Raw genomic sequence first — 115,343 nt, 5'->3', positions numbered from 1 at the left:
TAGTGTCATCGATGTTAACAAAACCTGTCCTGACGGGTACCGCCGCTACACGGATTTTAAAATCGACGAAAATGCCAAACTGGCAGTGACCTTCCTCGGACAGAACACCTGCTGGAACTGTTCCTTGGGCTACTATTATTACAGGGATGGTAATGCGCCTAAGAGTCTGAACGAGGCAAATGTCATCATGCTCTTCCCCAACACGCAAGACGGAACATGGAAGGGTCGGCAGGATGCGTGGGATACGAGAGGTATCGAGCGTGGAACCGTTGCGCAGTTGAAATTTTATGGCGATAGCTACGAGAAGGAGAATGAAACCGACACATTCCCAGCGGGTTATCGCATCGGGTTTGTCCTCGCCAACAACGCGTGGTCGAACCGCATCCCCGAATTTAATGGGGACAAGAAATACCGCGCCGCGACCTCCGAAGGCCTGAGTGTGGATAATAATGGCAATCCCTATGATAAGCCACGCACCGCTGCCTATAAATACAAGGAGTACAATATGATCTCCTTTGAAGATCATACCGATGACCAGAACTTCAGCGACGTGGTCATCACCATGACTTCCAATCCCGAGAATGCCATTACCAATGTTCCCACGGTGGAACCGGACGATCCCAAGCCCGTTTTTCGGAAAGGCTTTTACGCCTTTGAGGACCTGTGGCCCTCCGAGGGAGACTACGATATGAACGATGTCGTTGTGCGCTACGACTACGAGCAGGAGCTTGGCGACGAGAACAACCGCGTCAAAAGCGAGTCGTTTATCTTTACGACCTACCAGAACTGCGCTACCCTCCAAAACGGGCTTGCTTTCCGCGTGGAGCCTTCGGACACACCCACTGCGGTGAAGGGCTCCATCTGTTTAGATCTGGACGGAGGAGGGGTGTTTACCGAAGCAAACTTCACCGAGGAAACAGACGGGAACGCAAAGGTGTACCTGCTGACCGAAGACGTCAGCACCGACATGGGAGCCACATACAAGGTGACGTTTGAGTACGATCACCCCGTCGCCCCGTCGTCCAATGTCGACCCTTTCATCTACCGAAACTCAGGAAAATCTGGTAAGCGCTGGGAAGTACACCTTACCAATACAGCACCCACCTCGAAGATGGATCCTGACTACTTCCATACGGGATCGGATACCTCCGATCCTGAGATCGGTAGATACTACGTGCGTGATCGTAACTACCCCTTCGCCATCTTCCTGAGCGGCGCCACCCCTGAGAACGTAGAGAAACTGTTGGATCCCCAAAACGAAAGCAAACCCATCGACGAGCTCTACCCCGGCTACAGCGAGTGGGTGGAGAGCTATGGAAATGAAAATGCCGACTGGTACAAACACTAATGGAGCTCCGGAAAGAATATCGGACCGGATACTACCCCTCATATCACACCCCAAGGCTCCCCATGCCACACGTGGAGCCTTGGGGTGTGGCGTGTTTCGTGAACGGGGCGTGGCGGCCGCGCCGCACGCTTCGGATAGCGATAAAAAGTGGCCCGAGATGGGCTGTTTCTCATCTGAAATCCGTATTTTTGACGAAAAATCAGATTGAAAGATGAGAAGTTTCGCGAGTGACAACAATTCCGGCGTGCATCCCCGGGTAATGGATGCGATCATCAAGGCAAATGATAATCACGCGGTTGGATATGGTGATGACCCCTGGACAGAGGCCGCCGCGGGTAAGCTGCAGGAGGTGTTCGGCAAGGAGGCCTCCCCTTTTTTCGTGTTTAACGGGACGGGGGCGAACTCCGTGGCCCTGCAGGCCGTGACCCGTCCGTTTAATAGCATCCTCTGCGCCGAGACCGCTCATATCAACGTGGACGAGTGCGGAGCCCCCGCGCGCATGACCGGTTGCGCCATCGTCACGATCCCGACGACGGACGGCAAGCTGACGCCGGAGTTGATCCGCCCCCGGCTGACGAACTTCGGGGTCTGCCACCATTCGCAACCCAAGGCCGTCTATATCTCGCAGGTATCGGAATTGGGTACCGTCTATACGATCGAGGAGGTGAGAGCGATCGCGGACCTGTTGCATGCATACGGTATGTATCTGCATATGGACGGGGCCCGCCTGGCGAATGCCTGCGCTTACCTGAATTGCTCCATGCGCCAAGTGACCGTAGACGCGGGCGTGGATATCTTGAGCTTTGGCGGCACGAAAAACGGTATGATGATGGGTGAGGCCGTGGTCTCGTTCCGCCCGGAGGTGACGGAGAACCTGCGGTTTTACCGGAAACAGTCCGCTCAGCTGGCCTCGAAGCTTCGTTATCTCTCCGCCCAGTTCGTCCCCTATCTGGAGAATGACCTCTGGCTGGAGAACGCCAAGAAGGCGAATAGCAGCGCCGCCAAGCTGGCGGACGTGCTGCGGCGATACCCGGAGATCCGTTTTACGCAGAAGATCGAGTCGAACCAGCTCTTCTTCACGATCCCTGCCGAGGCGTTGAGGAAGTTGCGAGACAACTATTTCTTCTACATGTGGAACGAGGCGATAAACGAGGCCCGCCTCGTCACCTCCTGGGATACCTCCGACGAGGATATCGCGGCGTTCGAGCACTCCTTGAAAGAGATATTCGGGTAAAAGGCAGATGGGTATGAACATGAGATCGGATCGTATGAGGAGATGGTTTGTTTGGGCGATCGTCCTGATCGGATGGCTGCCCGTAAATGGGGCGCCGGCCCGGCAAAGCGACGATGCCGGGCGGAATACGTTGCGCATCATGAGCTATAACATCCGCAACGGAAGGGGCATGGATGGGGTGACGGACCTGTCGCGTATAGCGGAGGTCATACGTAAGGTCGCCCCCGACGTCGTTGCCATACAGGAGGTGGATAGCGTGACCGGGAGAAGCGGCGGGGTCGACGTGCTCCGGACGCTGGGAGAACGCGCCTGGATGTTTCCTACCTACGCCCCCGCCATCGACTTTGATGGCGGTAAATATGGGGTGGGGATGCTGAGCAAGGAGAGGCCGCTGAGTTACCGCTATGTGGCCCTTCCCGGACGGGAGGAGGAACGGGTCTTGCTGTGGGTCGAGTTTGAGCGATACATCTGCTGCTGCACGCACCTCTCCCTGACGCCGGAAGACCGGATGCGCTCCTTGCCGATCCTGCGGCGGGAAGCCGCTTCCGCGCGGAAACCCCTGTTTATCGCCGGAGATTGGAACGCTACGGCTCCGTCTCCCTTTATCGCGGGAATCGGCGAGGATTTTCAACTGTTGAGCGATCCGGAACAGGCTACATTCCCGGCCTCCACACCGGATCGCTGTTTGGACTATATAGCGGGGTATGTAAAGCATGGACAGCCCTTTACCCGCTTGTCCGCATGGGTTCCCGAAGAGGCGGTGGCATCGGATCACCGCCCGGTCGTGGCGGAGGTCCGCCTGAAGGCCCGGCCGGAAGAGATCTTTTACGCGGCGCCCTATCTCCAAAATCCTACGGAGGGCGGCATAACGGTGATGTGGCAGACGCGTGTCCCGACCTATAGCTGGGTGGAATATGGCACGGATACGCTGAACCTGAAGAGGGCCCGCACCCTCGTGGATGGCCAGGTGATATGCAACGGCTTGCACAATAAGATCCGGCTGACGGATCTGCGGCCGGGGCAAACCTATTACTACCGGGTCTGCTCGCGGGAGATCACGCTTTACAAAGCCTATCAAAAAGCGTTTGGCGAGACGGCGGTATCGCCGTTCTACACGTTCACGATCCCCTCCGCGTCTCAAACGGATTTCACGGCCTTGATCTTTAATGACCTGCACAAGCGTCTCCCGACCCTGGACGCCTTATACGGGCACGTGCGTGATGTCCCGTATGATTTCGTGGTATTCAACGGGGATTGCATAGACGATCCTACCTGTGAGGAGGAGGCTTTGTATCATTTGGCTTATTTCTGCGGCAAGGTGGGCGCCAGCGGGGTACCCGCTTTCTTCCTGAGAGGCAACCACGAGATCCGCGACGCGTATTCGATCGGCCTGCGTGCCCTGTTCGACTATGTGGGCGATAAGACGTATGGGGCGTTCAACTGGGGAGATACCCGCTTCGTCATGCTGGATTGCGGCGAGGATAAGCCGGATAGCACGGCGGTTTATTATGACCTGAACGATTTCACCGGTCTCCGGAAGGATCAGGTGGATTTCCTCTCGGGAGAAGTAAACGGCAAGGCGTTCAAGCAAGCCTCGAAGCGGGTTTTATTGAACCATATCCCGGTCTACGGGAACGGGGACGCCTATGAGCCTTGTCCGGAGCTTTGGGGTAGCCTGTTGGCGAAAGCCCCTTTCAGCGTGAATATATCGGCCCATACGCATCAATACGCTTTCCACCCGAAAGGCTCGTTGGGCAACAACTTCCCGGTGGTCATAGGCGGAGGGCCCGGGCTCGACTCGGCTACGGTGATGGTGTTGCGGAAGAAAGGGAACGAGATGCGTGTACGCGTGTTGAACGCGAAAGGGGAGACCTTGCTGGACTTGAAATTATAGTTCGGCGCGGTGGCGACGGCAGGATCGTCGGAGGGAGCCCGACGCGGAGATTGTGTATTACTTAATTTTATCAATAGCATGAAGACTTTGAATGTAAAAAGAATCCTTTGCGGCTGTTTATTCTGCGCCGCTACATGGCCGGCATTCAGCCAGCCTGTCACGAATCCCCGCCTGATCATCCGCGCGGATGACATGGGGTCGTTCCGTTCCGCCAATAAAGCGTGTATGGAGGGGTATAAGAATGGGGTGGAAACCTGTATAGAGGTCATGGTGGTCACCCCGTGGTTCCCCGAGGCCGCCCGGATGCTGCGGGAGAACCCGGGCATAGATGTCGGGCTTCACCTGACGTTGACCAGCGAATGGGACAACGTGAAATGGCGTCCGCTGACGCATTGCCCCAGCTTGACCGACAGCAATGGCTATTTCTTGCCGATGATGGGCCCGAATCCCGCCTACCCGGGTCTCTCCATCCGGGAGAATCAATGGAGCCTGGCCGAGATCGAGCAGGAGGCCCGGGCCCAGATAGAGATGGCCTTGAAGAACATTCCCCACATCAGCCATATCTCCGGCCATATGGGAGCGACCGGCTTCGATCCGGAGGTGGTGAAGCTGATGCGCCGCCTGTCCGAGGAATATCATCTGCCGGTCGTGGATCGGGCGGAGGCGATGAAGGAGTACGATTTCTCCTATTCCGGATACGATGGCGCCTCCAAGACCCCGGCCGAGAAGGAGGCCAGTTTCATCCGGATGCTGGATAAGCTGGAACCCGGCAAACGCTATATGTTCTTGGATCACCCGGCCTTGGACAATGAGGAGATGGAGACTGTCGGGCATATCGGCTACGAGAACGTGGCGATGGACCGTCAGGGCGTGACCGATCTTTTTACCAGCCCGAAGGTAAAGCAAGCCCTGAAGGATAAGCACATAGACCTGATCAGTTATAACGACCTGACCAAGGAGCTCCCGCGCGGGGAAGCCTCGAAAGCCTTGGATAAGGCGTTCGGCAATTATCTGCGGGCGGTGGAAAAGGCGGATCAAGACTTGCACAGTATCATGATCCTCCAGCATGGAAAGGTCGTGAAAGAGCAATGGCTGGGAGAGGGCGATCGCCATGTGCCGCACGTCTTGAACTCCGTTAGCAAGACCTTTACGGCCACGGCTATCGGCTTTGCCGTCGCCGAGGGTAAATTGAAGGTCACGGACAAGGTGATCTCGTTCTTCCCCGACCAGTTACCGGCCGAGGTAAGCCCTTACCTGAAAGAGCTGGAGATACGTCACCTGTTGACGATGTCCTCCGGCCACGATGTCGATCCTACCGCCTTGGTGCGGCAGAAGGGGAACGAGAACGCCGATTGGGTAAAGACTTTCCTCTCGGCGCCGCTGGTGCATAAACCGGGAACCTATTTCGTATACAACAGCCTCGGTACGTATATGCTTTCCGCCATCCTCCAGCAGGTGACCGGCGAGCAGGTGATCCATTATCTCTATCCCCGCCTGTTCCGTCCGTTGGGTATCGTCGGCGCTACTTGGGCGGAGAGTCCCCAGGGCATCAATTGCGGCGGTTGGGGCTTGTATCTCAAGACCGAGGACCTGGCGAAAATGGGGCAGTTCTTCCTGCAAAAGGGAAAATGGAACGGTGAGCAATTGCTCCCCGAAAGCTGGATAGAGGAGGCTACCACGTCCAAGATCGCCTCTTTGCCCGCCGGGATGAGACCGGAGAACGTGAAGATGAAACCGAAAGATAGCGATTGGTTGCAAGGCTACGGCTACCAGATGTGGCGTTGCCGCCATAACGGCGTTCGTGCCGATGGCGCCAACGGACAATACATTATCATATTGCCCGAGCGCGACGCGGTGATCGCCATGACGGCGAATATCGGCGATATGCAGGCCGAGATCAACCTGATCTGGAAATATATCTTGCCCGCCTTGAGGTAGGGGACATAAACAATACGTCCGGGAAACCCCTGGAGGGTCCCGGACGCAAGACTATGACAAATTTTTTGGTTAAAAAAGGCGCACATTCCTCGTGCGCGTTGCGGAGGCAAGACTCGAACTTGCGACCTTTGGGTTATGAGCCCAACGAGCTACCACTGCTCCACTCCGCGATTTTGCAAACCACTCATCGAATATTTGCTGCAAAGGTAGGACTATTTTCTTACAAAACAAATTTATCGCAAGTTTTTTTTAATATACTTGGTAAATACGATCTTTTTTAAGTACTTTGCGCACAGTTTTAATCAAAATGTGCAATACAAATGCCGATAACAGTTTCTAAAACACGTGACATGCTGGTGGATGTGGCCAGACAATTGTTTGCTCGCATGGGGGTTGATAACACGACGATGAACGATATTGCACAGGCATCTCGTAAGGGGAGACGTACGCTTTATACGTACTTCAAAAGCAAGAACGAGATCTATTTGGCGGTGGTGGAGTCGGAGCTGGACCAGCTTTATAAGATGCTGGTGGACGTGGCCGGCAAAGATCTGCCGGCGGACGAGAAGTTGCTGACGTTTATCTATAGCCGCCTGGACGCGGTAAAGGCGTTGGTGTTTCGCAACGGTACGTTGCGGGCTACGTTCTTCCGCGATATATGGCGCGTGGAGAAGGTGCGCAAGAGCTTCGACCTCCGGGAGGTGGAGATCATCAAGGGAATATTGGACGATGGCGTGAAGGACGGCATATTCAGCATGCCGGACACGGACATTACCGCCCTCGTGCTTCATCATGCCTTGAAAGGACTGGAGGTGCCCTATATCCGGGGGATCATGGGTGATAATATCAGCCAACGGATTAAACGTAGAGACAATGTGATGAATTTGATATTCAACGGAATAAAGATTAAGTAAATCAAAGAAACGAAGGATGTTTATTAATGCGACAGGGTTTTATGTACCTGAAGGACGGGTAGATAACCAACATTTTCTTGAATTGAGCGGGTTGACGAGTGAGTGGATTGAGCAACGGACGGGTATTCATACCCGGTCGAAAGCGAGAGTGGAGGAGAATATCAATACCATGAGCCTTGAGGCCGTGAAGGACGCGCTGCCTAAATTGCCTTACGATATCACGGAGGTAGACTTGATCATCTCCGCTTCGTATTCTCCTTATGATACGGTCGCGACGGCCGCGCATACGGTTCAACATGCGTATACGCTCGCTGGCGCGAAGGCTTTATACCTATCCTCGGCCTGCTCTTCTTTTTTGAATGCCTTGGAGGTCGTGGAGGGATATTTCGCCATGGGGAAGGCTACCAAGGCCTTGGTGCTTTCCGCTGATAAGAACTCCGCCTATTATGATGAGACGGATCCGAAGGCGGGCCATTTATGGGGCGATGCCGCCGCCGCTTTCTTTCTCTCCAAGGAGCGGATCGGTGAGGGCGACGCTGAGATCCTGGAGGTCTACACGCAAGGCCTCGGCCATTTGTCGAAGGCGATGGAGGCGGTTCACTTGCGCCCGGGCGATGGGGGGATCTCTATGCCGGAGGGACGTGACGTGTTTATCCAGGCTTGTACATATATGCCTAAGAATGTCCTCCTTTTGCTGGAGAAGAATGGGTATACGCTGGATGACCTTACTTACTTCATCGGCCATCAGGCGAATATGCGTATCATGGCGAATATCGCCAAGCAATTGGACTTGCCGGATGAGAAATTTTTGCACAATATCGAGGAGCTGGGAAATACGGGTTCCGTAAGCTCGGCCTTGGTATATGCCCAGAACGATACGAATTTCAAGAAAGACGACTTGATCGCTATCACGGTATTCGGCGGTGGCTATTCAACGGGAGCTTGCTTGATTAAATATGGATAATAAAATTTGAGTAATATGAAACTATTAGAAGGAAAAGTGGCTGTCGTAACAGGCGCCGCTCGTGGTATTGGCAAGGCGATCGCCTTGAAGTTTGCCCAAGAGGGCGCTAACATCGCTTTCACGGATCTGGCGATCGATGAGAATGGCCGGGCTACGCAGGCCGAGATCGAGGCCTTGGGCGTAAAGGCCAAGGGATATGCTTCCAACGCGGCTAATTTTGAGGAGACGCATAACGTGGTGACCGAGATCGTGAAGGATTTCGGACGTATCGATATCTTGGTGAACAACGCCGGTATCACGAAAGACGGCTTGATGATGCGTATGAGCGAGGGGCAATGGGACGCTGTGTTGAACGTGAACTTGAAGTCCGCTTTCAACTTTATCCACGCTTGTACCCCGGTCATGATGAAGCAGCGTGCGGGTAGCATTATCAATATGTCTTCTGTCGTAGGTGTTCATGGCAACGCCGGACAAGCGAACTACTCCGCTTCCAAGGCAGGTATGATCGGTTTGGCCAAGTCGATCGCCCAGGAGCTGGGTTCGCGCGGCATCCGTGCGAACGCGATCGCCCCGGGATTCATCATCACGGATATGACCGCTCAGCTGTCGGAAGAGGTACGTGCCGAGTGGTGCAAGAAGATTCCTTTGCGCCGTGGCGGTACGGTGGAGGATGTGGCTAATATCGCTACCTTCTTGGCTTCGGATATGTCTTCTTATGTATCCGGGCAGGTTATTCAGGTGGATGGCGGTATGAATATGTAACATGGAGGTTATTTACGAGGATAATCATATCATAGCGGTAAATAAGACCTGCCGTGAGATCGTGCAAGGCGACAAGACGGGCGATAAGCCTCTCTCGGAGATGCTGAAGGCATGGCTGAAGGAGAAGTACCGCAAGCCCGGTAACGTTTTTGTCGGTGTCACGCACCGTCTGGATCGCCCGGTGAGCGGAGTCGTGATTTTCGCCAAGACAAGCAAGGCCCTCTCTCGCTTGAACGAGATGTTTCGCGTTGGAGAGGTGCGAAAGACCTATTGGGCGATCGTCAAGAACCGCCCCCCGCAGGATGAGGGTGAGTTGGTGGATTGGCTGGAGCGGGACGAGAAGCAAAATAAGAGTTATGCTTATGATACTGAGCGGCCGAATGCCAAGAAAGCGATCCTGCGTTATAAATTGATCGCCCGTTCGGATCGTTATTGTTTGTTGGAGATCGATTTGAAGACGGGGCGGCACCATCAGATCCGCTGTCAGTTGGCGAAGATGGGATGTCCGGTCAAGGGGGATCTGAAGTATGGTTTCGATCGTTCCAACAAGGATGGAGGCATTGGCTTGCACGCTCGTAGCGCGGAGTTTATCCATCCGGTTTCGAAAGAGAACGTGCGAATTGTCGCTCCCGTCCCGGACGATAATTTGTGGAAAGCGTTGTCGGTTGATCAATAAGATAATAGAAGAAGATCTAATAGCTATGGAATCCTTTCGGATGGAAAAAACATTTCATTCGAAAGGATTTTTATTTTGAAACGTAGAGACTTCCACGGCTGGTCGTGGTTTTTTCTTAAACAAATGTAACACAAATAATATAGGTAGAATGAGTAGGAGAAGATTGGCAAAAGTACAGGTTATCTGGATAGTTCTTGTCGTAGCGATGACGGGCTGCCGCCATAAGGAAAAGCAGCGATTGCCCATCGTGATCGTAGACAAACCCTCAAAGGAAGACGTGCGAATTTACGGCGAGTATGTGGGGAGTATCCGTGCCGCCAGCTTTGTCGAGGTTCATGCCCGTGTGGAGGGATTCTTAGAGAAAATGTTGTTTGCGGAAGGTAAGCGGGTGAAGCAGAACGAACCCCTGTTCCGGATTAATCCCGATAAATATCGGGCCAGGGTAGAGAAAGCGAAAGCCCAATTGAAGAAAAGCCAAGCTCAAGCGGCCAAGGCCCGCCGTGATGTGGAACGCCTGAAGCCGTTGTACGAGCAACACGCCGCCAGCCAGCTGGATTTGGATAACGCCACGGCCGCGCTGGAAGATGCCGAGGCGAATATCGCCATGAGCCAGGCGGATCTGGATCAGGCGGAGATGGAGTTGAGCTATACGGTGGTGACCTCGCCACTGTCGGGTTATATCAGTGAGCGTTTCGTGGATGTGGGCGCTCTGGTGGGCCCGGGTGTCAATTCGAAATTAGCGGCTGTCGTGAAGAGCGACACGGTGTTGGTCGATTTTAAGATGACCGCCTTGGATTACCTGCGTGCCGAGCGTCGTAACGTGAAATTTGGCGAGCGGGATACGACCCGTTCTTGGCAGCCTACCGTGACGGTTACCTTGGCGGACGACTCGGAATACCCGGTAAAAGGTATCGTGGACTTCGCCGATCCGCTGGTGGACCCGAAGACCGGTACGTTTGGCGTTCGTGCGGAACTATCCAACCCGAACCGGAAGTTATTGCCCGGACAGTTCACGAAGGTGAAGCTCCTGCTGGATGTCCGCGAGCGTTCGATCGTCGTCCCCCGGAAAGCCCTCTCGATCGAGAAAGGAGGTGCGTTCATCTATGTCATCCGTAGGGACGATATCGCCGAGAAGCGTTTCGTGCAGACCGGCCCGGAGATCGGCAACAAGGTCGTGATCGAACGGGGCTTGGGAGAGAACGAACGAGTCGCGGTAGAGGGGTATCATAAATTGGCGCCGGGTATGCAGGTGCATGCGGTAGAGGCCGGCGACGAGAAGGCTATCCAAGCGCTTAGAGAGGAGGAAGGGCGATGAACCCGGGATTCTTTATAGATCGTCCTGTCTTTTCGACCGTCTTATCGATACTGATCGTGATTGTCGGAATCATCGGACTGGCATTGTTGCCTGTAGACCAATATCCGCAGATTACGCCGCCCGTGGTGAAGATCAGCGCCACGTATCCGGGAGCGAGCGCCCTGACAGTGTCTCAAGCGGTCGCTACCCCGATCGAGCAGGAGCTGAACGGTACGCCGGGTATGATTTATATGCAAAGTAGCAGCTCGAACTCGGGTAGCCTGAATATCACGGTGACCTTCGACGTATCCGCCGACGCGGACTTGGCGGCTGTCGAGATCCAGAACCGGGTGAAACTGGCCGAGAGCCGTCTGCCCGCCGAGGTGATCCAGAATGGTATCACGATCGAGAAGCAGGCACCCAGCCAGCTGATGACCTTGAGCTTGATGTCCGACGATCCGAAGTTTGATGAGATCTATCTGAGTAACTTCGCCACGATCAACGTGTTAGACGTATTGCGCCGTATCCCGGGCATAGGCCGTGTATCGAATATCGGTAGCCGTTATTACGGTATGCAGATCTGGGTATATCCGGATCGGTTGGCTAATATGGGATTGACGGTAAAGGACTTGCAGGATGCCTTGAAAGACCAGAACCGGGAATCGGCGGCGGGCGAGCTGGGTAAGCAACCTGTGCTGGACGTGGATGTCACCCTGCCTATCACGGCTCCGGGACGTTTGTCTACGGTGAAGGAGTTTGAGGATATCGTGGTGCGGGCAAACCCGGATGGCTCGATCGTCCGGATGAGCGACGTGGCCCGGGTATCGCTGGAGGCCTCCTCCTATTCTACGGAGAGCGGGATCAACGGGAAGAATGCCGCGATCTTGGGTATCTATATGTTGCCGGGAGCGAACGCGCTGGAGGTCGCTACGGCGGTGAAAGAGGCGATGAAGGATATCAGCGAGAACTTCCCGGAAGGCTTGGCGTATAATTTCCCGTTTGATATGACGGAGTATATCTCCCAATCTGTGCACGAGGTGTATAAGACCCTGTTCGAGGCCCTCTTCCTGGTCGTTCTCGTGGTGTTCCTCTCGTTGCAGAATTGGCGGGCGGCCTTGATCCCGACGATCGCTGTCCCGATCTCCTTGATTGGTACGTTCGGTTTTATGTTGATCTTGGGCTTCTCGTTGAATATGCTTACCTTGCTGGGATTGATCTTGGCGATCGGTATCGTGGTGGACGACGCTATCGTGGTGGTGGAGAACGTGGAGCGTATCATGGCCGAGGAGCGTCTGACCGCCCGTGAGGCTACGCATAAGGCGATGCGGGAGTTATCCGGTGCCTTGATCGCTACCTCCATGGTATTGGCCGCCGTGTTCGTGCCGGTGAGTTTCTTGGGGGGGATCACGGGGCAGTTGTACCGTCAGTTCTCCGTTACGATCGTGGTCTCCGTGTTGTTGTCCACGGTAGTGGCCTTGACGTTGAGCCCGGCGATGTGCGCCATCATCTTGCGCCCGTCTCCTAAGCGGAAAGCGTTTATTTTCCGCAAGATCAATCTGTGGTTGGCGAAAGGAAATAAGAGATATACGAAGTTGTTGCGTATCTCCATCGCGAATCCCCGCCGTATCTGGGTCGGGTTCGGGATGGTGCTGGTGGCTATCTTCGTCTTGAACCGGGTGTTGCCTACCAGCTTTATCCCGGAGGAGGATCAAGGATTCTTCACCGTAGAGCTAGAGATGCCCGAGGGTACTACCTTGGAGCGTACACGTGCCGTGACAGACCGTGCGATCGAGTTCCTCGACCATCATCCGGCCGTGGCCTACGTACAGAACGTGACGGGTAGCAGTCCCCGTGTCGGTACGAATCAAGGGCGTGCGACGCTAACGGTGATCTTGAAACCGTGGGAAGCGCGTAAATCCTCCGGTATGCAGGTGGAGGACGTGATGGCCGATGCCCGCCGGGAATTTTATTATTACCCCGAGGCTAAGTCGTACGTGAACCGTCCGCCGGTAATCCCGGGCTTGGGCGAGAGCGGTGGCTTGGAGATGCAGTTGGAGGCGAGGGGAGACGCTGGCTGGGATCATCTGGTAAGCGCCACGGATACCTTCCTGTATTACGCCTCGCGAGCGCCGGAGCTTCAGGGCGTCTCTTCCGCCATGCAGAGCGAGATCCCGCAGTTGTATTTCGACGTGGATCGCGACCGGGCGAAGTTCCTCGGCATTCCCCTGTCCGATATTTTCTCGACCATGAAGGCTTATCTGGGCTCCGTATACGTGAACGACTTCAATATGTTCAACCGTATTTACCGTGTATATATCCAAGCGGAGGCGCCTTATCGGGCTACCCGGGATAATCTGGATTTGTTCTTCGTGCGCGGCAAGGATGGGGCGATGGTTCCATTGACCGCCTTGGGTACGACTCAATATACGACCGGCCCGGGAACGATCAAACGTTTCAATATGTTCACCACGGCCTCGATCCATGCTGTAGCCGCCCCAGGATACAGTACGGGGGAGGCGATGGCGGCGATGGAACGGATCGCCAGGGAGCATCTGCCCGAGAATATCGGTCTGGAGTGGAGCGGCCTTTCCTATCAGGAGAAACAGGCCGATGGGCAGACCGTTTTTGTCTTGGCGTTGGTGTTTTTGTTTGTCTTCTTGTTCTTGGCGGCTCAGTATGAGAGCTGGATCGTGCCGATCGCCGTATTGCTTTCCTTGCCGGTCGCCACGTTGGGTGCCTGCTTAGGGATCTGGGTGACGGGGCTGGAGAACGATATCTATTTCCAGATCGGTCTGGTAACCTTGATCGGGTTGGCGGCGAAGAACGCCATCTTGATCGTCGAGTTCGCCAAGGTGCAGGTGGATAACGGGGTGGATGTGGTGAAAGCCGCTATCCATGCCGCCCAGATGCGTTTCCGCCCGATCTTGATGACCTCGTTGGCTTTCGTGTTGGGTATGCTTCCGATGGTGTTGGCCAGCGGGCCGGGCTCGGCTTCCCGCCATAGTATCGGTACGGGCGTATTCTTCGGTATGCTGGTGGCGATTACGGTAGGTATCGTGTTGGTCCCCTTCTTCTTCGTCTGGATCTATAAGATAAAGGGGAGGATACGGATGGGACGTATCGCTCAAAAGAAAACAGTGGTAACCGTGGTGTGTGTCGTCTCTATGCTGGCGCTCCCTTCCTGCAAGATCGGAAAGCGGTACGCGCGTCCGGAGTTGAACCTGCCGGACCGGATCGAGGCTTATACGGATACGGCCGATACGACATCCGTGGAGAATATCCCTTGGGAGAGCCTTTATGCCGATGAGACCTTGAGGGATCTGATCCGGAAGGCGCTGGAGACGAACAAGGATCTGAAGATAGCCGCCGCTAAGGTGAGGGAGATGATCGCCGCCCGGCGGATCTCTTTCGCGAATAGGCTGCCGGAGGTGGGAGCGAATATCTACGCGCAAAAGGAACGCTTGAACTATGGAGGGGATGATCCGAAGCCCGATCCGGAGTTCGGGGCGAAACTGGCTTTGTCTTGGGAATTGGATTTATGGGGCAACCTCCGCTGGGCGAACGAGGCGGCCATCGCTTCCTATATGCAGACCGTGGAGGGCCGGCGTGCCTTGCGATTGACCATCATCGCCGAGGTAGCCGCCAATTATTATCAACTTTGCGCCTTGGACCAAGAGTTGTCGATCGTGCAACAAACCTTGGACGCACGTCGTGAGGGTGTCCGCTTGGCGAAGCTCCGGTATGAGGGCGGGCTTACCTCCGAGACGGCTTACAACCAAGCCCAAGTGGAGTTGGCCCGTACCGAGACCTTGATCCCCTCGCTGGAGCGCCAGATCAAGATCAAGGAAAGCGACCTCAGCATGCTGCTGGGCGAGTATACGGATGATATTCCCCGTGGCCTCTCGTTGAGCGACCAGCACTTGCCGGATGCCTTACCGATCGGCTTACCGTCTTCTTTGCTGGAGCGGCGGCCGGATATGCGCCAAGCGGAGTTTAAGCTTCGGGCGGCGAACGCTCAAGTGGGTGTGGCGCAAACGGACTTATTCCCGAAGATCCGTTTGACAAGCAATTACGGTTTCGAGAGCGATGAGTTAAGCGGTATCTTGAAGAGTCCGGCAGGTTTCATCGCCGGAAGCCTGTTGCAGCCGATCTTCGCCATGGGGAAGAACAAGGCGAGAGTGAGAGCGGAGAGGGCTCGTTACGAGCAAGAGGTCTATCGTTACGAGAAGAGCGTATTAGGCGCCTTCAAGGAGGTGAACAACGCTATCGTGACCGTTCGCAAGGTGAAGGAGATCCGTGCCTCCCGCGTGAATCTGGAAGCATCCGCCAGCAAATACCTGGAACTCGCCCAATTGCAATACATCAACGGTGTCATCAGCTACATGGACGTGTTGGACGCCCAGCGCGGCTTGCTGGACGCCCAGATCGGCTTGAACAATGCCGTGTTGGATGAGTTGCTGTCGGTGGTATATCTGTATAAGGCTTTAGGGGGAGGGTTCCGATAGCGCGATTTGTATCCAACTTTTCCCCTTGTTTGTTTCTTGCGTGTTTATCGAGGAAGCCTTATCTTTGTGACGTTTTAGTGATATGACGTAGAAGCGTTTCGATATTATCCTGTTCTGGAATCTGGACAATTTCGGCTAACCAGGATAATAGGCAAATGGTTCCTGCGCTTATGTTTGTTATATATGCCTGCCCGTGATGGGTGGATTGTATACTTGCATAAGGCGTGGGACTATTGTTCTATTATTGGTTAGCGGGCAGTCCAGAGCCTCAGAACAGTGATAGACGATGGTTCCCACGCTTTTTTTATTTATTAAAAGACCTACCGGAGGGGACAGGGAGGTAGTGGATATTATGCTGTTCAACTCGATCGCTTTCCTGTTGTTCTTCCCGTTGGTATGTGCGGTTTATTTTGCTTTACCGTCGTTGAGGATCCGTAATTTGTTCCTGCTTGCCGCTAGTTACTATTTCTATATGAACTGGCAACCGGTCTATGCCTTGCTATTGTTGACCAGTACGGTGATCACTTATTTGGCGGCCCTTGGTATCGGATATTTCGAGGAGCGGGCAAAGAAGCGTCTGTGTTTGGTTGCCAGCTTGGTGCTTAATCTCTCGATCCTCTTCTTCTTCAAGTACTATAATTTCGCGGCCATGAATCTTTCCGTCTTTCTGGAAGCGTTTGGCTGGGCGGTAGATTTCCCGAGATTCGATATGTTGTTGCCGGTCGGGATTTCCTTCTATACCTTTCAAGCGTTGGGCTATTCGATTGATGTGTACCGGAAGGTGACACCGGTGGAGAGGAATTTTTTTACCTACGCCTTGTTTGTCTCTTTCTTTCCTCAGCTGGTGGCAGGACCGATCGAACGCTCCACGAACCTATTACCCCAGTTCAAGGAGAAACATGCCTTTTGTTATGAGGATGCCATGGCTGGTTTTCGGTTCATGCTTTGGGGGTTCTTCTTGAAGTTGGTACTGGCGGATCGTTGCGGGTTGTATGTGGATGCGGTATTTAATAACGTGGCGCATCACGATGGAGGGTCTTTCTTGCTGGCCTCCCTTTTCTTTCCGTTTCAGATCTATGGCGACTTCGCTGGTTATTCCTTGGTAGCTATCGGTGTGGCTCGTGTGATGGGGTTCCGGTTGATGGAGAACTTCCGTCGGCCTTATTTCGCCGCCAGCGTGACCGAGTTCTGGAGGCGTTGGCATATCTCGCTTTCCACGTGGTTCAAGGATTATATCTATATTCCGTTGGGAGGGAACAGGGTGGGGAACCTTCGCTGTTACTTCAATGTGTTGGTTACTTTCGTGATCAGCGGCTTATGGCATGGCGCGAATTGGACTTTTCTTGTTTGGGGAACGCTTCATGGCGCGTTGCAATGCGTGGAACGTATGTTTGGGTTCCATCGGGCAAGATGGAGTGGTTTCGCTCGTTTCCTGCATGTGTTTGTCACGTTTTGTGTGGTGAGCTTGGCATGGGTGTTTTTCCGTGCGAACAGCCTTTCGGACGCGTTGACGATCCTTGGCGAGATCTTTACCAATATGGCGATGCCTTATCTGAGGCTTGCTGACTTTATGGCGATCGCTATCGCTTTGTCCGTGTTGTTCGCGAAGGAGGGTATTGATGAGTTTGGGTGGCAGGTACGTATATCCGAGTCTCCCGTATGGTCGGTACGCCATCTGTATATGGTGGCGATGATCGCTTATATCCTTCTGTTTGGGGTGTTGAATGGCGATCAGTTTATCTACTTTCAGTTTTGAGGTCATTAACGTAAATGTATAGGGAAAATGAGACAATTGATAGTTAGTTTTATCGTAGTATTGACTGGTGTGTTTGTCGTAGATCGCGTGGGAGGCCTCTGTATGGGTTGGGTAAATCAACATACCTCCGATATAACCGCTCCTAAGATCAGGTATTTGGTGAATGATGTGGATGAGGACGTCGTTTTGATGGGGACTTCCCGTTGCAATTTCCATTACGTGCCTTCTATCATCAGCGACTCATTGGGTATGAGCGTGTATAATGGCGGTATAGATGCTTCCGACAATATATTCGCCCACTACTGGGTACTGAGTCAAGTTCTCTCTCACCATACGCCCAAGATGGTATGCTTGGAGTTGATGGACAATGATTATAAGATCCAATCGAACCCGTTTAATACGATCAGTTTCTTCGCTCCCTATTACGGGTATGACGAGCGTGCAGATTCCGTTTTCCGCTTGGCCGGCACACATTGGGCGTACGAGGTATCCCATCTTTATCGCTACAACGCGAAGGCGGTATCCAATTTGGCCGGCTTGCTCGTAAACCGACAGGCTAATGAGGACCACGGTTACTTGCCCGGGCCTGAACCCGTCCGTTTCCCCGATGAGCTGGAGTATGACGAGACCCGTACAGATGCGGATAGTTTGAAACTGGTTTATTTGCGCAAGTTCATCTCACTCTGCGAGGACCGGGCGATAAGATTGGTATTTATGGTATCTCCCCGTTATAGTCAAGTTGGTATGGATAAATACGATGTGCTGAAAGCCGTGGCGGCCGAGCATGGCATCCCTTTCTTTGATTATCACACCAGAGGTCTTTTTCTCAATCACCCCGAGTATTTCAAGGATGTGGCACATCTTTGGGACAAAGGGGCGAGAGCTTACTCCGCTATCTTCGCTCACGACTTGCTTCTTTCATTCGAAATGCCTTCGCTTTCCCGAAAAAAAGCCCTTTCGTTCCGGCGAGAATAATTCATCCGGATGCATATCCATTGATTCCTTTGAACGATTCCATTGGATTACGAATGGGTTCTGACGGGTTTACGATGCCTATTCATGGCGGTTGACAACCCTATTCATGGCGGTTTATACGGCCCGACGCAGCTATACGTGTGAATGGAAGCCGTGAAAACCCGGTGATCCGGATGGTGAAGAAGCGATAATGAGAATTTTCTCATTATCTTCGCGCCCGTAGAAACAATCAGAGATAGAAAATGCCATTAAATTTACAGAAGAACTTACCGGCTATCGAGCTGCTGAAGAAGGAACAGATCTTCGTGATGGATTCCTTGCGCGCGTCGGAGCAGGATATCCGCCCCCTCCGGGTGGTCGTATTGAATTTGATGCCTCTTAAGATAACGACCGAGACGGACCTGGTTCGCCTCCTCAGTAATACACCCCTGCAGGTGGAGCTTGATTTTATGAAGATCAAGGGACATACGCCGAAGAATACGCCCATCGAGCACATGCGGGAATTTTATAAGGATTTCGATGAGATGGCGGATGACTTCTACGACGGGATGATCGTGACGGGCGCTCCCGTGGAGCGGATGCCTTTCGAGGAGGTCAGTTACTGGGAGGAGATCGTGCGGATATTCGATTGGGCCCGTACGCACGTTACCTCCACGCTGTATATCTGCTGGGCGGCGCAAGCGGGGCTATACCATTTCTATGGGGTGCCTAAATATGATTTGCCGGCCAAGATGTTCGGTGTCTTCCGTCATTCGCTCCGGGAACCGTTTGTCCCGATCTTCCGGGGATTCGATGACGAGTTCCTCGTGCCTCACAGCCGTCATACCGAGATTCGCCGGGAGGATATCCTGAAGGTACCCGAGCTCACCCTGTTGTCCGAGAGCGAGGAATCCGGCGTCTATATGGCGATGGCCCGCGGCGGACGGGAATTCTTCATCACCGGCCATTCCGAGTATTCGCCCTATACGCTGAATGATGAGTACATGCGCGATTTGGGGAAGGGGTTGCCCATCAACAAGCCTCGTAATTATTACCGGAATAACGATCCGGCGCAAGGCCCGGTGGTGCGTTGGCGGGGGCACGCGAACCTGCTGTTCACCAATTGGCTGAACTATTACGTATACCAGGAGACCCCGTTCCGCCGGGAAGATATTAAAAAACTAGGAAGCCTGTAAATGAGAAAAGAGCCCCGTTCGATAGAACTGCTATCTCCCGCCAAGGATCTGATTTGCGGCAGGGAGGCGATTAACCATGGCGCCGATGCCGTCTATATCGGCGCCCCGAAGTTCGGGGCCCGCGCCGCCGCCGGTAATACGCCGGGCGATATACGGCAGCTTTGCGATTACGCCCATCTCTATTCGGCTCGTGTTTACGTGGCCTTGAATACCCTCTTGAAAGAAGAGGAGCTGGCCGAGGCCGAGCGAATGATCTGGCAGCTTTACGAGGCCGGGGCGGATGCCTTGATCGTTCAAGACATGGGTATCACCCAGTTGAACCTTCCGCCCATCCCCTTGCACGCCAGTACGCAAACGGACAACCGTACGCCGGAGAAGGTGAGATTCCTGCAAGAGGTCGGTTTCACGCAAGTCGTATTGGCGAGGGAGCTGTCGCTAAACCAGATACGGGAGATCGCCGAGCGGACGACCGTGCCTCTGGAGGTCTTCGTGCACGGGGCGCTATGCGTAAGCTATAGCGGCCAGTGTTACCTGAGCGCCGCCTTGAGTGGGCGAAGCGCCAACCGGGGGGAATGCGCCCAGTATTGCCGCCTGCCTTATCGCTTGATCGACGCGGATGGGAAGGAGATCGTATCGGGTAAGCATCTCTTATCCTTGAAGGACATGAACCGGGGGGAATACTTGGAGGAGCTGTTGGATGCCGGTGTCTCTTCCTTGAAGATCGAGGGTCGTTTGAAGGATGTATCTTACGTGAAAAACGTAACGGCCTGGTACCGGAAGAGACTAGACGCTATCTTGTCCCGTCGGCCGGAGTACCGTCGCGCCTCGGCCGGGCATAGTACTTACACGTTCGAGCCTGTGGCGGAGAAAAGTTTCAACCGGGGTTTCACGCCTTTCTTGTGGAAGGAGCGCACGAAGGATATCACCAGCTTCGATACGCCCAAGTCCTTGGGAGAACCGGTGGGTACGGTGAAAGCGCTGAAAGGGAACTCTTTCACGATCGCCGGGTTGAAACCATTGAATAATGGCGACGGGCTTGCCTTCTTCAACGAGAAAGGGGAGTTGGAGGGCTTTCGGGTAAACCGTGTGGAGGCGAACCGGATCTTTACGCTGGATCGCCCGGCGATCCGTCCGGGAATACCTTTGTACCGGAATTTCGATCAAGCGTTTGATAAACTGCTATCCAAGCCATCCGCCGAGCGAAAGATCGCTGTCCGGATGGAATTTCAAGATAACGCCTTTGGCTTCACGTTAAGTATGACGGACGAGACCGGAGCCCGTATCATGCTTACCCGGCCGTTCGGGAAAGAACCGGCCCGGGGGGAGCAGGCGGAGAATATCCGTACCCGGCTCTCGAAGTTGGGGGACACGCCTTTCGAGGCGGCGGAGGTCGTCGTGGCGATGTCCGACAACTGGTTCGTCCCCTCTTCTTTATTGGCCGAGATGCGTAGGCAAGGGGTGGAGAGGCTGATCGCTACCCGGCGGATCCGTTACCGCGGGGAAGAGGCTCGTCCGTTTAAGCCCTGTGCAGGCGAGACTCCGGGAATCCCCTTTCCCGAGAAACGCCTGACCTATCTGGGGAATGTCTCCAATAGCAAAGCCCGCGCTTTTTATAAGGCGCATGGCGTGGTCGCCGTGGAAGAGGCTTTTGAGCTGTCTCCCCGGCGGGATGTCCCCTTGATGTTCACGAAGCATTGCCTGCGGTACAGCATGGGGTGGTGCCCTACCTATCAGAAACAAAGGTCTCCCTACAAGGAGCCCTACTTCTTGCGTTATAAGGAGACACTCTTGCGTTTGCGCTTCGACTGCGCGCATTGCCAGATGTTGATCTACGCGGAGGAATAACCGGCTTGATCGATCACAGTTGGCTTTCAAGCCATTCCAGATACCTCCTTACTCCCGCCTCATCTTCCGCCTCGGGGCTCCAAGGCGCCAGGTTCTCCGGTGCCAACGGCGCGAACGGCCCTTGCTTTATCTCATAAATAACCGATCCGGATTCCAGTACCAGAAGCCCGTGCCATGTCCCGGCCTTGATCTCCGCTCCATAAGCGCCTTCCCTTGGATTCAGTATCGTTTTCTCCGTGATATTTCCCTCTCCGTCAAACAAGAATGCCGCGACCCTCCCGCGTAGCAGCAGGAAGATCTCGTCTTTCGCCGGATTCAAATGCCGGTGCGGACGCAAATAGGTACCGGGCTCCATGGCATTCAGTAACCGATTGACCGGATCATCCAATCTCTCATGGAAATTATAGTTCATCCGCAGGCGGGGCGACCGCAAGGCCTTGGCCTGGGTCTCGTCGAGTAATTGTTCGTTGATGATCTTCATCGCTCTCTTTTTGTTTTTAGGGACGAATGCGTGAAACGTGTCCATTCCAAGCGACAGGCAGCCCCGTCGCCCTGCGAGATCCTTCTCGCGGGCTAACGAGACCTTCCGTTTTTATCTTTTCCGGCAGCTTGATTAGTCGGCTCTCTCCAATAACCAGGCGTCTTGGAAATTAGGAGCGTATTTCGCCTTGATGGCGTCGCGGCTATCGGCGGCGTCCGCCTTATTGTCGAAGCTGGCGACGATCACACGCAACATGCCTTGCTCGTTCTCGCCCAACACCGCGTTGTAACCATCATTCTGCATACGTTCCTTCAGCGCGTAAGCATTTGTCTTGTTCTTGAAACTACCGACAACGACGCTATAACGTTTCAGACGGCTGGCGTCCTCACCTTGGGCGGCGTTGATCTTTTCCGTACGAGTGGTAGCCGTAGAGGTTCTGGGCTTTGAGACAGGAGCTACCTCGACAACTTCCTCCTCTTGTTCTACAACCTCAACAGGAGCTGTCGACTCTTTTTCCTTGGCCTGTTCGTATGCAGCCTTGTACGCGCTCTGTTTAGGTTTACATGAGCCGAGTGCTAATACCATACATACAGCGGCTCCAAATAACCAAATTTTATTCATACTGTTCAGTTCTTATAATTAGTAACGCAAAGATATAAATTATATTTAGTACTTTCGTACTCGAATTGTAATATATTATAAGGGCATGGATAAATCTATCGGAACAATGATTATGGCAACATCCCTACTGCTAGGTGCTTGCGATCCGGCTACGGATGCGAACTTGAAGGAGACCGGCGATAAGAGCCTGATCGGGAAGTCGGACATCCGGATCAAAGACGGTCGTATGACCCCGGAGGCTTTGTGGGCTCTGGGACGTATCGGCGGCATGAACGTATCTCCGGACGGGAAAAAAGTGGTGTATACGGTGGCGTACTATAGCGTACCGGAAAACAAGAGCAATCGCGAGGTCTTCGTGATGAACGCCGACGGATCGGATAATAAGCAAATCACGAAAACCGGATTCGCCGAGAACGAGGCCGTATGGATCAAGGGAGGGACCAAGATCGCTTTCTTATGCAACGAGAGCGGTAGCAGCCAGCTTTGGGAAATGAATCCGGATGGGACGGACCGTAGGCGACTTTCCGATTATGATAAGGATATCGAGGGGTTCGCTTTCTCTCCCGATGAAAAAAAGGTCTTGTTTATCTCGCAAGTCAAGACCGTGAGCAGTACCGCTGACAAATATCCGGATCTGGATAAGGCGACAGGTGTCATCCTTACGGATTTGATGTACAAGCATTGGGATGAGTGGGTGACTACCGCTCCGCATCCTTTTGTCGCGGATTTCGATGGACGGTCGGTCCGTAATCCTGTGGATGTAATGGCGGGCGAGTTGTTTGAGAGCCCGATGAAGCCGTTTGGCGGTATCGAGCAATTGGCTTGGAACACCACCTCGGACAAGATCGCCTATACGAGCCGTAAAAAGACAGGTAAAGAATACGCGATCTCCACGAACTCGGATATCTATGTATACGATCTGAATACGAGGCAAACAGTCAATATAACGGAAGAGAACAAGGGATATGATACGAATCCCGCGTATTCCCCGGACGGAAAGTGTATCGCTTGGCTGAGCATGGAACGGGATGGTTACGAGGCGGATCAAAACCGCTTGATGGTAATGAATCTGGAGACGGGCGAGAAAACATTCGTCAGCAAGGATTTTGACTCCAACGTGGACTCCTACTGCTGGAGCGCGGATTGCAAGCGTATCTATTTCACGGGCGTTTGGCATGGCGAGTCTCAGGTCTATCAGATCGACCTGGCTGATGGCAACAAGATTACCCCGCTGACCGAAGGTATGTACGATTACGCCTCGGTCGCTCTTCTGGGCGATAAGCTGATCGCTCAACGTCATTCCATGAGTATGGGAGACGAGATCTATTCGATCGATTTGGCGGGGGATCACGCGGTAACTCAACTTACGTTCGAGAACAAACACATTTACGACCAGCTTACGATGGGTAAGGTAGAGGGGCGCTGGATGAAGACGACAGATGGCAAGCAGATGCTGACGTGGGTTATCTACCCGCCTCAGTTCGATCCGAATAAGAAGTATCCTACGTTGTTGTTCTGCGAGGGTGGCCCGCAAAGCCCCGTGAGTCAGTTCTGGTCTTACCGCTGGAATTTCCAGATCATGGCGGCTAACGACTATATCATCGTGGCGCCGAACCGCCGGGGGCTTCCCGGATTTGGCCTGGAATGGAATGAGGCTGTCAGTGGCGATTACGGCGGACAATGCATGAGCGATTATTTCACCGCTATTGACGAGATGGCCAAGGAACCGTATGTGAATAAAGATCGCCTGGGTTGTGTGGGCGCGAGCTTCGGCGGATTCTCCGTATATTGGTTGGCGGGTCATCATGATAAACGTTTCAAGGCATTTATCGCCCACGATGGTATCTTTAATATGGAAATGCAGTATCTGGAAACGGAAGAGATGTGGTTCGCCAATTGGGATATGGGTGGAGCGTACTGGGAAAAGCGGAACGCCACGGCTCAGCGTACTTTCGCGAACTCTCCGCATAAGTTCGTGGACAAATGGGATACGCCTATCCTTTGTATCCATGGCGAGAAGGATTACCGGATCTTGGCGAATCAAGGGATGGCGGCATTCAACGCTGCGGTCCTTCGGGGGGTACCGGCCGAGTTGCTGATTTATCCGGATGAGAACCATTGGGTGTTGAAACCCCAGAATGGCGTCCTCTGGCAACGTACGTTCTTTGAGTGGTTGGATATGTGGTTGAAGAAATAGTCTTTATCGATTGACAGATAGAATTAATCTATCGCTGAATTATGGTAGTATCGGATAGTTTGGCTATTTTTGTGCCATACAACAATAAAAAAATTGCGACAATATGAAAAAGAAATGGATTTGCACAGTATGTGGTTATGTACACGAAGGTGATGAGGCTCCTGAGTTCTGCCCTCAATGTAAACAACCGAAAAGCAAATTTAAGGAATTAGTAGAGACAGAAGGTGCGTTGCAGTTCGTCGACGAGCATGTACTGGGTATTGCTAAAGGAGTAGACCCCGTGATTTTGGAGGGGCTGAACGCTCACTTTATGGGAGAATGTACCGAGGTTGGTATGTATTTGGCCATGAGCCGTCAAGCGGATCGTGAGGGTTATCCCGAGGTGGCCGAGGCCTTCAAGCGTTACGCTTGGGAAGAGGCTGAGCACGCCGCTAAGTTCGCGGAGCTTCTTGGCGACGTGGTTTGGGATACGAAGACGAACTTGAAAAAGCGTATGGAGGCTGAGGCTGGCGCGTGCGAGGACAAGAAACGTATCGCTACATTGGCTAAACAACAGAATTTGGACGCGATCCATGATACCGTACATGAGATGTGCAAAGACGAGGCACGTCATGGTAAAGGATTTGAAGGTCTGTATAATCGTTATTTCAAGTAATTTGGAGGTACTAGTAATATGTTTTAAAGAGGGGTATTCCGTAAAGAATACCCTTTTTTTTGTATTTGATAAAGTAATTTTAGCCTTTTAAGCGAATAACGAGACTATATTTTATGTACTTTCGCGTGCGTCAGCCACAAGGAAAGATGCCGGAGTGGTCGAACGGGCCGCACTCGAAATGCGGTGAACGGGTAACTGTTCCCTGGGTTCGAATCCCAGTCTTTCCGCCATTCAGCCGTTTCGTATGGGCTATGGGCAAAAAAGACGGGGCCGCGAGTCATGTTGTTCGCGGCCCCGTCTTTTAATCTGTGCGGTTAGCATGTATCGCTCAAGGAATACCGGAGCTGATCCAGCATCAACGGCACTTCCGCCTCCTCGATTCCCGCCGCGAGAAGATCGGGGATGTCTTGGTTGAACTGCTCTTGGAACTTCGAGAAATCGCCGGACTCTTTCTCCACGGCTTTCTTATAGAACGCGAGCGCCCCCTTGATATGCTGTAAAGCCCATTCTGTATGCCCCGCGTTCAAGAAATCTTGGGTGTCGGGTTGATTATCCAGGATCTTTTTGTAATAATTACGGGCCTGATCGTATTTACCGGTCAAGAAAGAACACCAAGCGATCGGACGCCAAGCCCTCGTGCTTTTATTGTCCAGATAATCTACCTTGAAATAATACTTCAGCGCCTCCTTGTACTGCTTGAGCTCAAGATGGCAGTGGCCGATACTTATTTGGATGGATAAATCATCCGGGTCGAGCGCCTCGTAGCGGTGATAGTATCTCAACGCCTCTTCCGGTCGCTTTAAGGTACGGTAACAACCGGCGATCCGGCGAATGACCCATTTACTGTCCGGATGGATAAGATCCGCGTGCAAATAAGCCTCCAGGGCGCCTTGTATATCACCCTCCATTTGCTTGCAATAACCGATTTTCTGGAATAAGACGTCACTTTCCTGGTTCGCGTCGGATAAGCGATTGTAGATCGTGAGCGCGTCGAGGAAGTAATTCCTTCGGAGGTAATACTCCGCTATCGTTGTCAAGCTTTCCTCATCACTGACGTAAGGCTGCAAAATTGGCAGGTTATGAAAGTCCAGCGCGCGAGTAAATAGGTCGTCAAAATCCAGATGGCCCGGATAAAGTTTGAAGAAACGATACAAATCCTGTATGTATTGTCCGGATATGGTTTCCAGTTTTTCCCGTTTACTGATCAAATCCTCCTTTGCTTGCTGGATGATCTCGGTGGCTTGACTGCCAAACTGTCCCATCATCCGTTGACGGGTTTGATCCGGCAATTGCATCATGCTGAAATATAAGGAATATTTATCGGAATTGCACATGAATGCCGAGAGAGTCATGGAATCCAGCACATTCTTTTCCGTCTGATTCTTGCTCAACGGATTGCCCAGGGCGGAATGCTCGGTCGTGAATGGCATGAACCAGTTGCCCGGTTCACGGAAGAAGGGGAAATGCTTTAGGTGTACGAAGGTAGAGTGCATTACGTCCGCGCCTTCTTGTTGCAGTTCGCTGAACTCCTCTATTTTCTTTCCCAAGGAACGGTTCGATAACATATCCTGCCAATCCGGATTCATCTCGTCCCCGAGAAGTTCCGGATTGATATCCTTTAAGTTTATCTTTTGACTGATTTTCGGGCCCAGCTTGATCATCTCCGGAATGATCTCGTCTTGTAGCTTGCGGGTGATCTTCTCTGTCTCGCGGGCCAGGATAAAACGGAGGGTAATCGTGCGGATCGCCTTCGTGAAATTGGGAAACCCCTCGGATAAAGCCGCCAGCCGATCCGCTATCTGCGGATACAACGCCGTACGTTTTCTGTAGGTATAGAGCGTCAGTAGAATCCCGATCAACGCACGGTAACGAATCTCATCTTCCCGGAGATTGGCCGCGTCGAACAATAAGAGCAGTTTCTCCTTATCGAAAGCGGCTTGCAGCCCCAGCATCAACGCCGATACGATTTGGCTACCGATGATAAAAGGCAACTCCGGGTCGTTCAACAGCTCCCTGATAGAGGCCGTCTCCTCCTTGTTGAGCGGGTTCGAGGTCCAGATCGTATTGAATAACAGGATCGTGGCGGACTCGATCCGCCGCTGCTCCGTAAGGGTCCCGGCCGGAGCCTCCATCCTCAACAGGGAAGCGTTTCTCAAAACCTTGTGGAGCCGGTCATAGCCGGCAGGCTCCTTTTGCGTCATCCGCCGGTGGCTGTAATAGGCGAGAGGCGAATCGGCCGATAAGGCCTTGTGCCTCACCCTATCCGCGAACTCATAGCTGGACGCGATCAATTGGTTGTATATCTGGTCTTGCATCGGATCTTTAGCCCCCTCGATCCGGTATCGCAACATATATTTATAGGTGTCTTGCAGCTCGTTCAACCGATCCTGGAACGCGTACGCACGTATTCCCGCTATCAAGCCTTGGAGAAAATCGAACGCGTTCTTCAGCTCCTTTTCGTCCAGTGAACCGATAATCCGGTCGTATGCCTTATTTATTTCTTGTATTGTCATATGCTATTCACAACAAATGGTATGCCAAAAGTAGCGTATTTGGGCTAAATTTCCTATCTTCGCGTACCTAAAAATAAATTTGGCAGATGAAGAATATCCGCAATTTCTGTATTATTGCTCATATTGACCATGGGAAAAGTACCTTGGCAGACCGTTTGCTTGAGTATACCAAGACTGTAGAAGGTAAAGACATGCAAGCTCAAGTCCTTGACGACATGGATTTGGAGCGTGAGCGTGGTATTACGATCAAGAGCCACGCGATCCAGATGAAGTATAATTATAAGGGTGAGGAATATATACTGAACCTGATCGATACTCCGGGACACGTGGACTTCTCGTATGAGGTTTCCCGCTCTATCGCCGCCTGCGAGGGCGCTTTGTTGATCGTAGACGCGGCTCAAGGTATCCAGGCGCAAACCATCTCTAACCTGTATATGGCGATAGAGAATGACCTGGAGATTATCCCGGTGATAAACAAGATCGACCTGCCTAGCGCCATGCCGGAGGAGGTCGAGGACCAGATCGTGGAGCTGTTGGGCTGCCCGCGCGAGGCTATCTTACGGGCGAGCGGAAAGACCGGTGAGGGAGTGATCGGGCTCTTGGATACGATCGTGGAGAAGGTCCCGGCTCCGGAAGGTGACCCGGAGGCTCCGTTGCAGTGCTTGATCTTTGACTCCGTCTTCAATCCCTTCCGTGGCATTATCGCTTACTTCAAGGTGGTAAACGGCGTGATCCATAAAGGTGACCACGTGAAGTTTATCGCTACGGAGAAAGAGTATGACGCGGACGAGGTGGGTATATTGAAATTGGATATGTGCCCGTGCGACGAGGTGCGGACGGGAGACGTGGGATATATCATTTCCGGCATCAAGACATCGCGGGAGGTGCGTGTCGGTGATACGATCACGCATGTGTCTCGCCCGGCTAACGACGCGATCGCGGGCTTTGAGGAGGTGAAGCCGATGGTCTTCGCCGGTGTCTATCCGATCGATAGCGAGGATTTTGAGAATCTTCGCGCCTCGTTGGAGAAATTGCAGTTGAACGACGCTTCCTTGACTTTCCAGCCGGAGAGTTCCGCCGCGCTGGGGTTTGGGTTTCGTTGCGGTTTCTTGGGCTTGTTGCACATGGAGATTGTTCAGGAGCGTTTGGATCGTGAGTTCAATATGGATGTGATAACCACCGTGCCGAACGTCTCTTATATCGTGCATACGAAGAAAGGGGAGGAGATCGAGGTGCATAATCCGGGAGGCTTGCCGGACCCGACCTTGATCGATCATATCGACGAACCGTTTATCCGTGCTTCCGTGATCACGAACACTGCCTATATCGGCCCGATCATGACGCTTTGCCTGGGTAAGCGCGGCGTCCTGCTCAAGCAGGAATATATCTCCGGCGATCGGGTCGAGATTCATTATGACTTGCCGTTGGGCGAGATCGTGATCGATTTCTATGATAAGTTGAAGAGTATCTCGAAAGGGTATGCCTCTTTCGATTACCATTTACATGATTTCCGTCCCAGTAAATTGGCTAAATTGGATATCCTGTTGAACGGTGAGCCGGTAGACGCCTTGTCTACGTTGACACACGTGGATAACAGCGTTACGTTCGGACGTCGTATGTGTGAGAAGCTGAAAGAGTTGATCCCCCGCCAGCAATTTGATATCGCTATCCAGGCGGCGATAGGCGCTAAGATCATCGCTCGCGAGACGGTCAAGGCTGTCCGTAAAGACGTGACGGCGAAATGTTACGGCGGCGATATCTCCCGTAAGCGTAAATTGCTGGAAAAACAGAAAGAGGGAAAGAAACGAATGAAGCAGATCGGCACGGTAGAGGTTCCGCAAAAAGCGTTCCTGGCCGTATTGAAGCTGGATTAGAAAGTCAATGGAATCCGGTCGCTAACGCAATGGATTTATAAAAAAAGCCAATGGATCCCGCCGCGGATTCCATTGGCTTTTTTTATGTAAACGGGTCACTTCCCGTTCACGAGCCGTATCCCGCCATCTTCCAGCGTGATGAGATGGTGCTTATAGAGCGCCCCGACCGCTTGCTTGAAGGCTTTCTTGCTACAGCGGAACAGGGAATAGATCTCGTCTGGATCGCTCTTGTCGTGTACCGGGATGTATCCCCCCTGTGCTTTCATCGCTTCCAGGATGACGCCGGCGATCCCTTCTACCTTTTGGTAGCCTTGCGGCGTCAGGCTTACGTCTATCTTGTCGTCCTCACGGATCTCCTTTATATAGCCTTTCAGGAGCTCGCCTTTCTCAAGACGCCGGAATACCTCGTTGTAATAGATCAATCCCCAATGCTGGTTGTTGATGATCACTTTATAGCCCAGGTCTGTCTCGTCGGCTACCAATAACTGGACTTCTTGATTCCGCTCGTAATCGACGGGGGTATTGTTCAAGAACTTCTCGATACGCGCGGATGCCATGATACGCCCGGTCACATGATCCAACCGGACGTAGACCAGGTACCATCTCCCCTCTCTCATCGGCATTTTCTGCTCCTTGAAGGGGACGAGCAGATCTTTCATGATCCCCCATTCCAAAAACGCGCCGGTATGGTTCACGTCTTTTACTTCCATGAACCGGAACTCCCCGACCGTTGCCAGAGGACGTGCGGTCGTGGCGATCAACCTCCCTTCATTGTCATGATAAATAAACACCTCGACCTCATCCCCGGGTTTCACGTTTTTAGGCACGTAACGATTCGGCAACAAGATCTCCACCCCGTCACCGCCATCCAGGTACACCCCGAAGTCAAGGTCTTTCACTATTTTCAGCGTGTTGTATTTTCCTATCTCAACCATCTGTTTTCGTTTTGTCGCGAACTTACGCAATAATCATGAGAAAGCGGTAAAAACAACTATAATTTTGATTCGCGTGCAGCAATATCCGGGTAATTGCATCGTTATAGAAGTATCTTTGACTTGCGGCTCTTTTTGAGGCCTCATGTTCAAACTAAAAAACGTATATTTGCACCTTATTCGAAGAAAACAAAGCGTATGAACGTAAAATTAGTATCAGTAGTGGCATGGTTCGTCTTATTGCTAGGGGCTTGTTCTGTTCCTAAAGATGTGGCTTATTTCCAAGGAGTGGATGACTTGACCCCCGAACAGTTGAGCCAGATGAAGCAGGCTTATACCTCGAAGATTTGTCCGGATGACTTACTCACGATAACCGTTACGGCATGGGACCCGACAGTCGTTACTCCCTTTAATCCCCCTGTATATGCCTACGCGACCCAAGGTGAGACCACGACGGTCTCTTCCGGTCAGTTAAGAACGTATTTGGTGGATCAGGAAGGTGACATAAATTTCCCCGTTTTGGGAAAGATCCGCGTGGCGGGATTGACCAAGCAGCAGTTAAGTGAGAAAATGCAGGAAATGATCGCCCCTTATGTGAAAGACGCTTTGGTTAATGTACAGATTGTAAATTATAAGGTCACGATGATGGGCGAGGTCTCCCGGCCGGGCGCGATTTCCGTGAAAAATGACCGTCTTTCGATTTTGGATGCTATCGGCCAGGTCGGTGATTTGACAATTAACGCGAACCGGAAGAACATCTTGGTTATACGAGACAATAATGGCGAGAAGGAGTTCGCTCGCCTGGATATTACCGAGCCGGATATATTTACTTCCCCCTATTATTATCTTCGGCAGAATGATGTCGTTTATGTGGAGCCGAATAACGCGAAGAAGAGAAACGCCCGTTACAGTCAGGCCCAACAATATAGTATAACCGTATTCTCCTCGATCTTGAGCGCTGTATCTGTGATAACGACTGTCATATTGGCTATTACTAAATAATAATGAGGCGATGGAAGTGAAAGACAACGAAACAATCGGACTTAAAAGTATTATCGTAAGATATCTGTTGCACTGGAAATTATTTTTAGGGGTATTCCTGTTTTCTATAATCCCCGCGGTTCTATATCTGATTTATTATCCCCGAACCTATGAGATGATGGCCCGTATCCAGATCCAGGAAGATAAAGACCTCGGAGGAGGCAGCTTTGGACTGGGCGAGGCCGCCGGATTGATGAAATCTTTCGGGTTGGGGGCTGGTTCCTCCAGTGTCATTAACATAGAGGATGAACTAATGACATTGACATCCAATAAATTGCTTCGGGATATGGTCCTGAAATTAGGCGTGAATGTGGATTATTGCGAACCATTCTCTTGGGGTTATCGTTTATATGATGAATCTCCTTTAAAGATGGTTGCCGATTCTGCTACAAACGCGCGTCTGGCTGAAGCCGTGGAGTTCTCGGTCTCCGTGAGAAATGGAAAGGCGGAGGTTTCCGCGGAGTCTGTCAATATGAAAAAGGAACATTTCAGTTTTCCCTCCTTGCCTGCCTCCATTGAGTTACCGATGGGAAACTTTACCTTGGACGTCGCGCCGGGAAAAAAAGATATCCCCGCTGCGAGGCTCAATATCACATATAGACCCGCGGGTTGGGTCGCGGAGGATTTGGAAAAAGAATTTTTAATAGAGGAGAGCTCCAAGACCTCAAACATAATAGAGTTGAGTTGCACCGATTATGAAAAGAGTCGGGGTACGGATATGTTGGATACATTGATCGCGATCTACAATGAGGAGGCGGAGGCGTATAAAAAAGGAGAGGCTCGTAAATCTTTGGTCTTCTTAGATGGGCGGATTGAGAATATCGTAGCGGAACTTGCCACTGTCGAGAACCAGATTGAAGCCTATAAAAGCAAGAACCGGTTGATGGATATTGAGCATGATGTTCAATTCTATGTGGAGCAAATGAAAGAACTACAAACAAAGTTGATCGAATTGGAGGCTCAATCCAATATCATCAATATGATGGATGAATTCGTGAAAGATCCCGCGAATAAATATAATTTGGTACCTGTTTTATTGTCTGCTCAAGAAGGAGAGAAGGGGAGTCCTTTAACATCGTATAATGAAGTATTGCTAGAGCGAGCTCGAGTGATCCAGAACTCAAGTATAAATAATCCATTGGTCGGGACACTTTCGGAGCAAGCGGATAAATTACGGGGCAGCGTCATAAAAACCATTGGTAACGCCCAAAAAGGAATGCAGTTATCAATAAAGGACGTAAAAGCGAAAGAACAGGAAATATACGCGAAAATGAATGATTATCCAGTCGCGGAAAGACAGTTTATAGAGTTGAAACGCAGGCAGGAAATTATTCAAGGCGTTTACTTGATATTACTTCAGAAGCGAGAGGAGACCGCTCTGATCTTAGGTCAGACAAGAGATAAGGCTCGCGTGATAGATCCTGCCTATGTGAAGAGTAAGCCTGTAGGTCCGCGTAAATTGTATGCGGCTATTGGAATGTTGGTACTAACCTTGGTGATACCTATATCTTATTTATTCGTAAGAAAGCAATCGTCTCTTCTTATCCAAGAATATAAAAAGCAAAGTAAAGGTTCTAAGTAGTATCTTATGAGCGTGGTTGATTTCTCGAAGCTATATCCTGACAATCGTCAAGAAGGAGAAACCGTATTGCGTCAAGCGCAATTAGTGATGTTGAGGATGCTTAAGATTATTGATTATGTATGTCGGGAGCATGATATTTCTTATTGGATGTGTTCGGGTACCTTATTGGGCGCGGTTCGCCATAAAGGTTTCATACCTTGGGATGATGATTTGGATATCTGTATGATTCGTGAGGATTATGAGCGTTTCGTAAAGATTGCCGTGAATGAGCTCCCGGAAGATATGATGTTGCAGACTCGAGAGACGGATCCTCATTACCATTATTTGCCTCTACCTTGTAAGGTTAGAGACAAGAAAAGCTTTATATTATCTCCGGGATATGAGGATGAAGAGTGTGAGAAGGGATTGTTTATAGATATATTTCCTATGGATCGTTATCATAAGCGGAGATTACCCTTTATGTTTGAAAAAATGGTGAAGGTCTATAATACGTTTATATGTAAGAGTCTGGATGCGATATATTTCAAGGATGAGTCCATCGATAAAAAGATATTGGCTTTTTTTCATCCCGTATTCCATAAACTGGTTCTTCAATATATGAAATTTGCGAAGAGACTCATTGATAAGAACCGGGGATTGGGTACAGACTGTCGCCTTGGCCATGGTTTTGATACCTTGTGGAAAAGATATTTCCGATTTGACGATATCTTTCCTGTGATAGAGATAGACTTTGAGGATTCAACGTTTTTCGCGCCTCATAGACCGGATGTATATCTAACGACATTATATGGGCCCAATTATATGACTCCACCTCCTGAGAAGCAGCGTTTGGCCGCGCGGCACGCTCATGAGATAAAGCCAATTATATAAAAATATCCCTCAAAATACGATGTGGCTATTTTGAGGGATATTTTTTAGATCTTGTCAAAGATAGTGGTTACTTTGTCGCTGACATTCCGCCACGTGTACTCGTTGAGTGGATAGTCGACCCGGGTAAATCCTTGAGCCAGTTTTTGTTTTATGTGCTTCGATAGATCCAAAGCATCCCCTGTTTTGAAATAGTCTCCCGGATTTAACTCAAGTAATTTATTAGCGGGTATATCACTTGCCAATATAGGTAGATGGTAACTCATCGCTTCTAAAAGTACTAATGGGAAGCCTTCATTATAAGAAGGTAATATAAAGAGTCTGGCATGGGAGTATAATTGTCTTAGAAATTCTCCATCCACATATCCGGGCATGATTACATGCTGCTTTTGGGCTCTTTTACTGATCTCGGACGAATAGGAGGAGCTATGGTCTACGCCTCCAGCCAAAACAAGCTTGAAGTCATGAGGTAACGAATGTACGTAGCTATCAATGAGATAGTCAAATCCTTTCTCCTGTGTAATGCGTCCGACAGCTAAAATATATTTTTGAGGTTGTAACCCAAGTTTCTCTATATAATCAGTCCTTGTCGCTAGTCGCTTGCGATATACTCCATTCGGAATATAAGTGGATTTACGCTGGATTTTATCATTGAAAAGACACATTTGCCTCTTGTTGACAAAGATTACGGCTGTAGAACCCTTAACAGCTATCCATTCGCTGAGTTTTAATATTTTTCGGGATAGGTAATTCCATTTCTTATGCTCATAGTTCGCGCTATGATACGTAAGGACAACTTTTAACCCGGCGAGTTTAAGGAGTGGTATGAACATTCCGGGACCAATGTTATGGATATGTACGATATCCGGTCTCTTAACAATACAATATATAGTGCACAAGAATGAATGGAAAAAAGGCTCAAATCCTTTTATTCGTGTAGAAGGCAGATCTATGAATCGGATGCCTTTATATACCTTTCCCGCATTTTTCTTTACGAATGGAATCCTTCTGAATACAGAAATGTTATATTTAGAAGTCAGTTCCGGATAAAGTCGCTCACAATGCTTCTCTACGCCTCCTTGTACATCCGGGAAACCCCTTGTCCCAAACACATAAACATTTTTCATCGCTTATCCTGATCGATAATGAGTTGATAGTTTTTGATGAGTCTTTGATAATGGCTTTCTTCCGAGAAGTTATCCATCGCGAATTTCTTCGCCTCCTCCGACATTCTCGCATAGGCCTCCTCAGATATAGAACAAGCCTTTGTAATCGTTTCTTTTAGGTCATCGGATGATTTTGGCTTGAATGTATATCCAGTCTCGTTTTCAATGATCAGCTCCGGTATTCCTCCCAAATCACTACCAATGACGGGAGTCCCTATCCTATAGGATTCAATGATTGTCATCGGGTTATTCTCATAGCATTCGGATGAGACTACAACAAAAGAGGCATTGTGAATAAGTTCCCGCAGTTCTTCTCCTTGTTTGAATCCTAGAAACTCCGCGTTGGGAGGGCACTGAGACTTAAGTCGCTCCAATAAAGGCCCGGTTCCCGCTAATTTTAATTTTATATCAGGAACTTGCTTGATCGCATTCAATAAGGTGAGGATACCCTTTTCCTCGGATATTCTTCCAAAGAAAAAGATATAATCTCCTTTTGTCGAGCTGTAATCTTTTACCTTCGGGGTAAAATTATACAGATAGGTACATTTATCCTTGAATCGGTTCTCTACTTGAATATGCTTGTTCATCGAGAATTTGCTGACAAATATAAATCGATTGATGTAATCGATCGGAGAATAGAATTTTGACCGGAAATAACTATCCATACTCAACATGAAACTGTTGATAAGACTACCTTTTGAGCATTTGTGTGTTATGCAATTGTAGTAATTCCCGGTCTTACAACGCTCACAAAAATTCCCTTTCCCATCCGTGAATGTGTATGCGGGACAGACTAAACGATAGTCGTGGACACTCATAATAACGGGAATATTGTATCGCTTGAGGACTGGTAGGATCGATACAGACATACTATTAAACATGAGATGTATATGCGCTACGTCCGGTTTTTCTTTTTGGATCAACAGCTCCAATTTACGTGCGGCCTCTTTGTTATAGATAAAAGCAGGTAAATTCTTTATTTTCTGGGGTAGAGAAGACTCCGATAGCTCAGGATAGTCTACAAAATACGGCTCATAAGGAGATGGTTCGTTCTTCTTATTCTTAAGGCTGAATGGGATAACTGTGTGCCCATGTCTCTCGAGGAGCTGGATCGTGTTGAAAAAGACGGTTTCCGCACCTCCCTTTTTGAAAAAATATTTATTTATCTGAAGTATTCTCATCTTGTAACTCTTTTGTGTCCGGATGAATTATATCTGTCACCCCGTTCTTCAAATCTGATAATATCAAACCTAATAGCATAAGGACAAAAAAGCCCCTATGCGTTGTGAATGTTGAGTCGGTAGTACCCTCTATGATAAAGAAACCAGTGATCATCAATACCATAGACAAATACTTCATGTTATAAGTCTTCCTATGAAATTGTATCGCCTTCGTTAAAATGTAAACCCAAAACGTGATGTATAAGATGATCCCTACAACACCAAATTGGGCTAAGGAAGGGTAGTAAGTATCTGCTATATAATTGTAAAAATCTTTACTCATGCCCCATATCCCGTCAATGCCATATTTCGAATAGATAGTTGAATAATATACTCCCGAAGAAAATGTCCCGAAGCTGGCGAACCCGCTACCGAACGGGAAATAGTCAATTAATATTTGTGGGGCGGTCGTATATAGGACATAACGGGCGATCATGTCTTTATCTACCTCATTTGTTATCGCCTGATAGAAATAGAAGTATATTTTCTCTCTGGCAGCGAATAAGATCACGGTGACCATAAGTAATAGGATCGTGATATTCTTAGCATTTAATTTAAACTGCTTGATGTTAGAAAAGTAGAGTGTGATAAATGCGGTTAGGGCAAAAAAGCCATAGAATTTAGATCTTCCGGAGATTAAGCCTATTGATAGCAAGGCAATGAATGTGATCTTTTCTAAACGGGTGAATTTACTGCAATATAAATAGCAAAAAGAAACACATACCACGGCCGCGGCATAATAAGTAGGATGCCCCATCAGCTTAAACAAAATCCTCGGTTCTACAAGAGTCCCCAATCCCATCAAAAGCAACAGAAACCAAAATAGAAGGCAAATAGATTTCATGATATTTTTTTGGGAATCACTGAGGCTTGGCATCATTGAATATACACAGAAAAAAGCGAGATAAGGCTTTATCTGAATTAACATGTCTGATATGATCGCTGTTTTTGTATTACTGCCAATGCATATAGAATAGCAAAAGTAGAATAGGAAAATACCAATGGTTGTTAAAAAAGCCTTGTTGAAGTTCCAGCCCGATGTGGAAAATAGATATATGCCAAATAAAATAAATAGGAATAAGGCACAAATCTCATCTGTATAATCAAATCCGATGGCATCGTATAGTAATATACCAAAAGTCAAGGTAAAAAGAATCAGATTGAGAAAGTGTTTATTAATCAAAGGCTGTATCATACTTTAATAAGAACGCATCGCGCAACTTGTATATAATTTGTACCAGCGAACAAAGTTATAGGTTATTCTTGGAATAAACTATGTATTGTTATCCTTTTTGCATTTATTTGCTTTTCTCCCTATTGAAAAACGCTTGGAGGTGGATCTCTCGTACCCTAAGTTCAAACTACTTACGTGGTTCTATCTAACTTAACATACTTCGCTGACGAACCTAAGATACTTCGCTGACGAACCTAAGATACTTGGTTGATGAAGCTAAGATATGTTTTCCTTAAATCGCTTGTCAAATTTGCCCCAGCTTCTTACGCTTGGAATAGCCGGAATCTGCGCACCCCACAAATACGGAAAAGGATAAGAAGTGTCTCAGACGCGACTACCATCATGGCTACCGTGATAGGGGTGATCATCCCGCAAACATACAAGATCGCTAATCCGGTGATGTGTACCATGGAGGTAGTCATAACCGTATAGTTCGTATAGAGAGGATGCCCCATAGCCGCCAGAAATGGATATCCTAGTAACATAGAGGGGATGGTTACGAAACAAGCGATTAAAAGTATCCGGAATACTTCTAAGATATTCGGATCGACTGTCCCGTAGACAAATCTTAATACGTAACTTGAGAATAGAAGTACGATTGCTACGCAAAAGAAGTTGGCGGATGTTATTCTATAGAATACTTTTTTGAAGAACAAAACATCCCGGCTTTTCGCTATATGCGGGAATAATATCCCAGTGAATGGTGTCAATAGCTGGTTGTAAGCTTGATATAGCTTCTCTGCTGCCGAATAGTAACCCACCGCCGTGTTCCCGCAAATCAATCCCAATAGAAACGAGTTGCTTGTGGTGAATAAAGAGGTAGAGGCCCGGGAGAGAAAATAAGTGGAACTATCTTTTAAGGAGTTGCTAATTTCTTCGATCGATGTGAAGTACCACTTCATTCCCATTCTGAAGTAAACGATAAAGATACTGACAATCCCGGCAAGAATAAAGCCAAAACTATAGCATATCGGCACGTATATATAATTTTCCGGTTTTCGAATGAAGATGAAAAATGGAAGGAAACTTAATGATTTCGCTACGATATTGAATACCGTAATGTATTTCATATTCTCCATGCCCTGAAAGAACCACATAGGAAACATAACATTGCCTATGATCATGCCAAAATATAGGAGGTAAAAAGAAGACTCTGATTTAAACTTATCAAAACAAGTGATCAGAATGAGTAGTATGGCGAAGCTGACTCCACACAAGAAGAAACGTCCAATCATTGTGCTATTTAGGTACGAGTTGATTTTACCTAGATCCGTTTTATGCACAGAGATATATTTCGTGGCTGATAAGTTAAAGCCAAAATCCGTGAACATGATGAAATATTGCATCAAGGCGTAACCAAACGTCACGAGCCCCCAGCGTTCTACACCGAGTACTCTGAATAAAAAAGGGAATGATAATAAAGGTAATAAATAATTAACTCCTTGAAGCAACGCCAAGGAGATAAAATTTGCAATCATAGGGTTCTTGAGCTTCTTACCTGTTTCCATACATTAGAGACCGGATTGAGCTTCCTTCTTATTCAATGATATCAGCGCTTCTATTAGCTTATCATTGTCTTCCTTGTTCCGGATAGCGATTCGGATATATTGTTTCCCTTCGAACCCTGCTTTAGTCCCACAGTTTTTTATCAAGATATTACTTCCCGACAATAAAAAGCTACAAAGTTCCTCCGATGTGTAAGTATCGGTTACTTCACACAAGAAATAATTTGCGGCGGAAGGAATGACCCTAAGATATGAGACTGCCTGTAGATTTTGGAAAAAACGCTCTCTTTCGTTTAAGAATTTATGGCAGGCTTTATCGTAGTCATCGCAGTATTTCACGAAAATCTGCATATAAAATTCAGCGAAGGAGTTGATGTTCCAAATCGATATATCTTTTTTCAACGCTCGTATGAGATCTTTGTTTCCCGATGCTAAAAAACCTAATCGTAATCCGGGGACTCCGTATGACTTTGATATGCTCTTAATGATAATCAAATGAGGATATTTGTTTAGAAGCTCTTTATCCAACAGGGAAAGTTTCCTCTCGGGACTTGCGAAATCAAGGAAAGATTCATCGACGATTAAACGAATCCCTTTTCGTTCGGACCATTCGACTAACGCGAATAGCTCATCTTTAGGCAATAGATTGCCGGATGGGTTATCCGGGTTAATTATCAAAAGCTGCTCAATCGGTTTGTTATCAAAGAAAGAGATGATGTCTAAAGCGGTATAAGAGAAGTCTTGGTTGCTGGGTGTATAATACACCAGTCGCTTCGGATCCAAACGGTTCGGGTATTCCTCGAACGTGGGTAATACCATTCCTGTTGTATAGCCAGAGGTCATACGCATATAACCGCTGATTAACTCGGCCGCTCCGTTTCCTACGATGATTTGCTCGGAGGATACACCCGCATAACGGGCAGCTAGTTGGGCGTTCTCTTGCATGCCGGAAGGATATTCGGTAAGAAGGGTATCGAAATTCGCTTTCATTTCCTCCTTCAATCGGGTATTTGGGAAATAAGGATTGATGAGATAGCAGAAATCCAGTAACATAGGAAAACGCCAGTATCCACCGTAGCGCTTGCCATATAAGGACAATGCTTGTTTACCCTCCGAGAATAAGGCTTCCGCATTATTTAAATCTTGTTGGTCATCGATCTCATACCATTTTTCGGTTGTTATCGTCAAAGCTTTTAAGTCAGGTTTATCCAATAAGGAGATTACTTTTAGCACCTGTTCGTAGTATTCATTATTACCGAGGGCCTTGCAGTAAGCCTCTAAAAAAGGAATGTATTTGTTTGTGGAAAACTCCTTGCTGAACTTGTATATGTTAACGGTCTTGTAATAAAAATCCTTTTGACAAAACTGAAAGGCCTTTTTTGAGATGAAGTTCAATATGTTATTGTCTTCATCCAATCGTACGACGGTACCATCCATCCAACTTCGATATTTAGCTACTACCGCTAAATTGGGATAAGGATGATTTATCAGTTTGCTGAGAATCGAGTTTTCAAAAATCAAATCAGATTCAAGTAAGATGGTCTCATCCTCTACCAGATAGTTTTTGGCGAGGTATAACGAGTATATATTATTTGTTTTATCATATACGTTATTCTCTACATAGAGGATAGGGGTGTCGTTTATCTTATTTCCGATAAGTTCCCGAACTTTATCCCCTTTATAACCTATTACGATTATTATACGTTTTAGTGATAGGGCTGCCAGTTGTTTAAGCATTCGCTCGATTAAGGTCTGATTATGTACCTTAACCATACACTTCGTGTTGTTTTGTGTCAATTCCTTAAGGCGTCTGCCCATACCTGCCGCTAATATAATCGCTTGCATACCTTTCTTTTTATTAATTATATAAACAATACCCCTGTCGACTTTACCATCAAAATACAGACCTGACAGTATTGAACCAAGAGGGGCTGTCCTTATAAGATGATTCTATTGTATAGAACGTTGCATATGAAAACTGATATCATATCCAGAATTTAGATACCTCTCTTTCTATCTTAATCTCTGGAGATTGCGCAGATAGACGATCGTAAATTTTACTCGCGAATAGAACATCATGCAGACCAAGACCTATATTGTAACTCAATATCCGTTCATGGTCATTTTCTCTACCAACCGTTCTACCTGATAAAACGTCTTCTAGCTCGGCATATTGTTTGAATTGGGAAAAATAACGGAATCCCTTCACGTGATCCGTATCATCGCCGTATACCTTGTCGAAAAAGAGATCGCAATTTTGAAATCCTCTCGTATGTATCGGCACGACTAGGCTTCCTTCTTTAAACAACTCATTTTTTGGACAGAGCAAGTCGTTCGCATCTGTTATACAACTGATAATAACATCTGAGTTGGATATGAGATCCTCTATATCGTTTATGATCGAGAATGTAACATTGGGATAACCCTTGAATCTCTCTATAAAGGAGTCCGCTTGATCCTTATATTTTAATAGTTGAACCGTATGATGCCTGTTTTTTTGGCTGTCGAGTAAACATAACATGGTCGCTCTAGCGGTATTTCCCAAGCCGATGAAACTGTAAGTAGTGGCATCGGTAGCTTTTAATGTTTGGATAGCGAGCGTCGCGACAGCTCCTGTACGCATAGCGGTTATCCAACCTCCACCTACTAAGGCTAAAAGTTCTCCCGTATTGGAATCGTAGAGCAGGATATCGCTTCCTAAAACGGGTATGCCACCTACGATACGATGAACCACCTTGATGCCAAACCGAGAGAATTCTTGGGGCAGGAGGCAGGGCATGGAAGTGAAAAAGTCATTACCTTGGGGATGTACACTTATTTTTGCGGGTAATTGAGCCTTGTTTTTTATAGAGAAACTTTCTTTCGTCCAATCTACACAAGTCGCAGGCGTAATTCCTAAATCCTTAATCTGATTTTCAGAGATAATTTTCATGTTGACTTCTTTTTTCGTTCACACTTATGCCAAAAAAGCCTCCAAAGTTATGTATAATTCTTGAAATAGTCTTACTTTTGTATCCCTTTTAAATGCACTGGAAACATAAGTGATAGATTATATATGAGAATAGCGATTGTAGGTACAGGCTATGTCGGGCTGGTAACGGGCACGTGTTTTGCGGAAATGGGGACTGAGGTCTTTTGTGTGGACGTGGATAAGGCAAAGATTGAGAACCTAAAGAAAGGCGTAGTTCCTATTTACGAGCCCGGGTTGGATGAGATGGTGGCACGTAATTCGCAAGCTGGCCGTATGCATTTTATGACTGATTTGAAAGAATGCTTGAATGAGGTGGAGGTGCTGTTTTGCGCGGTGGGTACACCTCCCGATGAGGATGGGAGCGCTGATTTGAAGTATGTGCTTGAGGTTGCCCGTACGGTAGGACGTTATATGAATAAATATATCTTGGTTGTTACGAAAAGTACGGTTCCGGTAGGCACTGCCCGGAAAATCAAGAAAGCGATTAAGGAGGAACAAGCCTTGCGGAATGTGGATATTGAATTTGATATCGCTTCTAATCCGGAATTTTTGAAAGAAGGTGCGGCCATCAAGGATTTTATGAGTCCGGATCGGGTTGTTGTCGGGGTTGAGTCTGAACGTGCCCAAAAGTTGATGTCGAAGTTATACCGTCCGTTCTTGTTAAATAATTTCCGGGTAATCTTCATGGATGTCCCTTCCGCGGAGATGACGAAATACGCGGCGAACGCTATGTTGGCGACTCGCATCAGTTTTATGAATGATATCGCCAATTTGTGCGAGATAGTGGGAGCGGATGTGAATATGGTACGTAAAGGTATCGGTACGGATGCCCGTATAGGCAGCCGTTTCTTATACGCGGGTTGTGGATATGGTGGGTCTTGTTTCCCTAAGGATGTCAAGGCGCTTGTGAAGACCGCGGCCAACAGTGGTTATCAGATGCGTATCCTGGAAGCGGTGGAAGCTGTAAACGAGGAGCAGAAATCGATATTGTTCCGTAAATTAATGAAGCATTTTAGAGGGGATATACAGGGTAAGCGAATCGCTTTGTGGGGATTGGCATTTAAGCCGGAAACGGATGATATGCGAGAGGCTCCTTCGTTAATCTTGATCAGGAAGTTGAAAGAAGCGGGATGTGTTGTTACCGCCTATGATCCGGTTGCTGTTCCCGAGGCTCAAAGACGTTTACCCGCAGGGATGATTTCATACGGCAAAGATATTTATGAAACCGTGATAGATGCGGACGCTCTGTTGCTTGTTACGGAATGGAAAGAGTTTCGTATGCCCTCTTGGTCTGTTATCAAGAGATTGATGTCCACCCCTTTAATCTTGGACGGACGCAATATTTATGATAAGACAGAGCTAGAAGAGGCAGGCTTTATCTATCATTGCATAGGCCGGTAAATCTTAATTATATGAGATTGTATGAATCTCCGGATAGTCGCGGTCATTAGAAGGTTTATAGGCACCGAAGTAGGTGATGTAAATCTTCTTTTCTTTCGTGTCTACAGCATAGATGCAAAAACTGTTACTCGATAGGCTATTCTCTTCTCGTATAACTCTATTGTATACCACACCTGTTTCACTTGGAGCTTGATTGGTACAAAGGATCATTTTTTGTGGAACGAGTTCTGTACTTTCATTTTCTAACCCGGTCACGTCAAAATAGGCATTGCAGTGGATGTGTCCACCTAGATAGCAGACAAATTCTCCTTTGCGATCGCTGAAATCAGCTTTAACATGGATGGGCTCTAGGTTGAATTGGTTGGGATATACTTTCTCGAGTGAGGCGTGCGTACGAAAAGCCTCGATGATTTCGGGGATCATGTTCCACGAGTGGACATAATCCCCATCGCATAAATAGGTATCGTTATTTACACTGCGGCGTTGAAATGGGTAATGGGTTAGGATAATGACGCTATGATGGTCTGTCATGCCATTTTTCAACGCGGTGTTTATAAGCCAGTCTATCTGTTCCTGGGAGAAATAGGCGTAAGATAAGGTATTGTATTGGGATGCCGGTTGGTCTAACATATCGAGGGCTATGAAGCGAATCGTACCTCCTTGCGGGTTCGCTACATCCGAATAGTAATAGTTCTCGGCGCTATTTCGATTCTTCAAATAATTACTGTTGGCGAATAATATCTCGTTGATCTCATTTTTATATAAGAATGTGCTACCTATTTCTTGTTCAGAGTTACTATCATGATTCCCCGTACAAACAAAGGTGGGAACATGATTTTCATCATAAAGGTAATGAACAAATGAACGCATATATTCTTTCGCCTTCTTTTTCATATCGATAGAGATAAAATCGCCCGTGGCGGTTATCGCATTGATCCGCAGTTCTTTTTGATTGGCGAATTGGATGGATTGTCGCAGATTTATAGGCAACTCGTAATTATTACTCGGGGACCAAGAGGATAAATGGGAATCCGAAATATGGACGATCTTGAAACGCTCATAACTTCCACTATCTGCCTGATTGTACATGATCTTTGCCAATCTCCGCGCCGCGAGCCTATTGTTTTCCCAATAAAAACGTTCATTCTCTTCGCTACGCAAGTTGAGGCTTTCCCGAGCATCCTTACAACCCGCTGATAAGATCAGCAGAATAAAAAGAGCGTATATCTGTAAGGCCGTGTTATTCATACCTATAGTGTATTAGAATAACGCAAATATACATAATATTTCACTATTCTTTCATTCTGCCCTCTTTTTTTAACGAACACCCACTACACCCGCGGCAAGGATCGCCGGATTTCGGTTTCGTAAGCATTCGATAAACCTTATACGCGATGTACCCGATAACCGAGATACCAATCACGCAAACGGCTATATCTTGCCACATACCCATAAATTTGCCTTCTATATACCACTGAATAAGATAATAGGAAAGTTCTTAGCTGAATAAACCCACAAAGAAATTTCCTGTTTGATAAACGATGAAAGAGACGATCCATGCTAGGACACAAGTATATGCGATGACGAATATACCCCATTTCCATGAGCCGGACTCGTTGACAATAGCCGATATGGTTGCTATACACGGGAAATAAATCAAGACGAAAAGCATAAAACTAATCGCTATGAGCGGTGTGAATACCCAATTACCCTCCGTGTCACGGTCTTGTTTCAGACGCTCCGGCAACGCTTGGTTGCCATCATCGGAATTCCCCATGTATAATACGCTCAGCGTGCTGACAACAACTTCTTTCGCTGCCATACCGGTAAGTAAGCTTACACTCATTTTCCAGTCGAATCCTAAAGGAGCCAAGACCGGTTGAATGGTTTGGCCGATACGTCCGATATACGAATTCTGCTGATGGTCGATTGCCTTCAAGCGTTCTAACTTTTTTATCGCATCCGTTTTCTCTTGAGAATCCGACGCTGTATTTTCGATTTCCGCTATTTGGCGGTCAAACGGATCCCCGCTCTCCGGATGTCTGGGGAAATACCCAAGGAACCAGATGATGATGGAAGCGACCAAGATGATACCTCCCATCTTGTGCAAGTACTGTTTCGCTTTCTCCCACATATGGATCATGATGGATTTGCCGGTAGGCATCCGATAGGGGGGAAGTTCCATTACGAAAGGGACATCCTCCTCGTTAAACAGGAAGCGTTTGAAAAGACGAGCCATGATAACCGCCAGCAAGATTCCGGATACATATAAAGCTAATAATACAAAGCTGGCGTTTTTCGGGAAAAACGCCCCGGTCAATAACACATAAACCGGCAAGCGGGCGCTACAGCTCATCAACGGATTTACCAACATCGTTATCATCCGGCTATTACGGCTCTCTATCGTACGGGAGGCCATGATAGCGGGTACATTACAACCAAATCCCATCACCAGGGGGATGAACGACTTTCCGTGCAGTCCCATCTTATGCATGATCTTATCCATGATAAAGGCCGCACGTGCCATATATCCGGAATCTTCCATGAATGATATGAACATATACAGGATTAAAATATTCGGCAGGAACACGATAACACCTCCTACACCACCGATGATACCATCCACGAGAAGATCTTTCAAAGGTCCTTCCGACATATGGCCGCGCACGAAATTACCGGTCACCTCGACCAATGCCTCTATCCATTCCATCGGATAGCCTCCCAAACGGAAAGTAGCCTCGAACATGATCCACATGAACAGGATAAAGATCGGGAAGCCTAAAACTTTATGTGTGACGAATAGATCGATGATTTGCGTACTCGTCGCCTCTTTGATCGTGTTTTGCTCGTATGTCTCACGTAACGCTCCGGAAATAAAGCCATAGCGTGCGTTCGTGAACGCGGTCTCACAATCCTCTTGCAATAACTTTTCTATGAGGGCTGTATTACGGTCTCTCTCTTGGAAGATCGTTTCGGAACCGGGCAATGTCCTGATAAATGCCTCTATCTCGCGGTCTCCCTCTAATAACTTGATGGATAAATACCGCTTTGACAAGCTTTTGGGTATATCCACGCTGTTTTTCAAGGTCTTCCTGACGTTGCTGATCCCTTTCTCTAAAGACTCCCCATAATTAATGTGGATATGACGAATGACAGGATCCTCCTCTTCATATACCTTGATTACGCGGTTGAACAGATCCGCTATGCCAAAGCCCGTTTTACTTACGGTCGGGATAATAGGTGCTCCGATCATTTTCGCTAAGGACTCGTGATCGAATTTATTCCCATGGCGTTCCAGCTCATCATACATGTTTAAGGCGATCACCATGCGAACGTCCATATCGATCAGTTGGGTGGTCAAATATAGGTTTCGCTCCAGATTGGATGCGTCGATGACGTTGATCACCACGTCAGGTTGCTCTTCATTCAAATGCTTGCGCACGTATAGTTCTTCCGGCGTGTAAGCGGATAGGGAGTAAGTACCCGGTAAATCTACGATGCGGAAGGTATAGCCATTCTGCTGGAAGGTTCCCTCCTTGGCATCTACGGTCACGCCGCTATAGTTGCCCACATGCTCGTGTGCTCCGGACGCGAAATTGAAAAGAGAGGTCTTTCCGCAGTTCGGATTACCGACCAAGGCTACGTTAATCGTTTTCCCTTTATGGAATGCAATGGCCTGTAATTCATTTTCGAAAGGCAAGATAAAAGAGTCCGCGCTCCTGTTCGTATCTTGTATCGAGGAGGCTTGTTCCTTCTCGAAATCCCCTGCGCTAACGACTTCGATCAATGCGGCGTCCGAGCGTCGCAAGGAGACATCGTATCCCATTACACGATAGTGAATAGGGTCTTTGAGCGGGGCGTTTTGTATAACGATCACTTCTTTCCCTCTGATAAACCCCATCTCGATAATGCGTTTACGGAAAGCCCCGCGACCCATTACCTTTACTATAACACCTTTATCGCCTGTGCGAAGTTCTGATAATCTCATGTCCTGTTAAATGTGACGCGAAGGTAGCTTGAAAACTTTGTACCATCAATACCTATAAGTAGGTATTTTGTTTTTTCCAGGCGAAGTGTGTTTCCTGGACAGGCCTCGATCGCCAATGTGATGCCGGTGTCTTACGAATCCCCCTGTTTTTACGCCTTTGTTATAATGTGGTATAAGCAGGAAATTCGTACCTTTGGCACGAATCAAAAACCGAAAAGCAATGACACTGATAGCGAATCCTATTTATGACTCCGTATTCAAGTATATGATGGAGGATGAGCGTGTGGCCAATATATTGTTGTCTGCGTTGTTGAAGAAAGAGCTCTTAGAACTCCAGATCCGCCCTCACGAGTATACGAATGTGCAACGTACCGGTATCTCCTTGTTCCGTATGGACTTCTCTGCCAAGATCAGGGATGAGAAGGGGGAGGAGCATCTCGTCTTGATAGAGTTGCAGAAGACGTGGCTGCCTACCGAGACGCTTCGTTTCCGCCAGTACTTGGGTACGCAGTATTTGAGCCGTGATAATGTGCGCAAGGATCCGGATTCACAATATGGGCTTCCGATAATCTCCATTTATATCTTGGGTCATACGTTGGGCGAGTTGAAAGAGCCGATCATCTATGTCCGTCGCCGTTATCTGGATTACGAGGATAACGTGATAGAGGGGAAGGATAAGTTCATCGAGAGCCTGACGCATGATAGCATCATCGTACAAATCCCGTTCTTGCGGAAAAGGACTCGCAACCGTCTGGAGCGTTTGTTGAATATCTTTGATCAGGATTTCCGCTTGGAAGGGAACGATCATTTGCTGGAAATAGACGAGAGCCTGTTCCATGCGGAGGATGTACCAGTATTGACCCGTTTGCTCAAGGCCGGAGTCGCTCCGGATGTCCGTCGCTCGATGGATGTGGAGGATGAGATTCTCTCGGAGATAGAGGCCCGTGACACGGCTATCATGCAAAAGGATCAGTTAATCCGACAGAAAGATCAAGCGATCCAACAGAAAGATCAAGCGATCCAACAGAAAGATCAGCTTATTCGAGGTATGATTCGGATGTTGGAGCAAGAGGGATTGGATGTGCGGCAAATCGCACAGAAATTGTCTCTTCCTATTGAGCAAATCAAGCAGTTAAGATAGAGATGCCTTTTTACGTCGAAAACCACCCGTATGTGGACGAGTTGTATTATATTTGCGCTACAAATTTCAACTTTAAACAAATGAAACTACGAATTACTTTGTTCGCCACCTTATTGGTTCTTCTGTCTGCTTGTTTGACAGGCTGTAAAAAAGAACTGAAGGATTTCTCTTTTAGTTATAGTATGGAGAGTGTAGATAACTACAAACTAATGGTTCTGTTTGATAGTGACAAGACATTCCGTATCGAGGAGTATAATTATTATATGGACAATTTCGCCAAGAAGCGAGATCCTAAAATTATGGAGGGGACATTGACTGACGATGAGTTTGCTTCCTTAAAGCCGATTCTGCAAGAATGCAATTTTTTTAAGATGAAAGACTCCTATGGCTTTGAGGAGGAGACGAATCGGGATTTAGGGGACATCATGTATCAGGTTTCATTTACCACGGAAGGCAAGGAGAAATATATCTCTATCCGTAATAGCGATACCGGGCAATTCTCCGCTTCTTTCGTGAAGTTGATCGGTTTTATCAATACATTCTTGAATAATCATAAGAATGACTAAATGCTTTTAGCCGGAGATGGAGAATAAACGGAACCGGGTCCTGTTGTGCTTAGGCTCTAATTGGGATAAAGAGAAAAATATGGAGCGCGCGGCGGAGATGCTGCGTGCTCATTTTGTTTTTATACAGTTTTCCCGGCCGGTTTATACGGAACCGATCGATTGCCCATTATCAACTACATTTTTGAATCGAGTAGCTGTTTTGTATAGCGAGAAAAGTCCAGAGCGAATAAAGGATGTCTTGAAAGATATAGAGTGCCGCATCGGACGTAAGCCGGAAGATAAATCTTGTGGTCGTGTGCCGATAGACATTGATTTATTGCAGTGGAACGAGCAAGTCTTGAAAGCAGAGGACTTGACCCGCGAATATGTGCTAGACGGCATCTGCTCGCTCCTTGCCGCAGGAGAGAATGATGAATGGTGCCAATAGAAAACCAAAGGAGCCGCTGTCGCGGATCAATGCGTTGACACTTTTGCATATCAAGGAAAGAACCGGGTTGCTCCGGTCGGCGTTATAAAATCCTTTCTCTACTTTAAGCTTGAACTGGTAAGGGGCTAATAAATCCTCATAAGCCTGTATGGGAAGGATTCGCTCGACCCAATTACCTGTAGCCGGATCGCAAGTATTGTAGGGGTCTTCCGGGTTTGGTAAACTCCTTTCCTCGATCGCTTTTTGGATATCGGGATAGGTCAAGCCTCTCGTCTGTCGGACCCATGTCTCTATCTCTTCTTGGGAGAAATCCGGGCAAAGTTCCGTTATGAATTGCTTCCGTAAGGTATAATAGTTTGGGGATTCCAAAGACCCGCTTTCGCATCCGATCATCATCTTATGTAACCGTTGTTGGACATACGGGTTGAATGGTGTGGAGGCTGTCGTGAATAGTAGATACATGGAATCGTTTATATGGATTAAATCTTTGAAGAACAAAGACAAGTCATAGACATGCTCGATCAGGTCCGTAGCGATTAAAAGCTGGGGGCAGACTTTGTTCCCCGCACACCAGTCCGCAAGAACGTCTGAATTTCCATGGAGCATGATATCGGGGCCTATTCCTATTATTTGTTTCAATAGCCGGATCGTCTCCACGGAAGATGGGTTAAGATCAATATAAATGACTTGCCCTATTCCCATGGATTTCGCTAAAATACTAAGGAAGCCGGTTCCTCCTCCATAATCGATTAGCGTGACATCGGAGATAGGGATTTGTATCGTTTGAAGTCCCCTTTGTAGGCAATCTGCGTATATATGCATGAAATAGCTTAACGCTGGCTTTAGGTTGCCGATGTATCGTTTATTATAATCGCTGATCGGTAATTTATTATAGTCAATCGCTTTTAAACGCTCGGTTAATGTATGTAATAAATCACTTCTATTCTCTTTCATCATATATCATCTTGTATAAACGTTTCCCCTGATCTTTATTGGAAAAAGCAGGGAGCAATAATTGTTTTCGCTTATCTATCGCCTCTTTATCTATAGGTAGGGTCATTAATCGTTCACAAGTCCGTATCATCTCGTCCGGCGTATCGGCGATATGGCACAAAGGATCTAATCCGCTACCCGCTAGCATGAGATGATTGACAATCGTATGCCTTCCGGCGAATAAGCTGTTCAGAAGCTTCAATTTTAAGCCGGTACCTTGAAATGTGATCAGCATATGGATCTGTGCGTTATGGATCAATTTGTCCATACGTTCCTTACTGGGATTTGCTTCTACTTTTATATGCGGGTAAGGGGCGGCTGCCTCTCGTATCAAACGGGTCGGGTTCATGCCCGCTATTATGCAAGTGTGTTTTAATTGGCTGAAAACATGCTTGATGAGAAATAACACGGCTCGTTCATTCTCGATAACGGATAGCTTGCCATGATATAGAATATAATCGGATTTCCCTGGTTCGGCCGTCACTTGATTATTCTCGTGGAAACAAGGGACGAACTCGATCCTTTGACCAGGAAATTGCTTTTGTAAATAGTCTGCGTCTGTCGTGGATACGGCGATTATCAGATTTGCGCATCGTGCTATTTTCTGATAGGCTTGGAAGCGCATGGCCTCGATCCTGAAAAAGGCATTGCGAATCAATCCTTTGCCCGACTTTGCCAAGTGGCGATAATAATCATGCTCGATATTGCACTCCCGGAATATCTTCATCCGGTTTCTTAAACGGGGGTCGTTCATATAATAACAGGAGTGGAGTCCTTCGAATAAGATCGGATAATCATTTTGCAAAAGATGCTCGATCAAGCGATGATCTTTCCGGCTGTATACGTTGTAAGGAAGCCATGTTAAATTAGCGATTACCCCGGTACGGCGTTTATAATAGAAAACCTTGTCGCAAATGCTTTCTAATTCCGGTGCGTGCGGACGTTCATATTCGAAACAATGTAATAGGAGTTTCACGCCGCAAGCACGCAAGGCTTCCAGTTTATAATACACATCGATAACCCCTCCGTAATTGGCGGGGTAAGGTATATTGAACGATACTATATTGAGGTATTTGTCCATCTACTTAAATCTCCTCAAATATACGCACGAATTGGTTAGCTTGTTCTTTCCGGGAGTAATTCAATAACTTCTCCCGATCGATGGGTGAGGTCGTATATCCTTTTTCCTGCCATTCCTCATAGTAATGTCTCAAGAAATCGTATACCTCGTCTACGTGGGTAGCGGCCAATCCGGAGTGGGTCTCCTTGATGGCATCGGCGAGGTGAGCCTCGTCACTCCGTACGCATAAGATGGGCTTTTCTACCGCGAGCGATTCAAAGAACTTGGTTGTCATGAAGCCTTTTGGGCCAGACGTGTCAAACTTATTCGTTAAAGAAAGCAACACCGAGCTTTTGTTCAATATGAGGGGAATATCGGACGCCGGTACATACTCTTGATAATCCATGAAAGATTGTACCCCATGTCGTTCGGCCTCTTGGCGGATGATGGAGCGGGACGCTTGATCGGTATACCATACGACTCGAAAAGTTTCGGGGACAATGATCTTGTCCTTCGTGAGACGGGCGATGGCCTCAAATAATAACGATGGATTTCGGATCGCTAAACTTAACAACCGTCCGGTATAGGTAATGATAAACCGGGAGGTCTTGATTTGTCGCGGATAGAATAACTCGGGATCGAATCCGTTATAAATCAGTTTTACGTTGGGATTATATTGTTTGAGTACCTCCACATGCCAAGGCGATACGGTTGTTACACAATCCGCTACCTCCAAAGCGTTATTCCGCTCTTTAAGTAACCGTTTGCGAAATCGTTTTGTGATGAATGCGTCTAGCCATGGGAACGTGTGGAATTTATGCGAGATGTATTCGTTGGAGGCGTATTGCTCAATGATATCTCGTAAATCCGCGACGAAAGGGAGGTGGGTGTGGGCCGCTAACGTCTTGGCGGCGGTTAAAGGGAAGGTGCGGTACGTGCTACACAATATTCCCTTGTACCGGTTGGCCCTTATTAAGGGGATGCATGCGTTGATTATTCGCGTGTCTTTATAGCCGAACAAGATGTCTAGAAACATGATCCACATCCATTCAATATGTTTTGAGATCTTTCCTGAAGTTTTGTAATAGCGGACGCAATACACATCCGCGTACCCCGTAAGAAATTCGAAGGTATTGTCTTCTATGTATTCCGTCACTACGGTAACTTCCCACCCCATGCGTGTCAGATATTTGCATAGATATCCCATTCTGGGGGCGAAAGCGGGTGGGAACATATCACATATGATAAGGAGTTTATTCATGGATTCAATCGGTGTTATAGGAATAGACGAACGACTTCAAACGCCTCCGCGTAGGTACATCCGGCTTGGACGCCTCGGGCCCTGGCTAATGAGTAGATAAAGTCCTTGGATAGATAATCTCTCGCTCCTTGCGATTTATAGGCTTTCAATGATTCTACTTTTGTGTCGATATGGCGCTCTTTCAACTTTACAAAACATTGCGTGTTGAATGTTAGATTATTCCATATTAGCTCATAACCTAATATATTCGTGTTTTTGAACGCTCGTAGACCCTCTTGGGCGATCGTCGTATGATCTTGGTGGATGTCATGTAAGCTAGGGATGAAGACCAGATCAAAATCGGACGTTTTTTTCAGGCGTATTAACTCCTCTAATATCTCTTGTCTGGCGTATCCCAGTTTTCTTACTTCGTAATTGTATATGATTAGGTTCTCCGGTACTATACCTAAGGTTTGGGTCGCTTGCTTGACCTCTGTCTTTAGGATATCTTTCGGGAAACCCTCTGGAACCGATTGCTGTGCGGTGGAGAAAGCCACGTAGGTCACTTTCTTACCCTCTTCTATCAAGCGTGAGATGGTTCCCCCCAACCCAAGCTCCCCATCATCCGTATGCGGGGCGAGGACTAAAATGTTTTTACAATTAGTAATCATTCTTTCTTGTTTATTTGAACACAGGGATTGTATATGGTTTTCATTGCTTTGCTAATTCTGTCAATAGCTGGGCGTATAATTTACGTAAATAACTTCCCGATCCTTCTTGTACGGAGTCATTATGCCATAGTAGAACCAACTCACCTCCTACGTTATTTACTTGTCCTACTAAATTCCGGCAATAGGTTAAGGCCCTGTCAAAATCCAGTCCCATATATTTCTCCTCCTCTAGGGTACAATCCATTATGATAAGCGGATGTAATCGGAGAGGAGATAGCCGGCGGGTGATCGGATTGATCCAACGAACCGGGTAGCAAGTCCCTAACCGGAACCCGGAGACATCGGCGTACCCCATGGTGAAATCGTCCGTAACCCCGGCTGCCTCTAGCTGGTCCATATCTTCCGGTTCCCGGATTGCCAAGAAATGATGGCGGTTGAACCGAATACTTTTGCCGATATGATCTTCCAGACCGGTTTTCTCTTTCCGGATAAGGCTAGGAGTCGTACCCGCTTGGTAGCTGCTATGTAAACCAATGGTTACATTATGCTCTAGAGCGCTTTTTATCAATTTACGAATGTCTTTATTCCTCAAATCGTAATGGGGTTTGTCGTGCTTGGCTTTACCCCCGTTCCGGATAAATAGGATAGGGTGGCATTGTTCCTTCCCGATCAGGTCCTGAAGGATACTATTCTGGCGGAAGAACCAAGGGAAGGTATAAAACGGGTCTTTCTCAAGGGAACCGAATTTACCTTGAAAGGATTTATATAGACCTCTTCTGTCTCTAATAGACCGTATCAAACCTTTCCACGAACGATATAGAGTCGGAGAATCTACGTCATGTGTGAGGTAGATCTTCCGGATTTGCTTTTTTACCTCGGGTACGCGCAACCGGGATTGGCGCAACCAACGATGAAGCAGCATGCGGTATTCATCCACGATCGGACGATGCAAGAAACCGGCCCGGTAGGGTAAGGATTCTTTACCGGGAAATCTTCCATGCTCATCCCGAAGTCCACGTCGTACCATCTCCTCGTATCTGGAAATGAGGAAATAGGTGCTCGCGATGATATCGGCGTGAACCACCCATGTATCTCTTACCCATTCCTCTTTCGGCGAGCCGAATAACAAAGGGATACCTTGAACCTCCCGCAAGGGAAGTTCCGGTAAGGATGCGGGAGTCCCGTATGTTTGTCCATCGAAGAAGCCGGATGGAATAATGACGACGTTATACCGGTCGAATTTATAGGGATCAGCCGTGTACCCGATCGTTTCCACCAATTCGCTCGGGGCGTCATCTCCTACAAGAAAACGTATGATATAATGTAAAGTGCGATCTTTCATATCCATTTACTTAGTTTAACGCGCGCTCTATCTAATAAACTCAATTTTCCTCTAGATATTGTGAAAAACGGGGTTTGGATAGCTCCGAACTCCCGGAAGAAACGTTCTACGCCGGGGAGCATGGATCCTTCGAAATCAAACAAAGCCGTGAATTGAGAGACGAAATGAATACATTCCCACAGGACGTAGCTTTGCGCTCCGGAGCCTCTATACGCCGGATTCCCTCCTCCGGCGAGATAGTAAGCCGATCGATCTTGCCATACGATGAAAGCGGCCGCGTGTAAATGGCCTTGCTCGTCATAACCTCCCCATAAATCACCTTGTCCTTTTTGCCGGCATGTGGCGATCAAATCTTTCAGTACATTCGTGTCTTCCTTGATCCGCAGGTGCTGGCGGTCAAATGTCTGGGACTGTACGGTCAGGAACTCATCCAAGGGAATCCCTTTTTTTACGGATATATGGTATTTGTTCCGCGCTTTCGTGATATTTCGCCGGATGTTGGGGCTCATATTCTCCCATACCGCTTGATGATCCCGGATATTTTTTAATAAATAGGTATAACGTGTCGTTTGGTTATATCCCGCCCAATAAAACGGAAGCCAATCCGTAATGTCATAATTGAAATTCTGCAGGAAGTGTGGATAGCGTTTTAGTTCTTCCGTGAATTGTTCGCACAGTTCTTGACGTCGTCCTAACTCGGTCGTATATTTCGTGTCGGAGGAACTTGCGGCGAACCAAGGGCCCATCGTTTGGGTGTAAGAAGGCATCGAGACAATATCGGAATGGGGGACATAAAGGGGGAGGGCTGCCTGTATCCTTCCCTTTTGTTCTATAAGCAAGACATCCCATTTTTTTTCTCCGCAAACCGTATCCAACCACCAGTCACGTGAGAAGATCGGTATGTTTTTTTCAGTATTACAAAGTAAACGATATTTGTCTTTATTACTCATTACAATTTCGTATGGGGACGGGGTTTGCCCGTCCCCGCAAATTACTTGTTGGCTTTTAATGCCTCAAATATTAATTCGGATAATTCCTCTGCCAATTCGGGATTGTCCTCGATACATTGTTTTGCCGCGTCACGACCCTGCCCCAATTTGGTGTCATTGTAGCTGTACCATGAACCGCTCTTCTTGATGATATTCAGTTCGGAACCAAGATCGATGATCTCGCCGGAACGGGAGATGCCTTGACCGAACATGATATCGAACTCTGCCTTGCGGAATGGAGGAGCCACCTTGTTCTTTATGACTTTCACACGCACTTGGTTACCCTTGATCTCATCGCCATCTTTCAGCTTCCCGATGCTACGGATATCCAAACGGACTGAAGCGTAGAACTTCAATGCGTTACCACCTGTCGTCGTTTCCGGGTTTCCGAACATTACGCCGATCTTATCCCGCAATTGGTTGATGAAGATACAGGTCGTGTTCGTCTTATTGATCGCGGCCGTCAACTTACGAAGGGCTTGCGACATTAAACGAGCTTGCAGACCCATTTTGCTATCTCCCATATCACCCTCAATCTCGGCCTTAGGAGTTAAAGCGGCTACGGAGTCGATAACGATGATATCTACGGCGGATGAACGGATCAATTGCTCGGCTATTTCCAAGGCCTGCTCACCGTTATCCGGCTGGGAGATCCATAGGTTCTCTACATCAACGCCTAACTTTTCAGCATAGAAACGGTCAAAGGCATGCTCCGCATCGATAAACGCGGCGATACCTCCTTTTTTCTGGGCCTCGGCGATCGCATGGATCGCCAGGGTTGTCTTACCGGAAGACTCCGGTCCATAGATCTCGACGATACGTCCTTTCGGATATCCGCCTACGCCCAGCGCCGCGTTCAGAGCGATAGATCCTGTCGGTATCACCTCGATATCCTCGATGCTTTCATCGCCTAGTTTCATGATCGAACCTTTTCCGTAGTTCTTCTCGATTTTATCCATAGCCGCGCGTAAAGCCTTTAGCTTATCCGTGTTAGCGGCTGGTCTACCACCTTCTTCTTTCGCTTTTCCTTCGAACAAATTTTCTTCTTTTGCCATATGTGTCACTTACAAATTAAGGATTTGATTTGCATGGTCTTTTGTCTTCACCTCTTTCGGTCCGATGATATTGGTAACAATACCTTCCTCGTTGATGATAAAGGTAGTCCGGAGAGTCCCCATGTATGAACGTCCGTACATTTTTTTCTCAGCCCACACACCGAACTGTTCCTGTAAGGTCGTGTCCGTGTCCGCTATTAAGCGGAAAGGTAAGTTTTGCTCTTGTATAAAGCCTTGATGCGATCTGGCGCTATCTTTGCTTACTCCGATGATCTCGAAGCCTTTCGCCTGTAAGGCTTGATAGCCGTCTCGTAAGCTGCATGCTTCCGCCGTGCAACCGCTCGTATTATCTTTCGGGTAAAAATAGAGCGCTATTTTTTTCCCTTTATAGTCACTCATCTTTACCGCTTTGCCGTCTTGATCGGTCCCCAAAAACTCGGGAACCTTATCGCCTATTTGTATTGCCATATTACAATTCTAAGTCAATGTTAAACAATTCATGCCAAGGCAAACCTTGCTCATTCAGCTCTTTCATGAATGGATCCGGATCGAATTCCTCCACATTCCATACGCCCGGTTTCTTCCAGATACCTTGCATAAATAATTTGGCGCCGATCATGGCAGGAACACCGGTGGTATAGCTTACGCCTTGCGCGCCTGTCTCCAGATAAGCGGCATGGTGGCTGCAGTTGTTGTATACGTAATAAGTTAATTCCTTACCCTCCTTGATACCGCGGATGCGGCAACCGATGGAAGTCTCGCCTGTATAATTTTCTCCCAGATCACCCGGGTTCGGCAGTACGGCCTTTAAGAATTGGATCGGAACGATTTCCTGCCCGTTGTAAAGGATCGGGTCGATACGAGCCATACCGATATTTTGGATGACACGCAAATGAGTCAAGTATTCCTGTCCGAAAGTCATCCAGAAACGAGCTCGTTTGAGGGTCGGGAAATTTTTGGTCAGACTTTCCAATTCCTCGTGATACATCAAATATGATTCTCTCGGTCCTACGTTCGGATAATTCAATGCCTTATGTACGCTCAGCGGATCGGTCTCCTTCCATTCCCCATCCTCAAAATATTTGCCGCGTTGAGTAATCTCGCGGATATTGATTTCCGGGTTGAAATTGGTAGCGAAAGCCTTATGGTGATCTCCCGCGTTACAGTCTACGATGTCCAGATATTGTATCTCGTCGAAATGATGCTTTGCCGCGTAAGCTGTGTACACACCGGTAACCCCCGGATCGAAACCACATCCCAAGATCGCGGTAAGACCGGCTTTCTCGAAACGATCTTTATAGGCCCATTGCCAGCTGTATTGATATTTGGCTTCATCGAGCGGTTCGTAGTTGGCCGTATCTAAATAGCTGACACCATATTCCAGACAAGCGTCCATGATATGCAAGTCTTGATAAGGTAGGGCCAGATTTACCACCAAATCCGGTTTGAATGCGTTAAACAAGGCAACGAGCTCCTGCACGTTGTCCGCGTCTACCTGCGCGGTTCGCACGTTCACGTTCTTGATATCGGCGGCGATCTTGTCGCATTTGCTTTTCGTACGGCTGGCTACCATGATATCCGTGAAAACATCCGCGTTCATCGCTATTTTCTTAACAGCGACGGTACTTACGCCCCCTGCGCCAATAACTAATACTCTTCCCATTTACTAATCGAATTAATCTTGTTAATATACAGTTTACAAGGTTCTCAACCAATGGACAAATATACGTTTTTTTCCGGATTCGTCCCACCATTTTCTGCGTTTTCTTACGATGCCCATCGTAAGCTCCCTTGAATGGGCATTCTAACGACCTTACAATGGGCATCGTAAGGTCGTTAGAACGGGCATCGTAAGAATACCTCCAGTTAAGATGTCGGAACTCTGGATGAATAGTCGTACATTTGTTGTCGTATGGTGGTATAAATGAAAGATATGAAAGGATTGGAATGTTTGCTGCGATTTGTAGATGAGCACAAGGGGGATGATCCGGATCGCCTGTTGTTGTCTGCCAAACGTTATCCGGAGGTGGATATGCCCTTGGCGGTCGATCAGATCTTGGCCCGGCGGAAGGTGAAGGATAAGCTGCCTACCTGGTGGGCGAATAAGGATGTCTTTTTCCCCTCGCGTATCTCAGCCGAGCAATGTTCCGGTGAGCTGGCAGCGACTTATAAGCAGACCTTGGTGAGTGAGGGAATACGGATGTGCGATCTTACCGGTGGGTTGGGGGTGGACAGCTATTTCTTCTCCCGCAAGGTGGACAGCTTGGTCTATTTGGAACGTTTTGCCTCGTATTGCGACGCTGCCCGTCACAACTTCAAGGCGCTGGGAGCGGATAATATCGAGGTGGTGAACGGCGATTCCTTATCGGCCTTGGAAGGGAAAGGTCCGTTCGATCTGTTTTGTATTGATCCTGCCCGGAGAGGGGAGGGAAATAAGCGGATCTTCGCCCTGCGGGATTGCGAGCCGGACTTGACTGCCTTGATGCCGGACTTGCTTGAGCATGCGCCCCGCGTCATCGCCAAGATCTCTCCGATGGCGGATATTCGCCAGACATCCGCCTTGCTACCGTGGACGACAGAGGTGCACGTGGTGTCCGTTCGGAACGAGTGCAAGGAACTTCTTTTCTTGATGGATAATGAGCGGATGGAGGATCGGGTGAATCTCCCGATCACTTGCGTAAATCTGGGCAGTGACCAAGCTGCGTTTAAGTTCACGCTCGCCGAGGAAGAGCGTTTCCCCTCCCGTGTGAGTGGAGATATACGAGCCTATTTATATGAACCAAACGCCTCAATATTGAAGGCCGGAGCATTCAAGGCCGTCGCTTCCTGTTTCGGCTTGAGCAAATTGCATGTGAGCAGCCATCTGTACACGTCAGACAAGCTAGTCCCTGATTTCCCGGGTCGTTCATTCCGTGTAGAGGAGGTGATCCCCTTTACGAATAAACGATGTAAGACCTTGTCGAGGCAGATCTCCCAAGCGAATATAACCGTCCGCAATTTCCCCCTCTCGGTGGATGAGCTACGTAAGCAAACCAAAATCGCGGATGGAGGAATCACCTATCTTTTCGCCACGACCTTGGAGAATGGGGACAAGATACTTGTCAAAACGCACAAGATATAGGATACCGCACGGGCGTCGCGGTGACATCCGAAGGGCTATAAAAAAAGTGTATGATGTTTGTCACCATACACTTTTTACGATATGAGGCTTATATTATTTCAATAGATTCGCACGCATCTCCTCGATCTTAGCTTTTGACTCGCGGGCCGTATTTAGGGTCGCTACCATATCGCTTAACGGAGCGATCGTAGTCCCTAATTGCTCCAGGTCAGGATAATACTTCGCTAAGTCTGCCGTGATCTGTTGAAGGATCTCCAAGCGTTTCTCCATATTCTCGCTCAAACCGGCGGAAGTGGCGTCGCCTTTAACGACCAAGCCCGGGTTCGCGTATACGATCGCGTATTCCACGGCCATGCCTCCCAACAACTCAAGCTCAATGTCGGCCTTGTCATTTTCCATCATCGCGTCGATCAATTTGTTTTCTTGGTCTTTCATGAATTTGCTTAACTCCTCTTTGCTGGCGTTAGCGGGAGCGGACTCTTTCATGATGTCGATGGCGAATGGGATGTCCAGATCCGTAGTCAATTTAACCAATACGTTCTCGATGTCTGTAGTCGGCTTCTTCATCGCCTTCAATAGGTTCAAGTCCGCGAAGTAGATACCGCAAGCACGTGCTTTCTGGGCTTGTGTGTTCAACTCGGAAACCTTGCTGACCGGCAACATGAAATCAGTGTTAGCCACGGAGATCGTGACTTCGCCGGTAGACACCTTGTAAGGCAACTCCGAATCCGGCATGTCTTTCAGGAAACGGGTGACCTCGTCTTTCAACTCGGCTGTAAGCAGATCTTTCGATACTTCTCCCGCGATGACGGCCTCTTCCTCTACTTTTTGCTCCGCGGCATCTTGTTTTTTACTGTTGTTGCAAGATACCATTCCGAATGTAACCGCTGCTATGGTTAGCAGGCTAACAAAACTCTTTTTCATGTTAACTCCTTATTTTTAGATTATATATTTTGTCATCAATCGTTCCCCTTGTTTAAGTACCTGCCGGGAAACTCTGCGAAGATAGATATAATTACCAATAAAGCAAAGATTCCTAACATTAATAAATTAAATGTAAAAGTAGAAAATGTGTAGCCGGCGAACTTTTTCGTGTGGCTATAGAAGGGCGCGCGTCCCCAGTTGTTGTCCGGCTCCAGGTAAATCTGCCCGATTTTAGGATAGATCCGGTTGTGGGCCTTCTTGTAGAATTGGGTGCTGGTTGAGTTGAGCACCAGCTCCTCGATGGCCGAGTTATGATGCTCTTTTTTCAGGGTGTTCAACCATTCGGAGCCGTGTTCCTGAATGGCCTCTTTCCGTTTTTTCTCCAACAACGCCGTGAAATTATCGCTGCGGGTATGCAGGGCCTTTTCCACTTTATCCAGATAGCTCTCGTAGCTCTCTCCGGACGTATAGGGGGCGATGCGGGCGGCACGGGACAGTACGGCCAGCTCGTTGCGGATCGTCCGGATGTTCTCTTCCCGTTTCTCCGGGATCAGGTCGAGGCTGTTTACGAGGTCGCGTACCTCGTCGGCATGGATATTCCGGTAATATTGCGCCAGGAACTTCTCTTTCTCGACCGCGAAAAACAGGCGGTTGTAGCTGTTGTTCCGGAATTGCTCCGTGACCAGCGCCTCGAACGCCCAACGCGAGGGGATCACCTCGCCGATGAGGGGCACCCGGTTCCGGCTGGACGCGCTCCTGCTCAAATCGTCGAACCGGACGACCAAGCCGCACAGTAAGATCTGCGGGATTAGAAGCAGCGGTATCGTGATGTAGATCGCTACGATCGAGCTGAAGGATTGCGATAGCACCAAACCGGTCAGGTTGGCGAGGAATGAGGTTACCCATAGCGTGATCCACCACGTGAGGAACATCTCGCTGCCGATGCCGATCAACGCGTTTCCCACCGCTATGAATTGCAAACTCTGGATCGCCGAGATACAAAGCAGGTAGAACATCTTTGACGAGAGGTAGCTGCCCCGGCTCAATCGCAAGAATCGTTCTCGCTTCAGGAGCGTCCGGTCCTTGATGATCTCTTCGGCGCTGATGCTGAGTCCCGTGAAGGTGGCGACGATCACCGCCATGAAAATGTAGGATACCAGATTCTTGTTCGCCAGCAGGGAATACCCCTCATCGGGCGCGAAGCGGGTGAGCAGGGCCACGATCACCGCCAGCAGGGGAGTCTCCAGCAAGGCGATGCACAAATACGGCTTATTGGTCAGCTTGGTCTTTATGTTTCTTTCCAGGAAGATACAGAACTGCTTCCAGAGCGAGGGCTTCCGCTGATGATTCGGGGGCAGGGGGGTCGGCCTTGCCGCCTGGAATCGCGGGCGGGAAGCCACGTAGAGCTCGTGCCACTCTTGGGGCGTGATCTTCCGGATGTTTGTCTGGTTCCCGCTATCGTCTATCTTCTTCGCGTCGATGATGGTCAGGATGAGCTCCGGGTTGATGTTCCCGCAGGTGCCGCACACGCTGATGTCCTGATCGGTGTAATTGGCGATCCGCTTGAAGTAGGTGATCGCCTCGATCGGGTTGCCGTCGTAAATCGGGTAGCCGCCGGTATCCAACAGCCATAGGCGGTCGAACAGCTTGTAGATCTCGGACGAGGGTTGATGGATATTGACCACCACGAGCCGTCCCCGGTGCGTCTGCTCCTTCAGCAGCATGATGACCTTCTCGGAATCGGTGGACGAGAGGCCGGAGGTAGGCTCGTCCAGGTAGAGGATCGCCGGCTCGCGGATAAGCTCCAGCGCTATGTTCAGCCGTTTACGCTGGCCTCCGCTGATCGTCTTGCGGATCGGGGACCCGACGGCCAGATCCCGGATCTTGCTCAGGTCCAGATCCTCGAGGATCGTGTTGACGCGATCCTCGATCTCCTTCTCGGTTCGGTTCGCGAAGCAAAGGCGGGCGGTGTACCACAGGTTCTGGAACACGGTCAGCTCCTCGATCAGCAGGTCGTCCTGCGGCACGAAGCCGATCAATCGCTTGCATGCCGGATCGCTCAGCGGATGCCCGTTCAGGCATACGCTTCCCGACTCGGGGGTGATGTTCCCGTTCAGGATGCTGAGCAGGGTGGACTTGCCGACGCCGCTTCCTCCCATGATGGCCACCAGCTGGCCGGATTCGAGGTTGAAGGAGAAATCGTGCAGGCCGTTCTCGCTGTTCTTGAAGCGGAACTCGATCTCCCTCCCGGTCAATACGATGCGTTCCTTCCGCTCGTTCCGGTTGAATACATCGAGCGCGTCGCTGTAATAAACCGGCAGGAATAGCGGGCTTTTGATTACGCCGCTGCGTTGCCAGCCGTAGAAGATGCCGGGAGTAAGCGGGATGTCGTTCATGAATACCCGTCCGCTGCCTTGGTACAGAAAGACCATCCGGTCGAACCGGGTCAGCCTCAGCACCCGTATCTCGCCCTCCAGCCCGCTCCGGTGGATGTGGTTGGGCGCTTTATCGCCGGCATCGGCGTTGACCGTGAGTATGGAGGGGGATTTCTTGCCGGCGACGAAGGCGTACAGGTCGTCGAAGGTGCCTGTGTCGATGTTGAATATCGCGGCGATCTGGTGGAAGATGGCCAGGTTCTCGTTCAGCCCCTCATGGTTGCCATGGGCGAACTCCATGAAGCGGAGCAGCAGCAGCAGCTGGTCTTCCGCGACCAGTTTGGGCTTGAGCTGGTTGCATACGTTGATGATGACGCGCTCCCGGTTGATGACGAGATCCGGGTCTTCGTAAACCGTTTGTATCTCCTCGAACAGCTCCATGTATTCCTTGTGGGAGCGGATACCGAAGTGACTGGTCAGATAGGCGTTGACAGCCTGGCGCGCCTGGCCGCCTCCTATTTTCGCCAAGGAGGCGAATATGGCGAACAGGTTCAGCAACCCATTGAGTATAGTTTCGTTCATGAGCCGAAGTATTGTTTCAAATCTTCCGCGAAGATAAGGCAAGTGAGACAAAAAACAGGTCGGATGCCGGACTTTTTAAGCGGTCAGGTGAATAACAGGATCAATAATTGGGCGGAGATCACCCGGACGAACATGGATAGCGGGTAAACCGTGGCGTATGACACGGAGGGCTCGTCGCCCTCGACGGTCGTGTTGGCGTAACTCAAGGCCATCGGGTTGGCCATGCTCCCGCAGAGCATGCCGATGTTGTGGGCGTAATCCAGCTTGAGGAACCGCGAGGCGATGAACCCGACGACCAGGACCGGCACGATCGTCAGCAGGAAACCGAGGCCGATCCACAGCAATCCCTCGGCCCGGAAGACGGTCTCGAAGAAATGAGCCCCGGAGTCGATCCCCAGCCCCGCCAGGTAGATCACGATGCCGAACTGCCGCATCATCAGGTTCGCGCTCTGGGTGGTATAAGTCGTCAGGTGGAAGCGGGGGCCGAACGCGCCCATCAAGATCCCGACGATGATCGGCCCCCCGGCTATGCCCAGCTTGACGGGCGTGCTCATCCCCGGTATGGCGATGGGGACCGCCCCGATCAGCACGCCCAGCGTGAGCCCTACGAACAGGGCGAGCAGGTTGGGGTTGTCCAGCCGTTTCAGCTCGTCGCCCAATATCTTGCCCGCGTTGTTCACGGAGTTGGCCTCGCCTACGATCGTCAGCTTGTCCCCGATCTGCAGGCGGAGGTCGCGGGAGGCCACCAGGTCGATACCCGCGCGGTTCACCCGGGTGATGTTGATCCCGTATAGGTTGCGGAGCCGGAGCGAGCCTAGCTTCACCCCGTTTACCCGGTCGCGGGTCACGACGATGCGGCGGGAGATCAATTGGCTGTCGATCGCGTTCCAGTCAATATCCTCTTTGTTCCAGTCCGTCGTCTCTTGCTCCCCGAAAAGCACCTTGATGGACTCGACATCCGCCTTCACGGAGATGATCAGCAGGTGGTCTCTCCCCCGCAAGATGGTCTCGGAGGTGGGGATCGTCACCTTCCCGTCCCGCCAGAGGCGGGAGATCACGAACTGCTTCTCCGTCAATCTCATGACCTGCTGGATGCTCTTGTCGTAAATGGAGGGGTTCAAGACCTGGAACTCCGCGACGTTTGTCGCCGTGTCCGGCTCCTTGTGCCTCTCCGGCCTCTTTTGGGCGAACAGGGCCCTCAGGATGACAATCGCCAGGATCACGCCTACGACACCGAGCGGATAGGTCACGGCGCAGGCCAGCGCCATCTCCGTCACGCTTCTCGTGTTCTCGGGGTCTGTCTGCAGGAGCGCTTGCTGGGCCGCGCCCAGCGCCGGGGTATTCGTCACGGCGCCGGATAGCAGCCCGACCATGACGGGGACGGGGATCCCCGTCATCCCGTGCAGCAGCAGCGTCAGCAGCAGCCCCAGGGCGATCACCCCCAATCCCATCGTATTCAGCTCCACCCCGCCTTTTTTCAAGGAGGAGAAGAAGCCGGGACCTACCTGCAATCCCAAGGTATATACGAAAACGATAAGCCCGAAATTCTGGGCGAAGCTCAGCATCTCCTTATTCACGGTAACCCCCAGATGTCCGGCCATGATACCGGCGAAGAATACGAACGTGATGCCCAATGAGATGCCGAATAGCTTTAGCCGCCCCAGATACACGCCCGTCGCCGCCACGATCGAGAGGATGGCCACGGCCTGTACCAGCGAGGGTTCGGTAAGCGTCTCAAGTAACCAATTCATACGCGTTTTTTTTGTTTAGGAAGCGCGAAAATAGGGAAAACAAAGCAATTAAAAAAATGGCCGGATCCGCCGAGCGCTTGAACCGGCCCGGCGGCGTCCGCTGGGATCGTCCGAGTGCTTGAACAGCTTCAGCGGCGTCCGCTGGGATCGTCCGAGTGCTTGAACAGCTTCAGCGGCGTCCGCTGGGATCGTCCGAGTGCTTGAACAGCTTCAGCGGCGTCCGCTGAGGCTATTCAAGCAAGATTTTCTCGATATAATTCGGCGGCAGGGTGGTGCGCGGCACTTTCAGGCCGCCGAACCATCTCTGCAAAGGCAAGTCGAACCCCGTCCCGTTCATGTAATTGTAGAGGGAGACGCGGAGCCCCTCGCTGAAAAGCTCCGGATCGCAGCCGGAAAGCGCCTCGAACCGCAGGTCATTGCGGGCGAATCCCCCAAAGGGAGGCTCCGTGACGCGGCAACCGTACGCGGCGGGGCGCGCCCCCGCGGGGCTATGCGCCGTCAGGGCGAAGCGATGCCAGAACCCGGATTGGATCAGCCCCAGCTCGAACATCTGCCGGACCGTCTCCAAGGAATCGATGGTCTCTTGCGCGGTCTGGGTCGGGAGGCCATACATCAAATAGGCGTGAACCCGGATCCCCGCCGCGGTGAAATGGTGGGCGACCCGCGCCACCTGCGCCACCGTCACCCCTTTGTTGATCAGCTTGAGAAGCCGGGGAGAGGCTACCTCCAGGCCGCCCGATACGGCGACGCAACCGCTTCGCTGGAGCAGCTCGCACAGCTCGCGGGTATAGCTTTTCTCGAAACGGATATTCCCCCACCACACGACGGTCAGCCCCCGGCGGAGGATCTCCAGCGCCATCTCCCGCAGCAAGGCGGGCGGGGCGGCCTCGTCCACGAAATGGAAGCCGATCTCGCCGGTCTGCCCGATCAGGCGCTCCATGCGGTCCACCACCGTCCGGGCCTTGTTCGGCTCGTAGCGCTTGATGTAATCCAGCGAGCCGTCGCAGAAGGCGCATTTCCCCCAGTAGCAACCGTGCGCCAGGGTCAGTTTGTTCCAGCGGCCATCGCTCCAGAGCCGGTGCGTCGGGTTGGCCATTTCCAGGACGGAGATGTATCGGTCCAGCGGCAATCCCCCGTAGTCCGGGAATCCCGTCTCGCTCTGCCGGCAAGCGGGGTGGGCGGGGTTGTCTTGATAAACGACCCGCCGGCCGCTCTCGTCGAGCGAGAAGGTGCGCACCAGCTCCGCCCGGGGGATCGCCCCCTCCAGGTAGCGTAACAGTTGGTAGAGCGGATCCTCGCCGTCATCCAGCATGAGGTAATCGATGTATTTGAAGAAGCGCGTATCCGCGATGGAGCGCAGCTCCGTGTTCGCGAAACCGCCGCCCATGAGGATCGGGAGGCCGGGGCGCGTCTGCCGCAGCCACCGGGCGAGCCTGAGGGCGCTGAATAGATTCCCCGGGAAGGGGACGCTGAAAGCCACCGCCTTCGGCCTGCTCTCGGCCAGGTGCCTCTCCAGCAGCGGCCGGGTCAGGCGCTCGATGAAGCCGGAGGGCCTTTGGAGGGCCTCCTCGATCTCGTCGAAGGAGGAGGCGCAACGCCCCAGCCGCTCGGCATACCGGCTGAAGCCGAAATCCGGGTCGATCGTCTCCCGGATCAAGTCGCAGAGCCCCTCCAGGTACGAGGTCGCCAGATAACGGGCCCTGTCGCGCAGCCCCGCGGCGCCGAACGCCCATTCCAGCTCCTCCTCGTCCCGGCTCCCGCGGTCGCTCCCGGGGAGGTACGCCCGGTCGCAGATGCGATAGGCGAGCGTGTCGTTCTTTCCCTGCAGGAAAGCGACGACGGCGCCGATCGTGTCGATATACCGCCGGCGGTCGGCCAGCATCCTCCGGACCTTGGCCGGATAGCGCCCCTTCCGCCGCTCGATCTCGTCGAACAACTCCCCGAGGCCCCGCTCGGAGAACAGCGCCAAGATCGTCTCGATACCCAGGTCGGCCTGCGCGGCGTGTACCCCCTTGCTCTCCAGGTACCCCTTCAGGTAGGCCGTGGAGGGATAGGGCGTATTGATCTGCGTGAACGGAGATAAAACCAGAAGAACCGAAGCCTGTTCCATATCGCCTCACCTCCGTTTCTCAAGGACGCAAGCTGTTGTTGACCGACTCGATGTAGCCCAGGATCTCCTCCCTTCCCTGTCGCTTCTCCGCGGAAGAGACGAGGATCGGGGGAAGCTCCTCCCACGTCTCCAGCAGTTTATCCGTATAGGCTTTCAGGTTCTCCGTCAAGCGTCCCCTGCTGATCTTGTCGATCTTCGTGAAGACGATCGCGAAAGGGATCCCGTTCTCACCCAGCCATTCCATGAATTCCAGGTCGATGCGCTGCGCCTCGTGGCGGCAGTCCAAGAGGACGAACAGGCTGGTCAGCTGCTCCCGGCCGAGGATGTAGCTCTCGATGATACGTCTCAGCTGCTCCCGGCCCTCCTTGCCTCGCTGGGCGAAACCATACCCCGGGAGGTCTACCAAGTACCATTCGTCGTTGATTAGGAAGTGGTTGATAAGTAGAGTCTTGCCCGGCGTCTGCGAAGTCATCGCCAGGCCCTTCTTGTTGGTGAGCATATTGATCAGGGAGGATTTGCCCACGTTGCTTCGTCCGATGAAGGCATACTCCGGCCGGTTCCCCTCGGGGCATTTCCTCACGTCTGTGTTGCTGATAACAAATGTCGCGCTTTTAATTTCCATCTGTGATAAATTATATAAATGACTACTTCGGTCGTGAAGTGAGACCCGCGGACGCGGCCCACAACCCGGCGAACGTGATGCCGCCGTTTACCATGAGCATCTCGTAGCCGAAGGTATAGCCTGCGTATTGTCTCGCCAGGAAATCCGCGGCGAGGCAGATCAACGGGGAGGCTACGCAGATATAGGGCACGTATTTGTCGCGGGGTTTCCGCCTCGTGAAAAGCCCGAAGGCAAACAGCCCCAGCAGCGGGCCGTACGTGTACGAGGCGATCAGGTAAATCGCGTCGATAACGCTCCGGTTGTTCACGGCCTTGAACGCCAGGATGATCCAGACGAACAAGACAGAGATCGCCACGTGTACCGTCAGGCGGATACGCCTCGCCCTTCCCGCCTCCGCCCTCTGCACGCCGAGGATGTCCACGCAAAAAGAGGTGGTGAGCGCCGTCAACGCCGAGTCGGCGCTGCTGAAAGCCGCCGCTATGATACCGATCGTGAAGAAGACCAGGATGCTCTCGCCCAAGATCCCCGAGGTGCAAAACATCGGGAGGATGTCGTCGCCCAAGGCCGGCAACGGGATCTCCTCCCGCGCCGCCAACGTCAGCAGCAGTACCCCCAGCGAGAGAAACAGGAAGTTGACCGGCGTGAAGGCGAAGCCATACACGTACATGTTCTTCTGCGCGTCCTTCAAGCTCTTGCAGGAGAGGTTCTTCTGCATCATGTCCTGATCCAGCCCGGTCATGACGATCGTGATGAAGATACCGCTGAGGAACTGCTTGAAGAAGTTCTGCGTGCTGTGCCAATCGCCGAACTCGAAGATCCGGAAATGGGGGCTCTCCACCAGCGTCCGCGCCATCCCCCCGAAATCCAGTCCCAGCTTCTCCTTCACCTGCCAGATGATCACCACCAGCGTCGCCACGAGGCAGAAAGCCTGCAGCGTATCGGTCCAGATGATCGTCTTGATGCCGCTCCGGAACGTGTACAGCCATACCAGCAGGATGCTCAGGAGCGCGGTCGCGGCGAACGGGATCTCCCAGGCGTCGAACACGTAGGTCTGCAAGATCAAGACCACCAGGTACAGGCGCGCGGCCGCCCCCACGCTCTTCGAGAGCAAGAAGAACGAGGCCCCGGTCTTGTACCCCCTTCTCCCGATCCGCTCCTCCAGATACGAGTAGATGGAGGTAAGCCGCAACTTGTAGTACAGCGGCAGCAACACCTGGGCGATGACGATATATCCGACGAAGAAGCCCCATACCGTCTGCATATACGTCATGTCGATCGTACGCGCCATGCCGGGTACCGATACGAACGTCACCCCCGACAAGGAGGTGCCCACCATGCCGATCGAGACGATGTACCAAGGCGATTTCCGCTCCCCGAGGAAGAAGGCCTCGTTGCTGTTATTACGCCCCGTGATCCACGCGATCAGCAGCAAGACGGCGAAATAGGCGGCGATGATAAAAAGGATAATCGAGCTGTTCATATACGGTTGACTTCTTTCTGTTAGCGGGGGCAAAAGTAGAGAAAATAATGGGAATCGCCGAGAAAAAAAAACGATTCATCGAATCCTTTTTGGTCGTTTTAAATCTTCGACCTACCTTCGCGCCCGAGTGATAGCTCGTGAGAGTGAAAGCGAACCGGTTGTCTGTCATAACCGGGAAATAGGTAAACATTAAACGGAAAAGGGTCGTCATCCGGATAGGATGCGACCTTTTTTTCTTGTTCAATACCTTTCCTCCACAGAGGCTCCGGGGAAGTAATGCGCGAGGATTTCCCGGTACGAATAGCCGTTGGCCCCCATCACGGCGGCCCCGATCTGGCAAAGCCCCACGCCATGTCCCCATCCGGCTCCTGTCAAGACGAAGCGGGAGGGAATACCGAGGCGGACGTCCTCTTTGTCGACAACAAAGGCCGAGCTGTATAGATGCGTCTCAGACAGGGTCCTGCGTATCTCAAGCTCCTTGCCGATGGTGAACGAGCGGCGTACCCCTACGATCCGGAGTCTCGCGATGCGGCCCGACGAACCCCTCTCCAACGGCACGAGATCGATGATCGGCCCGAAGTCGATACCCGTTTTCCGGCGGACCAGCCCCGACAGTTCCGCTTGCGTGTATGCCACTTTCCAACGGTAGAAATCCGCGGTCTCCTGGTCGTAGCGGTTCAACACTTGGCTCAGGATCTCTTGGTCCGTCGTATTGCAGAAGGCCTCGGGCGAGGTACGTATCCATTGTTCCGCTTCCCGCTCGTCCGTCAAGTCGGGATAGGCGGGAGCCTCGCTGTCTCTCAAGGCGGTAAGATAGGCGTGGGGAACCGGTTCCCAGCAATTCTCGAATTTCTCGGTCACGCCTCCGCAGCATTTCGAGAAGCGGGCGTCGCAGATCGTACCGTCGTTATCCATCAATACCTCCCCGCGGGTCTCCTCGATCACCTCCCTGACTATCGGGTTCGATGCCCGGGTAATACCTTGGTAACGCTGGCAATGATCGTCGGCACAGACATCGAACAGCTCATGGTCCTCCCGGTCGTACCAGCGGATCAAGGTCTCGTCGTCGCGGTAACAACTCTCATAGGGCGTAGCCGATCCGCCCAGGTTGAAATTCTTCTCGACCTGGGCCAGGAGCCAGCTTCGCGAGATCACGGCATGGGCTTTCAGCAACTCTCTGGAGGCGTTGGCGCTCATCTCCGAGGAGATTACGCTGGTAAGGTATTCCTCCACGTCCACTTGGTTGATCGTGACGATCCCCTTTTCGGTCGCCACGAGGTTCAACGCCCCCTTGAAGCGTTGATCCTCCTGGCGTTGCCAGTGAAAATCCACGCCGATCGTAACCGCCCTCAGGTCGAACGAGGAGTCCGGGCCGCTCGGCTCGAAGAACAGCTCCGGATAAAGCTTCCCCTTGTACACGATCTTGCCGTCTACCCAGAGGGCGCGTTGCTCGCCCAGGGCGGGCGTGCCGGTTTCCGTATGTATATACGCTTCGTTAAAAACGAACGAGACCGCTTCGCAGGTCATGATTCCCACGTTGATTACAGGTGTTTCCATATCCTTATTCCTTATTATTCTATTCTTTTCTCGCGTTTAGGGAATCAAAGGTCTCGCCTGGCTTCCGCCTTTCTCGCCAGAGACGAGTACTTGCGTGGTTGCCGTAGCCTCCGGGAAAGGATACGTAGCTTTCCCCTTCTTTTAATTCTTGGTAGGCGTTTTCTGGCAGCCCGGTTACCTTTTCTTCATTTTCTGGTTTCACGATATAAAATGTTAGATAGTGTGTTCGTAATAGCCCCGCCAAACGGGTGCCGGATGACAAATTTATGTTTTTTGGTCGAGACCTGCAAAGATTCTTCGGAAGAATCAAAGAAGCGATATGAAAATGGGGCATCTGGGTATTAACAAAAGCTTAAGAAGGCTGGAAACTATTTACTAAGTCGTTTTGGGGCATGATTTCGCTTTTGGAGGGGTTGTCCTATGACTAATTCGTAAATTCTTCCTACTTTTGCCGGTAAATGGAGAAAGTAGATGAATCAAAGATATCCTTCAGCCTTGTTGGAAAAAGCCGTGAATGAATTGGCTTCCCTGCCGGGAGTGGGACGGAAGACCGCGCTCCGGCTGGCGCTTTACATGTTGCGCCGGGATATGGGCTATACGGAAAACTTCGCCGCGGCCTTGGTCGCCCTTCGTCGAGACGTGAAGTACTGCAAGGTCTGCCATAATATATGCGATGATGAGGTTTGCTCTATTTGCGCCAACCCCGGCCGCGACCATTCCTTGGTTTGCGTGGTAGAGAATATCAAGGAGGTGATGGCGATAGAGAATACCGGGCAATTCGGTGGCGTATACCATGTGTTGGGCGGGATCATCTCGCCCATGGATGGTATCGGACCGGGCGACTTGCGTATCGACAGTCTGGTGCGACGCGTGGCTGAAGGTGAGGTGAAAGAGATCATCTTGGCGTTGAGCACCACCATGGAAGGCGATACGACTAACTTTTTCATTTACCGCAAGCTATCCGGTTACGATGTGAGGATCAGCGTCATCGCGCGCGGCGTATCTATCGGCGATGAGATCGAGTATGCCGACGAGATCACCCTGGGGCGATCCATTGTCAATCGTACCGAGTTCAAGATGACGTGATAGCTGACAGTTGTTTAATGCGTAATTTATAATTCATACATATCCGGAATGACCTACGAAGAGACCAAGTTGTCCGTTATCATCGTTAACTATAACGTGAAGTATTTTCTGGAGCAATGCCTCTATGCTGTCCGTGCCGCCGTGACGGGGATGGATGCCGAGGTGTTCGTGGTGGATAATGACTCGACGGATGGATCTGTCGAATATCTCCGGCCTAAGTTCCCGGAGGTGGTTTTCATCGAGAATAAGGAGAATCCCGGTTTCGCCAAGGCCAATAACCAGGCGATCCGCCAGTGCGCCGGGGAATACGTGTTATTGCTGAATCCCGATACCGTGGTGGGAGAGGAGAGTCTCCGCAGCCTGTGCTTCCAGATGGATGAGGATCCGGAGATCGGGGCCATCGGCGTGAAGATGCTGAACAGGCACGGGGTGTTCTTGCCGGAGAGCAAACGGGCTTTCCCTTCGCCTTGGGTATCGTTCTGCAAGATATTTGGTCTTTCAAAGCTGTTTCCCAACTCTCCGGCATTCGCACGTTATAGCCTGCCGTATCTGGATAAAGAGCAGACGCATGAAGTGGAGGTGCTGGCGGGCGCGTTCATGTTGCTTCGCCATGAGGCGTTGGATAAGGTTGGTCTGTTGGACGAGTCGTTCTTCATGTATGGGGAGGATATCGATTTGTCTTATCGGATCGTGTTGGGGGGCTACAAGAATTTGTACGTGCCGGAACGGATCCTGCATTATAAGGGGGAAAGCACGAAGCAGGGCGACTTGAGGTACATAAAGGCTTTTTACGGCGCCATGTTGATTTTCTACAAGAAATATTATCCGGGATCCGGTTGGCTGATGCGAATACTGATCCGGTTGGCGATCCTGCTGAAAGCTTGCTGGGCGACGCTTTCCATACCTCTGCGCAAGAAGGCTAGAGCGGTTAAGCATCGCCGCCTTTTGATCTTGTGTAGGGAGGAGCATTTTGAGGAGATAAAGGCTGTTTGCCTGAAAGCTATGCCGGGCCTGGAGTTTGTGAATCTCTGGGATTTGGACGTGGAGCGTGTGATGGATGCGATCTGCCGCAAGAACCAGATGAAAGGCTTTACGGACTACGTTTTCTGCTTCCCCGACGCGCGCTATGAGCAGATGCTCTTGTTTATGGACAGGCTCGCGAACAAGAAAGCGGTTTACCATATATATACGAAGAAGAGTGGTCGGCTTGTTTAAGTAATCCTGGGGTAGATATGTTGTTGTCGAGTGATAGAGTCCGTTTGAGGGCGTTGGAACCGGAGGATCTGGAGTTGTTATATCGTTGGGAGAATGATCCGAAGTTATGGGAGGTAGGGAATACCTTGGCTCCCTATTCCCGTTATCTGTTGAAGGAATATATAGCGGGTAGCGACCGGAGTATCTATGAGTCCCGCCAACTTCGCTTCATGATCGAGGAACGCGATACGGAGACTTCCGTGGGGATCGCGGACTTATTCGACTTCGAGCCGCATCCGAACCGGGCGGCTTGCGGTATTATGCTGGACCGGAAGTATCAAGGACGCGGCTTCGCCACGGAAGCGTTAAGGCTATTGATGGAATACGCTTATACGTTCTTGAAACTTCATCAGCTTTACGCGCATATTCCCGTGGCGAACGAGCCTAGCAAGAGATTATTCACCCGCCTGGGATTTGTCGAGGCAGGGACGCTTAAGGACTGGATCCGGACACCGGATGGTTATTCGGATGTCTGCGTGATGCAGTTAATTTAAACAGGGATCCTTCGGATATTTTGTCCAGGTTTTATAATCATTGCCCAATAATTCTACGGAATCTACCCAATAACCCTCGCCGTCGGCAGACAGGATATTATCGGTGGTAATAGGGCTTACGGCCCATGAGTTCCGTTTGATCTCATGGTTTAACTGTCCTTCGGTCCATCCGGAGTATCCCAGGAAAAACTTCACTTTCCCATCGATTGGATGCCCGTTGAGGATATATTGTTTCAATGCGTTGAAATCCCCGTCGAAATATAGACAATCATTGATCTTTAACGCGCCCGGGATAATGTTATCTCCCAAGGAATGAATAAAGAACAAACGGTTGGAGCCGACCGGTCCCCCCAGATAAATCGGTATCTCCGGGAACTCGGCAAACTCCTTGAAAAAAGAGTTTACGATAAGATCCGTCTTTTTATTCAGGACAAATCCCATCGATCCGTGTTCCGTATGCTCTATCAACAATACGACGGAACGTTGGAAGTAGGCATCTTGTAAAAAAGGCTCGGCGATTAGAATACTTCCTTGGATAGGAAGGATGTCGTTATGTGTTATTTTAAATATATTTTTATAAGATGCCATGATCGTGGATGTTAGGTTATTACTAATTCACCGACAATATAAGGTGTTTTTTAATAAGAAGCAAATGAAAAGCCCGGGATCCGAGTTAATAAACGTGAATAGGCCGGGCCTGCCATTGATTTATGCTTGATGATTTTCCTCGAACAATCTCAGCCTTTCGTCCAGTAAGTCATATTGGTGCTCTTTTATGAAAGAGGTACAAGCTCGTAGTCCTTGTTGGTTACTGCCTGTGGTACTTAATGATATGGCGCTTACTCCGTAATAAATCAGTTCTTCCATCAGTTGTCCGCCGGTCATTCCCGGGTAACCGATCGTGAAATAGAAACCGTCGGCTATCGGTTGGTCCAGATCGTGATCATAAACGATCGTGAAACCATGATCCGTAAAAATCTTCTTTAGTCTCTCCGCGCGGCGTCCGTATTCTTTCACTTGCGAGACAAAGTCAAAAGTACCGTCTGCGGCGGCCTTGAACATGGCGGCTAGGGCGAATTGGGCCGAGTGGCTGGTTCCGGATGAGAGGGCGTATAAGACACGGTGGATATATACCGTACCGAACGTGCCGCCTCCATAGCGCCGGGTCAATTCCGGGTAGGAGCGATGGTAAAGTGTATTGGAGATCGCTGTCACCCCGATACGCTGTCCGGCATAGCTGAACGCCTTGGAGCCGGATATCTGCATGATATAATTGTCGGTATAACGGGCTACGCTCGCTTGATAAGGAGGCTCGAAGGGACATCCGAGGTCCTTGCGAAAATCCATGGCAAAATAGGCGAGGTCCTCTATGACGATCACATCGTATTTGTCGGCCATCTCGCCGATGATCCTCAACTCCTCGTCGGTGAGGCAAAACCAAGCCGGGTTATTCGGGTTGGAATAGATCATCGCGGCAATATTGCCCTTGGAAAGATGCGCCTCCAAGACTTCACGCAATCGCTCGCCGCGATATTCGTATACGTCGAACGACTCGTATTTATAGCCCATAACGGCTATTTGCTGCTTCTGCACGGGGAATCCGGGGTCGATGAACAAGATGGTCTCCCTTCCCGGCATACATTGTCCGGCCGTAAGGAAAGAGGCGTATGTGCCCTGCATGGAACCGGTTACGGGTACGCAACACTCCGGATCTATCTCTATATCTATAAACGCCTTGATAAAGCGGGAAGCTTGCCTTTTCACTTCGGGAATTCCGTTGATGTTCGGGTAGATGGAGGCTATACCGCTACGAAGGGCTTCGATCTCGGCGTCTACGCCTACTTGGGCGGCCTTCAAGCCCGGTACGCCCATTTCCATATGGATGAACTCGGTTCCCGTTTCTTGTTCCAATCGCGTGGATATGGCAACTACCTCCCGGATAGTCGCTTTCCCAAAATCGGGAAGTCCAAAGCCATCGATAATTCGTCTGGCTGTCTGATAGTCTACAGGAGTATTTTTCATGCTAGTGTCAGTTATATAGGAAGACAAAAGTATGAAATTTATCGATTTGTCCTGATTTTTTCATCCTAAACTGTTGCCAATTCAAAAAATCCGCCTACCTCCGCATCGCTGGTACGTCATTACACACCTCAGTGGCGCCCCCAATCGTTGTCACTCCGTACAATCAAACAGATCGAAATTAAGGCGAAAACAAGTATACTTTTACGTATCACGCCGATGTGTCTCTGTGTACTTACCGGAAAGCCATTGAGATACGGCGCCAAGTCAATGGAACGCGAGACGGATTCCAGTGACTTAGCCTCCCTATTCCAGATGCTTTTTTGGGGGGAGTATCCCGTTTGTGCACGCTAAAAAACTATTCCAACCGCTTGTCGAGGCACAAATTCTTTGTGAAAATCAGTTGCTTTATAGTAAATCTTTATAATTTTGGAGTTCAGGAACATTGTGATAAATACGATTTGACTTTTTATAGGTTGGGTGCGTTTATTACGATGTGCTTAATAATAAGATTTTATGTCAAACTTATATTTTTTAATTGTATCATGGAAGCAATAGTAAAGAAAGACAATGTTTATGTTTATGTAGACGGTGATTGTAGTGATGAAGAAGGATTGAAGCCTTATGTGGTTATTAAGAAGATAGACCAGAATTATGCAGAAAAACAGCTGTATGGCAGGCGAGTTGTGTTATCGACTAGATTCGACGAGGAGGGTTGTATCACAATAGATGGTATATCCATAAAACAATTTTCATATGGTGAGATGGAAGGTTCCTTACCTTTGGAGAGCGTAATCGCCTACTTAAACCAAATAGAAAACTTAGGTGTCGATACTTTCTTGGACAATTATAAGAAAGCCCTTCAAGAACTTAAAGTAGAGTTGAATGGTCAAGCAGACAAGTTGGAACAAGAATTGGCTTTGCATGAAGACGAAAACAAAGAGAAACAACTAACAAAGTTGAGAACACTATTGAAAACCTTAATAGCGCTCCTTTTTGCTTTGAGCGTCAATATGAATGCCGGACTGGACAATCATGTTTATGTAGATACTTACGAATATTTCATAAATACTTACTTCAATGTCTGACATCGGTTCGCGTGTAGATCAGGTTGAGCAGGAGCAGTTCCGTTCGATACCGGCTCAACGCTTGATAGAAAAACTGTCTTTACTGAAAAACAGAAAAGAGAATGCAAAGAAACGGTGGTTCTGGGAACTCCTGCAAAATGCCAGCGATTACAACGACGTGGTGTCCGTCCGCCTGATTGTGACCAAAGACCAAGTGGAGTTCCAACATGACGGTGCCGCTTTTAGCATCAATGACGCCCTCAATCTCATATTACCGGATTCAAACAAACGGTACGATGAGATACACACGGACAATATCGGCAGATTCGGCACGGGGTTCGTTTCTACCCACATCCTGTCCTCAATCATCCATGTAAAAGGATTGTGCAGAGACGATGAATTATACCGATTTGAGTTGGAACTGGATCGAAGTTCCTTTGAAGATAAAGGGAGACTGATTGAAGCCAGTCAGGAAGCCAAGTCGTTGTTTAAGCAATCCCTTCACCCGACAACTCCGCAAACGGGTTTCCAAACCTCTTTCACTTACAAACTTCATGAACCGTTACCTACCTTGGAACCGTTGTCGGGAGATGACATCGATTTAGACTATCTGTATGATCTGCTACCTTATACCTTGTGCTTTATGCCCAAGGTAAAGAGTGTTAGCATTGAAGACCGTAGGGAAGCGGATGCCGTTGTTTATACCATTTCGCGCAAAGCGGAATATGAAAGCTCTCTTGTCTTTGAGGTTACCCATCATGATATCGCAAAGGAACTGCATTTTGCTTACTTCTGCCATAATCAAGCCTCTTCCGTATTCCGTTATGAGGATAACAGGATAGTGCCACTTCCTCCCCGCATCTCCAAAATGTTTTGCGGACTTCCACTGATAGGAACAGAAGACATCGGGCTTCCCATCCTTGTAAACAGCCTTCGTTTTGAACCGACTACGGAACGTGAAGGCATCGAGTTGGAACCCGGCAGCAATGAACAGAATCGAACCATCATGGACGATTCCGTAGAACTGTACGGAAAGGTGTTGGATTATGTAGAGAAACATAAGCTGTATAATGCGCATGTGCTGGCAGACATTCGACGGAAATACAATGGTACGCAGGCATCGAAAACACAATTCTATACCCGTTATATCATTAAGTACAAGCAGCTGATACTGACTCACGCCGTCGTTCCCAACTGCACAGGCGATTTTATCAATTTCTCACAAGTAAAGCTTCCGTTTAGAGACAGTAAGGCAGACGTTGAACTCTATCATAATGCCCGATTCATTGCAGCCAAAGAGCTACCTGTGGAATCGGATTATCAGAAATGGTTTGACTCAACGGATTTTACTCTCTTCACCGAACAAAAATATACATATAGAAACTTGGCGACCTCCATTGAGAGTGTAAAGAACATATATTCTTTTAACCAAGAACCCCATGAAGTCCTTAAATGGTTGACTCAGTGTTGTTCCTATCTTAAGGAGTGCGACCAACATCTGTTTGCGTCCATGAAATTGCTACCCAATCAACAGGGAGAGTTCAAGACCTGTATGGAGCTTTCCGTGGATGATAACTTGCCTTCTGAACTTAAAAACATATACAATGAACTACATGAATCAAAAGGAGAAAAGATAGAGTCCCACTTGCTGGACAAACAGTTTGATTCATTGGGCATCGTAAACCAAACATACAGCATAGAAAAAATTGCGAACTGCATTGACACAGAGCTTTCAGAGCAATATACCCGGAACAAAGGTAATACAGCTGCCATCAATCGTCCCTTGAATGCACTATACACTTGGGTCTCAAACTATACACCCAAAGAGAATCTGCCTGTTTGGTTCCGTTGGTATTATCCTAAACGTGCAACGCTCATTGTGGACATGCTTACGGAAACGCAACGGGAACAAACACTTATCATTGCCCAAAGTGGAAAGATGGAAGCCTTGGCGGAACTGGCATCATCTGATTTATCCAATGAAGAACTGACCCGACTGATTGCAAACAAAGACAAATTGCCGATGATGCTAAACATGCTTCTTGAAAGAGTGGATGACAAAGTTCATGCCAATAGCCAGACCGGAAATTGGGGGGAAGAACTTGTGTATAAGGATTTGCTGGTAAAATATCCCCGAAATCAGGGTTATCATGTTATATGGGCGAGCAAAGACTATGATGAGCCTCGCTATGACTTTGAAGTCAAGAAAGGAGAGCAAACCATTTGTTTTTGCGATGCCAAAACGACCATGCGAGGCGTAGCCAATTCAGACTCCATACCTTTTTTCATGCGTAAATCACAATGGCTTTTCCTGCAAGAACTTGAATGTGACATTCCATATTACATAGCCCGTGTTTTCAATGGTGACAATGGGAAAATCATATATATGCATATCACGATTCTGGGCAAAGGAAGATCTGTTTCCAAATCGGGTGTCAATCCGTACTAAAACACTCAAAAACACGAGTCGTTTTTAGACACAGAACCGAACAGCTATTTAAGACACCGTAATCTTCTTTTGTCATTAGGAGGAGATGCTCTGCCTGTATATCTCCGAACGGAGATACGACGTCATTCCTTTTTTATTGAACTGATAATACATCTCGATACGTTCCGGGGTATCGTTCTCAAGTAACGACAGTAGCTCTTTGGTAAACTCTAGTGTGGCGGAACCGTTTGCCATCACGAGGTGGTTGTCGCTGACCGCTTGGGCGTGGATATACCCGTTAGGGTTTGTATAATTGTCACCTCCCCAAAGTTTCAGTTGCTCCAAACCGTTGCCGGTATGCTTTGAGGTATTGAGGAATCCGTGCTTTGCCATAAAAGAAGCGGCGTTACAAATAGCACCTACAATCATTGTTTCATGTTCTTTCGGTGTGCTTTCAGCTTTTTCAACGCCCAATCGTAGTGGGCACTTGTAGTACTGATAAAATAGGAGCCCAGCATAATTGTCCGTTGCGGCGGATATCAATTGTTGTCTGTTTGTAGGTCTTACCATGATTCTTTTTTAACTCGTGTGTTTTCAACTATCATTGTTCCTTCCTCATTTGTGTCCGCTTAGTCGTCATACGAGATATTCCCTAATTCCTTGATCTTCGAGTCTCCGACTTGACGCGTGAATAACTCAATCAATTGGGCGGGCGCTAATGTCATCTGAGGCGAGAACTCGGGGGAATCCATGTAACTTAACAAGCTGCGGTATAATTGGCGGGCTTCCGGATATGCTTGCTGGGTTTCCAAGTCTGTCATACAGATTAACAACTTGCCAGGGCCGACATTGAACTCCAGGATCATCCCTAATTTATGATTACGCTCCACGTTATCGATCACTTGTACGATCGGCCTGTAATGATCCGGAAGCTGATCCAGTATCAGCGGATGGCTATTCTTTATCATCGTGAACCATTGCCAGTCTGTATGGAAATCCGTCGGGAAATGAGTGAAAGCCGGATGAGAGGGGTTCATCCATAATCCGAGCGTACCCGGAGAGACCGGTTTCTTCACCCATTCGCAGATGGACTTAAACATCCGGTAATTCCAGTAATCTGTCTGGAATAACCCGTCTACCGTCACGTCCTTGTAAGTCCCGGCATCCGGGAACCACAATACTTTCGCCCCGTTCGCCAATGCCTCCTCGGCCTGTTTATCCCATTCCTTGATGACTTTGATACCCGTAGGGACTTGCACGTTATTATGTTCCGGAAAAATCCATAATGGGTAATGATTGTGATAATCCGTGCCCTCGATCGCCAGCCGTAAAGTATAGGTCTCAGCCTCTTGAACGACAGGTAAAGCGATATTTAATAGACCTGCCTTGGCCAACGTGCCTTGATTGATTTGCAGTGATAGGCTGTTTTGGGCGATCGCTTGACCCCGGCTATTCGTCAAGGTCCAATTTAGACGTTTCCCTTCTAAAGCGGTCGGTGTATAGTTCGCTACCTCGATGGAGCCTTTGATCTCCTCACTCCCCGAGTAACAGAATTTAGGCAGGAGAGCCAATAATACGACATCATCGCAAGACTCTTTCCATTCCTCAGCGGTTATCAAGCCCTTGTTATCCATAAACGCGTCCAAGATACCGACCAACGCCGTGCCCTGTCCCGGATAATCCTGTAAATCCAATAATTGGAAGCCTGCCATCCCCGGAGTACGGAACGCCATTTCCATCTCGGCCCGGTAAAGTCGCGCCATCCATTTGCCGGAGGCATTGAAGAAATCATCCGCTTGTTCGGCCATACCGGCCTCGTCCAGCCGTTCGCGGAATATCTCCAGGTTCCAAGGTTTCAGTACCCCGGTATATTTCTTGATTTCCTCATAATTCGGATAACATTGGAATTGCCCGGTCTCGTGTCCGATGATAGGCAATGAACATTGTTCGACAGCGGATTTGAAATTCATGACCGAGTTTGGATAGGTGTGGTTGATATAACCGCCATCCTCCGCGTCGGCGAAAGAGAAAGAACCCCGGGTATGGTTGCCGAATACGTTAGCGCCGGGGACTCGGCAGGTCGTGAAGTAATCGTCACCCGCCGCGGGGCCGTTGAAGCCTAGATAGTCATTCGATCCAGATGCGTATAAATGCCGTCCGTCCTCGCCGCGGAAACGGGCGATCATGTCCACCATCGCGTCTTGATCCCCGGAAAGCTCGTTGCCGATCGCCATCATGACGAAAGAGGCGTGATTTCCGTAAGCTTCCTGTATTTGTAATCCTTCTTTGGTGAGGAAATGGATCAAAGTGGTATCGCTCTTTTCCATCTTTCCCCAGAAAGGCAGTTCCGGCTGGAGGTAAAAACCTTCGATATCGGCCGCCTCGAAACAGGCCTCGGGAGGACACCATGAATGGAAACGGCAGTGATTGATACCGTATTCCTTGGCGATGCGGAAATAGCGTCTCCATGCCGCGGTATCCATCGGTACATGGCCTGTAAGCGGGAATACGCAAGCGTCATGTTTCCCGCGAAGGAAGGTGGTCAATCCGTTGATGGTGAATTGTGTCCCTTCTGCTTTGAAATCTCTTAACCCGAAAGTCGTACTTTGGCTATCTTGGATATTCTCTCCTTGGATGTTCGCTGTCAAGCGATACAGGGTAGGGGAGAACTCGCTCCATTCCAAGGCATCATCACCCATCGGTATTTGGCATACGATCTCGTCTTGTCGGACTTCTAGATCCTTGTTGAACTTGATACGATGCTCCATGCCTGTGTTGAAAGCCTCCATCTCTATTTGAACGGCGGCTACGATCGTTTGATCGAATGGATTCGCGAGCTTTAGTTTCACGTCTACCGTTTTTTGGTCCGCATGTGGATATACCTGTATTTGGCGGATATGGAATTGTGGGCGGGCTTCCAATTTCAGGTCTCCGATAATACCGTTCCAGTTTGTCTGCGTGGATTCCGTATAAGCGTGCGAATTGTCCAATAATTGGGGCGGTACGCTCAAGCCGTTATCGACCTGGATGGTCAAACGATGCTTCCCCCCGGCTCGGAGATAGGCGGACAGATCGTACGCTTGAGGGGTGGAAATGAGGTCGGACGAACCGACGTATACGCTATCTACCCATACCTGGGTCGGCTTTGTCCGCTCCAAGGTCAACCAGATACTTTTGCCTTCCCAACGCTCCGGAATCGTGATCTCCTTCTGATACCAAGCCTTACCTTGATAGCGGAAGGGCCTGGATAAATGGGTCGTCTCGTCTTTATCCTTGTTTGGGTACCCTTTTTGGTTGGTGTCCGTGGTACCCGGTAATTGAACTTGCTCGGTGACATCTGTCGAATCCAATCGTAATTCCCAGCAACCGGCAAGCGATAATTCCTCTCTACTCTCTTTAGGAGTTTGGCATGCGAACAGCATGAGCATAAGTGGAATACTCCAAAATCTCTTCATGATAATGTTTTTTACTCTAAATTAGGGTTTACTCAATTAACGGTGGACAAAGATAGTGTTTTTACCCCTTTTATAAAGAAGAAGATAGGAGAAAAGAGAAGATTTCGTTACGGGTCTGTCAGTCTACAATCCACAACAAAAATGTTTCCCTTTAAAAAAAACTTGTTTCTTGATACTTTTTGGCTATATTCGCGGCGTGGGAGAATACGCTACTTCCCGAGTCCGGCCGTCCGGTGGTTCGTTTTTTTTAGAATTGAGGATTAAAGAGATGATAATAGCGGTAGATTTCGACGGAACGATCGTCGAGCATAAGTATCCGGCGATCGGGCGTGAGCTTCCTTTCGCCATCGAGACATTGAGGAAATTGCAAGCGGAGCGCCACAGGTTGATCCTTTGGACGGTCCGTGAGGGTAACCTCTTGGAGGAGGCGTTGGACTTCTGTCGCGAGCGTGGCTTGGAGTTTTATGCCGTGAACCGTGACTACCCGGAGGAGGAGAAAGGTCTGAACAACCACTTCTCGCGGAAACTGAAGGCGGATGTTTTCATCGATGACCGTAACCTCGGCGGCCTTCCGGACTGGGGTACGATCTACGAGATGGTGACCAAGGGACTTTCCTATGAGGATCTGATGACGCGCGAGTACGAATCGGGGTACGAGCCGGAGAAACCGAGAGGCCTCCTCTCCCGCCTTTTCCGTTAAGTCCGTGTATTCTGTGTCATCCGTGTTCAAAGAGATAAAAACGATAATAATATGAAGATCAAAAGACTACTGTTCCTATTCTCGCTGCCCTTGTTGCTGGCGGCATGTACGTCTTACAAGAACGTGCCCTACCTTCAGAATCCGGAGGTGGTGAACGGTTTCGAGGAGGCGCTTCCCTTGTATGATGCCAAGATCATGCCCAAGGACCTGTTGAGCATCACCGTCAATACGTCGGATCCGCAGGCCGCGGCCCCCTTCAACCTGACGGTGCAGACCCCGTTGAACGCCGCCCTGACGAACATCAACACGACGACGCAACCCACGTTGCAGCAATATCTGGTGAACAACTCCGGCGAGATCGACTTCCCGGTGATCGGCACGTTGAAAGTCGGTGGCCTGAGCAAGAACGAGGCCGAGGACCTGATCCGTGAGAAATTGAAGCCTTACTTGAAGGAGACTCCTATCGTGACCGTCCGCATGGCGAACTACAAAATCTCGGTCTTGGGCGAGGTGGCTCGTCCGGGCAGCTTCACGATCGGCAACGAGAAGGTGAATGTCCTGGAGGCGCTGGCGATGGCGGGCGATATGACGATCTACGGCGTACGCGACAACGTGAAGCTGATTCGCGAGGACGAGAGCGGGAAGCGTGAGATCATCAACCTGAACCTGAACAACGCCGCTATAGTGACCTCCCCGTATTATTATTTGAAACAGAACGACATTCTTTATGTCACTCCGAACGAGACGAAGGCGAAGAACTCCGATATCGGCAACAGCACGACGCTGTGGGTCAGCTCGATCTCGATCTTGGTCTCGATCGCCGGCCTGTTGGTAAACATACTTAAATAATTAACTATTGACTATTGAACATTGAAAATTGAGAGAGATGGTGGACGATCGTATAAATACAAGCAATGATAATCTGGAAGACGAGGAGCGTGAGATCGATCTTTACGCCCTGTTTTTCAAGTATATGGTGTATTGGCCTTGGTTCGTGGCGAGCGTGCTGGTTTGCTGTATCGGCATGTACGTGTTCCTGCGTTACCAGACGCCGGTGTATAACGTCACGTCATCGGTGTTGATCAAGGAGGACGAGAAGAAGGGCGCTAACGCCGCTAGCGGCTTGGCAGCCATACAGGACCTGGGCATGCTCTCGATGACGAGCAACTTCGACAACGAGGTCGAGATACTGAAGTCCCGTACATTGATCAAGAAGGTCGTGAACGACATGGGCCTGTATATCGACATGGAGGAGTCGAACGCCCTGGGCTTCAACCCCCCGTTATATAAGAATTCCCCCGTTAACCTGTTTATCACCCCCGAGGAGGCGGATCGTCTGGTCGCCCCCGTGGAGTTGCGCATGCGCTATACCGCGAACGGGAGGCTAGTCGTGAGAGCCGAGTATAAGATCGATAAGGACGGCGATGAGGTGACGATGGAGCAGAGCTTCGACAAGCTCCCTGCCATATTGCCCACCCCCGTGGGCGTTTTCAGTTTCACAGGGATGGATTCCATACCTGAGCTGGAGGGCGGGGAGATTGACCTGATCGCCCGTGTCCATACGCCCACGTCCACGGCCGAGGCCTATGGCAAGGACTTGAGCGTGACGCCCTCGTCCAAGACGACGACGATCGCCAAGCTATCCCTCAAGAACACGGTAAGGCAACGCGGCGTGGACTTTATCAATCGTCTGGTGTCGTTCTACAACCAAGACGCCAACGACGAGAAGAACGAGGTGGCCCAGAAGACGGCCGAGTTCATCGAGGAGCGCATCGGCATCATCAACGGCGAGCTGGGTACGACGGAGAGCGAGCTGGCGGCCTTCAAGCAACGCTCGGGCTTGACGAACCTCACGAGTGACGCCCAGATGGCGTTGCAGGAAAGCTCGAGGTATGAGCAACAGCGTACGGAGAACGCCACGCAGATCAACTTGGTACAATACCTTCGCAATTATATCAACGACCCGGTGAACGCGGACGAGGTGATCCCGGCCAACGTGGGTTTGGAGGACCCAAACCTTACCTCGGTGATCGACCAGTACAACACGATGATCATCGAGCGCAAGCGCCTGCTTCGTACCTCGTCGGATAGCAACCCGGCTATCATCAACATGAACGCCGGCATCGAGGCGATGCGCCGCAACGTGAAGACGACGGTGAACAGTGTTTTGAGGGGCCTCCAGATCGCCAAGGCGGACATCGACCGCCAGGCGAGCAAGTTCGAGAGCCGCATCAGCAACGCCCCGAAGCAGGAGAAGGAGTTCATGACGATCTCCCGCCAGCAGGAGATTAAGGCCACGTTATACATCATGCTCCTGCAGAAGCGCGAGGAGAACGCCATCACGCTGGCCGCCACGGCGAACAACGGCCGTATCATCGAGGAGCCGCTCGCCGATACGGCGCCTGTCGCCCCGAAGAAGATGATCTTTATGCTGGCAGCGTTGATCTTGGGTCTGGCGGTCCCGGTGGGCAGCGTCTACCTGCACGACCTGCTGAAATATAAGATCGAGAACCGCGACGACGTGGAGGCGATCACGAATGTGGCCGTCCTTGCCGAGCTCCCGTTGGTCAAGAAGAAGGAGGAAGGTTCGATCGTAGTCCGAGAGAACAAGAACGACCTGATGGAGGAGATGTTCCGGGGGCTGCGTACGAACCTCTTGTTCATGCTGGAGAAGGACGAGCGTGTGATCCTTTTCAGCTCCACGCAACCGGGCGAGGGTAAGTCGTTCGTCGCCGGAAACTTGGCGGTGAGCTTGGCCTACCTGGGCAAGAAGGTGGTGGTGGTCGGCATGGACATCCGCAAGCCTGGCCTGAACAAGGTGTTCAAGATCTCTCATAAGACGGAGGGTGTTACGAACTACCTGAGCGACCCGGAGCACGTGAACCTGTTCGACATGATCCAGCGGTCCGATATCAGCCCGAACCTCGATATCCTTCCGGGCGGCGCTATCCCCCCGAACCCGACGGAGTTGGTGGCCCGCGACGTGCTGGAGAAGGCAATCGCCCTGTTGAGGGAACACTACGATTACATTCTCTTGGATACGGCTCCGATCGCCATGGTGACGGATACGGCTATCATCGGCCGTGTGGCGGACATCTGCGTGTACGTCTGCCGTGCGGACGTGACGCCGAAGGCCGGTTTTGGCTACATCAACGTGCTGCAGCGGGAGCGTAGGTTCCCGAAGCTCGCGACGGTTATCAATGGCCTGGACATGAGCAAGCGCAAGAATCACTACGGCAGGAAATACGGCTATGGTTACGGTTATGGTTACGGTTACGGTTACGAGGTCGGAGAGAAAAAGAGATAAACGATCGAATCTAGCAAAATATATATAGTGTATGTATAGAACAAGAACTTGTGGTGATTTGCGCCTCGCGGATGAAGGTCTCGTGGTTACGCTGGCCGGTTGGGTGCAGAGAACCCGCAAAATGGGAGGAATGACGTTTGTCGATATCCGCGATCGTTATGGTATTACTCAATTGGTATTTAACCAAGAGGTTGATGCGGCTCTTTGCGAGCAGGCGAACAAGCTAGGTCGCGAATTCGTGATCCAGGCTATGGGTACGGTTCGAGAGCGTTCCAGCAAGAATGCGCGTATCCCGACAGGCGATATTGAGTTGATCGTTTCTGAGTTGAACGTCCTGAACGCTGCGCTTACCCCTCCGTTCACGATCGAGGAGGAGACCGATGGCGGCGATGACCTGCGTATGAAATATCGTTACCTGGACCTGCGCCGCGCCGCGGTTCGTAAGAACCTGGAGCTCCGTCACCGGATGGCGTTCGAGGTTCGCCGCTATTTGGATGAGCAGGGTTTCTTGGAGGTCGAGACTCCGGTTCTTGTGAATTCCACCCCGGAGGGAGCCCGCGACTTCGTGGTCCCGTCCCGTATGAACCCGGGGCAGTTTTACGCCTTGCCCCAGTCTCCGCAGACTTTGAAGCAGTTGTTGATGGTTTCCGGTTTCGACCGTTACTTCCAGATCGTAAAATGTTTCCGCGATGAGGATTTACGTGCGGACCGCCAGCCGGAGTTCACGCAGATCGACTGCGAGATGAGCTTCGTGGAGCAAGAGGATGTCTTGAATATGTTCGAGGGCATGGCGAAACATCTGTTTAAGGTAATCCGCGGGATCGAGTTCAAGGAGCCGTTTACGCGTATGACTTGGCAAGATGCGATGAGACAGTATGGTAGCGACAAGCCGGACTTGCGTTTCGGCATGAAGTTCGTCGAGTTGATGGATATCCTGAAAGGCCATGGCTTCTCCGTATTCGATAACGCCGCTTACATCGGGGGAATCTGTGCGGAAGGTGCGGCGAGCTATACCCGTAAGCAGCTGGACGTGTTGACCGAGTTCGTGAAACGTCCGCAGATAGGTGCTAAAGGTTTGGTTTACGCTCGTGTGGAAGCGGATGGTAACGTAAAATCAAGCGTGGATAAATTCTATAGCCAAGAGGTGCTTCAAGAGATGAGGAACGCGTTCGGTGCCAAGCCGGGCGATCTGATCTTGATCCTTTCCGGCGACGATGCGATGAAGACGCGTAAGCAACTCTGCGAGTTGCGTCTGGAGATGGGTAATCAATTGGGGCTTCGCGATAAGGATACGTTCGCTTGTTTGTGGGTGATCGACTTCCCGCTGTTCGAATGGAACGAGGAGGATCAACGCTTCTACGCCATGCACCATCCGTTTACCTCTCCGAATCCGGACGATATACCCTTGTTGGATACGGATCCGGGCGCTGTTCGTGCGAACGCGTACGACATGGTTATCAATGGTGTTGAAGTGGGGGGCGGTTCCATCCGTATCCACGACAGCCAATTGCAAGATAAGATGTTCAAGTTGTTGGGATTCACCGAGGAAAGAGCGCAAGAGCAGTTCGGTTTCTTGATGAATGCGTTCAAGTACGGGGCGCCCCCTCACGGAGGGTTGGCTTATGGCTTGGATCGCTTCGTCTCTTTGTTCGCCGGTTTGGACTCTATCCGCGACTGTATCGCCTTTCCGAAGAACAATTCCGGACGAGATGTTATGCTCGATGCTCCGGGTGTCTTGGATCCGGCCCAGCTGGATGAACTGAATTTGATCGTTGGCAGCAAGAAATAATCCAATATGAAATTCCATTCGAATGGGAATCTTGTTCCATCCGAATGGAATTTTCTTTTCTTCCGAAAGGAATTACTTTTTCTCCCGGACATAAATCGAAGGATATTTGGCATGGTAAAGGTTAAAGATATATTGAGAGAGATCGAGCATTACGCCCCCCTTCCGCTGCAAGAGGGTTTCGACAACGCGGGCGTGCAAGTTGGCGACGTGAACCGGCAGGCGACGGGCGTGTTGTTGTGCCTGGACGTTACCGAGGAGGTGCTCGATGAAGCGATCGAGATGGCGTGCAACTTGATCATCTCTCATCATCCTTTGGCCTTTAAGCCGTTTAAGTCGTTGACGGGTTCCAATTATATCGAGCGTTGCCTGATGAAGGCCTGCAAGTATGATTTGGTGATTTATGCTGCCCATACCAATCTGGATAATGCCGTAGGAGGCGTGAACTACCGTTTGGCGGAGTTGATCGGCTTGCGAAACGTACGGATCTTGAGTCCCCAGAAGGGTGCTTTGCTGAAGTTGGTGACATTTGTCCCGGAGGCTTATGCCGAGATCATGCGGAATACCTTGTTCAATGCCGGTGCAGGAAGTATCGGGAGCTACGACGCTTGCAGCTATAATGTACACGGCGAGGGAACATTTCGCGCCCATGCGGGATGCGATCCGTTTTGCGGTGAGATCGGCGAGTTGCACGTAGAGAAAGAGGTGCGCATAGAGATGATCCTTCCGGCATTCAAGAAGGCGGCGGCGACCCGTGCTCTCTTATCCGTTCATCCGTATGAGGAGCCGGCTTTTGATTTCTATCCGCTATCGAACACCTGGGAACAGGCCGGTTCCGGTGTGGTGGGCGAGTTGCCTGCCGAGGAGGATGAGTTGAGTTTCTTGTCGCGGATCAAGGCTCTGTTTAACGTCGGTTGCGTGAAGCATTCCCCGTTTACGGGCAAGCCTATCCGAGAGGTCGCTATCTGCGGGGGCAGCGGCGCCTTCTTGATCAAAGACGCTGTCGCGTATGGGGCCGATGTCTTTATAACGGGGGAGGCGAAGTACAACGATTTCTACGATGTGGAGGACCGGATCTTGTTGGCGGTTATCGGTCATTATGAATCGGAAATCTGTACAAAAGACATATTTTATAACATAATATCGAAAAAATTCCCTACCTTCGCGATACATTTTTCGAATGTTAATTCAAACCCAGTAAAATATTTATAGAATGGCTACAGATAAACGATCAGCTGAAAAGGAATACACGGTTGAAGAAAAGCTTTCTACGCTGTATCAACTTCAGACGATGATGACTGAGATTGATAAGATCAAGACTCTTCGCGGCGAGCTTCCCTTGGAAGTTCAAGACTTGGAGGACGAGATCGCCGGACTGGAAACACGTCTCCAGAACTATCAAACGGAGATCAAGGAGTTTGAGGCTTCTGTCGTTGAGCAAAAGCATAAGATCACGGAATCTACCACATTGATAGATCGTTATAAGGCACAATTGGATAATGTGCGTAATAATCGGGAGTTTGATAACCTGTCCAAGGAGATCGAGTTCCAAGGTTTGGAAATCGTGTTCTCCGAGAAAAAAATCCGTGAGTTCGGAGAGGCGGTAGACGCTAAGAAGAAAGATATTGCGGAATTGACCGAGAAGCTGGAAGGCCGTAAAGCTGACTTGATCCAGAAAAAGGGTGAGTTGGAGCAGATCATTTCCGAGACAAAGCAGGATGAGGAGAAACTTCGTGAGAAAGCGAAGAAGTTGGAGGCCGTTATCGATCCTCGTTTGTTGACCGCTTTCAAGCGTATCCGTAAAGGCGCCCGTAATGGTTTGGCTGTCGTTTATGTGCAACGTGGCGCTTGTGGTGGTTGCTTTAATAAGATCCCGCCTCAGAAGCAATTGGATATCAAGTTGCGCAAGAAAATTATTGTTTGCGAATACTGTGGGCGTATTATGATCGACCCGGAATTGGCAGGTGTAGAAGATTAATTCAAGAGATCCATAAAGGATGGCTCTAGCTGACCCGGCTAGGGCCATTGTTGTCTTTAATACAAAGGCATTATGATACATACGATACGTTTATATATAGAGAAGTACCGGCTGTTGTCCGAAGAGGGTCCGGTTTTGGTCGGATTGAGCGGTGGGGCCGATTCGGTGGCGTTGTTGGGCGTATTGGTGCGTTTGGGATATCCGTGTATAGCGCTTCACTGTAACTTTCATTTGCGCGGGGAGGAGTCGGATCGGGACGAGGCATTCGCCCGCGAGTTCGCGGAGTCTTTGGAAGTACCCTTTCATAAGGTGGATTTCGATACGATCGCTTATGCGGGAGAGAAGCATCTCTCGATAGAGATGGCTGCCCGTGAATTGCGCTATGCTTGGTTTGAGGAGATGCGGGAGCGACTGGGGGGGCAGGCGGTCGCCGTTGCCCATCACCGGGACGATAGCGTGGAGACGGTCTTGATGAATTTGATACGAGGTACGGGAGTTCGGGGGATGAGCGGGATCCGTCCGAGGAATGGCTGTGTCGTTCGTCCTTTACTATGCGTAAGCCGTGAGGATATCTTGGCTTGGCTGGTGGATCAAGGTTACGCCTACGTGACAGACAGCTCGAATTTATCGGATGCTTATACTCGTAATTTCATCCGTTTAAATGTGTTGCCGCTTTTGGAGGCGATAAATCCATCGGTCCGAAATACCATCGCACGTTCCGCTGAGCATCTTTCTGCCGTGGAGACTATCTATAGGTATGTATTGGAACAAGCCCGGAAAGCGGTTGCCGTATCGGAGGATCGTCTTTCTATCAAGGCGTTGATGCAGTTTCCGGCCCCCGAGACGATTTTATATGAGCTGTTAAAAGAATATGGTTTTACCCGTCTGGTCTCGGATGATGTTTTCGCCGCCTTGACCAAGGAGCCCGGTAAGCTGTTTTACTCTTCCACGCATCGTTTGCTGAAGGATCGGGATAATTTATGGATTACTCCTTTAGAGAAGAAGGAAGAGCGAACCTTCGTTTTAGATCCGGAAAAGGGCATTAATCACGAACCGATTGAACTCTCTTTCCGTAAACTTGTTATAACCACGGATTTCCCCATCGAGAAGGATAAGCGGATCGCCTATTTGGATTATGATAAACTCGATTTCCCTTTAACCTTGCGGACTTGGAAAGAAGGCGATTGGTTTATTCCCTTCGGGATGAAAGGACGTAAGAAGTTGAGTGACTATTTCTCCGATCATAAATTTAGCCGGATTGAGAAGGAGCGCACATGGCTTCTTTGTAGTGGCGACGCGATCGCTTGGGTGGTAGGGGAAAGGACTGATAATCGTTTTCGTATAGACGAATCGACAAAGCGTGTGCTAATCGTGAATTTTTTGGGCTAAATCCTCGTTTATTGTAAAAATGTTCCTATATTTGCGGAGATTTACTCCGCAGATATGTTACTAATGGTTCAAATTAGCTGAACAATCCGGTTATTACATGAAAATTATAATTAAATAAAGATACAATGATACCATTGGGCGTACATCGTGTTTGCGTATGTGATCCGTATGTATGTGCCATTTATATTATTACTTCGCGATATGCAGAAATATAACATTCTAGAACTAAATGAAAAACTTCTTCCCGAGCTTCAAGGTATCGCGGAAGAGTTGGGGATAAAAAAAGTTAGCAGCTTAAAGAAAGAAGAGTTGGTTTATCGGATCCTTGATGAGCAAGCGATCTCCTATGCCGGCATTCAGGCTGAAAAGATGAAAGAGAAAGAGGCCAAGAAGCCTGCGGAGGGCCGTAAGAGAGGCCGTCCGGCTAAAGCAGCTTCTTCGAAAGTAGCGAAGGCTGAGGCTGCCGAGGCTACAGAGAGTACCCAACAGGCTCCGGAAAAGCCGGTGGCTGCTCCGGCTGACAAGAAGGAGCAACCCGAACGTAAGAAAAGAGTCCGTATCGAGAAAAAGGAAAAGGTAGCCGGCGCTGTCGCTCCTTCCGAGGATAACCGGGAAGTGGTGGTCTCGAAAGAGCCGCAAACGATCTCTACGGTAACGGAAATCCCGGCCGTGGAAACTCCGGCGGTAATGGAAAAACCGGTGGAGAAACCGTTGTTGCCCCCGGTCATGGCGGAGCTTGAGATGGAAGAAGAAACCGCTTCGCTGGAAAATACGACCCCGGTAGAGGCAGCGGGAGAAATAACTTCACCACAAGCGACGGAAGAAGAACCTAAGCGCATCGTATTCCGCCATCCGGACGTTAAATCCGTATTGGACCAGGTTTTCCCGTTCTCCGCTCCGAAACCTGAGGCAAACAAACCTCAACCTGAGGCCGCCTCCCAGCCGAATAATCCTCGACAGAACAATCGACAGAACAATCATAATAACAACCGTAATAACAATAACGCCAATAACAACCAGCAAGCCCAAGAGAAAATGTATGAGTTTGACGGCATCCTTACAGGAACCGGCGTATTGGAGATGATGCAAGATGGTTACGGATTCCTTCGTTCTTCCGATTATAACTATTTGACTTCACCGGACGATATTTATGTCTCTCAATCCCAGATCAAGTTATTTGGGCTGAAAACGGGTGACGTGGTAGAAGGCTCGATCCGTCCGCCGAAGGAGGGTGAGAAGTATTTCCCGTTGGTGAAAGTGGACAAGATCAATGGCCGTACGCCGGAAGAGGTTCGCGACCGTATTCCCTTCGATCATTTGACCCCTTTATTCCCGGATGAGAAATTCATGCTTACGGCACGTAAATCGCCGAAAGTATACGATAATATCGCCGTACGTGTGGTCGATTTATTCTCCCCGATCGGGAAAGGGCAACGCGGCTTGATCGTCGCTCAGCCGAAAACCGGTAAGACGATGTTGTTGAAAGATATCGCGAACGCTATCGCTTACAACCATCCCGAGGTTTATATGATCATATTATTGATCGACGAACGTCCGGAGGAGGTTACGGATATGGCTCGTAGCGTGGACGCGGAAGTGATCGCCTCTACATTTGACGAACCGGCCGAACGTCACGTGAAAATCACCGAGATCGTATTGAACAAGGCGAAACGAATGGTAGAATGTGGTCATGATGTCGTGATTCTTCTGGACTCGATCACTCGTTTGGCTCGTGCTTATAATACAGTGCAACCGGCTTCCGGAAAGGTGCTTTCCGGTGGTGTCGACGCCAACGCGTTGCAGAAGCCGAAACGTTTCTTTGGTGCCGCCCGTAATATCGAGAACGGCGGTAGCCTTACGATTCTCGCCACCGCTCTTACGGAGACCGGCTCCAAGATGGACGACGTGATCTTCGAGGAATTTAAGGGTACGGGTAACATGGAGTTGCAATTGGATCGTAAATTGGCCAACAAACGTATCTATCCGGCTGTGGATATCATGGCTTCCAGTACTCGCCGCGATGATTTATTGCAGGACGAGAGCACGTTGAACCGTATGTGGATTTTACGCAAGTTCTTATCAGACATGAACTCTATGGAGGCTATGGAATTCGTTAAGCAGCGGATGGAACAAACCGTTGATAATATGGAATTCCTGGCATCCATGAACGGTTGATAATCTCCCATAAGAAAAACACTATACTTTTGAGTTCAAAACAATATGTTTTGACCCCGGAAGTATAGTATTTTTGATTAAAAAGTACCGTGTTTTATCGCGCCTTTCCAGATCTTCCGCGGTGTCCCGCGTTCCGTTTCTGTGGGCTCGGGGATGACCCTTTATCCCCGCTTTTGCGAGGCCTCCCCCTGCCTCGTTTATTCATACCGTATTTTTCCGGCTCATACAAGGGTACCTCGCCGAATTCCGGACCGACCGGTATCTTATAAACCTCTTTTCCCAAGAAATCCTCGATACGCTTGAATTGCGCTTGCTCATCGACGGACACGAAAGTAATCGCCAGTCCTTCGCCGTTCGTACCCCGTGCCGTACGTCCGATCCGGTGCACGTAATCCTCCGGGTCATGTGGAATATCGAAGTTCACGACCAACTTGATGTCACTGATATCGATCCCGCGCGCCACGACATCCGTGGCCACAAGGATATCGATATGTCCGTTCTTGAATTCTTTCATGACCTCCTCCCTTAGGGATTGCTCCAAATCCGAGTGCATGGCAGCTACATTGAACTTTAATCTTTTTAAGGTGGACGCTAACCCTTTCACCTTCACTTTAGAAGAGGAGAAGATAATTACCCGTTGAGGGTGGCTTTGTGTGAAGAGATCTTGCAGGATCTTGAGCTTTTGCGGATCGTAGCAGATATATGCGGTTTGCATGATAGATTCGGGTGGGCGCGAGATAGCGACCTTGACTTCTTCCGGATCTTTTAGGATGGTTTTAGCCAATGTCCGTATTTTAGGTGGCATGGTAGCCGAGAACATGATCGTCTGGCAATGGGGGGGCAGTTGTTTGTAAACTTGCATGATGTCATCATAAAAACCCATATCCAGCATGCGGTCTGCCTCGTCTAGGACGAAGAACGACACTTTGGACAAGTCGACCGTGCCTAACTTAATATGGGACAACAAACGTCCCGGGGTAGCGATCACGATATCCGCGCCCATCTCCAATCCTCTCTTTTGTTGTTCCCAAGCGATTCCGTCGGTACCTCCATACACGGCGACCGCGGATATGGAAGGTATAAAATAAGTGAATCCTTGAATTTGTTGGTCTATTTGTTGAGCCAACTCCCGGGTGGGTGCCATAATGACCGCGTTTACCGCATCTCCCGGATGACAACCTTTGCTTAGTTCATTAATGACTGGCAAAACATACGCCGCCGTTTTACCAGTCCCGGTCTGCGCGCAGGCGATGATGTCTTTACCCTCTAAAATGACAGGAATCGTTAACTCCTGGATCGGAGTCGTCTCGTCAAAGTGCATGTCATAAAGCCCGTCTAATACGGCATCTTCCAAATCTAGTTCATCAAATCTCATCTTCTTACATTCAAATTCCCGGTAAAGATAAAGATTATTTAGAAATATTATGCAATAGCCGGGTTTCTCTTTGGTGATAAATAGAAAAATAATAATTGGGAGAACGACGCTATTTGTAATAGCGCTTGTAAATCCGGTCGTATAATCCACTGTCTTTGATTTGCCGGAGCCAACTATTTAGGCTATCCAGTAGGATCGGGGAGTCTTTACGGACTGCCCACGATTGCAATTGGGTAAAACTGATATCCGTCAGGATATCGACTCCCGGCAGGTTTTTCCGGGTCATGCGGGCGATTTGCTGGTCGCATACGGCATAATCGATGTCGCCTTTGGCTACCATGATCATAAGCTGCTCGGCAGAGTATAACTCATCTTCCACCACGTAGATCGTATCACCTATCTCGTGTCCCAGATTTTGCAGGCGCAATAAGGCCGGGGAATCTTTCGGTATGTATAAAGTCTTTTGGGCCAGATCCAATTGGTTGCGGATCGGGGGTCGTCCGTTGTTCGCCTCTGCCGTACGTTGCACCAAGACTTGTTTGTTCAGAACGATCGGTTCGGTAAACAGGTAGTTTTCCCGCATCTCGGAGGTGATGGGTATGTTTCTCGCGATTACATCGCCTTTGTTGTCCGACAATTCCTCGAGGCTTTTCGCTAGACTCATTTCCAGATGCGTCCGAACCTCCAATCCGGATAATGTGGCGATCGCCTGGCTGAGCTCGTACTGAAAACCTTGCACCGTATCGCCGGATACGAAATACCCGGATTGATTGTATTCGGTTATCATCCGGAGAATCCCTTCTTCCTTGATTTCCGGATAATCACGAAGCCTGATTTCTCGGGGATGTTGGCTGAATCTCCAGAGCTGTACCATTGTCACCACAGCGACAATCAGTAGGCAAGTATATAGGATAAGCAACTTCTTGGATCTCATGGCAACCTGTGATTAATTATTGAAAGTCACGGAGATGCCCATCCTCAAAACCATCGGGTCCAACGGATAATGCGCTAGAGAGAAGTAATTCGGTTCAACGAATTTAGAGCCTAGATTGTATGCCATGATGAAGAAGCGAGCTTGCTTCAAGTGGAAATTCGCGTACGCGTTGATCAATGGGTAATTACCGACCTTCACTCTCTTGTCTTCTTCCTGTACTTGGAACTGCTGGGTAGCCGGCTCATAATAAGGAGCGTAATAAGCGGTGTTGTAGTATACATTCGCTCCAATCTGTACGGTTAGTACTTTCGCCAACTTAAACGCCAGGTATATATTCGAGTATGCGCTGATATCCGGTAACGGGAGTTGAGACTTCTCGCTAGAAAGCTGATAAGCCACCTCGTTCTCCCATCCGAACGCACGGTACATGATATCTTGCTTGATACGGGCTGAGACAACCTGGATGTTCTTGCCGCTCTGCTCCGGTAAACCGTTGCCGTTGAAAAACACGTAATTTTGGATGCTTTCCACCCCTCCGGATAATTGGGTGCGGGTGGATTCCAAGTTGATTTTCGCTCCGGCGTAAATCCTCTGTACATTTTTCAATGATAGATCCCACCAATAGTAACGCCCATGATGGTGACGTTGGTAAAACGCCGGGGTAATGTTCTTGATATATCCTTCCGCGTTGATGGTAGCGTCTTTCTTGAAAAGCTTGAATTTTGTTTGTAGATCTCCGCTCACTCGAACCTCTCCGGCGTCGCTTCCCGCGAGCCCTAATTCCCCACGGACATTGTAGGTAAGCAGGCTGCCGCGGCGTTTGGATAATTCGCCTCCGATGTAAGTCGTAAACTCATCATATACCTCGGATGTGGGGAAATCTAATGTGCTTGGCTCGGAACTTCCGCGACCGTCGGGGCCGTAATCCAACCCGGGGATTTGAGCCGCCAATCTAAACCGGCGTTTCTCGAACGTAACGAAGGCGGTCAGTCCGAACTTCGCCCAATCTTGGAAACCTTCCCGCAAGGCCAACGCAAAGGTGTTCTTTAAATTCCAGGAGGAAGTCTGGTCATTCAAAGATGCCTCCATACCGTAAATACGGGCGTAACACGTATCGATCCCGGCATCGTTAGAGATGAAGCGCCTGCGGTTATCCTCGTAATCGATGGTATGGATGATACTGGAAACCGGAATGAATACCTCTTTTACGTTCCCTTCCTCATCCGTTTCTTCCAATTTCTTGGTAAAACCGAGGTTATATCTCTGTGTCAGGAAATATTGTTTTCCACGGACACGATTCCATGTGTCCGTGTAGCGAACAGGGTATGATTTGCTATCGATATTTCTTCGATTCTCGACCAAATCATCCGGATTCGTGATATATTGGTCATTCGTAAGTCCTCCGTTCTCGTAGTTCACGAAGTTGAAATTGCTTAAATAAGCGTTTAGTTCGTAACGGTCGGTGATATAACTACCGAAAAAGCGATAACTTAATAATTTATTACCGTTGGAGTTATAATATCCGCGGCTATAGATATAGTCCATCTCGCCACCCACATTGATCTTCTTTCCAAAGTTCAGGGTCAGCACTCCTTTCAGGCGGTCCATCTTATTCTGACTGGCTCCTCCTGTCGTATAAGTCACTTGGGTATAGGGTACTTTGGTATCGTAGAAATAAGCGTTTGTCGGGGTCGTGATATAATAGTCGTAGGCGTCGGCGAAGATGAAATCACGTTCCTCCTTACGTTCGTTAAAAATACGGGTTTGCGCCGGCGATCCCACATTTGCCAGATACCCGATAGCCAATGAGTTCGCCTCCGCCAACGTGCTATTCCCGAAATTTAATCGATTGGTATCCATGGGAGCGATATAACGTTCTCCCAAGAGAGGCGTGAGCCGATAACCGATAATTCGTTTTGATTTCAGCGCCGCGCTATCTGTTTGTAGCAAACTATCCGGTATTTCCTTGTTTGAGGATGATAAATTGGATAACGAGAATCCACCGCGTCCTCCGCCCCGACTCCCGGAACGTCCTTGCGCATACGCGGAAGCCGCCGCTCCTGTCAGAAAAAGTAATATGTATAGATAATACTTCATGGGCTGCAAAGATATAACAAAAAATAACGTGCCGATTATAAAATATGCCAATATGCCAATCTGAGAACTTAATTGGCATATCGGCACATCAATGAATGAGCTTCTTATATTTTCTGTATAATCTCCATTCCTTTCTTAATGGCAGCCTCGTTCATCGGCAACAAATGATGGTGACGCTCGGGCAGGGATTTCTTCAATCCTAGCATGACGTTCTCCAATTGAACCATCGGGACGATTTTGAGCAATCCGCCTAAGATCAACATATTGAATGCCTTCTCGTTCTTCATTTCGGTAGCGGCGTCCATGGCATCTACCCGGTATACGTTAATATCCGTACGTCTCGCGGGCGTATGAATGCCATACCCATCGTAAATCAAAATACCGCCCGGTTTCACCTTGTTCTCGAACTTATCCATGGAAGGTTGGTTCAAGATAATAGCGATATCATATTCATTCAATACGGGTGAGCTGATACGCTCGTCGCTCAAGATAACGGTTACGTTGGCCGTACCGCCACGTTGCTCAGGTCCGTATGAAGGCATCCAGCTAACCTCCTTGCCTTCCATCAAACCGGAATAGGCCAAGATCTTACCCATAGACAATACACCTTGTCCGCCGAAGCCTGCTATAATTAGTTCTTGTTTCATGGTCGTTTACCGTATTACTTATTCAACATTCTTTAAGTCGCCCAGCGGGTAGAAGGGGAACATGTTTGCCTCCATCCATTTATTGGCTTTTTCCGGAGTCATCTTCCAGCCGGATGAGCAAGTGGAGACGAACTCTACCACAGAAGTACCCTTACCGGCCATAGCGTTTTCGAAAGCCTTACGAAGCATCTTCTTCGCTTTCCGTATGGCCGGGGCCGTGTGTACGCTTTGGCGTGTCACCAAGCAAGTCCCTTCCAATTGGGCCAATAAATCACCGATCTTCAGCGGGTAACCGTTCAAGGCGATGTCGCGTCCGTAAGGACAGGTAGCCGTGGGCATACCTTCCAGTGTCGTCGGAGCCATCTGTCCGCCGGTCATACCATAGATCGCGTTATTTACGAATACGATCACGATATTTTCGCCACGGTTGGCGGCATGAATCGTCTCGGCCGTACCGATAGCCGCCAAGTCGCCATCTCCTTGGTACGTGAATACCATCTTCTCCGGATTCAAGCGTTTAACGGCGGAAGCGATGGCGGGCGCACGTCCGTGGGCTGCCTCGATCCAATCGATATCCAAGTAGTTATACGCGAATACGGCACATCCCACGGGGGAGATACCGATCGCCTTATCTTCCAGACCCATATCGGCTATAACCTCGGCGATTAGCTTATGTATCACTCCGTGGCTGCAACCGGGGCAGTAGTGCATGGGATTTTCATTCATCAACCTGGGCTTTTCATACACCAGATTTTCCGGTTTAATTATATCGTTGAGTTCCATAATCTTTAATTATTAATGTATATATCTTAAGACATATTGCACCAGCCGTAATACGATCGCCGCCCCACCGCAATACAAGAACGCGGTCTTATCGCTAACAGCGAAGTAACATACCACGGCAGCTACGGCCAGCAGCATGAAAACTAGCGTCAATATCTCGTCAGCTTTACTTCCTCGTGTCATACGGATCAGAATAATTTTTCCTTCAGCGCGTTCAATACCTCATCCGGGGTGAATACGATTCCACCCAATCGACCAAAGTGCTCTACCTTCACCTTGCCATTTACGGCTAGGCGAATGTCCTCTACCATCTGTCCGGCGTTCAACTCAACCGATAACATACCTTTTACCTTATCCGCGTACGCTTCGATTACTTTTGTAGGGAACGGCCATAACGTGATCGGACGTAACAAGCCAAGCTTGATACCTTCGGCACGGGCGAGCTCGACTACCTTCTGGCAAATACGGGCGGAAGAACCGAATGCGATCAACAGGTAATCAGCCTCTTCGCATTGGAACTCCTCGTAACGGACCTCATTTTCCTCGATCTTTCGATATTTCGCTTGGAAACGGATATTGTTCTCTTCCATCTTCGCCGGGTCTAGCTCCAAGGAAGTGATGACGTTGCCTTTGCGCCTGCCTCTCTTCCCTTGTACGGCCCAAGGGCATTGTGCGATAATCTCTTCCTCGGTACGGCGGGGTTGATAGGGAGGTAATACCACCTTCTCCATCATCTGCCCGATGATACCGTCTGCCAAGATAATAGCGGGGTTATTGTATTTAAAAGCCAGGTCAAAACCAAGACCTACGAAATCGGCCATCTCCTGCACGGAAGAGGGAGCCAAGGTTATCAAACGGTAATCGCCGTGACCACCGCCTTTCACGGTCTGGAAATAATCAGCCTGACTCGGCTGGATCGTTCCTAATCCGGGACCGCCACGCATGACGTTCACGATCAGACAAGGAAGCTCCGCTCCCGCGATATAAGAAATACCTTCTTGTTTCAAGCTCACGCCCGGACTGGAAGAAGAGGTCATCACTTTCTTACCGGAACAGGCTCCTCCGTATACCATATTGATAGCGGCTACCTCGCTCTCCGCTTGTAAGACTACCATGCCGGTCTTTTCCCATGGCATTTCCGCCATAAGGGTTTCCAATATCTCCGACTGCGGAGTGATCGGATAGCCGAAGTAACCGTCCACTCCATAACGGATAGCCGCGTGGGCGATGGCCTCGTTACCTTTCATTAATTTTATATCTTCTGCCATATCTTGATATAACTTTATATTTTTACTTTGTAGATCGTTAGACAACCGTCCGGACAAACCAACCCGCAACTAGCGCAACCGATGCATGCGTCCGGGTTCTTCATGTACACATAGTGATACCCTTTGTTGTTCACTTCTCGTGGGTGCAACTCCAGTACATCCGACGGGCAGGCCACTACGCAAAGGTTGCATCCCTTGCAGCGCTCTGTGTTTACAACAACCGCTCCTTTTATTTTCGCCATAATACTTTTATTTAAAATCTAAATGTAACACATTCCTATTGAGGCATCAAAGTTAGTAAAAAATTACTCGTTGCCAAGATTATAACGTTTCATTTTGTTGAATAGCGTCTTTCTACTGATATTTAAAGCCTCGGCGGTCAGGGTACGGTCTGGTGCTTAGAAAGACTGTCGTTAGTAAAGATGTGTTTTTTTACAAAAACGGCGGTGTGCTATCAGATTGAGCACACCGCCATTATATAATGCCAATTGAATGATTTTTTTAATTCGTGGTACTTCCTCCTGTTCCTCCACTATGCTCTCGATTGTAAGACGAAACTTGAACGGTTACGGTTCCATACTTGGTACCACTTACCGAGCGGTTACGTGAGGAAACTGTTACGTTGTTCGTTTCTTGGCTACCTTTAATGGATAGGGCTGTTCCAATAGGTAATTCGACATTAAGTGGGTATACCCCGGATATAGACGTATAAGTAGGGCCGATTATTGAGGAGAGCCGTTCTATAAGAAGCGCTTCCAATGAATTGGCTCCTTGTGCGTTGTATTCGCTACCTACTTTATACGTATAAGAGGCTTCTGTGGCGTTAATTGCATTTGACCCGAAAAGATTGTCCCATGAAGACGGGGTAAACGTAAGAGATTCTGAGCTGTTCGTATAAGTGATATCCACAGGGAAAAAGAGGCCGAATGTTCCGAATGTGGTCGTTGAGATTACGACATTGCCATTGTCTATTAGGTGTTCCACGGTTACCCATTGTCCATTTATATATTGTTTAGCCTCAACGCTCTCGGTTATCGTCTCATCGACCTTGAAAGATATGTCGAAAGGTTGAGACAGTGTGTGTTCGGGATTGTCGCAAGACACGTTTGCTCCGATAAGCATTTTATCTTCTGCGGCACGTAAAGCGCGAATGATTAAAGAAGACTCTTCGGTGTAAACAGGAGATATTGATACCGTGGTATTTTCCGGAACTGTATTTTTCGGAACCTCAACTTTTATCTCAATTCGTGCCTTGTCATTCTTTTCGATCGCCTCGCTCTCAACGGATCCGGAACCTCCTTCGTCAACAGTTACATTTACATTCTCTACGATTTCCTTGTTTAAGGATACGCTCCATACCAAATTCATCGTATGCGAACTTTGTGCTACCGTAATCGAGGCTTCAGCTGTTACCATACCGGTCGCTGAGGCCTTGACCGTATAAGTGCCAGCTTCCACGTTGGATATTTCATACATGCCCTCGTTGTCAGTAGTCGTAGACTGAGAACCAATGGAGACTGTCGCCCCATTAATGGCTTGCCCTTGTCTTGTGGTAATGGTACCGGACAGGGTGTTTGGAGCGATATTAACAACCGGAGGAGTTACCTTGTTGTAATCCGGATCGTCTTTGTCACATGCGGTAAGAGTGACACACAGAAGCATTACGGCTCCCATTAAAAATCTGTTTGTTTTCATCTTTGAAAATGTTTATTGATGTGAATAAAATTAAGTTTGTCAAAATAGATTTGTCTTGTAGCATAATCCGGCAGATGGATATTTCCCGGATTGTAGCGAGACTTGTATCAGTAAATGTTTCCAGAGCGTACAATCTATGCCGGCGTTCACTTCATTTCCGCTCCATTCAGTGATAATCCTCATGTTACGTGCGAAAATGGGTTGAAAAGTGATACCCCCTACGGTCCCATTCCATTTTTTGCTTCCATCAAAGAAAAAATGGCGATATGCGATATTCATCCCTACTATCCCGATTTTTGAGGTCAAATGTTTTGTCGCCGCAATGTAATAATTTCGGAAATAACCACTGGCCCCTTTATCGTCTATGCCAAAATGCGAGTTGATAAAGTCATTTGCGCCCAAGGCGATGGCGGGAAACCATCTTCCTTCCCGTAAAGGATTTAGTTTGACGGAAAAATATCTGTCTTTTTGGTTATACCTTAATTCTCCATCTTTATTAGGTCTCTTATACATCGTGGTCGTATAGCCAAGCTCTATCCAGCGGAACGGGGTGATGGAGATGTAGCAATCAAAAGTATGGTAAGGAACCCCCTCGTGTATGAAACTTCCCGCCGGAGTAAATCTTTTATTCAGAAAATGACCTCCAAGCCGGGCATCTCCTGCGCTGTCCATTTCGGCTGAAGGTACATGAATCAATCCGCTCATGCCTGTATATTGTTGTGCGGATATGTGTAATAGACTTACTATAAGCAGTATGATTAAAAACGTTATCTTCTTCATCGCTCCTCCTTCCTGTCTTTATAGATGAAATCCGGGGACATTGTATCCGGCCCCCACGGAAGCATATCCCTATCAAACCAGCCATTTCGCTCGTTCTGTTCCGGATCCGTGAAATATTGACGATTGCTGTAATAGTCACTGCTTACATTGTATGTTAGCCTGAAATTGGAGGCCGGTCGGAAGTTGATTTTACGCCTTGTTCGTTTATAAGGGGGGAGAGCCAGTATTATTTTGAAACCGGCGTTTTCTTTTCCGATATCGCTATAGGATGCGAAAATTCCCACGCTTGTATGTTTGAAATGGCGGAAGGCCTCAGCCTGCACGCCATAATCGCCATATATGAAACGTCCGGCTTTTATCCGCATCTGGGTTGTCCATGATTCCAGCCAAAATTCAGGGCCGATGAGGAATGTCAAGCGTTTCATCGTGCTAGCTTCCCAGCCCGAGGCTAAAGAGCAATATCCGGTAAGCCCGGCCTGTCCGGTAAATGCCAACCATTTATTGGCTATCCACATACTTTTCACATCGAGTCCGTAGCGAGACGCCCCGAATAATCCTCCGGATAATTTAACTTTCATGCGATTCTTTATTGGGAACTGTTTGGAGAGAACCGCCATGTTGAGCCGGACCTTGTTGGAGAAACCTTCGCCAAACTGGTTTACAACAGGAATGACTACCTGTGCGGATGCTTCCCAACGGTTCCTCATATTCCATTTGATTCCGGGAGTCAGGTTGATTAACACATCGTATAGGCGATCGTTATGGAAAATATCCCGGTAATTGAAATCCACCCCTGCGAAAATGTCAATTTGCCCGGGGCGCATTTGTGCCCATGCCGGCAAACCGGATAAAAGGAGAAACCCAACAAGCAAAACTTTCTTGAAAGGAGTGATCCGGTTATTACGCATTTCGTGAGGTTTCAAGATCGAGTGCTTCATATTTGGAGTGCTGACTTTTAAATTCGGGGACAATCTCTTTCATCATTTTGACAATAACCATATCTTCACCAACCGTATTCATGTTTATAAGTCGGGAAATTGACTCGTTCACTTGCTCGAAATCATATTCGCGAACTTTGGCTATCTTGATTTTCGGATGAAATGTAGGCAGGGTGACTTCCTCGTCGTTAAGAACCTCCTCATACAACTTCTCTCCTTCACGCAATCCGGTGTATTTTATTTCGACATTGCGGACTCCGCTCATTTGAATCATACGTTTCGCCAGATCAGCGATACGTACCGGGTTACCCATGTCAAATACGAATATCTCACCCCCTTTACCCATAGTCCCGGCCTCGAGGACTAATTTGCAAGCTTCGGGAATAAGCATGAAATAACGGATAATATCCGGATGTGTCACGGTGACAGGCCCCCCTCGTTTAATCTGTTCTTTGAAAAGAGGGATCACGGAACCGTTAGAGCCAAGCACATTACCGAAACGTGTGGTTACGAACTTGGTTTTTCCGTTTACTTTACCTTCTTTTATGGCTTTGTCCAGTGCTTGTACGTAAATCTCGCAGATACGTTTGGAGCAGCCCATCACATTCGTGGGATTCACCGCTTTATCTGTAGATACCATTACGAATTTCCTCGTGTGGTATTTTACGGCTAGGTCTGCTACGATGCGTGTGCCGTTGACATTGTTTGCTATACTCTCCGCCGGATTGTCCTCCATCATCGGGACATGCTTGTAGGCAGCGGCATGAAAAACATATTCGGGGCGATGCCGCTGAAAGATCTCCTCCATACGAGCTTGGTTCGCTATATCGGCGATGACCGTATGCGCCGCGATGCGAGGCCATCTATCGGCCATCATCAAGCGTATGTCATGAAGAGGAGTCTCCGCTTGGTCTACGAGGATGAGGCTGGCGGGTGCGTATGGCGCGATCTGCCGGACAATCTCGCTACCGATGCTTCCTGCGGCTCCGGTGATTAGGATGCGGCAACCCGATAAAAGTTTTCCCACTGCCTCCATGTCAATGTCGATCTTGTCGCGAGGTAGCAGGTCTTCTACATTCACCTCTTTCAGCTGGTTATAACTTAGGTCACTTTTGCCATCCCACTCTTGGACTGATGGTATCATCAAGATCTTGATTCCCGCGGATATAAGGCGATTGACCATCTCCTCGTTATGACGTAGCGCGTCGCTTTTTAACGGGGAAACGAGTAATGCGTTTGCGTAATGCTTGCGCATAGTCGCGGTAAGTCGCTTATCATTAGGATAGATCCGAACCCCCATCAGCCGTTTGTTTTGGATATCAGAGAAATCAGAAACGAAGCCGGCGATTATGTAGGGTGATTTTTGGTTGTTGTTTATACTCTTGGCAAGCGCGATTCCACCTTGCTTGACGCCATAGATGAATATACGAGTAGTTCTAGATTGTCGCAACGAGTTGTCATATAGAAATTTAACCCAGATTCGTACGCCCCACATCAAGCACATCGTTAAGAGAGTACTTAGTGCCAGTAGGCTGACCGGGATATAAATGAACCAATCATAGTGGGGGAGTATGCTTTGAAAGGTGACCGAGAGTATGAGCCCGGTAAGGCAAGCGAAAGCCACTTGGAGCAAATCCTTGAACGAGGAGAAGCGAATCACCCCGGAGTAGGTATGGAACATCCGGAAACCAATCATAAAACACAAAAGGTATATTAAAAAGGTCTCTAACAATGGATATATGATACTCAATGTGTTCGCCCCCCCGTTTTCGATCACATAGGTCGAAAGCATGGAGGATGACACGATCAGGCAGTCGATTGCGAGAATGCTCCAATAGGGTAAAGCCCGTTTGGTGAAGTACCAAGAAATAGCCTTGTGAAAAGGATTAGACATAGCGATAGTTTTTTAGGTAATGAGAATAATTAGATTCGTATATTACAATTCCATGATTTCGATCATGTCTGCGTTGACCTTGGATACCTCGAATTTTTCCTCACACAACGCAAGGCTCTTTTTCCCCATCGAGTCGATAGACCGTGGGTTCAAGATGAAACGTTTCATGGCGGAGGCTACCGCCAGAGGATCTTTGATCGGTACCAAATAACCATTTTCCCCGTCTACTACTGTCTCGCGGCATCCTTGTGTATCTGTGGTTATGATAGGACGTCCCATCGCCATCGCCTCCAATACGGAGCGAGGAGTTCCCTCTCGGTAGGAAGGGAGTACAAAAACCGAGCATTGGTCGTAATATTGGACGACATGATCCGTCTCTCCCAATAGTTCTACGGTGCCGTTATCGAGATATGGTTCGATCTCTTGGTTTTTTATTCCGTCTTGCATATCGGTTACGATATTGCCGAGTAGCATGAAACGAACCTGCGAGTAATGCTCTTTGATTATTTTTGCGGCTTTTAGGTATTCCATGGCACCTTTGCTATAGAGTAATCGCCCCAGCATGAAGAATGTGATCGTGTCTGGTAATGGGGAAGGGCGGAATTTCCGCATATTCACGCCGGATCCGTTCACGACATGGCATTTTTCGAGGCTTGTCAACTTGTGAGTGGTAAATTCCTTTCGGTCATCCGGATTTTGGAAGATTACTTTATGGGCACAAGCAAGCCCTATACGATACAAAAGGAATGAGATCTGTTTGAGTATCCGGGCTTTACGGCTTTCGGATATAAAAAGATATCCGGCACCGGTGATCATGGAATTTATGTTGCCTACTCCGGCTAGCCTAGCCGCTATAGCTCCGTAAATCACCGGCTTGATAGTGTATCCCAATGTGCAAACAGGTCTTTCTTTACGCATTAGCTTGTAAAGTCGGAAGGCATATTTCAAATCTGCCAAGGGATTGATACCGTTCTTGTTCATTGGAATTTCGATAAAATGTGCTCCTAATGCCTCTATCCTATCTATATGCTCCCGGTTGGGGCCGGTAACGATAACCTTGTAGCCTCTTAGCCGGATTTGGGTGATCAATTCACCCCTGAAGTTATAAGCCGTACGGTTCTTGGGGGAGATGAGTAAAAAACTTTTCATTGTTCTTCTATGAATTTTTTCAGGTTTTCGTATATGACGGCGAACATCCTCTTGTTGTTCCCCTCGGAGACAAACGAGTTATGTGGCGAAATCGTTACATTCGGCAGTTTCCACAACAGGTTATCATTAGGGAGAGGCTCTGTCTCAAAGACATCAAGGACTGCGTGGATGTCGCTCCGTTCTTTAAGTATCTTATACATCGCTTTCTCATCTATCAACGCTCCTCGGGCGATATTGATGAGTATCGCCCCTTGCTTCATATCGGATAAAATGTCATATCCGATCAAATGATAAGTTTGTTCCGTAAGTGGGGCGGTCAGTATCAAGGTGTCAAACTCGGCGACGAGTCCGGGCAGTTCGTCGATCTTGCGTATATGGTCAAAACCTTCTACCGGATGGGTGTGGATATCGAAACCAACGATTACCGCCCCGAATACATGAAAACGCTTGGCAACCTCGCTACCCACGTTTCCTGCGCCGATGATAGCGATTTTCGTTCCGTTCACCTCGCGCAGCCTGCGTTCCTTTTTCCACTCACAAGCCTTTTGGGCGGTCAGGAATCCGGCTGTAGCTTTATAGATATCGAGTACCTTACACACGGCCCATTCGGCCATCGGGATAGCGTAGACCTCCTTGGCATTGTGTAAGACGATATCCGGATTGTTTATAGCTTTAGCTGGTACCCGGTCGAGCCCTGCGCTGGTCAGCTGTATGTATCTCAATCGGGTAAACTGATCGATGCCATGGTAAAGAAACAATCCGTTGCACACTACCGCATCCACCTCTTCCGGCGCGATCACCGTCATAGGCTCTTGCTCATGTTGAAGGAAGAACAGTTCGATTCCCAGCGATTTGAGCGCTTCGATCTGCTTGGGGCGATAATAGAATGCCCCGGTAACAAGTAGTCTCATACCTTGATCGATTTCATGTTCACGACCGATTCCACCGCCGCTTTTACCTCGGAGATATTTTCCGTAAAATAACCGACGTGTGCTTGTGCCTCTCGCTCCAGTTTCCTGATTTTTTTCATCTCCGATAGGAATAACTCTCTTATTTCCGCGAGGTCATCCATCTTATTGGCATCGTAGAAACTGCGTGACAGGATCGCGCAGGTAGAGCCGAGCCGATAGTGTTCCTTGATCACCCGCTCAGCGGGAAGAATCCCGCCTCCCAACTTGGCGATACCACCAAACCCAAACCCAATTCCCTTATTTCGTATTTTGCGCCCTAAGTATTCCACGGTTCCATCGGCTAGCAACTCAAACATAAATCTCATGCCATAAGCCAAATGAAGGTCATTCAGTCCGATATGGATCTCATCGATTCCTTCCAGGGCCAGTATCGCGTCGATCAGTTTCACGGCCTCGGCGGTCTCTACCAGCAAGTTCACCTTCGCTCGCCCTTCCACTAGGTCAATAAACTTGGCCGCCTCGTTCACGGTCTTGAAATAGGGTAACATGACCACGTCTGCGCCATGGGCGATGATTGTTTCGATCTCGTCCCTTGAACCGGAGTAGATCGGGTTTGAGCGTACGAGCACTTCCTTATGGAAAGCGTCTCTGATGCTTAGGATATCCTCAAGGGTATGATGTGATTGGACGGTATTCATACCGGCTTGGCGCTTTTGTTTACCGATCGTCTCCAAATCGACGAAGATGCGATCGATCCCGGCCTCTTCCGCTATCCGGGCGATTTCCGGGCGATTTGTGATGTACATTAATTTAAGCATTTCCGTTTGTATTTGAGGTATTGTTATTATTGGCATTCGTGAGTACCTTGAAGAGGGTAGAAAACAAGATCCGCATATCCAGCGCGAGCGAAAGATGCTCCACATAATAGATATTCAGCTCGATACGTTCCGGCCACGGCACCTCCTTGCGTCCGTTGATCTGCGCCCAGCCGGTGATACCGGGCAGTACGTCGAACATTCTCTTCTGATGCTCCGTGTACTTGTCGAAAGTCCAAGGGTGATAGGTCAGGGCCGGGCGTGGGCCGATCAGCGACATTTCGCCTTTCAGTATATTAAAAAGTTGTGGCAGCTCGTCCAAACTCGTGGCACGGATAAATCGCCCTACCTTAGTGATCCGTGCGTCTCCCTTATAGGAATACACGCCTGTACCTTGTTTCTCGGCACCTACCACCATGGAGCGAAACTTGTAGATCTTGAAAGGCTTACCCTTGAGTCCCAGTCGTTCCTGTTTAAAGATAACAGGCCCCCGGCTCTCCAGTTTGATGGCCAACGCCGTCGCTAAGAGGATCGGCGAAAGTACGACAATCGCCGCCGCGGATGCGACCCAGTCGCAACCGCGTTTGAAGTTTGAGTATGACATGGATGAAAAAAGTTAAAAAGGAAATTTTGTAATGTAGATAAGATATGTGCATGGTCATTTACAAGCTTAAACAACTCTAAGAATAAGCTTTTGCCACTAGCTTGTGGGCCAATTAGCAGGGCCAGTCTCCCAAAAAGACATTTACGTCTTTGATCGGCCCGAAATTCTTCACGTTCAATGAGTCCATAAAGATTTTACTTATTTTTCAAATCCGTACGAAGGTGCATAGCCCTTAACCGGTCTAGTTCCTCTTGATTTAAGGTACCCGAGTCCCACAGTTCATTCAAGCGTTGCTCTAATTTCAGTGAGAGATATTTCGTCAAATGTCGCTGTATGGAATTTAAGGGACCTGCCTCTCGTAAAAGGGGGCTTGTTCAAAGACTCTTTCACGTTGTAATAGGTGAATATTGTACAGTATTCTTGATCATCCGAAATTTTCCACTTTTTTCCCGAGGAATACTATCTACATGCTTTATAAACAGATTAGTTGATACACCAAATTTATGAATGAATTCTTTCCGAATCAATTCATCATATTCCGGTTTATAGACTTGTTTATCAATTTCGAGTAATAAAACTACTTCCCCGATTCGCTCCTGAACAAATTGCGCACGGATCACGGCATTAGGGATATATTTTAGCATATTGGATACATTTCCGGCATTAATTTTTGCTCCCTCAGCCGTATAAAGAAAATCCAGTCTGCGCCCTTGGATAGAATGGACTATCGGTGAGATCGGGTCAGAAAAACACTTGGTATCCCATTCCATTGTATCACCGATACGATAACGAATCAAAGGAGTCCCATGTGTGGTAAAACTAGTAACAAGGATTTCATTTGTTCCCTCAACATGCTCAAACACTCCGGAAGCAAGTTCCATGCGTAATTTCCTATCAGGCCATTCAGTTACAAATGGTGCCCCTTCGCTGGAAGCATACTGATCATACACTTTACAATGGAAAACCCGCTCAAGCAATGCCCGTCCTTCAGCTGTCAGAGTCTCTGATGTTGGGAAGATTGCTACAGGAGTAAATGTCAAAGGTATATGATGCCGTTCAATATAATTGGCCACATCGCACATGGAGGTAAAAAAGCCATCGATAGCTTGTGGACGGAAGCGATTTAAACTCTCTACATAATAAGATAAATTATCTTCTGTAATATGAAAGGATGAATAAATCATTTGCTTGCAAGCCCGGTTATATCTCCAATATATATTTTTACGTTGCACAGGAGGGACGATATGTTTTCCATTAAATGTAGCACGCTTCATTTTCAAATGAATAAATCCAACTCGTTCTTTAAAATGATCAAGCATAGCCATACGTCGCATGTAATCACAATGAGTCATAACGACTTCCAGACTTTTCCCTGTTGTACCTCCTGTATGGCTAATCACAATCGGTTCACCTGTATGCGTAACAACTTGATTGATATTGTCCCGAAGCATCTCTTTATCGACAATTGGTAATTTCTTCAACGCTTCTAAGGAATCTATTTTATCGATTTCAACCCCCTCGTATAACTTGGCATAAAAGACACTGTTCTTAACTGCAAAATGTAAGAACTTACGAAGTTCTTCTATTTGAAACTTCTGTTTATTTACAAGTTCTATCTTGTCGAAATTTCTTAGAAATTCAAGATAGCGATAATATTCATCTCCATATCGGCTCTTTTTGTTTAAATATCCTTTAAAAGAAACCAATATATTTTGGATGAATATTGGTGAATGATCATAAATATATTGTGAGAGTATCATGCTATGAAATATTTATAAATTATTCAAACCCTTTCCAATCTCTATATTTTTTAGGCAAATTCTTTAATGTTATATATGGATTATAATTAAGAAATTTACCGAGATCCATTGAATCAATCTGTAATTTTTCTTCCTGTGTTAATTCTATGTCAAGAATATTGATATTTTCGGCAAGATGTTTGGGATTATCCGTTTTTGGTATTATTGAAATTCCTTGATCTAACATCCATTTGCATACAATTTGAACTGGACTTTTACCTCTTTTTTCTGCCATAGATATTATGTTTTCATTTTCAACAATCTCTTTTCTTGGTTCCCATGAACGCCAATGAGCAAAAGTAGACATGGCTTCAGGTACAATTTCCTTATTTTGACAGTATGTGATCAATTTCTTTTGTGTATTCAATGGAGATATTTCAAACTGATTTAATACAGGAACTGTATCACTTACCTCTTTTAATGCCTCAATATGAGGAGGTAAAAATGAAGATACACCTATTGCTCGAATACGTCCTTCCTTATAAAGCTTATCTAACTCCTCCCATTGCTTTAAAAAGTTAGGAAAAGCCATATGAATTAAAAATAAATCAATATAATCGGTTTGTAATTCACGGAATGACTTTAAAATACTTTTTTTTACAGAAGTAAAATTGCGGATATTAAGAAAAGATTTTCTACAGAAATATCTCCATAAGTATAAGTCATCGCCACTGATTTTTGTGGTAATAAAGATATTTTCTCTTTTTATACCATTTTCTTTAAGAGCCTTAGCTATAGTTCGTTCATTGCTATATTTATATGCGGTATCAAATTTTCGATAACCTAAACGATAGGCTTCTCCTATTATTTCAGACATTCTTTCATTAGGTAATAGAAAAGTACCCAAACCGATTGCTGGCATTTCAATGCCATTGTTTAAAGTGTAATATTTCATTTATGTATTGTTATTAGTTTATGCAGGTATGAATATCGTTTTTTTTCCTTTTTCTTTATGACGCATACAATATTCCAGTATTTCATCGCTATAATCAGCAAGAACATATTGACCGGTGAATAGAGCTACCCATACTCCTGGGGCATTAATATTGTATTCTATCAAGTAAGGATCGTTATTTGTGTCCAACATTACATCCAATTGTATTAGACGATGATGTAATATACTTCGGCCTATAGACTTAGAAAACTCTATCACTTTATTCCAATTGGGAATACTGTATGTGTTCTTACTGAAATCAATATCATTGTATATAGAGAATTTATCTCCATATTGGTTCAATAAATGATTATCCAGTTTTCCGTCTTGATTGATTCCAATAAATACGCCTCCTGCATGAGCATTATCAACGAATGATCCGTTTTTTCCAATGCGTAATATATGCCACAACACCTTTATATCATCATCTTTGACAGATCTATAAATACATACTCTGATAGTGTTTATTGAAGTAGGATTGAATAATGACAAATAAGGTGATTGATTCATACATTTTTGAATGATAATGTCATCTCCGTAATTTTTTTCTAAATATGCAACAGACAATTCTTTACTTCCGTAGATGTGTTTAAAATGACCGTTTTGACTGATAAATAAATTGACCCCATGTCCTGATGATGAATCAACAGATGGTTTTACAATAATGTTTTTAAAAGTCGAAACATATTTAAGTAGTTGCTCGTTATTCAAATTTTCAATCAATTGATAATCTTTTGTGTAATATTTACCTCTTATTTTTCGTAATACCGTTTCAGGTAATGTTTCAGGAGGTAATATTCGTTCGAAGTTGTTCTTATCTTGATAGTAAGCCCTATATTCTATTGGATTCAATATAGGATTAACTCTATTTTGGACAAGTGATTCTGGGATTATCCGTGCAGGATCTTTTCCATATTCGGATAAAAAGGGGGCAAAGAAATAATAATCAATACAAGGTGCTTTCATTTTAAACTGCCTGTAATATTTTTGATATTCATTCAGTTTTGTGGATTTCACTTTTTTTATATGCTGCCGTCTTATTAAGTCCGTATGTTTTTTAGTGCATATAAATTTTTGACACAGATTCAACTCCCATGTCATGATGTGGGTTTGAATCGTTATTATCTTTTTTACTAAACGTTTAATTCCCATATGAATGTAATTCAAAGTAATTAATCACCAAGGAATGACATGGACCATTCTGACTTTATCATGTCTGTGAGAACAATAATCTATCACTTCGTTAGTATACTTGCCAAAAGGAGTAAATCCGGTAGCCATATACATCTCCGCATCAATAGTTCCGATATTGACCTCAATCAACTTGTATTCACCCTTTTCATCCAACATCACATCCAAAGCCAAGGAATGATGATGTACCACACATTTTCCAATACGTTTAGCGAAATTACGTAAGCCAACAATATCAGGTACGGTTATTTCAGTATTGGCAAAATCAATCCCATTATATTGTGATTGAGGAACTGATTTAACATCTACCGGAATCTTGCCTAATACCCCTGTATCAGGATTAACACTGACGCATACGCCTCCACTGTGAATATTATCGAACCAATGTCCCTTGGCTCCAATTCGGATACAAATAGACGGTGTATCAATAATACCAGTAACAGGAGATTTATAAACATGCACACGGAAGGTGTTCACTGAAGACTCGTTAAATTGAGCCATGAAAGATGATTGCTTGAGTTGTTCTTGGAGAATCCAATCGTCACCTAATAATTTGTCAAGAAGTTCAACTGATAATTCTGTATTAGGATCATCCACTTGCATGAACTTATCCGATTGATTACGGACAAACAAAAGGATATTGCGTCCTCCATAACTATCCCGGGATGGTTTAGCGATCAACCCTTTCATTGTTACTGAAGGAATAGATGGAGATTTCATTCCTAACGACTCATAATCCGTATTAAAATACTCTCCATTTATGCGCCGCAAAATTGTTTTTGCCATTACCTCTTTGCCATATATTTGATCAAACATGTTTTTATCAAGATAATGTACTCGCATAAGTGAAGGATTGA

92 protein-coding genes, 2 tRNA genes and 1 pseudogene (2 of these 95 cut by a window edge) are annotated in these 115,343 nt (G+C 48.8%); 39 read left to right on the top strand and 56 right to left on the bottom strand.

Going from position 1 to position 115,343, the window contains the following annotated elements; genetic code table 11:
- The 4 genes from G7Y39_RS00725 to G7Y39_RS00710 form a co-directional block, all read left to right on the top strand.
- A protein-coding gene (locus tag G7Y39_RS00725; protein ID WP_165154081.1) for an LruC domain-containing protein crosses the window boundary here: on the top strand, positions 1-1,348 show its 3' portion. Its footprint begins 689 nt before the window's first position; the window shows 1,348 of its 2,037 coding nt (coding positions 690-2,037); its start codon lies beyond the left edge, outside the window; its stop codon occupies positions 1,346-1,348.
- 211 nt (positions 1,349-1,559) lie between these two features.
- Complete coding sequence (locus tag G7Y39_RS00720) at positions 1,560-2,582, top strand: low specificity L-threonine aldolase (protein ID WP_165154080.1); 1,023 nt, start codon at positions 1,560-1,562, stop codon at positions 2,580-2,582.
- Positions 2,583-2,589: 7 nt separating this feature from the next.
- Positions 2,590-4,476, top strand: coding sequence for an endonuclease/exonuclease/phosphatase family protein (locus tag G7Y39_RS00715; protein WP_165154079.1), 1,887 nt, complete (start codon positions 2,590-2,592; stop codon positions 4,474-4,476).
- Positions 4,477-4,554: 78 nt separating this feature from the next.
- Positions 4,555-6,414 (top strand): ChbG/HpnK family deacetylase, encoded by a 1,860-nt coding sequence (locus G7Y39_RS00710; RefSeq protein ID WP_165154078.1) that lies wholly within the window; start codon positions 4,555-4,557, stop codon positions 6,412-6,414.
- A gap of 98 nt (positions 6,415-6,512) precedes the next feature.
- Here G7Y39_RS00710 and G7Y39_RS00705 read toward each other — a convergent pair.
- A tRNA-Met gene (locus G7Y39_RS00705) sits at positions 6,513-6,584 on the bottom strand.
- A 150-nt stretch (positions 6,585-6,734) separates the two neighbouring features.
- Here G7Y39_RS00705 and G7Y39_RS00700 point away from each other — a divergent pair.
- From G7Y39_RS00700 to G7Y39_RS00655, 10 genes are all read left to right on the top strand, one after another.
- Positions 6,735-7,328, top strand: a complete 594-nt coding sequence (locus tag G7Y39_RS00700) for a TetR/AcrR family transcriptional regulator (protein ID WP_165154077.1) — start codon at positions 6,735-6,737, stop codon at positions 7,326-7,328.
- Positions 7,329-7,344: 16 nt separating this feature from the next.
- Positions 7,345-8,292, top strand: a complete 948-nt coding sequence (locus G7Y39_RS00695; RefSeq protein WP_165154076.1) for a 3-oxoacyl-ACP synthase III family protein — start codon at positions 7,345-7,347, stop codon at positions 8,290-8,292.
- A gap of 15 nt (positions 8,293-8,307) precedes the next feature.
- Positions 8,308-9,054, top strand: coding sequence for a 3-oxoacyl-[acyl-carrier-protein] reductase (gene fabG, locus G7Y39_RS00690; protein WP_165154075.1), 747 nt, complete (start codon positions 8,308-8,310; stop codon positions 9,052-9,054).
- 1 nt (position 9,055) lies between these two features.
- Positions 9,056-9,730, top strand: a complete 675-nt coding sequence (locus tag G7Y39_RS00685; RefSeq protein WP_165154074.1) for an RluA family pseudouridine synthase — start codon at positions 9,056-9,058, stop codon at positions 9,728-9,730.
- 148 nt (positions 9,731-9,878) lie between these two features.
- Positions 9,879-11,045 carry an efflux RND transporter periplasmic adaptor subunit gene (locus G7Y39_RS00680; protein WP_165154072.1) on the top strand — a complete coding sequence of 389 codons (1,167 nt, stop codon included), beginning with the start codon at positions 9,879-9,881 and terminating at the stop codon, positions 11,043-11,045.
- On the top strand, positions 11,042-15,529 hold the full coding sequence (locus tag G7Y39_RS00675) for a multidrug efflux RND transporter permease subunit (protein ID WP_165154071.1): 4,488 nt from the start codon (positions 11,042-11,044) through the stop codon (positions 15,527-15,529). Before G7Y39_RS00680 ends, G7Y39_RS00675 begins: the two co-directional genes overlap by 4 nt.
- Before the next feature lie 286 nt (positions 15,530-15,815).
- Positions 15,816-17,285, top strand: a complete 1,470-nt coding sequence (locus G7Y39_RS00670) for an MBOAT family protein (protein ID WP_241159925.1) — start codon at positions 15,816-15,818, stop codon at positions 17,283-17,285.
- A gap of 27 nt (positions 17,286-17,312) precedes the next feature.
- Positions 17,313-18,260, top strand: coding sequence for a hypothetical protein (locus tag G7Y39_RS00665; RefSeq protein ID WP_165154069.1), 948 nt, complete (start codon positions 17,313-17,315; stop codon positions 18,258-18,260).
- 242 nt (positions 18,261-18,502) lie between these two features.
- The gene (metA, locus tag G7Y39_RS00660) at positions 18,503-19,435 is read left to right on the top strand and encodes a homoserine O-succinyltransferase (RefSeq protein ID WP_165154068.1); all 933 of its coding nucleotides are present in this window, start codon (positions 18,503-18,505) and stop codon (positions 19,433-19,435) included.
- Positions 19,436-21,280, top strand: a complete 1,845-nt coding sequence (locus G7Y39_RS00655; RefSeq protein WP_165154067.1) for a U32 family peptidase — start codon at positions 19,436-19,438, stop codon at positions 21,278-21,280.
- A gap of 13 nt (positions 21,281-21,293) precedes the next feature.
- Here G7Y39_RS00655 and G7Y39_RS00650 read toward each other — a convergent pair whose 3' ends face one another.
- Both G7Y39_RS00650 and G7Y39_RS00645 read right to left on the bottom strand, forming a co-directional pair.
- Positions 21,294-21,761 carry a WbuC family cupin fold metalloprotein gene (locus tag G7Y39_RS00650; protein WP_165154066.1) on the bottom strand — a complete coding sequence of 156 codons (468 nt, stop codon included), beginning with the start codon at positions 21,759-21,761 and terminating at the stop codon, positions 21,294-21,296.
- Positions 21,762-21,893: 132 nt separating this feature from the next.
- On the bottom strand, positions 21,894-22,382 hold the full coding sequence (locus tag G7Y39_RS00645; RefSeq protein WP_165154065.1) for an SPOR domain-containing protein: 489 nt from the start codon (positions 22,380-22,382) through the stop codon (positions 21,894-21,896).
- Positions 22,383-22,467: 85 nt separating this feature from the next.
- On the opposite strand from G7Y39_RS00645, the gene G7Y39_RS00640 reads away from it, so the two are divergent.
- The 3 genes from G7Y39_RS00640 to G7Y39_RS00630 all read left to right on the top strand — a co-directional run bounded on the left by G7Y39_RS00640 (position 22,468) and on the right by G7Y39_RS00630 (position 25,464).
- A complete protein-coding gene (locus G7Y39_RS00640; RefSeq protein ID WP_206225128.1) occupies positions 22,468-24,579 on the top strand; it encodes a S9 family peptidase in 2,112 nt (703 codons plus the stop codon).
- A gap of 103 nt (positions 24,580-24,682) precedes the next feature.
- Positions 24,683-25,234, top strand: a complete 552-nt coding sequence (locus G7Y39_RS00635; protein ID WP_165154063.1) for an NADH peroxidase — start codon at positions 24,683-24,685, stop codon at positions 25,232-25,234.
- A 140-nt stretch (positions 25,235-25,374) separates the two neighbouring features.
- Positions 25,375-25,464 (top strand) — tRNA-Ser (locus tag G7Y39_RS00630).
- An 84-nt stretch (positions 25,465-25,548) separates the two neighbouring features.
- On the opposite strand, the gene G7Y39_RS00625 is transcribed toward G7Y39_RS00630, so the two are convergent.
- A complete protein-coding gene (locus G7Y39_RS00625) occupies positions 25,549-27,747 on the bottom strand; it encodes a lipopolysaccharide assembly protein LapB (protein WP_165154062.1) in 2,199 nt (732 codons plus the stop codon).
- Between the two features lie 86 nt (positions 27,748-27,833).
- Here G7Y39_RS00625 and lepA point away from each other — a divergent pair, with 86 nt between their 5' ends.
- On the top strand, positions 27,834-29,621 hold the full coding sequence (lepA, locus tag G7Y39_RS00620; RefSeq protein WP_165154061.1) for a translation elongation factor 4: 1,788 nt from the start codon (positions 27,834-27,836) through the stop codon (positions 29,619-29,621).
- 95 nt (positions 29,622-29,716) lie between these two features.
- On the opposite strand, the gene G7Y39_RS00615 is transcribed toward lepA, so the two are convergent.
- The gene (locus G7Y39_RS00615; protein WP_165154060.1) at positions 29,717-30,556 is read right to left on the bottom strand and encodes a S1 RNA-binding domain-containing protein; all 840 of its coding nucleotides are present in this window, start codon (positions 30,554-30,556) and stop codon (positions 29,717-29,719) included.
- 195 nt (positions 30,557-30,751) lie between these two features.
- Here G7Y39_RS00615 and G7Y39_RS00610 point away from each other — a divergent pair, with 195 nt between their 5' ends.
- Genes G7Y39_RS00610 through G7Y39_RS00600 form a run of 3 tightly spaced genes read left to right on the top strand, consistent with a single transcriptional unit; the run spans position 30,752 to position 34,046 of the window.
- The gene (locus tag G7Y39_RS00610; protein WP_165154058.1) at positions 30,752-31,555 is read left to right on the top strand and encodes a polysaccharide biosynthesis/export family protein; all 804 of its coding nucleotides are present in this window, start codon (positions 30,752-30,754) and stop codon (positions 31,553-31,555) included.
- 10 nt (positions 31,556-31,565) lie between these two features.
- Complete coding sequence (locus tag G7Y39_RS00605) at positions 31,566-33,176, top strand: GNVR domain-containing protein (protein WP_165154056.1); 1,611 nt, start codon at positions 31,566-31,568, stop codon at positions 33,174-33,176.
- Positions 33,177-33,182: 6 nt separating this feature from the next.
- Entirely contained in the window at positions 33,183-34,046 is an 864-nt protein-coding gene (locus G7Y39_RS00600) for a phosphorylcholine transferase LicD (RefSeq protein WP_165154054.1), read from the top strand.
- Positions 34,047-34,090: 44 nt separating this feature from the next.
- Here the strand turns inward: G7Y39_RS00600 and G7Y39_RS00595 are convergent, their stop codons facing one another.
- From G7Y39_RS00595 to G7Y39_RS00570, 6 genes are all read right to left on the bottom strand, one after another.
- On the bottom strand, positions 34,091-35,170 hold the full coding sequence (locus tag G7Y39_RS00595) for a glycosyltransferase family 4 protein (RefSeq protein ID WP_165154052.1): 1,080 nt from the start codon (positions 35,168-35,170) through the stop codon (positions 34,091-34,093).
- Positions 35,167-36,390, bottom strand: a complete 1,224-nt coding sequence (locus G7Y39_RS00590) for a glycosyltransferase family 4 protein (RefSeq protein ID WP_165154050.1) — start codon at positions 36,388-36,390, stop codon at positions 35,167-35,169. The genes G7Y39_RS00595 and G7Y39_RS00590 overlap by 4 nt, the downstream gene beginning before the upstream one ends.
- Positions 36,368-37,624, bottom strand: a complete 1,257-nt coding sequence (locus G7Y39_RS00585; protein WP_165154049.1) for an O-antigen ligase domain-containing protein — start codon at positions 37,622-37,624, stop codon at positions 36,368-36,370. The genes G7Y39_RS00590 and G7Y39_RS00585 overlap by 23 nt, the downstream gene beginning before the upstream one ends.
- Positions 37,625-37,926: 302 nt before the next feature.
- Positions 37,927-39,141, bottom strand: coding sequence for an oligosaccharide flippase family protein (locus G7Y39_RS00580; protein WP_241159924.1), 1,215 nt, complete (start codon positions 39,139-39,141; stop codon positions 37,927-37,929).
- Between the two features lie 33 nt (positions 39,142-39,174).
- Positions 39,175-41,013 (bottom strand): aminotransferase class I/II-fold pyridoxal phosphate-dependent enzyme, encoded by a 1,839-nt coding sequence (locus G7Y39_RS00575; protein WP_165154045.1) that lies wholly within the window; start codon positions 41,011-41,013, stop codon positions 39,175-39,177.
- Positions 41,014-41,152: 139 nt separating this feature from the next.
- Entirely contained in the window at positions 41,153-42,100 is a 948-nt protein-coding gene (locus G7Y39_RS00570; protein WP_165154043.1) for an ornithine cyclodeaminase, read from the bottom strand.
- A gap of 123 nt (positions 42,101-42,223) precedes the next feature.
- Between G7Y39_RS00570 and G7Y39_RS00565 the strand changes: the two genes are divergently transcribed.
- Positions 42,224-43,540 (top strand): UDP-glucose/GDP-mannose dehydrogenase family protein, encoded by a 1,317-nt coding sequence (locus G7Y39_RS00565; protein ID WP_165154041.1) that lies wholly within the window; start codon positions 42,224-42,226, stop codon positions 43,538-43,540.
- A 3-nt stretch (positions 43,541-43,543) separates the two neighbouring features.
- On the opposite strand, the gene G7Y39_RS00560 is transcribed toward G7Y39_RS00565, so the two are convergent.
- Genes G7Y39_RS00560 through feoB form a run of 3 tightly spaced genes read right to left on the bottom strand, consistent with a single transcriptional unit; the run spans position 43,544 to position 47,528 of the window.
- Positions 43,544-44,788 (bottom strand): metallophosphoesterase, encoded by a 1,245-nt coding sequence (locus tag G7Y39_RS00560; RefSeq protein ID WP_165154039.1) that lies wholly within the window; start codon positions 44,786-44,788, stop codon positions 43,544-43,546.
- A 43-nt stretch (positions 44,789-44,831) separates the two neighbouring features.
- Positions 44,832-44,987: a FeoB-associated Cys-rich membrane protein gene (locus tag G7Y39_RS13790; protein ID WP_165154137.1), complete on the bottom strand. Its 156-nt coding sequence runs from the start codon at positions 44,985-44,987 to the stop codon at positions 44,832-44,834.
- Between the two features lie 51 nt (positions 44,988-45,038).
- Complete coding sequence (gene feoB / locus G7Y39_RS00550; RefSeq protein WP_165154037.1) at positions 45,039-47,528, bottom strand: ferrous iron transport protein B; 2,490 nt, start codon at positions 47,526-47,528, stop codon at positions 45,039-45,041.
- 220 nt (positions 47,529-47,748) lie between these two features.
- Here feoB and G7Y39_RS00545 point away from each other — a divergent pair, with 220 nt between their 5' ends.
- The 3 genes from G7Y39_RS00545 (at position 47,749) to G7Y39_RS00535 (ending at position 49,662) form a co-directional block, all read left to right on the top strand.
- Positions 47,749-48,669 carry a hypothetical protein gene (locus G7Y39_RS00545; protein ID WP_165154035.1) on the top strand — a complete coding sequence of 307 codons (921 nt, stop codon included), beginning with the start codon at positions 47,749-47,751 and terminating at the stop codon, positions 48,667-48,669.
- Positions 48,670-48,749: 80 nt separating this feature from the next.
- On the top strand, positions 48,750-49,235 hold the full coding sequence (locus G7Y39_RS00540) for a hypothetical protein (RefSeq protein ID WP_165154033.1): 486 nt from the start codon (positions 48,750-48,752) through the stop codon (positions 49,233-49,235).
- A 16-nt stretch (positions 49,236-49,251) separates the two neighbouring features.
- Complete coding sequence (locus G7Y39_RS00535) at positions 49,252-49,662, top strand: 2-amino-4-hydroxy-6-hydroxymethyldihydropteridine diphosphokinase (protein WP_165154031.1); 411 nt, start codon at positions 49,252-49,254, stop codon at positions 49,660-49,662.
- On the opposite strand, the gene G7Y39_RS00530 is transcribed toward G7Y39_RS00535, so the two are convergent.
- From G7Y39_RS00530 to G7Y39_RS00490, 9 genes are read right to left on the bottom strand one after another with little or no spacing between them, the layout of a single operon-like run.
- Positions 49,606-50,619, bottom strand: coding sequence for an SAM-dependent methyltransferase (locus G7Y39_RS00530; RefSeq protein ID WP_165154029.1), 1,014 nt, complete (start codon positions 50,617-50,619; stop codon positions 49,606-49,608). The genes G7Y39_RS00535 and G7Y39_RS00530 overlap by 57 nt on opposite strands.
- Positions 50,603-51,736, bottom strand: coding sequence for a glycosyltransferase family 4 protein (locus G7Y39_RS00525; RefSeq protein ID WP_165154027.1), 1,134 nt, complete (start codon positions 51,734-51,736; stop codon positions 50,603-50,605). Before G7Y39_RS00525 ends, G7Y39_RS00530 begins: the two co-directional genes overlap by 17 nt.
- A gap of 4 nt (positions 51,737-51,740) precedes the next feature.
- Positions 51,741-52,976 (bottom strand): glycosyltransferase, encoded by a 1,236-nt coding sequence (locus tag G7Y39_RS00520; RefSeq protein WP_165154025.1) that lies wholly within the window; start codon positions 52,974-52,976, stop codon positions 51,741-51,743.
- Positions 52,977-52,990: 14 nt separating this feature from the next.
- On the bottom strand, positions 52,991-53,626 hold the full coding sequence (locus tag G7Y39_RS00515; RefSeq protein WP_165154023.1) for a PIG-L deacetylase family protein: 636 nt from the start codon (positions 53,624-53,626) through the stop codon (positions 52,991-52,993).
- A 40-nt stretch (positions 53,627-53,666) separates the two neighbouring features.
- The gene (locus G7Y39_RS00510; RefSeq protein ID WP_370520346.1) at positions 53,667-54,974 is read right to left on the bottom strand and encodes a polysaccharide deacetylase family protein; all 1,308 of its coding nucleotides are present in this window, start codon (positions 54,972-54,974) and stop codon (positions 53,667-53,669) included.
- Positions 54,965-55,918: a GNAT family N-acetyltransferase gene (locus G7Y39_RS00505; RefSeq protein ID WP_165154019.1), complete on the bottom strand. Its 954-nt coding sequence runs from the start codon at positions 55,916-55,918 to the stop codon at positions 54,965-54,967. The genes G7Y39_RS00510 and G7Y39_RS00505 overlap by 10 nt, the downstream gene beginning before the upstream one ends.
- 41 nt (positions 55,919-55,959) lie before the next feature.
- Positions 55,960-57,012 carry a recombinase RecA gene (gene recA / locus G7Y39_RS00500; protein ID WP_165154017.1) on the bottom strand — a complete coding sequence of 351 codons (1,053 nt, stop codon included), beginning with the start codon at positions 57,010-57,012 and terminating at the stop codon, positions 55,960-55,962.
- Positions 57,013-57,021: 9 nt separating this feature from the next.
- The gene (bcp, locus tag G7Y39_RS00495; protein WP_165154015.1) at positions 57,022-57,480 is read right to left on the bottom strand and encodes a thioredoxin-dependent thiol peroxidase; all 459 of its coding nucleotides are present in this window, start codon (positions 57,478-57,480) and stop codon (positions 57,022-57,024) included.
- A gap of 1 nt (position 57,481) precedes the next feature.
- Positions 57,482-58,675, bottom strand: a complete 1,194-nt coding sequence (locus G7Y39_RS00490; RefSeq protein WP_165154013.1) for a saccharopine dehydrogenase family protein — start codon at positions 58,673-58,675, stop codon at positions 57,482-57,484.
- Positions 58,676-58,945: 270 nt separating this feature from the next.
- On the opposite strand from G7Y39_RS00490, the gene G7Y39_RS00485 reads away from it, so the two are divergent.
- Positions 58,946-60,133: an SAM-dependent methyltransferase gene (locus G7Y39_RS00485; protein WP_165154011.1), complete on the top strand. Its 1,188-nt coding sequence runs from the start codon at positions 58,946-58,948 to the stop codon at positions 60,131-60,133.
- Between the two features lie 93 nt (positions 60,134-60,226).
- On the opposite strand, the gene G7Y39_RS00480 is transcribed toward G7Y39_RS00485, so the two are convergent.
- The 7 genes from G7Y39_RS00480 to G7Y39_RS00450 all read right to left on the bottom strand — a co-directional run bounded on the left by G7Y39_RS00480 (position 60,227) and on the right by G7Y39_RS00450 (position 71,534).
- On the bottom strand, positions 60,227-61,057 hold the full coding sequence (locus tag G7Y39_RS00480) for a hypothetical protein (protein WP_165154009.1): 831 nt from the start codon (positions 61,055-61,057) through the stop codon (positions 60,227-60,229).
- A gap of 35 nt (positions 61,058-61,092) precedes the next feature.
- On the bottom strand, positions 61,093-64,014 hold the full coding sequence (locus G7Y39_RS00475; RefSeq protein ID WP_165154007.1) for an ATP-binding cassette domain-containing protein: 2,922 nt from the start codon (positions 64,012-64,014) through the stop codon (positions 61,093-61,095).
- 83 nt (positions 64,015-64,097) lie between these two features.
- On the bottom strand, positions 64,098-65,765 hold the full coding sequence (locus G7Y39_RS00470; RefSeq protein ID WP_165154005.1) for a putative transporter: 1,668 nt from the start codon (positions 65,763-65,765) through the stop codon (positions 64,098-64,100).
- A gap of 229 nt (positions 65,766-65,994) precedes the next feature.
- On the bottom strand, positions 65,995-67,875 hold the full coding sequence (locus tag G7Y39_RS00465) for a radical SAM protein (RefSeq protein WP_165154003.1): 1,881 nt from the start codon (positions 67,873-67,875) through the stop codon (positions 65,995-65,997).
- 19 nt (positions 67,876-67,894) lie between these two features.
- Entirely contained in the window at positions 67,895-68,497 is a 603-nt protein-coding gene (gene yihA, locus G7Y39_RS00460) for a ribosome biogenesis GTP-binding protein YihA/YsxC (protein WP_165154001.1), read from the bottom strand.
- Between the two features lie 22 nt (positions 68,498-68,519).
- The gene (locus G7Y39_RS00455) at positions 68,520-69,977 is read right to left on the bottom strand and encodes a sodium:solute symporter (protein ID WP_165154135.1); all 1,458 of its coding nucleotides are present in this window, start codon (positions 69,975-69,977) and stop codon (positions 68,520-68,522) included.
- A gap of 240 nt (positions 69,978-70,217) precedes the next feature.
- Positions 70,218-71,534, bottom strand: a complete 1,317-nt coding sequence (locus G7Y39_RS00450) for a SpoIID/LytB domain-containing protein (RefSeq protein ID WP_165153999.1) — start codon at positions 71,532-71,534, stop codon at positions 70,218-70,220.
- A gap of 471 nt (positions 71,535-72,005) precedes the next feature.
- On the opposite strand from G7Y39_RS00450, the gene recR reads away from it, so the two are divergent.
- Genes recR through G7Y39_RS00435 form a run of 3 tightly spaced genes read left to right on the top strand, consistent with a single transcriptional unit; the run spans position 72,006 to position 74,368 of the window.
- Entirely contained in the window at positions 72,006-72,620 is a 615-nt protein-coding gene (gene recR / locus G7Y39_RS00445; protein ID WP_165153997.1) for a recombination mediator RecR, read from the top strand.
- Between the two features lie 48 nt (positions 72,621-72,668).
- The gene (locus G7Y39_RS00440; RefSeq protein ID WP_165153995.1) at positions 72,669-73,835 is read left to right on the top strand and encodes a glycosyltransferase family 2 protein; all 1,167 of its coding nucleotides are present in this window, start codon (positions 72,669-72,671) and stop codon (positions 73,833-73,835) included.
- Between the two features lie 17 nt (positions 73,836-73,852).
- A complete protein-coding gene (locus G7Y39_RS00435; RefSeq protein WP_165153993.1) occupies positions 73,853-74,368 on the top strand; it encodes a GNAT family N-acetyltransferase in 516 nt (171 codons plus the stop codon).
- Here G7Y39_RS00435 and G7Y39_RS00430 read toward each other — a convergent pair.
- The gene (locus G7Y39_RS00430) at positions 74,360-74,956 is read right to left on the bottom strand and encodes a YqgE/AlgH family protein (protein ID WP_165153991.1); all 597 of its coding nucleotides are present in this window, start codon (positions 74,954-74,956) and stop codon (positions 74,360-74,362) included. The two genes, G7Y39_RS00435 and G7Y39_RS00430, sit on opposite strands and share 9 nt — an antisense overlap.
- A gap of 120 nt (positions 74,957-75,076) precedes the next feature.
- Complete coding sequence (locus tag G7Y39_RS00425; RefSeq protein WP_165153989.1) at positions 75,077-76,390, bottom strand: pyridoxal phosphate-dependent aminotransferase; 1,314 nt, start codon at positions 76,388-76,390, stop codon at positions 75,077-75,079.
- A gap of 542 nt (positions 76,391-76,932) precedes the next feature.
- Here G7Y39_RS00425 and G7Y39_RS00420 point away from each other — a divergent pair.
- Both G7Y39_RS00420 and G7Y39_RS00415 read left to right on the top strand, forming a co-directional pair.
- Positions 76,933-77,475 (top strand): hypothetical protein, encoded by a 543-nt coding sequence (locus G7Y39_RS00420; RefSeq protein WP_165153987.1) that lies wholly within the window; start codon positions 76,933-76,935, stop codon positions 77,473-77,475.
- Entirely contained in the window at positions 77,468-79,903 is a 2,436-nt protein-coding gene (locus G7Y39_RS00415) for a sacsin N-terminal ATP-binding-like domain-containing protein (protein WP_165153985.1), read from the top strand. Before G7Y39_RS00420 ends, G7Y39_RS00415 begins: the two co-directional genes overlap by 8 nt.
- 75 nt (positions 79,904-79,978) lie before the next feature.
- Here G7Y39_RS00415 and G7Y39_RS00410 read toward each other — a convergent pair.
- The 3 genes and pseudogenes from G7Y39_RS00410 to G7Y39_RS00400 all read right to left on the bottom strand — a co-directional run.
- A pseudogene (locus G7Y39_RS00410) lies at positions 79,979-80,311 on the bottom strand (DJ-1/PfpI family protein); the annotation flags it as partial.
- The gene (locus G7Y39_RS13840; RefSeq protein ID WP_206225127.1) at positions 80,308-80,400 is read right to left on the bottom strand and encodes a ClbS/DfsB family four-helix bundle protein; all 93 of its coding nucleotides are present in this window, start codon (positions 80,398-80,400) and stop codon (positions 80,308-80,310) included. The gene G7Y39_RS13840 and the pseudogene G7Y39_RS00410, both read right to left, overlap by 4 nt.
- 111 nt (positions 80,401-80,511) lie before the next feature.
- Positions 80,512-83,337 (bottom strand): sugar-binding domain-containing protein, encoded by a 2,826-nt coding sequence (locus G7Y39_RS00400; protein WP_165153983.1) that lies wholly within the window; start codon positions 83,335-83,337, stop codon positions 80,512-80,514.
- 268 nt (positions 83,338-83,605) lie between these two features.
- On the opposite strand from G7Y39_RS00400, the gene G7Y39_RS00395 reads away from it, so the two are divergent.
- The 8 genes from G7Y39_RS00395 to rho all read left to right on the top strand — a co-directional run bounded on the left by G7Y39_RS00395 (position 83,606) and on the right by rho (position 94,672).
- Positions 83,606-84,037 (top strand): BT0820 family HAD-type phosphatase, encoded by a 432-nt coding sequence (locus G7Y39_RS00395; RefSeq protein ID WP_165153981.1) that lies wholly within the window; start codon positions 83,606-83,608, stop codon positions 84,035-84,037.
- 51 nt (positions 84,038-84,088) lie between these two features.
- Complete coding sequence (locus tag G7Y39_RS00390; RefSeq protein WP_165153979.1) at positions 84,089-84,886, top strand: polysaccharide biosynthesis/export family protein; 798 nt, start codon at positions 84,089-84,091, stop codon at positions 84,884-84,886.
- Between the two features lie 37 nt (positions 84,887-84,923).
- Complete coding sequence (locus tag G7Y39_RS00385; RefSeq protein WP_165153977.1) at positions 84,924-87,344, top strand: tyrosine-protein kinase; 2,421 nt, start codon at positions 84,924-84,926, stop codon at positions 87,342-87,344.
- A gap of 31 nt (positions 87,345-87,375) precedes the next feature.
- The gene (gene aspS, locus G7Y39_RS00380; RefSeq protein WP_165153975.1) at positions 87,376-89,133 is read left to right on the top strand and encodes an aspartate--tRNA ligase; all 1,758 of its coding nucleotides are present in this window, start codon (positions 87,376-87,378) and stop codon (positions 89,131-89,133) included.
- 111 nt (positions 89,134-89,244) lie between these two features.
- Positions 89,245-90,342 (top strand): Nif3-like dinuclear metal center hexameric protein, encoded by a 1,098-nt coding sequence (locus G7Y39_RS00375; RefSeq protein WP_165153973.1) that lies wholly within the window; start codon positions 89,245-89,247, stop codon positions 90,340-90,342.
- A 1-nt stretch (position 90,343) separates the two neighbouring features.
- Positions 90,344-91,108: a zinc ribbon domain-containing protein gene (locus G7Y39_RS00370; RefSeq protein ID WP_165153965.1), complete on the top strand. Its 765-nt coding sequence runs from the start codon at positions 90,344-90,346 to the stop codon at positions 91,106-91,108.
- A gap of 72 nt (positions 91,109-91,180) precedes the next feature.
- The gene (gene tilS, locus G7Y39_RS00365) at positions 91,181-92,497 is read left to right on the top strand and encodes a tRNA lysidine(34) synthetase TilS (protein ID WP_165153963.1); all 1,317 of its coding nucleotides are present in this window, start codon (positions 91,181-91,183) and stop codon (positions 92,495-92,497) included.
- A 201-nt stretch (positions 92,498-92,698) separates the two neighbouring features.
- Positions 92,699-94,672: a transcription termination factor Rho gene (rho, locus tag G7Y39_RS00360; RefSeq protein WP_165153961.1), complete on the top strand. Its 1,974-nt coding sequence runs from the start codon at positions 92,699-92,701 to the stop codon at positions 94,670-94,672.
- Positions 94,673-94,766: 94 nt separating this feature from the next.
- On the opposite strand, the gene G7Y39_RS00355 is transcribed toward rho, so the two are convergent.
- The 21 genes from G7Y39_RS00355 to G7Y39_RS00255 form a co-directional block, all read right to left on the bottom strand.
- Positions 94,767-96,047, bottom strand: coding sequence for a DEAD/DEAH box helicase (locus G7Y39_RS00355; protein ID WP_165153959.1), 1,281 nt, complete (start codon positions 96,045-96,047; stop codon positions 94,767-94,769).
- A gap of 109 nt (positions 96,048-96,156) precedes the next feature.
- Positions 96,157-96,981: a transporter substrate-binding domain-containing protein gene (locus G7Y39_RS00350; protein WP_165153957.1), complete on the bottom strand. Its 825-nt coding sequence runs from the start codon at positions 96,979-96,981 to the stop codon at positions 96,157-96,159.
- Positions 96,982-96,993: 12 nt separating this feature from the next.
- Positions 96,994-99,078: a putative porin gene (locus tag G7Y39_RS00345; protein WP_165153955.1), complete on the bottom strand. Its 2,085-nt coding sequence runs from the start codon at positions 99,076-99,078 to the stop codon at positions 96,994-96,996.
- A 104-nt stretch (positions 99,079-99,182) separates the two neighbouring features.
- Positions 99,183-99,725: a 2-oxoacid:acceptor oxidoreductase family protein gene (locus G7Y39_RS00340; RefSeq protein ID WP_165153953.1), complete on the bottom strand. Its 543-nt coding sequence runs from the start codon at positions 99,723-99,725 to the stop codon at positions 99,183-99,185.
- A gap of 18 nt (positions 99,726-99,743) precedes the next feature.
- The gene (locus G7Y39_RS00335; protein ID WP_165153952.1) at positions 99,744-100,508 is read right to left on the bottom strand and encodes a thiamine pyrophosphate-dependent enzyme; all 765 of its coding nucleotides are present in this window, start codon (positions 100,506-100,508) and stop codon (positions 99,744-99,746) included.
- Between the two features lie 12 nt (positions 100,509-100,520).
- Entirely contained in the window at positions 100,521-100,691 is a 171-nt protein-coding gene (locus G7Y39_RS00330) for a hypothetical protein (RefSeq protein ID WP_165153950.1), read from the bottom strand.
- Positions 100,692-100,696: 5 nt separating this feature from the next.
- Entirely contained in the window at positions 100,697-101,776 is a 1,080-nt protein-coding gene (locus tag G7Y39_RS00325) for a 3-methyl-2-oxobutanoate dehydrogenase subunit VorB (RefSeq protein ID WP_165153949.1), read from the bottom strand.
- A 14-nt stretch (positions 101,777-101,790) separates the two neighbouring features.
- Positions 101,791-102,018 carry a ferredoxin family protein gene (locus G7Y39_RS00320; protein ID WP_005856324.1) on the bottom strand — a complete coding sequence of 76 codons (228 nt, stop codon included), beginning with the start codon at positions 102,016-102,018 and terminating at the stop codon, positions 101,791-101,793.
- A 63-nt stretch (positions 102,019-102,081) separates the two neighbouring features.
- Entirely contained in the window at positions 102,082-102,159 is a 78-nt protein-coding gene (locus G7Y39_RS00315) for a helix-turn-helix domain-containing protein (RefSeq protein ID WP_229040586.1), read from the bottom strand.
- 118 nt (positions 102,160-102,277) lie between these two features.
- Positions 102,278-103,471 carry a carboxypeptidase-like regulatory domain-containing protein gene (locus tag G7Y39_RS00310; RefSeq protein ID WP_165153947.1) on the bottom strand — a complete coding sequence of 398 codons (1,194 nt, stop codon included), beginning with the start codon at positions 103,469-103,471 and terminating at the stop codon, positions 102,278-102,280.
- 39 nt (positions 103,472-103,510) lie between these two features.
- Positions 103,511-104,251, bottom strand: a complete 741-nt coding sequence (locus tag G7Y39_RS00305) for a YjbH domain-containing protein (protein WP_165153945.1) — start codon at positions 104,249-104,251, stop codon at positions 103,511-103,513.
- Entirely contained in the window at positions 104,248-105,189 is a 942-nt protein-coding gene (locus tag G7Y39_RS00300) for a hypothetical protein (protein WP_165153944.1), read from the bottom strand. The genes G7Y39_RS00305 and G7Y39_RS00300 overlap by 4 nt, the downstream gene beginning before the upstream one ends.
- The gene (locus tag G7Y39_RS00295; RefSeq protein ID WP_165153942.1) at positions 105,152-107,083 is read right to left on the bottom strand and encodes a nucleoside-diphosphate sugar epimerase/dehydratase; all 1,932 of its coding nucleotides are present in this window, start codon (positions 107,081-107,083) and stop codon (positions 105,152-105,154) included. Before G7Y39_RS00295 ends, G7Y39_RS00300 begins: the two co-directional genes overlap by 38 nt.
- A 42-nt stretch (positions 107,084-107,125) precedes the next feature.
- The gene (locus G7Y39_RS00290) at positions 107,126-108,232 is read right to left on the bottom strand and encodes a glycosyltransferase family 4 protein (RefSeq protein ID WP_165153940.1); all 1,107 of its coding nucleotides are present in this window, start codon (positions 108,230-108,232) and stop codon (positions 107,126-107,128) included.
- Complete coding sequence (locus G7Y39_RS00285; RefSeq protein ID WP_165153939.1) at positions 108,229-109,143, bottom strand: NAD(P)-dependent oxidoreductase; 915 nt, start codon at positions 109,141-109,143, stop codon at positions 108,229-108,231. Before G7Y39_RS00285 ends, G7Y39_RS00290 begins: the two co-directional genes overlap by 4 nt.
- Complete coding sequence (locus G7Y39_RS00280) at positions 109,140-109,961, bottom strand: aldolase/citrate lyase family protein (protein ID WP_165153937.1); 822 nt, start codon at positions 109,959-109,961, stop codon at positions 109,140-109,142. The genes G7Y39_RS00285 and G7Y39_RS00280 overlap by 4 nt, the downstream gene beginning before the upstream one ends.
- Positions 109,954-110,562, bottom strand: coding sequence for a sugar transferase (locus tag G7Y39_RS00275; RefSeq protein WP_165153935.1), 609 nt, complete (start codon positions 110,560-110,562; stop codon positions 109,954-109,956). Before G7Y39_RS00275 ends, G7Y39_RS00280 begins: the two co-directional genes overlap by 8 nt.
- A 386-nt stretch (positions 110,563-110,948) precedes the next feature.
- Positions 110,949-112,322, bottom strand: coding sequence for a phenylacetate--CoA ligase family protein (locus G7Y39_RS00270; RefSeq protein ID WP_165153933.1), 1,374 nt, complete (start codon positions 112,320-112,322; stop codon positions 110,949-110,951).
- 19 nt (positions 112,323-112,341) lie between these two features.
- On the bottom strand, positions 112,342-113,256 hold the full coding sequence (locus G7Y39_RS00265; RefSeq protein ID WP_165153931.1) for an aldo/keto reductase: 915 nt from the start codon (positions 113,254-113,256) through the stop codon (positions 112,342-112,344).
- An 18-nt stretch (positions 113,257-113,274) separates the two neighbouring features.
- Positions 113,275-114,447 (bottom strand): sugar-transfer associated ATP-grasp domain-containing protein, encoded by a 1,173-nt coding sequence (locus tag G7Y39_RS00260; RefSeq protein WP_165153929.1) that lies wholly within the window; start codon positions 114,445-114,447, stop codon positions 113,275-113,277.
- 24 nt (positions 114,448-114,471) lie between these two features.
- Positions 114,472-115,343 carry the 3' portion of a sugar-transfer associated ATP-grasp domain-containing protein gene (locus G7Y39_RS00255; RefSeq protein WP_165153927.1) on the bottom strand. The gene runs 262 nt beyond the window's last position, so the window shows 872 of its 1,134 coding nt (coding positions 263-1,134); its start codon lies off the right edge, out of view; its stop codon occupies positions 114,472-114,474.

The sequence above is a fragment of the Parabacteroides sp. ZJ-118 genome, assembly GCF_011038785.1.
Taxonomy (GTDB): Bacteria; Bacteroidota; Bacteroidia; order Bacteroidales; family Tannerellaceae; genus Parabacteroides.
The sequence above is the reverse complement of the archived record's forward strand: the minus strand, read 5'-3'. Positions and strand labels throughout refer to the sequence as shown.

Bases quoted from the DNA above. Each gene is read 5' to 3' on its own strand.
- G7Y39_RS00720 (WP_165154080.1), top strand. From the start codon at position 1,560: ATGAGAAGTTTCGCGAGTGACAACAATTCCGGCGTGCATCCCCGGGTA.
- G7Y39_RS00715 (WP_165154079.1), top strand. From the start codon at position 2,590: ATGGGTATGAACATGAGATCGGATCGTATGAGGAGATGGTTTGTTTGG.
- G7Y39_RS00710 (WP_165154078.1), top strand. From the start codon at position 4,555: ATGAAGACTTTGAATGTAAAAAGAATCCTTTGCGGCTGTTTATTCTGC.
- G7Y39_RS00700 (WP_165154077.1), top strand. From the start codon at position 6,735: ATGCCGATAACAGTTTCTAAAACACGTGACATGCTGGTGGATGTGGCC.
- G7Y39_RS00695 (WP_165154076.1), top strand. From the start codon at position 7,345: ATGTTTATTAATGCGACAGGGTTTTATGTACCTGAAGGACGGGTAGAT.
- fabG (WP_165154075.1), top strand. From the start codon at position 8,308: ATGAAACTATTAGAAGGAAAAGTGGCTGTCGTAACAGGCGCCGCTCGT.
- G7Y39_RS00685 (WP_165154074.1), top strand. From the start codon at position 9,056: ATGGAGGTTATTTACGAGGATAATCATATCATAGCGGTAAATAAGACC.
- G7Y39_RS00680 (WP_165154072.1), top strand. From the start codon at position 9,879: ATGAGTAGGAGAAGATTGGCAAAAGTACAGGTTATCTGGATAGTTCTT.
- G7Y39_RS00675 (WP_165154071.1), top strand. From the start codon at position 11,042: ATGAACCCGGGATTCTTTATAGATCGTCCTGTCTTTTCGACCGTCTTA.
- G7Y39_RS00670 (WP_241159925.1), top strand. From the start codon at position 15,816: ATGGTTCCCACGCTTTTTTTATTTATTAAAAGACCTACCGGAGGGGAC.
- G7Y39_RS00665 (WP_165154069.1), top strand. From the start codon at position 17,313: ATGAGACAATTGATAGTTAGTTTTATCGTAGTATTGACTGGTGTGTTT.
- metA (WP_165154068.1), top strand. From the start codon at position 18,503: ATGCCATTAAATTTACAGAAGAACTTACCGGCTATCGAGCTGCTGAAG.
- G7Y39_RS00655 (WP_165154067.1), top strand. From the start codon at position 19,436: ATGAGAAAAGAGCCCCGTTCGATAGAACTGCTATCTCCCGCCAAGGAT.
- G7Y39_RS00650 (WP_165154066.1), bottom strand. From the start codon at position 21,761: ATGAAGATCATCAACGAACAATTACTCGACGAGACCCAGGCCAAGGCC.
- G7Y39_RS00645 (WP_165154065.1), bottom strand. From the start codon at position 22,382: ATGAATAAAATTTGGTTATTTGGAGCCGCTGTATGTATGGTATTAGCA.
- G7Y39_RS00640 (WP_206225128.1), top strand. From the start codon at position 22,468: ATGGATAAATCTATCGGAACAATGATTATGGCAACATCCCTACTGCTA.
- G7Y39_RS00635 (WP_165154063.1), top strand. From the start codon at position 24,683: ATGAAAAAGAAATGGATTTGCACAGTATGTGGTTATGTACACGAAGGT.
- G7Y39_RS00625 (WP_165154062.1), bottom strand. From the start codon at position 27,747: ATGACAATACAAGAAATAAATAAGGCATACGACCGGATTATCGGTTCA.
- lepA (WP_165154061.1), top strand. From the start codon at position 27,834: ATGAAGAATATCCGCAATTTCTGTATTATTGCTCATATTGACCATGGG.
- G7Y39_RS00615 (WP_165154060.1), bottom strand. From the start codon at position 30,556: ATGGTTGAGATAGGAAAATACAACACGCTGAAAATAGTGAAAGACCTT.
- G7Y39_RS00610 (WP_165154058.1), top strand. From the start codon at position 30,752: ATGAACGTAAAATTAGTATCAGTAGTGGCATGGTTCGTCTTATTGCTA.
- G7Y39_RS00605 (WP_165154056.1), top strand. From the start codon at position 31,566: ATGGAAGTGAAAGACAACGAAACAATCGGACTTAAAAGTATTATCGTA.
- G7Y39_RS00600 (WP_165154054.1), top strand. From the start codon at position 33,183: ATGAGCGTGGTTGATTTCTCGAAGCTATATCCTGACAATCGTCAAGAA.
- G7Y39_RS00595 (WP_165154052.1), bottom strand. From the start codon at position 35,170: ATGAAAAATGTTTATGTGTTTGGGACAAGGGGTTTCCCGGATGTACAA.
- G7Y39_RS00590 (WP_165154050.1), bottom strand. From the start codon at position 36,390: ATGAGAATACTTCAGATAAATAAATATTTTTTCAAAAAGGGAGGTGCG.
- G7Y39_RS00585 (WP_165154049.1), bottom strand. From the start codon at position 37,624: ATGATACAGCCTTTGATTAATAAACACTTTCTCAATCTGATTCTTTTT.
- G7Y39_RS00580 (WP_241159924.1), bottom strand. From the start codon at position 39,141: ATGATTGCAAATTTTATCTCCTTGGCGTTGCTTCAAGGAGTTAATTAT.
- G7Y39_RS00575 (WP_165154045.1), bottom strand. From the start codon at position 41,013: ATGCAAGCGATTATATTAGCGGCAGGTATGGGCAGACGCCTTAAGGAA.
- G7Y39_RS00570 (WP_165154043.1), bottom strand. From the start codon at position 42,100: ATGAAAATTATCTCTGAAAATCAGATTAAGGATTTAGGAATTACGCCT.
- G7Y39_RS00565 (WP_165154041.1), top strand. From the start codon at position 42,224: ATGAGAATAGCGATTGTAGGTACAGGCTATGTCGGGCTGGTAACGGGC.
- G7Y39_RS00560 (WP_165154039.1), bottom strand. From the start codon at position 44,788: ATGAATAACACGGCCTTACAGATATACGCTCTTTTTATTCTGCTGATC.
- G7Y39_RS13790 (WP_165154137.1), bottom strand. From the start codon at position 44,987: ATGTGGCAAGATATAGCCGTTTGCGTGATTGGTATCTCGGTTATCGGG.
- feoB (WP_165154037.1), bottom strand. From the start codon at position 47,528: ATGAGATTATCAGAACTTCGCACAGGCGATAAAGGTGTTATAGTAAAG.
- G7Y39_RS00545 (WP_165154035.1), top strand. From the start codon at position 47,749: ATGACACTGATAGCGAATCCTATTTATGACTCCGTATTCAAGTATATG.
- G7Y39_RS00540 (WP_165154033.1), top strand. From the start codon at position 48,750: ATGAAACTACGAATTACTTTGTTCGCCACCTTATTGGTTCTTCTGTCT.
- G7Y39_RS00535 (WP_165154031.1), top strand. From the start codon at position 49,252: ATGGAGAATAAACGGAACCGGGTCCTGTTGTGCTTAGGCTCTAATTGG.
- G7Y39_RS00530 (WP_165154029.1), bottom strand. From the start codon at position 50,619: ATGATGAAAGAGAATAGAAGTGATTTATTACATACATTAACCGAGCGT.
- G7Y39_RS00525 (WP_165154027.1), bottom strand. From the start codon at position 51,736: ATGGACAAATACCTCAATATAGTATCGTTCAATATACCTTACCCCGCC.
- G7Y39_RS00520 (WP_165154025.1), bottom strand. From the start codon at position 52,976: ATGAATAAACTCCTTATCATATGTGATATGTTCCCACCCGCTTTCGCC.
- G7Y39_RS00515 (WP_165154023.1), bottom strand. From the start codon at position 53,626: ATGATTACTAATTGTAAAAACATTTTAGTCCTCGCCCCGCATACGGAT.
- G7Y39_RS00510 (WP_370520346.1), bottom strand. From the start codon at position 54,974: ATGGATATGAAAGATCGCACTTTACATTATATCATACGTTTTCTTGTA.
- G7Y39_RS00505 (WP_165154019.1), bottom strand. From the start codon at position 55,918: ATGAGTAATAAAGACAAATATCGTTTACTTTGTAATACTGAAAAAAAC.
- recA (WP_165154017.1), bottom strand. From the start codon at position 57,012: ATGGCAAAAGAAGAAAATTTGTTCGAAGGAAAAGCGAAAGAAGAAGGT.
- bcp (WP_165154015.1), bottom strand. From the start codon at position 57,480: ATGGCAATACAAATAGGCGATAAGGTTCCCGAGTTTTTGGGGACCGAT.
- G7Y39_RS00490 (WP_165154013.1), bottom strand. From the start codon at position 58,675: ATGGGAAGAGTATTAGTTATTGGCGCAGGGGGCGTAAGTACCGTCGCT.
- G7Y39_RS00485 (WP_165154011.1), top strand. From the start codon at position 58,946: ATGAAAGGATTGGAATGTTTGCTGCGATTTGTAGATGAGCACAAGGGG.
- G7Y39_RS00480 (WP_165154009.1), bottom strand. From the start codon at position 61,057: ATGAAAAAGAGTTTTGTTAGCCTGCTAACCATAGCAGCGGTTACATTC.
- G7Y39_RS00475 (WP_165154007.1), bottom strand. From the start codon at position 64,014: ATGAACGAAACTATACTCAATGGGTTGCTGAACCTGTTCGCCATATTC.
- G7Y39_RS00470 (WP_165154005.1), bottom strand. From the start codon at position 65,765: ATGAATTGGTTACTTGAGACGCTTACCGAACCCTCGCTGGTACAGGCC.
- G7Y39_RS00465 (WP_165154003.1), bottom strand. From the start codon at position 67,875: ATGGAACAGGCTTCGGTTCTTCTGGTTTTATCTCCGTTCACGCAGATC.
- yihA (WP_165154001.1), bottom strand. From the start codon at position 68,497: ATGGAAATTAAAAGCGCGACATTTGTTATCAGCAACACAGACGTGAGG.
- G7Y39_RS00455 (WP_165154135.1), bottom strand. From the start codon at position 69,977: ATGAACAGCTCGATTATCCTTTTTATCATCGCCGCCTATTTCGCCGTC.
- G7Y39_RS00450 (WP_165153999.1), bottom strand. From the start codon at position 71,534: ATGGAAACACCTGTAATCAACGTGGGAATCATGACCTGCGAAGCGGTC.
- recR (WP_165153997.1), top strand. From the start codon at position 72,006: ATGAATCAAAGATATCCTTCAGCCTTGTTGGAAAAAGCCGTGAATGAA.
- G7Y39_RS00440 (WP_165153995.1), top strand. From the start codon at position 72,669: ATGACCTACGAAGAGACCAAGTTGTCCGTTATCATCGTTAACTATAAC.
- G7Y39_RS00435 (WP_165153993.1), top strand. From the start codon at position 73,853: ATGTTGTTGTCGAGTGATAGAGTCCGTTTGAGGGCGTTGGAACCGGAG.
- G7Y39_RS00430 (WP_165153991.1), bottom strand. From the start codon at position 74,956: ATGGCATCTTATAAAAATATATTTAAAATAACACATAACGACATCCTT.
- G7Y39_RS00425 (WP_165153989.1), bottom strand. From the start codon at position 76,390: ATGAAAAATACTCCTGTAGACTATCAGACAGCCAGACGAATTATCGAT.
- G7Y39_RS00420 (WP_165153987.1), top strand. From the start codon at position 76,933: ATGGAAGCAATAGTAAAGAAAGACAATGTTTATGTTTATGTAGACGGT.
- G7Y39_RS00415 (WP_165153985.1), top strand. From the start codon at position 77,468: ATGTCTGACATCGGTTCGCGTGTAGATCAGGTTGAGCAGGAGCAGTTC.
- G7Y39_RS13840 (WP_206225127.1), bottom strand. From the start codon at position 80,400: ATGCTGGGCTCCTATTTTATCAGTACTACAAGTGCCCACTACGATTGG.
- G7Y39_RS00400 (WP_165153983.1), bottom strand. From the start codon at position 83,337: ATGAAGAGATTTTGGAGTATTCCACTTATGCTCATGCTGTTCGCATGC.
- G7Y39_RS00395 (WP_165153981.1), top strand. From the start codon at position 83,606: ATGATAATAGCGGTAGATTTCGACGGAACGATCGTCGAGCATAAGTAT.
- G7Y39_RS00390 (WP_165153979.1), top strand. From the start codon at position 84,089: ATGAAGATCAAAAGACTACTGTTCCTATTCTCGCTGCCCTTGTTGCTG.
- G7Y39_RS00385 (WP_165153977.1), top strand. From the start codon at position 84,924: ATGGTGGACGATCGTATAAATACAAGCAATGATAATCTGGAAGACGAG.
- aspS (WP_165153975.1), top strand. From the start codon at position 87,376: ATGTATAGAACAAGAACTTGTGGTGATTTGCGCCTCGCGGATGAAGGT.
- G7Y39_RS00375 (WP_165153973.1), top strand. From the start codon at position 89,245: ATGGTAAAGGTTAAAGATATATTGAGAGAGATCGAGCATTACGCCCCC.
- G7Y39_RS00370 (WP_165153965.1), top strand. From the start codon at position 90,344: ATGGCTACAGATAAACGATCAGCTGAAAAGGAATACACGGTTGAAGAA.
- tilS (WP_165153963.1), top strand. From the start codon at position 91,181: ATGATACATACGATACGTTTATATATAGAGAAGTACCGGCTGTTGTCC.
- rho (WP_165153961.1), top strand. From the start codon at position 92,699: ATGCAGAAATATAACATTCTAGAACTAAATGAAAAACTTCTTCCCGAG.
- G7Y39_RS00355 (WP_165153959.1), bottom strand. From the start codon at position 96,047: ATGAGATTTGATGAACTAGATTTGGAAGATGCCGTATTAGACGGGCTT.
- G7Y39_RS00350 (WP_165153957.1), bottom strand. From the start codon at position 96,981: ATGAGATCCAAGAAGTTGCTTATCCTATATACTTGCCTACTGATTGTC.
- G7Y39_RS00345 (WP_165153955.1), bottom strand. From the start codon at position 99,078: ATGAAGTATTATCTATACATATTACTTTTTCTGACAGGAGCGGCGGCT.
- G7Y39_RS00340 (WP_165153953.1), bottom strand. From the start codon at position 99,725: ATGAAACAAGAACTAATTATAGCAGGCTTCGGCGGACAAGGTGTATTG.
- G7Y39_RS00335 (WP_165153952.1), bottom strand. From the start codon at position 100,508: ATGGAACTCAACGATATAATTAAACCGGAAAATCTGGTGTATGAAAAG.
- G7Y39_RS00330 (WP_165153950.1), bottom strand. From the start codon at position 100,691: ATGACACGAGGAAGTAAAGCTGACGAGATATTGACGCTAGTTTTCATG.
- G7Y39_RS00325 (WP_165153949.1), bottom strand. From the start codon at position 101,776: ATGGCAGAAGATATAAAATTAATGAAAGGTAACGAGGCCATCGCCCAC.
- G7Y39_RS00320 (WP_005856324.1), bottom strand. From the start codon at position 102,018: ATGGCGAAAATAAAAGGAGCGGTTGTTGTAAACACAGAGCGCTGCAAG.
- G7Y39_RS00310 (WP_165153947.1), bottom strand. From the start codon at position 103,471: ATGAAAACAAACAGATTTTTAATGGGAGCCGTAATGCTTCTGTGTGTC.
- G7Y39_RS00305 (WP_165153945.1), bottom strand. From the start codon at position 104,251: ATGAAGAAGATAACGTTTTTAATCATACTGCTTATAGTAAGTCTATTA.
- G7Y39_RS00300 (WP_165153944.1), bottom strand. From the start codon at position 105,189: ATGAAGCACTCGATCTTGAAACCTCACGAAATGCGTAATAACCGGATC.
- G7Y39_RS00295 (WP_165153942.1), bottom strand. From the start codon at position 107,083: ATGTCTAATCCTTTTCACAAGGCTATTTCTTGGTACTTCACCAAACGG.
- G7Y39_RS00290 (WP_165153940.1), bottom strand. From the start codon at position 108,232: ATGAAAAGTTTTTTACTCATCTCCCCCAAGAACCGTACGGCTTATAAC.
- G7Y39_RS00285 (WP_165153939.1), bottom strand. From the start codon at position 109,143: ATGAGACTACTTGTTACCGGGGCATTCTATTATCGCCCCAAGCAGATC.
- G7Y39_RS00280 (WP_165153937.1), bottom strand. From the start codon at position 109,961: ATGCTTAAATTAATGTACATCACAAATCGCCCGGAAATCGCCCGGATA.
- G7Y39_RS00275 (WP_165153935.1), bottom strand. From the start codon at position 110,562: ATGTCATACTCAAACTTCAAACGCGGTTGCGACTGGGTCGCATCCGCG.
- G7Y39_RS00270 (WP_165153933.1), bottom strand. From the start codon at position 112,322: ATGATACTCTCACAATATATTTATGATCATTCACCAATATTCATCCAA.
- G7Y39_RS00265 (WP_165153931.1), bottom strand. From the start codon at position 113,256: ATGAAATATTACACTTTAAACAATGGCATTGAAATGCCAGCAATCGGT.
- G7Y39_RS00260 (WP_165153929.1), bottom strand. From the start codon at position 114,447: ATGGGAATTAAACGTTTAGTAAAAAAGATAATAACGATTCAAACCCAC.